The sequence below is a fragment of the Stenotrophomonas sp. 28608_Sma genome, from assembly GCF_056486185.1.
This window is the reverse complement of sequence record NZ_CM151308.1, coordinates 4,698,088-4,811,207: the sequence shown is the minus strand read 5'-3', so window position 1 is coordinate 4,811,207 and position 113,120 is coordinate 4,698,088. Positions and strand designations below refer to the sequence as shown.

At 66.4% G+C, this 113,120-nt stretch carries 95 protein-coding genes, 1 tRNA gene and 1 pseudogene (2 of these 97 only partly in view); 53 read left to right on the top strand and 44 right to left on the bottom strand.

What is annotated here, in order from left to right; translation table 11 throughout:
* The 4 genes from ACZLHH_RS22660 to ACZLHH_RS22645 all read left to right on the top strand — a co-directional run.
* A protein-coding gene (locus tag ACZLHH_RS22660; RefSeq protein ID WP_180844651.1) for a GGDEF domain-containing protein crosses the window boundary here: on the top strand, positions 1-576 show its final stretch. It extends 627 nt beyond the left edge of the window; 576 of the gene's 1,203 nt are visible here — the last part of the coding sequence; its start codon lies beyond the left edge, outside the window; it ends in the stop codon at positions 574-576.
* Positions 577-644: 68 nt separating this feature from the next.
* Positions 645-2,171 carry an alpha/beta hydrolase gene (locus tag ACZLHH_RS22655; protein ID WP_180844650.1) on the top strand — a complete coding sequence of 509 codons (1,527 nt, stop codon included), beginning with the start codon at positions 645-647 and terminating at the stop codon, positions 2,169-2,171.
* Positions 2,168-2,914 carry an ABC transporter ATP-binding protein gene (locus ACZLHH_RS22650; protein ID WP_012512433.1) on the top strand — a complete coding sequence of 249 codons (747 nt, stop codon included), beginning with the start codon at positions 2,168-2,170 and terminating at the stop codon, positions 2,912-2,914. The genes ACZLHH_RS22655 and ACZLHH_RS22650 overlap by 4 nt, the downstream gene beginning before the upstream one ends.
* Positions 2,911-4,095: an ABC transporter permease gene (locus ACZLHH_RS22645; RefSeq protein WP_049400882.1), complete on the top strand. Its 1,185-nt coding sequence runs from the start codon at positions 2,911-2,913 to the stop codon at positions 4,093-4,095. The genes ACZLHH_RS22650 and ACZLHH_RS22645 overlap by 4 nt, the downstream gene beginning before the upstream one ends.
* Positions 4,096-4,129: 34 nt before the next feature.
* Here ACZLHH_RS22645 and ACZLHH_RS22640 read toward each other — a convergent pair whose 3' ends face one another.
* Complete coding sequence (locus ACZLHH_RS22640) at positions 4,130-4,828, bottom strand: transposase (protein ID WP_071228553.1); 699 nt, start codon at positions 4,826-4,828, stop codon at positions 4,130-4,132.
* A 101-nt stretch (positions 4,829-4,929) separates the two neighbouring features.
* The gene (locus ACZLHH_RS22635) at positions 4,930-5,727 is read right to left on the bottom strand and encodes an AraC family transcriptional regulator (RefSeq protein ID WP_478478745.1); all 798 of its coding nucleotides are present in this window, start codon (positions 5,725-5,727) and stop codon (positions 4,930-4,932) included.
* A 77-nt stretch (positions 5,728-5,804) separates the two neighbouring features.
* Between ACZLHH_RS22635 and ACZLHH_RS22630 the strand changes: the two genes are divergently transcribed.
* Entirely contained in the window at positions 5,805-6,059 is a 255-nt protein-coding gene (locus ACZLHH_RS22630) for a hypothetical protein (RefSeq protein ID WP_125895405.1), read from the top strand.
* 84 nt (positions 6,060-6,143) lie between these two features.
* On the opposite strand, the gene ACZLHH_RS22625 is transcribed toward ACZLHH_RS22630, so the two are convergent.
* Complete coding sequence (locus tag ACZLHH_RS22625) at positions 6,144-7,145, bottom strand: energy transducer TonB (protein ID WP_049400878.1); 1,002 nt, start codon at positions 7,143-7,145, stop codon at positions 6,144-6,146.
* A 201-nt stretch (positions 7,146-7,346) separates the two neighbouring features.
* Positions 7,347-7,955, bottom strand: coding sequence for a TIGR00645 family protein (locus ACZLHH_RS22620; protein ID WP_071228550.1), 609 nt, complete (start codon positions 7,953-7,955; stop codon positions 7,347-7,349).
* A 112-nt stretch (positions 7,956-8,067) separates the two neighbouring features.
* Here ACZLHH_RS22620 and ACZLHH_RS22615 point away from each other — a divergent pair, with 112 nt between their 5' ends.
* From ACZLHH_RS22615 to ACZLHH_RS22600, 4 genes are all read left to right on the top strand, one after another.
* Entirely contained in the window at positions 8,068-8,757 is a 690-nt protein-coding gene (locus tag ACZLHH_RS22615) for a glutathione binding-like protein (protein WP_180844648.1), read from the top strand.
* Positions 8,758-8,920: 163 nt separating this feature from the next.
* Positions 8,921-11,146, top strand: a complete 2,226-nt coding sequence (locus tag ACZLHH_RS22610) for a S9 family peptidase (protein ID WP_153854779.1) — start codon at positions 8,921-8,923, stop codon at positions 11,144-11,146.
* A gap of 25 nt (positions 11,147-11,171) precedes the next feature.
* Positions 11,172-11,687, top strand: a complete 516-nt coding sequence (locus ACZLHH_RS22605; RefSeq protein ID WP_032129126.1) for a cytochrome c oxidase assembly factor Coa1 family protein — start codon at positions 11,172-11,174, stop codon at positions 11,685-11,687.
* A 205-nt stretch (positions 11,688-11,892) separates the two neighbouring features.
* A complete protein-coding gene (locus ACZLHH_RS22600) occupies positions 11,893-13,692 on the top strand; it encodes a DUF885 domain-containing protein (protein ID WP_107431523.1) in 1,800 nt (599 codons plus the stop codon).
* 576 nt (positions 13,693-14,268) lie between these two features.
* On the opposite strand, the gene ACZLHH_RS22595 is transcribed toward ACZLHH_RS22600, so the two are convergent.
* Complete coding sequence (locus ACZLHH_RS22595; RefSeq protein WP_014038879.1) at positions 14,269-14,733, bottom strand: hypothetical protein; 465 nt, start codon at positions 14,731-14,733, stop codon at positions 14,269-14,271.
* A 184-nt stretch (positions 14,734-14,917) separates the two neighbouring features.
* Between ACZLHH_RS22595 and ACZLHH_RS22590 the strand changes: the two genes are divergently transcribed.
* The 4 genes from ACZLHH_RS22590 to ACZLHH_RS22575 all read left to right on the top strand — a co-directional run bounded on the left by ACZLHH_RS22590 (position 14,918) and on the right by ACZLHH_RS22575 (position 17,517).
* Positions 14,918-15,166: a hypothetical protein gene (locus ACZLHH_RS22590; RefSeq protein ID WP_006475755.1), complete on the top strand. Its 249-nt coding sequence runs from the start codon at positions 14,918-14,920 to the stop codon at positions 15,164-15,166.
* Positions 15,167-15,288: 122 nt separating this feature from the next.
* A complete protein-coding gene (locus tag ACZLHH_RS22585) occupies positions 15,289-16,206 on the top strand; it encodes a bestrophin family protein (protein ID WP_010482217.1) in 918 nt (305 codons plus the stop codon).
* Positions 16,207-16,225: 19 nt separating this feature from the next.
* The gene (gene hemB / locus ACZLHH_RS22580; protein ID WP_032129123.1) at positions 16,226-17,215 is read left to right on the top strand and encodes a porphobilinogen synthase; all 990 of its coding nucleotides are present in this window, start codon (positions 16,226-16,228) and stop codon (positions 17,213-17,215) included.
* Between the two features lie 32 nt (positions 17,216-17,247).
* Positions 17,248-17,517, top strand: coding sequence for an SHOCT domain-containing protein (locus tag ACZLHH_RS22575; RefSeq protein WP_180844647.1), 270 nt, complete (start codon positions 17,248-17,250; stop codon positions 17,515-17,517).
* Between the two features lie 150 nt (positions 17,518-17,667).
* On the opposite strand, the gene ACZLHH_RS22570 is transcribed toward ACZLHH_RS22575, so the two are convergent.
* Positions 17,668-18,540, bottom strand: coding sequence for a TolB family protein (locus ACZLHH_RS22570; protein WP_180844670.1), 873 nt, complete (start codon positions 18,538-18,540; stop codon positions 17,668-17,670).
* Positions 18,541-18,588: 48 nt separating this feature from the next.
* On the opposite strand from ACZLHH_RS22570, the gene aroE reads away from it, so the two are divergent.
* The 3 genes from aroE (at position 18,589) to dinG (ending at position 22,061) form a co-directional block, all read left to right on the top strand.
* Positions 18,589-19,434: a shikimate dehydrogenase gene (gene aroE, locus ACZLHH_RS22565; RefSeq protein ID WP_180844646.1), complete on the top strand. Its 846-nt coding sequence runs from the start codon at positions 18,589-18,591 to the stop codon at positions 19,432-19,434.
* Between the two features lie 3 nt (positions 19,435-19,437).
* Positions 19,438-19,791 (top strand): hypothetical protein, encoded by a 354-nt coding sequence (locus ACZLHH_RS22560; protein ID WP_049400872.1) that lies wholly within the window; start codon positions 19,438-19,440, stop codon positions 19,789-19,791.
* Between the two features lie 167 nt (positions 19,792-19,958).
* Positions 19,959-22,061 carry an ATP-dependent DNA helicase DinG gene (gene dinG, locus ACZLHH_RS22555; RefSeq protein WP_033833777.1) on the top strand — a complete coding sequence of 701 codons (2,103 nt, stop codon included), beginning with the start codon at positions 19,959-19,961 and terminating at the stop codon, positions 22,059-22,061.
* Between the two features lie 149 nt (positions 22,062-22,210).
* On the opposite strand, the gene ACZLHH_RS22550 is transcribed toward dinG, so the two are convergent.
* Positions 22,211-22,828, bottom strand: a complete 618-nt coding sequence (locus ACZLHH_RS22550; RefSeq protein ID WP_180844645.1) for a hypothetical protein — start codon at positions 22,826-22,828, stop codon at positions 22,211-22,213.
* A 138-nt stretch (positions 22,829-22,966) separates the two neighbouring features.
* Entirely contained in the window at positions 22,967-24,805 is a 1,839-nt protein-coding gene (gene ilvD / locus ACZLHH_RS22545; RefSeq protein ID WP_132810985.1) for a dihydroxy-acid dehydratase, read from the bottom strand.
* A 312-nt stretch (positions 24,806-25,117) separates the two neighbouring features.
* Here ilvD and ACZLHH_RS22540 point away from each other — a divergent pair, with 312 nt between their 5' ends.
* Positions 25,118-25,690: a DUF1190 domain-containing protein gene (locus tag ACZLHH_RS22540; protein ID WP_071228542.1), complete on the top strand. Its 573-nt coding sequence runs from the start codon at positions 25,118-25,120 to the stop codon at positions 25,688-25,690.
* A 7-nt stretch (positions 25,691-25,697) separates the two neighbouring features.
* Positions 25,698-26,876 (top strand): glutathionylspermidine synthase family protein, encoded by a 1,179-nt coding sequence (locus tag ACZLHH_RS22535; protein ID WP_180844644.1) that lies wholly within the window; start codon positions 25,698-25,700, stop codon positions 26,874-26,876.
* 677 nt (positions 26,877-27,553) lie between these two features.
* Here the strand turns inward: ACZLHH_RS22535 and ACZLHH_RS22530 are convergent.
* From ACZLHH_RS22530 to ACZLHH_RS22490, 9 genes are all read right to left on the bottom strand, one after another.
* Positions 27,554-28,852 (bottom strand): DUF58 domain-containing protein, encoded by a 1,299-nt coding sequence (locus ACZLHH_RS22530; RefSeq protein WP_180844643.1) that lies wholly within the window; start codon positions 28,850-28,852, stop codon positions 27,554-27,556.
* Positions 28,849-29,835: an AAA family ATPase gene (locus tag ACZLHH_RS22525; protein ID WP_005411535.1), complete on the bottom strand. Its 987-nt coding sequence runs from the start codon at positions 29,833-29,835 to the stop codon at positions 28,849-28,851. The genes ACZLHH_RS22530 and ACZLHH_RS22525 overlap by 4 nt, the downstream gene beginning before the upstream one ends.
* Positions 29,832-31,016, bottom strand: coding sequence for a DUF4350 domain-containing protein (locus ACZLHH_RS22520; RefSeq protein ID WP_180844642.1), 1,185 nt, complete (start codon positions 31,014-31,016; stop codon positions 29,832-29,834). The genes ACZLHH_RS22525 and ACZLHH_RS22520 overlap by 4 nt, the downstream gene beginning before the upstream one ends.
* Positions 31,013-32,638: a DUF4129 domain-containing protein gene (locus ACZLHH_RS22515; protein ID WP_180844641.1), complete on the bottom strand. Its 1,626-nt coding sequence runs from the start codon at positions 32,636-32,638 to the stop codon at positions 31,013-31,015. Before ACZLHH_RS22515 ends, ACZLHH_RS22520 begins: the two co-directional genes overlap by 4 nt.
* Entirely contained in the window at positions 32,628-33,620 is a 993-nt protein-coding gene (locus ACZLHH_RS22510; RefSeq protein ID WP_032129115.1) for a stage II sporulation protein M, read from the bottom strand. The genes ACZLHH_RS22515 and ACZLHH_RS22510 overlap by 11 nt, the downstream gene beginning before the upstream one ends.
* Positions 33,617-34,306, bottom strand: coding sequence for an RDD family protein (locus tag ACZLHH_RS22505; protein WP_049400866.1), 690 nt, complete (start codon positions 34,304-34,306; stop codon positions 33,617-33,619). Before ACZLHH_RS22505 ends, ACZLHH_RS22510 begins: the two co-directional genes overlap by 4 nt.
* A gap of 123 nt (positions 34,307-34,429) precedes the next feature.
* Positions 34,430-34,960 (bottom strand): gamma carbonic anhydrase family protein, encoded by a 531-nt coding sequence (locus ACZLHH_RS22500; RefSeq protein ID WP_032129113.1) that lies wholly within the window; start codon positions 34,958-34,960, stop codon positions 34,430-34,432.
* Between the two features lie 255 nt (positions 34,961-35,215).
* Positions 35,216-37,105 carry a tRNA uridine-5-carboxymethylaminomethyl(34) synthesis enzyme MnmG gene (mnmG, locus tag ACZLHH_RS22495; protein WP_049400865.1) on the bottom strand — a complete coding sequence of 630 codons (1,890 nt, stop codon included), beginning with the start codon at positions 37,103-37,105 and terminating at the stop codon, positions 35,216-35,218.
* A 548-nt stretch (positions 37,106-37,653) separates the two neighbouring features.
* Positions 37,654-38,139, bottom strand: a complete 486-nt coding sequence (locus ACZLHH_RS22490) for a hypothetical protein (protein WP_019337023.1) — start codon at positions 38,137-38,139, stop codon at positions 37,654-37,656.
* A 159-nt stretch (positions 38,140-38,298) separates the two neighbouring features.
* On the opposite strand from ACZLHH_RS22490, the gene ACZLHH_RS22485 reads away from it, so the two are divergent.
* Positions 38,299-39,261, top strand: coding sequence for a pyridoxal-phosphate dependent enzyme (locus tag ACZLHH_RS22485; RefSeq protein ID WP_049400864.1), 963 nt, complete (start codon positions 38,299-38,301; stop codon positions 39,259-39,261).
* Positions 39,246-39,890, top strand: coding sequence for a YdcF family protein (locus ACZLHH_RS22480; RefSeq protein ID WP_071228615.1), 645 nt, complete (start codon positions 39,246-39,248; stop codon positions 39,888-39,890). Before ACZLHH_RS22485 ends, ACZLHH_RS22480 begins: the two co-directional genes overlap by 16 nt.
* 205 nt (positions 39,891-40,095) lie before the next feature.
* Here the strand turns inward: ACZLHH_RS22480 and bioC are convergent, their stop codons facing one another.
* From bioC to bioB, 5 genes are all read right to left on the bottom strand, one after another.
* The gene (gene bioC, locus ACZLHH_RS22475; RefSeq protein WP_180844640.1) at positions 40,096-40,980 is read right to left on the bottom strand and encodes a malonyl-ACP O-methyltransferase BioC; all 885 of its coding nucleotides are present in this window, start codon (positions 40,978-40,980) and stop codon (positions 40,096-40,098) included.
* 12 nt (positions 40,981-40,992) lie between these two features.
* A complete protein-coding gene (locus ACZLHH_RS22470) occupies positions 40,993-41,772 on the bottom strand; it encodes an SDR family oxidoreductase (protein ID WP_180844639.1) in 780 nt (259 codons plus the stop codon).
* 29 nt (positions 41,773-41,801) lie between these two features.
* Positions 41,802-42,581, bottom strand: a complete 780-nt coding sequence (bioH, locus tag ACZLHH_RS22465; protein ID WP_071228535.1) for a pimeloyl-ACP methyl ester esterase BioH — start codon at positions 42,579-42,581, stop codon at positions 41,802-41,804.
* Between the two features lie 17 nt (positions 42,582-42,598).
* Positions 42,599-43,822: an 8-amino-7-oxononanoate synthase gene (bioF, locus tag ACZLHH_RS22460; protein WP_180844638.1), complete on the bottom strand. Its 1,224-nt coding sequence runs from the start codon at positions 43,820-43,822 to the stop codon at positions 42,599-42,601.
* A gap of 67 nt (positions 43,823-43,889) precedes the next feature.
* Positions 43,890-44,933, bottom strand: a complete 1,044-nt coding sequence (gene bioB, locus ACZLHH_RS22455; RefSeq protein WP_180844637.1) for a biotin synthase BioB — start codon at positions 44,931-44,933, stop codon at positions 43,890-43,892.
* Positions 44,934-45,176: 243 nt separating this feature from the next.
* On the opposite strand from bioB, the gene ACZLHH_RS22450 reads away from it, so the two are divergent.
* From ACZLHH_RS22450 to ACZLHH_RS22430, 5 genes are all read left to right on the top strand, one after another.
* Positions 45,177-45,494: a hypothetical protein gene (locus ACZLHH_RS22450; protein ID WP_180844636.1), complete on the top strand. Its 318-nt coding sequence runs from the start codon at positions 45,177-45,179 to the stop codon at positions 45,492-45,494.
* 142 nt (positions 45,495-45,636) lie between these two features.
* Positions 45,637-46,977, top strand: coding sequence for a chloride channel protein (locus ACZLHH_RS22445; protein WP_180844635.1), 1,341 nt, complete (start codon positions 45,637-45,639; stop codon positions 46,975-46,977).
* A gap of 85 nt (positions 46,978-47,062) precedes the next feature.
* On the top strand, positions 47,063-47,758 hold the full coding sequence (locus ACZLHH_RS22440; protein ID WP_180844634.1) for a ComF family protein: 696 nt from the start codon (positions 47,063-47,065) through the stop codon (positions 47,756-47,758).
* Between the two features lie 58 nt (positions 47,759-47,816).
* Complete coding sequence (locus ACZLHH_RS22435) at positions 47,817-48,368, top strand: HdeD family acid-resistance protein (RefSeq protein ID WP_049461697.1); 552 nt, start codon at positions 47,817-47,819, stop codon at positions 48,366-48,368.
* Positions 48,369-48,418: 50 nt separating this feature from the next.
* Positions 48,419-48,835, top strand: coding sequence for a SecDF P1 head subdomain-containing protein (locus ACZLHH_RS22430; RefSeq protein WP_219634963.1), 417 nt, complete (start codon positions 48,419-48,421; stop codon positions 48,833-48,835).
* 51 nt (positions 48,836-48,886) lie between these two features.
* Here ACZLHH_RS22430 and ACZLHH_RS22425 read toward each other — a convergent pair whose 3' ends face one another.
* From ACZLHH_RS22425 to ACZLHH_RS22400, 6 genes are all read right to left on the bottom strand, one after another.
* Positions 48,887-50,665, bottom strand: coding sequence for an MFS transporter (locus ACZLHH_RS22425; RefSeq protein ID WP_180844632.1), 1,779 nt, complete (start codon positions 50,663-50,665; stop codon positions 48,887-48,889).
* Positions 50,666-50,817: 152 nt separating this feature from the next.
* The gene (gene nagA, locus ACZLHH_RS22420) at positions 50,818-51,945 is read right to left on the bottom strand and encodes an N-acetylglucosamine-6-phosphate deacetylase (protein ID WP_180844631.1); all 1,128 of its coding nucleotides are present in this window, start codon (positions 51,943-51,945) and stop codon (positions 50,818-50,820) included.
* Positions 51,942-52,718 carry a DeoR family transcriptional regulator gene (locus ACZLHH_RS22415; RefSeq protein ID WP_014038836.1) on the bottom strand — a complete coding sequence of 259 codons (777 nt, stop codon included), beginning with the start codon at positions 52,716-52,718 and terminating at the stop codon, positions 51,942-51,944. The genes nagA and ACZLHH_RS22415 overlap by 4 nt, the downstream gene beginning before the upstream one ends.
* Before the next feature lie 33 nt (positions 52,719-52,751).
* Entirely contained in the window at positions 52,752-54,086 is a 1,335-nt protein-coding gene (locus ACZLHH_RS22410) for a D-tagatose-bisphosphate aldolase, class II, non-catalytic subunit (RefSeq protein ID WP_180844630.1), read from the bottom strand.
* A gap of 16 nt (positions 54,087-54,102) precedes the next feature.
* Positions 54,103-55,041 carry an ROK family protein gene (locus tag ACZLHH_RS22405; RefSeq protein WP_180844629.1) on the bottom strand — a complete coding sequence of 313 codons (939 nt, stop codon included), beginning with the start codon at positions 55,039-55,041 and terminating at the stop codon, positions 54,103-54,105.
* Positions 55,034-56,188 carry an SIS domain-containing protein gene (locus ACZLHH_RS22400; protein ID WP_049400849.1) on the bottom strand — a complete coding sequence of 385 codons (1,155 nt, stop codon included), beginning with the start codon at positions 56,186-56,188 and terminating at the stop codon, positions 55,034-55,036. Before ACZLHH_RS22400 ends, ACZLHH_RS22405 begins: the two co-directional genes overlap by 8 nt.
* Before the next feature lie 322 nt (positions 56,189-56,510).
* Between ACZLHH_RS22400 and ACZLHH_RS22395 the strand changes: the two genes are divergently transcribed.
* From ACZLHH_RS22395 to ACZLHH_RS22380, 4 genes are all read left to right on the top strand, one after another.
* The gene (locus ACZLHH_RS22395) at positions 56,511-59,870 is read left to right on the top strand and encodes a TIM-barrel domain-containing protein (RefSeq protein ID WP_180844628.1); all 3,360 of its coding nucleotides are present in this window, start codon (positions 56,511-56,513) and stop codon (positions 59,868-59,870) included.
* A 133-nt stretch (positions 59,871-60,003) separates the two neighbouring features.
* Positions 60,004-62,979 (top strand): TonB-dependent receptor domain-containing protein, encoded by a 2,976-nt coding sequence (locus tag ACZLHH_RS22390; RefSeq protein ID WP_180844627.1) that lies wholly within the window; start codon positions 60,004-60,006, stop codon positions 62,977-62,979.
* A 65-nt stretch (positions 62,980-63,044) separates the two neighbouring features.
* Positions 63,045-64,400 carry a Gfo/Idh/MocA family protein gene (locus tag ACZLHH_RS22385; protein ID WP_197573008.1) on the top strand — a complete coding sequence of 452 codons (1,356 nt, stop codon included), beginning with the start codon at positions 63,045-63,047 and terminating at the stop codon, positions 64,398-64,400.
* A 154-nt stretch (positions 64,401-64,554) separates the two neighbouring features.
* Positions 64,555-64,962: a hypothetical protein gene (locus ACZLHH_RS22380; RefSeq protein ID WP_180844625.1), complete on the top strand. Its 408-nt coding sequence runs from the start codon at positions 64,555-64,557 to the stop codon at positions 64,960-64,962.
* 43 nt (positions 64,963-65,005) lie between these two features.
* Here ACZLHH_RS22380 and ACZLHH_RS22375 read toward each other — a convergent pair whose 3' ends face one another.
* The 3 genes from ACZLHH_RS22375 to ACZLHH_RS22365 form a co-directional block, all read right to left on the bottom strand.
* Complete coding sequence (locus ACZLHH_RS22375) at positions 65,006-66,883, bottom strand: aspartyl protease family protein (protein ID WP_180844624.1); 1,878 nt, start codon at positions 66,881-66,883, stop codon at positions 65,006-65,008.
* An 82-nt stretch (positions 66,884-66,965) separates the two neighbouring features.
* On the bottom strand, positions 66,966-68,159 hold the full coding sequence (locus tag ACZLHH_RS22370) for a helix-turn-helix transcriptional regulator (protein ID WP_223276873.1): 1,194 nt from the start codon (positions 68,157-68,159) through the stop codon (positions 66,966-66,968).
* Between the two features lie 9 nt (positions 68,160-68,168).
* A tRNA-Arg gene (locus tag ACZLHH_RS22365) sits at positions 68,169-68,245 on the bottom strand.
* Positions 68,246-68,394: 149 nt separating this feature from the next.
* Between ACZLHH_RS22365 and ubiA the strand changes: the two genes are divergently transcribed.
* The 3 genes from ubiA to ACZLHH_RS22350 all read left to right on the top strand — a co-directional run bounded on the left by ubiA (position 68,395) and on the right by ACZLHH_RS22350 (position 71,522).
* A complete protein-coding gene (ubiA, locus tag ACZLHH_RS22360) occupies positions 68,395-69,288 on the top strand; it encodes a 4-hydroxybenzoate octaprenyltransferase (protein ID WP_180844623.1) in 894 nt (297 codons plus the stop codon).
* 372 nt (positions 69,289-69,660) lie between these two features.
* Entirely contained in the window at positions 69,661-71,085 is a 1,425-nt protein-coding gene (locus tag ACZLHH_RS22355) for a short-chain fatty acid transporter (protein WP_180844622.1), read from the top strand.
* A 272-nt stretch (positions 71,086-71,357) separates the two neighbouring features.
* Complete coding sequence (locus ACZLHH_RS22350; RefSeq protein ID WP_005414774.1) at positions 71,358-71,522, top strand: hypothetical protein; 165 nt, start codon at positions 71,358-71,360, stop codon at positions 71,520-71,522.
* 51 nt (positions 71,523-71,573) lie between these two features.
* On the opposite strand, the gene ACZLHH_RS22345 is transcribed toward ACZLHH_RS22350, so the two are convergent.
* Complete coding sequence (locus tag ACZLHH_RS22345) at positions 71,574-72,200, bottom strand: YiiX/YebB-like N1pC/P60 family cysteine hydrolase (RefSeq protein WP_478478744.1); 627 nt, start codon at positions 72,198-72,200, stop codon at positions 71,574-71,576.
* A gap of 82 nt (positions 72,201-72,282) precedes the next feature.
* Here ACZLHH_RS22345 and ACZLHH_RS22340 point away from each other — a divergent pair, with 82 nt between their 5' ends.
* The 3 genes from ACZLHH_RS22340 (at position 72,283) to ACZLHH_RS22330 (ending at position 76,116) form a co-directional block, all read left to right on the top strand.
* Positions 72,283-72,795, top strand: coding sequence for a hypothetical protein (locus ACZLHH_RS22340; RefSeq protein ID WP_180844620.1), 513 nt, complete (start codon positions 72,283-72,285; stop codon positions 72,793-72,795).
* Positions 72,796-72,868: 73 nt separating this feature from the next.
* Positions 72,869-74,707 (top strand): M3 family metallopeptidase, encoded by a 1,839-nt coding sequence (locus ACZLHH_RS22335; RefSeq protein ID WP_180844619.1) that lies wholly within the window; start codon positions 72,869-72,871, stop codon positions 74,705-74,707.
* A 41-nt stretch (positions 74,708-74,748) separates the two neighbouring features.
* Positions 74,749-76,116, top strand: a complete 1,368-nt coding sequence (locus ACZLHH_RS22330; protein ID WP_180844668.1) for a TPM domain-containing protein — start codon at positions 74,749-74,751, stop codon at positions 76,114-76,116.
* Position 76,117: 1 nt separating this feature from the next.
* On the opposite strand, the gene ACZLHH_RS22325 is transcribed toward ACZLHH_RS22330, so the two are convergent.
* Both ACZLHH_RS22325 and ACZLHH_RS22320 read right to left on the bottom strand, forming a co-directional pair.
* Positions 76,118-76,789, bottom strand: a complete 672-nt coding sequence (locus ACZLHH_RS22325; RefSeq protein WP_180844618.1) for a VOC family protein — start codon at positions 76,787-76,789, stop codon at positions 76,118-76,120.
* 105 nt (positions 76,790-76,894) lie between these two features.
* Complete coding sequence (locus ACZLHH_RS22320; protein ID WP_032127095.1) at positions 76,895-77,710, bottom strand: AraC family transcriptional regulator; 816 nt, start codon at positions 77,708-77,710, stop codon at positions 76,895-76,897.
* Positions 77,711-77,911: 201 nt separating this feature from the next.
* Here ACZLHH_RS22320 and ACZLHH_RS22315 point away from each other — a divergent pair, with 201 nt between their 5' ends.
* Both ACZLHH_RS22315 and ACZLHH_RS22310 read left to right on the top strand, forming a co-directional pair.
* Complete coding sequence (locus ACZLHH_RS22315) at positions 77,912-80,314, top strand: TonB-dependent receptor plug domain-containing protein (protein ID WP_180844617.1); 2,403 nt, start codon at positions 77,912-77,914, stop codon at positions 80,312-80,314.
* Entirely contained in the window at positions 80,314-81,615 is a 1,302-nt protein-coding gene (locus tag ACZLHH_RS22310; protein ID WP_180844616.1) for an aminotransferase class V-fold PLP-dependent enzyme, read from the top strand. The genes ACZLHH_RS22315 and ACZLHH_RS22310 overlap by 1 nt, the downstream gene beginning before the upstream one ends.
* A 223-nt stretch (positions 81,616-81,838) precedes the next feature.
* Here the strand turns inward: ACZLHH_RS22310 and ACZLHH_RS22305 are convergent, their stop codons facing one another.
* Genes ACZLHH_RS22305 through ACZLHH_RS22290 form a run of 4 tightly spaced genes read right to left on the bottom strand, consistent with a single transcriptional unit; the run spans position 81,839 to position 85,711 of the window.
* The gene (locus tag ACZLHH_RS22305) at positions 81,839-83,353 is read right to left on the bottom strand and encodes an aminotransferase-like domain-containing protein (RefSeq protein WP_180844615.1); all 1,515 of its coding nucleotides are present in this window, start codon (positions 83,351-83,353) and stop codon (positions 81,839-81,841) included.
* 9 nt (positions 83,354-83,362) lie between these two features.
* Entirely contained in the window at positions 83,363-83,962 is a 600-nt protein-coding gene (locus ACZLHH_RS22300; protein WP_049395335.1) for a DUF6436 domain-containing protein, read from the bottom strand.
* Positions 83,962-84,240, bottom strand: a complete 279-nt coding sequence (locus ACZLHH_RS22295; protein ID WP_258014079.1) for a hypothetical protein — start codon at positions 84,238-84,240, stop codon at positions 83,962-83,964. Before ACZLHH_RS22295 ends, ACZLHH_RS22300 begins: the two co-directional genes overlap by 1 nt.
* A 55-nt stretch (positions 84,241-84,295) precedes the next feature.
* On the bottom strand, positions 84,296-85,711 hold the full coding sequence (locus tag ACZLHH_RS22290) for an aminotransferase-like domain-containing protein (protein WP_049421130.1): 1,416 nt from the start codon (positions 85,709-85,711) through the stop codon (positions 84,296-84,298).
* Between the two features lie 182 nt (positions 85,712-85,893).
* Between ACZLHH_RS22290 and cyoA the strand changes: the two genes are divergently transcribed.
* The 5 genes from cyoA to ACZLHH_RS22265 all read left to right on the top strand — a co-directional run bounded on the left by cyoA (position 85,894) and on the right by ACZLHH_RS22265 (position 90,561).
* Positions 85,894-86,799 (top strand): ubiquinol oxidase subunit II, encoded by a 906-nt coding sequence (gene cyoA / locus ACZLHH_RS22285; protein WP_032127101.1) that lies wholly within the window; start codon positions 85,894-85,896, stop codon positions 86,797-86,799.
* A 5-nt stretch (positions 86,800-86,804) separates the two neighbouring features.
* Entirely contained in the window at positions 86,805-88,781 is a 1,977-nt protein-coding gene (cyoB, locus tag ACZLHH_RS22280; protein WP_180844614.1) for a cytochrome o ubiquinol oxidase subunit I, read from the top strand.
* Positions 88,778-89,413 carry a cytochrome o ubiquinol oxidase subunit III gene (cyoC, locus tag ACZLHH_RS22275; RefSeq protein WP_012512371.1) on the top strand — a complete coding sequence of 212 codons (636 nt, stop codon included), beginning with the start codon at positions 88,778-88,780 and terminating at the stop codon, positions 89,411-89,413. Before cyoB ends, cyoC begins: the two co-directional genes overlap by 4 nt.
* Position 89,414: 1 nt before the next feature.
* A complete protein-coding gene (gene cyoD / locus ACZLHH_RS22270) occupies positions 89,415-89,747 on the top strand; it encodes a cytochrome o ubiquinol oxidase subunit IV (RefSeq protein ID WP_006399830.1) in 333 nt (110 codons plus the stop codon).
* Between the two features lie 142 nt (positions 89,748-89,889).
* Complete coding sequence (locus ACZLHH_RS22265; RefSeq protein WP_180844666.1) at positions 89,890-90,561, top strand: SCO family protein; 672 nt, start codon at positions 89,890-89,892, stop codon at positions 90,559-90,561.
* A gap of 180 nt (positions 90,562-90,741) precedes the next feature.
* Here the strand turns inward: ACZLHH_RS22265 and ACZLHH_RS22260 are convergent, their stop codons facing one another.
* On the bottom strand, positions 90,742-91,335 hold the full coding sequence (locus ACZLHH_RS22260) for a S8 family serine peptidase (RefSeq protein WP_006399785.1): 594 nt from the start codon (positions 91,333-91,335) through the stop codon (positions 90,742-90,744).
* Positions 91,335-93,101 (bottom strand): S8 family serine peptidase, encoded by a 1,767-nt coding sequence (locus ACZLHH_RS22255; protein WP_100435394.1) that lies wholly within the window; start codon positions 93,099-93,101, stop codon positions 91,335-91,337. The genes ACZLHH_RS22260 and ACZLHH_RS22255 overlap by 1 nt, the downstream gene beginning before the upstream one ends.
* A gap of 310 nt (positions 93,102-93,411) precedes the next feature.
* Here ACZLHH_RS22255 and ACZLHH_RS22250 point away from each other — a divergent pair, with 310 nt between their 5' ends.
* Both ACZLHH_RS22250 and ACZLHH_RS22245 read left to right on the top strand, forming a co-directional pair.
* On the top strand, positions 93,412-93,852 hold the full coding sequence (locus ACZLHH_RS22250; RefSeq protein ID WP_180844613.1) for a DUF2231 domain-containing protein: 441 nt from the start codon (positions 93,412-93,414) through the stop codon (positions 93,850-93,852).
* Positions 93,845-95,155, top strand: a complete 1,311-nt coding sequence (locus ACZLHH_RS22245; RefSeq protein WP_180844612.1) for a PQQ-dependent sugar dehydrogenase — start codon at positions 93,845-93,847, stop codon at positions 95,153-95,155. Before ACZLHH_RS22250 ends, ACZLHH_RS22245 begins: the two co-directional genes overlap by 8 nt.
* 140 nt (positions 95,156-95,295) lie before the next feature.
* Here the strand turns inward: ACZLHH_RS22245 and ACZLHH_RS22240 are convergent, their stop codons facing one another.
* Positions 95,296-95,958, bottom strand: a complete 663-nt coding sequence (locus ACZLHH_RS22240; protein WP_049421123.1) for an exopolysaccharide biosynthesis protein — start codon at positions 95,956-95,958, stop codon at positions 95,296-95,298.
* A gap of 149 nt (positions 95,959-96,107) precedes the next feature.
* On the opposite strand from ACZLHH_RS22240, the gene yidA reads away from it, so the two are divergent.
* The 3 genes from yidA (at position 96,108) to ACZLHH_RS22225 (ending at position 100,262) form a co-directional block, all read left to right on the top strand.
* Positions 96,108-96,941: a sugar-phosphatase gene (gene yidA, locus ACZLHH_RS22235; RefSeq protein ID WP_180844611.1), complete on the top strand. Its 834-nt coding sequence runs from the start codon at positions 96,108-96,110 to the stop codon at positions 96,939-96,941.
* Between the two features lie 497 nt (positions 96,942-97,438).
* On the top strand, positions 97,439-99,757 hold the full coding sequence (locus ACZLHH_RS22230; protein ID WP_180844610.1) for a TonB-dependent receptor: 2,319 nt from the start codon (positions 97,439-97,441) through the stop codon (positions 99,755-99,757).
* A 118-nt stretch (positions 99,758-99,875) separates the two neighbouring features.
* Positions 99,876-100,262 (top strand): hypothetical protein, encoded by a 387-nt coding sequence (locus ACZLHH_RS22225; RefSeq protein ID WP_180844609.1) that lies wholly within the window; start codon positions 99,876-99,878, stop codon positions 100,260-100,262.
* A 135-nt stretch (positions 100,263-100,397) separates the two neighbouring features.
* On the opposite strand, the gene ACZLHH_RS22220 is transcribed toward ACZLHH_RS22225, so the two are convergent.
* On the bottom strand, positions 100,398-101,897 hold the full coding sequence (locus tag ACZLHH_RS22220; protein ID WP_180844608.1) for a YifB family Mg chelatase-like AAA ATPase: 1,500 nt from the start codon (positions 101,895-101,897) through the stop codon (positions 100,398-100,400).
* A 1,064-nt stretch (positions 101,898-102,961) separates the two neighbouring features.
* On the opposite strand from ACZLHH_RS22220, the gene ACZLHH_RS22215 reads away from it, so the two are divergent.
* The 6 genes from ACZLHH_RS22215 (at position 102,962) to ACZLHH_RS22190 (ending at position 110,685) form a co-directional block, all read left to right on the top strand.
* Positions 102,962-103,084: a class III lanthipeptide gene (locus tag ACZLHH_RS22215; protein WP_197573011.1), complete on the top strand. Its 123-nt coding sequence runs from the start codon at positions 102,962-102,964 to the stop codon at positions 103,082-103,084.
* A gap of 428 nt (positions 103,085-103,512) precedes the next feature.
* Positions 103,513-103,635 (top strand): class III lanthipeptide, encoded by a 123-nt coding sequence (locus tag ACZLHH_RS22210; protein ID WP_197573012.1) that lies wholly within the window; start codon positions 103,513-103,515, stop codon positions 103,633-103,635.
* A 106-nt stretch (positions 103,636-103,741) separates the two neighbouring features.
* The gene (gene lanKC, locus ACZLHH_RS22205; RefSeq protein ID WP_081352253.1) at positions 103,742-106,483 is read left to right on the top strand and encodes a class III lanthionine synthetase LanKC; all 2,742 of its coding nucleotides are present in this window, start codon (positions 103,742-103,744) and stop codon (positions 106,481-106,483) included.
* On the top strand, positions 106,480-108,084 hold the full coding sequence (locus ACZLHH_RS22200; protein ID WP_071227696.1) for an ABC transporter transmembrane domain-containing protein: 1,605 nt from the start codon (positions 106,480-106,482) through the stop codon (positions 108,082-108,084). The genes lanKC and ACZLHH_RS22200 overlap by 4 nt, the downstream gene beginning before the upstream one ends.
* 55 nt (positions 108,085-108,139) lie before the next feature.
* A complete protein-coding gene (locus ACZLHH_RS22195; RefSeq protein WP_071227695.1) occupies positions 108,140-109,459 on the top strand; it encodes an ABC transporter permease in 1,320 nt (439 codons plus the stop codon).
* Between the two features lie 11 nt (positions 109,460-109,470).
* Positions 109,471-110,685: an ABC transporter permease gene (locus tag ACZLHH_RS22190; protein ID WP_071227694.1), complete on the top strand. Its 1,215-nt coding sequence runs from the start codon at positions 109,471-109,473 to the stop codon at positions 110,683-110,685.
* A 57-nt stretch (positions 110,686-110,742) separates the two neighbouring features.
* Here ACZLHH_RS22190 and ACZLHH_RS22185 read toward each other — a convergent pair.
* A pseudogene (locus tag ACZLHH_RS22185) lies at positions 110,743-110,955 on the bottom strand (magnesium chelatase domain-containing protein); the annotation flags it as partial.
* Positions 110,956-111,161: 206 nt separating this feature from the next.
* Positions 111,162-113,120, bottom strand: partial view of an XVIPCD domain-containing protein gene (locus ACZLHH_RS22180; RefSeq protein ID WP_180844607.1) — the 3' portion only. It continues 720 nt past the right edge of the window; only the last 1,959 of its 2,679 coding nucleotides appear in the window; its start codon lies beyond the right edge, outside the window — the gene reads right to left on this strand; its stop codon occupies positions 111,162-111,164.

The following is a 113,120-nucleotide window of genomic DNA, read 5'->3' as shown; positions in this document are numbered from 1 at the left end:
CTGGTCGAGCGCATGCTGGTCGATCTGCGGCGTGCGGCACGCACCGATGGCCTGACCGGGCTGCTCAACCGCAGCGCGGTGCTGGCCGATGGCCAGGCGCAGTTGCAGCGGCTGCGTCGGCAGGGCCGGCCGCTGGCCCTGTTGCTGGTCGACGTCGATCACTTCAAGCAGATCAACGACCGCTGGGGCCACCTGGCCGGTGACCAGGTACTGCGTCACTTCGCTGCGCTGCTGCAGCATGGTTTGCAGGGCCACGACACGCTGCTGGGCCGCTACGGTGGCGAGGAGTTCGTGCTGGTGCTGGCCGGCAGCACACAGGGTGAAGCGATGGCGTGGGCCGCCGCGATCCGTACCGATCTGCAGCAGAAGCCGGCGCGGCTGGGCACCGGGCCGGTGACGGTCACCGCCAGCATCGGCCTGGCCATGGACGACGGCCATGGCGACCTGTCCACGCTGCTGGCAGCGGCGGATGTGGCGCTGTACCGGGCCAAGGCCGCAGGCCGCGACCGCCTGGCCTGCGCCACGCCGGCGGAGATTTCGCGTCTGCCCATCGCCGACGACGCCGTGCCCGTGTAAGTTGAGTCACATCTTCCGCGGCAGCCCGTCGTGGTCGACAGGAACGTCCTCCAGGGGAAACGAGCACGATGCAAAGACACCACCTCGCGTTGGCCGCAGCGTTGGCCAGCCTGATGCTTGCCGGTTGCAGCCAGTCACCGTCACCCGGCGCCGAAAGCGCCAGCGATGCACCCAGCCGCCGTTTCGGCACGATCGACTTCCAGCCCTGCACGCTGTCCACCGAAGGCGCCAGCGCCAACGTGGAAGCGCAGTGCGCTACCCTGCAGGTGCCGGAAGACCGGGCCCAGCCCGATGGCCGACGCATTGGCCTGCGCATCGCCTGGCTGGAATCGGGCAGCAGCGGCTCCAGCCAGCCCGATCCGGTGTTCTTCCTGGCCGGTGGCCCCGGCCAGGCGGCCAGCGAAGTGGCGGTCATCGTCGATACCGCGCTGCGCCAGGTACGCAAGCAGCGCGACATCTTCCTTGTCGACCAGCGGGGTACCGGCGGCTCCAACCCGCTCAGCTGCCTCGGCGCGGACGGCAAGGACCTGCAGATGGACGAGGACGCCGCTCCCACCGAGGCGTCGCTGCGCGACTACGCGCGGCGCTGCGCGGCCTCGCTGCAGGGGCGTGCCGATGCCCGCTTCTACACGACCACCGAAGCCATCGCCGACCTGGATGCGGTACGCCAGGCCTTGGGCGCGGACCGGATCAACCTGGTCGGCGGCTCCTACGGTACCCGCGTGGCCCAGCGCTATGCCGGTGCCTATCCGCAGCACACCCGCAGCATCGTCATCGATGGCGTAGTGCCCAATGAACTGGTGGTGGGCGGCGACTTCGCCACGACGTTCGAGGATGCGATCGCCCTGCAGTCGGCGCAGTGCCGCAAGGATGCCGCCTGCAGCAAACGCTTCCCGACCGACACCCGCGCGCAGCTGCGCAGCGTGGTCGAGACCCTGCGCCGTGCGCCGGTCTCGGTGGAGTATCGCGACCCCGGCACCAACCAGACCCGGCAGGATGTGCTGAGTCCGGACAGCGTGATCGGCCTGGCGTTCGCCTTCTCCTATGTGCCGCAGTATTCCTCGCTGCTGCCGCTGGTGCTCGATGAAGCCGCGCATGGCCGCTATGCACCGCTGGCGTCGCTGGCACGCGGTGCGAACCGCAGCATGGATTTCCAGATCAACCGAGGCATGCAGTGGTCGGTGATCTGCAGCGAGGATGCGCCGCGTTACAAGGCGCCGGCCGAGGACCCGGAGCGACTGTTCGGCAACGACGTGGCCAGTGCCTTCTTCGCGGCCTGCCCGGTATGGCCGCACCAGCCGGCGCCAGCGGCCAATGCCGTGCCGCTGCGCAGCGACGTACCGGCGCTGCTGCTGTCCGGTGAACTCGACCCGGTGACGCCACCACGCTATGCCGAACAGGTCCTCAAGGGCCTGCCGAATGGCCGCGCGCTGGTCGCCCGCGGCCAGGGCCACGGCACGCTGAGTGCCGGCTGCATGCCGCGCCTGCTCGGCCAGTTCATCGACAAGACCGATGCCAAGGCGCTGGATGCCGGCTGCCTGGACACGCTGAGCTACGTGCCGGCGTTCACCTCGTTCAACGGATGGGAACCATGATCGTCGCCGACAACCTGCACAAGGCCTTCGACACCCGCACCGGCCGCATCCAGGCGGTCTCCAACGTCGGCTTCCGCGCCGAGGATGGCCGCATCACCGGCCTGCTGGGGCCCAATGGTGCCGGCAAGACCACCACCATGCGCATGCTGTACACGCTGATGACCCCCGACCAGGGCAGCATCAGCGTCGATGGTGTCGATGCTGCGCGCAATCCGGTGGAAGTGCGTCGCCACCTTGGCGTGCTGCCCGATGCGCGTGGCGTCTACAAGCGCCTGACCGCGCGCGAGAACATCGCCTACTTCGGCGAGCTGCACGGCCTGTCGGCCGAGCGCATCCGCGAACGCATCGAAGTGCTGTCGCATGCCCTGGACATGGGTGACATCCTCGACCGCCAGACCGATGGCTTCTCGCAGGGCCAGCGGACCAAGACCGCGATCGCCCGCGCGCTGGTGCACGACCCGCGCAACGTCATTCTGGATGAGCCGACCAACGGCCTGGACGTGATGACCACGCGCGCACTGCGCCGCTTCCTGCTGGGCCTGCGCGAAGAGGGCCGCTGCGTGATCCTGTCCAGCCACATCATGCAGGAGGTGGCCGCGCTGTGCGATCACATCGTGATCATCGCCAAGGGCACGGTGATGGCTGCCGGCAGCGCCGATGAACTGCGTGCGCAAGCCGGCGAATCCAACCTGGAAGACGCGTTCGTGAAACTGATCGGCAGCGAAGAGGGCCTGCACGCATGAGCATGATGTCGACCCTGATGACGGTGATGCGCAAGGAACTGCGCGACCTTTCCCGTGATCGCCGCACGCTGCTGCTGACCCTGCTGTTCGGGCCGCTGCTGTACCCGGTGCTGCTGCTGGGCATGGGCAAGCTGGCCGAGAGCCGGGTACGCACCCAGATCGAGCAGCCGCTGCAGATTCCGACCATCGGTGCGGAGAACGCCCCCAACCTGGTGCGTTTCCTCGCCGCGCAGGGGCTGAACACCGCACCTGCACCGAAGGACCTGGCCGAGGCCATCCGCAGCCAGGAGATCGACGTGGCGCTGCGCATCAGCGATGACTTCGGCAAGGACTGGGCCGATGGCAAGCCGGCGCTGGTGGAGGTGATCAAGGACAGTACCCGTCGTGCCGCCGAGGTGCCCAGCGCACGTCTGGAGGCGGCACTGGCCACCTACAACGGCCAGGTGGGGGCACTGCGATTGATGGCGCGCGGCATCGATGCACAGGTGGCGCGGCCGCTGGATGTGGCGCGCCAGGACCTGGCCAGTGCCGAGGCCAAGCGCGGCATGATCCTGTCGATGCTGCTGCCGGTGCTGCTCACGCTGACCTCGTTCATCGGCGGCGCCTATCTGGTGATGGATGCCACCGCCGGCGAGCGCGAGCGGCAGTCACTGGAACCGCTGCTGGCCACGCCCGGCTCGCGCAGCGCCATTGTCAGCGGCAAGATCGCCGCCGCCTGCGTGGTCGGGTTCGTATCGCTGCTGCTGACCCTGGTGGCGTTCAAGGTGAGCGCACAGATCGCGCCCGGCAACATCGGCCGCCAGTTCAACATGAACGTCGCCTCGATGCTGCAGATGCTGCTGGTGATGCTGCCGATGCTGATGATCGGCACCTCGCTGCTGACCTTCCTGTCGGCGGCGGCCAAGAGCATGAAGGAAGCGCAGAGCCACATGACCTGGCTGATGCTGTTGCCGATGATGCCCGGCTACGCGCTGGTGGCCTATCCGCTGAAGAGCGAGCTGTGGCAGTACGCCGTGCCGTTCCTGTCGCAGAACCAGATGCTGTTGAAGGTGATCCGCCACGAGACCATCACGCCGTCGGTCTGGGCCATCTATCTCGGTGCCAGCCTCGGCCTGGCCGCACTGCTGTGGTTCGCCGCCGTGCGCCGTTACCACAACGAGCGCCTGGCGATCTCGGGCTGACTGCAAAAAGGGGACGGAGGGGATTAAGTCGTTTTTAACCCTCCGCCCCCTTCTTCTGAGGGCGCCCCCGCTTGCGCAGCACCACGGGGCGGCCCAGTGTCTGTTCCACCATCCGCAGGTAAGCTGCATTTCCCAACGGATGCTGCCCGGCACTGTGCGCGCGTATTGCCGGCAGGTCGGCGGACGCGTTCACGTCCCGCAGGAACTGCGCATAGAGCGTCGTCCGCTGTCGCTTGGTCGAGGCCAGTGCCTGAAAGGCGGGGTGTTCTGTCAGCATCGGATCATCGCGGCGCTGCAGGTTTCCATGCACGCTCGACCATGGGTGATCCTCCGGGGCGCCTGTCATGCCTGCACGAACCGGATTGAGTTCGATGTAGCGATAGACGCTGAGCAGATAGGCGTCGCTGTCCACCATCGAAGAATGGAAGCGGCCCTGCCAGAGTGGTCCGCTGCGCTCATGCCGCTGATTGAACGCCTGGACATAGTTGTTGCCCTGCATCCGCATCGCGTTGGCCAAGCCGGCCTGAGTGGAGGGTGTGGCCAATAGATGGACGTGATTGCCCATCAATACGTAGGCATGCAGCGCGACCTGATGTTTCAGGAAGGCGCTGTGCAAAAGGTGCAGAAACAGCTGGCGGTCGATATCGTCAACGAAGATCGCCCCCTTGTTCACACCGCGCTGGGTTACGTGATACGGCTGTTCGGCCAACATCAGGCGTGCTTGTCGAGGCATGGCAGTTCAGGGGGTTCAAGGAATCATCAGCCTGCCGCCTCCGTGACCGCGAAGGGCATCAGGCGATGCCGCGAGTTGATGTGGGGGAGGGCAGAAGCGACTTAATCCCCTCCGTCCCCTTTTCCATACCGCGCAGGCGTCACCCCCATCTCGCGCTTGAACACGGCGATGAAGGCACTGGGTGTGTCGTAGCCCATCGACAGCGCGACGCTGATCACCGGCTCGCCGGACAGCAGGCGTGGCAGTGCCAGCAGCACCCGCAGGCGTTGCCGCCACTGGCTTGGCGACAGGCCGGTCTCGGCCAACCAATGGCGGGCGAGGCTGCGGCTGGACAGACCGCTGCTGTCGGCCCAGTCCTCGATGCTGCGGTTGTCGTGCGGTGCGCGCGCCAGTTCGGCGGCAAGTTTCTGCAGTCGCCGGTCACGCGGTTGTGGCAGGGCAAGCGGCAGAGGCGTGCTGGCGGCAATCTCATCGGCGATCACACCGGCCAGTCGTGCCTGTGTGGCATCAAGCGGAACATGCGGCCACTGCAGCGCCCGAATCACCGCGGCCTGCAGCAGCGGCCCCGGTTGGAAGATGCGAGGGGCTGCAGGCAGGTCGGTGCAGGCCTGCGCGCTGAAGTACAGGCTCCAGCCGTCGAACGCACTGGTACTGGCCAGTGCGTGGGGCAGCGAAGGTGGTATCCAGGCGACATGACCCGCCGGCAGCAGCCAGTGCAGGTCGCCCACCTCGATCCGCAGCAGGCCCTGATGTGCACCCAGCAGCTGCCCGCGGGCGTGCTGGTGGCGTGCCGTGCGGCGCGGACCCGGCAGGCGCAGCTGCGCCCCCAGCAATGCAGGCCCGTCGGCGGCATTGGCCAGCGCCGGGTCAATCAATGCGGTGGTTGTCTGATCTGCCATATCAATTGGCAGTTATACGGCAGAAACGTCGCGTCCGGGCCCCGACACTGGAGCCCACTTCAACGGAGCGCTTCCCCGTGCAGCCACAGGACATTCTTCCGGACCATCAGAACGAGGTGCAGGTAAATGGCCTCACCGTGCGCAAGGGCAGCGTGGGTGCTTTCCTGGCCAGCGTCCGCGACTGGCAGGATCCCGCCAGCGATGATGCCACCCGCGCCACAGCCGAATCTGACCTGCGTGCGTTGCTGCCCGGCCTGCATGCGCTGGGCCTGTTCCAGGTGCTGGCCGCGCGCGATCCGGCCCTGCAGCGCCTGATTGATGGCGCTGCCTGAAACGGACAAGGCCCGGACGGACCGGGCCTTGGCGTCATGGAGGTGGCAGAAACGACTTAATCCCCTCCGTCCCCTTTTTTGCGGTCAGCCGCCCGGTGCGAATACCAGGGTGCGGCGGGTGGTGACCGGCGCGTTGACCGGCTCGAAGCGCCAGCGCTTGACCGCGTTCAGGGCTTCGCGGTCGAAGGTCCGTCCCGACGTCGCGCGCAGCACGCGGGCGCTGACCACTGAGCCGTCGGTACCGACGGTGATCTCCACCAGCACTTCGCCCGACGTTCCCGAACGCAGTGCCTCGGCCGGATAGCGCGGCGCCGGCGTGCTGACCGGGCGGAGGGTGGGAGCTGCCGCGGCGGCTGCCTGGCGTGCGGCGCTGGCCTGTTGGGCGGCGGCCTGCTGCTGTTTCTGTTCGGCATCGCGACGGGCCGCGGCCTGGCGCTCGGCCTCCTGGCGCTCGTTGTCGCGGCGTGCGGCATCCTGCTGCGCGGCAATCTGCTTGGCCGCATCGGCTTCCTTGGCGCGCTGCTCGGTCAGGCGCTGCTGTTCGGCCTGCTGCTTGGTCCGGTCTTCGGCGTCCTTCCTGGCCTTCTCGGCTTCGGTCTCGGTGCGCTTGGCCGCATTTTCCACGCCCTTGGCCAGGCCTTCCTTCAGGCGCGGCAGGGCGGGAGCGGAGGCGTCCACCTTCTCGATCAGTGCCACCAGGCGCTGCGCCTCGGTGTAGTCCTCGCGGCCCAGGTGCTGCTCGGCGGCGATCAGGGTGTAGGGCAGCAGGTCGGTCAGCGCGCTCTTCACCGACGCGTCGTCCGGTGTCTTGTCGCGCAGGGCGAGGTAGTACTCGATGGCGTTGTCGCCGGCCGGCGCGTACATGCGGTTCTCGCGCAGTGCCTGGCTGGCCGATTCACGCAGCTGTTCGGTGCCCATGGACTGCACCTTGGCGGCGACCACCGGTGCGGCCGGTGCAGCGGTGGCGGGTGCGGCGGCCGGGGCCGGTGCTGCAGATTCTTCCTTTCCCGAGCAGGCGGCCAGCGCCAGTGCCAAAGCAACCGGCAGCCACCGGCGCGCGGCGGTGATCGTTGAGACGTGCGACATCCTGCTCCCCTCTAGAAGACGACGTGACGTAAATCATTGATACGCATGGCCGGGACCTGTGGTCCGGGCGCGGAACGATGACGTTTCCCGACGCCACCGCCGGCAACGGCGAGGGTGCAATCTAGCATCCCGGCCACCGCCGCGTACAAGGGGCAGGGGCCGGGATGGGGCAGCGGCGAAGGACCGCTGCCGGTTGCCGCATCAGTGGTCGTGCGACTTGCTGTGGCTGTTGGACATCAGCTTGTCGGTCCAGGCAATACCGATCGCCGACAGGATGAACACGCAGTGGATGATGGTCTGCCACAGCACGCCGTCCTGGGTCAGCATCGAGCAGCGTGCGACACCGATGTTGGCGGCGGCCACGCTCATCTGCTCAGGCGTGCACAGTGGGATGCCACCCAGCGCGCCACTGGCGATGAAGGTCTTCAGCAGGTGGATCGAGGAGATGCCGATGATCGCCATTGCCAGCTTCACCTTCAGCACGCTGGCATTGACGTGGCTCAGCCATTCCGGCTGGTCCGGATGGCCTTCCAGGCGCAGGCGCGAGACGAAGGTCTCGTAGCCACCGACGATCACCATCACCAGCAGGTTGGAGATCATCACCACGTCGATCAGGCCCAGCACGATCAGCATGATCTGCTGTTCGCCCATCGAGGCCGAATGCGAGATCAGGTGCCACAGTTCCTTGCCGAACAGGAACACATAGACGCACTGCGCCACGATCAGGCCCAGGTACAGCGGCAGCTGCAGCCAGCGCGAGGCGAAGATCAGCGTAGACAGCGGGGAGAGCGGCGGGCGGTTTGCACTCATGCGGAGGATGCTGCGTTGCGGGGGAGAGGCGAGGTTACCGGCCCGTCGTGACGGTGCCAACCCAACTCTCGCACTAGACTTCAGGTTCCTTTCCGCACCCCGAGCCGCCGCCATGATCGACCTGTATTACTGGCCCACCCCGAACGGCCACAAAGTGACCCTGCTGCTGGAAGAAGCCGGCCTGGAGTACCGCATCCATCCGGTCAACATCGGCTCGGGCGACCAGTTCAAGCCGGAATTCCTTGCGATCTCGCCCAACAACAAGATGCCTGCGATTGTCGACCACGCCCCGGCCGATGGCGGCGCCCCGCAGAGCGTGTTCGAGTCCGGCGCCATCCTGCTGTACCTGGCCGAGAAGACCGGCCAGTTCCTGCCCAGCGACCCGCGCGGCCGCGTCACCACCCTGGAGTGGCTGTTCTGGCAGATGGCCGGCCTGGGTCCGATGAGCGGCCAGATGGGCCACTTCAATGTGTATGCGCCGGAGAAGATCCCGTATGCGATCGAGCGCTACGACAACGAAGTGCGCCGCCTGCACGGGGTGATGGACAAGCGCCTGGCCCAGCACGCCTTCCTGGCCGGGGACGAGTACACCATCGCCGACATGGCCAGCTACCCGTGGATCGGCGCCTACGACAAGCTGCCGGTGGATTTCGCCGCCTTCCCGAACCTCAAGCGCTGGCATGAAGCGATCGCCGCACGCCCGGCCACCCAGCGCGCCTATGCCCTGCGCCAGCAGGTGAACCCCAACGCCGGCAAGCCGCTCAGCGACGAAGAGCGCAAGCACCTGTTCGGCCAGCGTTGACCCGCCGCGGGGTCGGATCCCTTTGCAGCGCAAAGGGCTCCGACCCCAGCACCGCGGCATGGGCAGAAGGTCATGCTGCCTTCCCGCACGGGCTTGGTTAGGATGGAGGCTGACCGCCCCGCGTCCATCGCGGTGGCGGACCTGCCGTTTGCCGGGATCCTCCATGCGCCACCTGTTCGCTTCGCTCGCCCTCATGCTCGCCACCAGTACCGCCGCCCACGCTGAAAAGCTGACTCTGGAAGCCATCACCGGCCCGCTGCCGCTTTCCGGCCCGACCCTGATGAAGCCGAAGGTCGCTCCCGACGGTTCGCAGGTCAGCTTCCTGCGCGGCAAGGACAGCGACCGCAACCAGCTGGACCTGTGGACCTACGACATCGGCAGCGGCCAGACCCGCCTGCTGGTGGATTCGAAGGTGGTGTTGCCCGGCACCGAGACCCTCAGCGACGAGGAAAAGGCCCGCCGCGAGCGCCAGCGCATCGCCGCGATGACCGGTATCGTCGATTACCAGTGGTCGCCGGACGCGCAGCGCCTGCTGTTCCCGTTGGGCGGTGAGCTGTACCTGTACGACCTCAAGCAGCAGGGCCAGGCCGCAGTGCGCCAGCTGACCCACGGTGAAGGATTCGCCACCGACGCCAAGCTGTCGCCCAAGGGCGGTTTCGTCAGCTTCATCCGCGGCCGCAACCTGTGGGTGATCGACCTGGCCAGCGGCAAGCAGCTGCAGCTCACCCGCGACGGCAGCACCACCATCGGCAACGGCGTGGCCGAGTTCGTCGCCGACGAGGAAATGGACCGCCACACCGGCTACTGGTGGGCGCCGGATGATTCGGCCATCGCCTTCGCGCGCATCGATGAAGCACCGGTGCCGGTGCAGAAGCGCTACGAGGTCTACGCCGACCGCACCGACGTGATCGAGCAGCGTTACCCGGCCGCGGGCGACGCCAACGTGCGCGTGCAGCTGGGCGTGATCGCACCGGCCGCCGATGCGCAGCCGCGCTGGGTCGACCTCGGCAAGGAACAGGACATCTATCTGGCCCGCGTCGACTGGCGCGATGCGCAGCACCTGAGCTTCCAGCGCCAGTCGCGTGACCAGAAGCAGCTGGACCTGGTGGAAGTGGCACTCGACTCCAACCGCCAGCGCGTGCTCGCGCACGAAACCAGCCCGACCTGGGTGCCGCTGCACAACAGCCTGCGTTTCCTCGATGACGGCAGCGTGCTGTGGTCGTCCGAGCGCACCGGTTTCCAGCATCTGTACCGCATCGACAGCAAGGGCAAGGCCACCGCGTTGACCCACGGCAACTGGCCGGTAGACGAACTGCTGGCGGTCGATGAGAAGGCTGGCAAGGCCTACTTCCGCGCCGGCATCGAGACCTCGCGCGAAAGCCAGATCTACGCGGTGTCGCTGCAGGGCGGTGAGCCGCAGCGCCTGTCGAAGGCACCGGGCATGCACAGCGCCAGCTTCGCCCGCAACGCCAGCGTCTATGTCGACAGCTGGTCCAACAGCACCACGCCGCCGCAGATCGAACTGTTCCGCGCCAATGGTGAGAAGATCGCCACCCTGCTCGAGAACGATCTGGCGGACCCGAAGCATCCGTATGCGCGTTACCGCGATGCACAGCGCCCGATCGAGTTCGGCACGCTGACCGCGGCCGACGGCAAGACCCCGCTCAACTACAGCCTGATCAAGCCGGCCGGCTTCGATCCGTCCAAGCGTTACCCGGTGGCGGTGTACGTCTACGGTGGCCCGGCCAGCCAGACCGTCACCGACAGCTGGCCCGGCCGTGGCGACCACCTGTTCAATCAGTACCTGGCCCAGCAGGGCTACGTGGTGTTCTCGCTGGACAACCGCGGCACCCCGCGCCGTGGCCGTGACTTCGGTGGCGCGTTGTATGGCAAGCAGGGAACGGTGGAAGTGACCGACCAGCTGCGTGGCGTGACCTGGCTGAAGCAGCAGCCGTGGGTGGACCCGGCGCGCATCGGCGTGCAGGGCTGGTCCAACGGCGGCTACATGACCCTGATGCTGCTGGCCAAGGCCTCGAACCAGTACGCCTGTGGCGTGGCCGGTGCGCCGGTGACCGACTGGGGCCTGTACGACAGCCACTACACCGAACGCTACATGGACCTGCCGGCGCGCAACGAAGCGGGTTACCGCGAAGCACGCGTGCTGACCCATATCGACGGCCTGCGCTCGCCGCTGCTGCTGATCCACGGCATGGCCGACGACAACGTCTTGTTCACCAATTCCACCAGCCTGATGAGCGCGTTGCAGAAGCGTGCACAGCCGTTCGAGCTGATGACCTACCCGGGTGCCAAGCATGGCCTGTCCGGCGCCGATGCCCTGCATCGCTACCGCGTGGCCGAAGCCTTCCTGGGACGCTGCCTGAAACCCTGATCCACAGCCGGGAAGGAGCCCGCCGATGACCCTGCCACCACCGATTCCCGCCCATCGACAGACGTCCGCCGGTTGGTGGTGCCGTCATTGGCGCTGGGCGATGCCGTTGACGGTGGTGCTGGTGCTGGGCGGCGCCGGTGGCGTGGTGACCTGGAGCGTGCTGCGCTGGAGCGAGGCGGCACGCGAGAGCCCGCCGATGCGCGAAGCGTTGCGCCGCGCGGGCTGCAGCATCGAACTGGTGGAAGCCTTTGGCGAGCCGCTGCATATCGAATCGATGCCGCTGGGCAGCATGCAGACCGCGATGAACGGCCAGCGCGACGTCGGCCTGACCGTTGCGCTGGAAGGACCGCATGCGCACGGCCGGCTGTTCGTGCAGGGCAGCCGTCGCGATGAAGTCTGGGATTACCCGGTGATGTATGTACTGGCCGAAGACAAGCAGACCTTCGACCTGACTGCACTGGATGACGACGAGGCTGCGGGGGAGTGCGAGCTGCAGGCCTGCCGTGAGCGTGGCGAATGCCCACTCACCGCCGCGTTGTGACCGCAGGTCGCGCGGCCGGGTAAGGGCGGCCATGTAGAGTCGACTGTTAGTCGACTGCTCTCCACAAGACGCCTGAGAACCCCGCGCTGCGCGCGATAGTCGACTGACAGTCGACTCTACCCATCAGCCGCGCCGTGACCTCCAGCCGATTGTCGCCATCGCCGTGAGCGCGTAAGTTGCGGGCAACCCTTTGCTGGAGTGTCCCATGAAGCCGATTGCGCTCGCTGTTGCCCTGGCCCTGACTGCCACCCCGTTGCTGTCCGCACCGCCGGCCTTGGCCGCGCCGGCCGCCAAGGCCGCGACTCCCGCCAGCCCGGCTTGGGTGGCACGCAGCAACGCCCTGGCACAGATCCTGCTGGATGCGCAGGGGCCGTTCCAGCCGGAAGAAACCGGCTTCTTCGGCGTTCCCGGCTACGACGACAAGGTGGCCGACCTCGGCCCGGACAACGGCAAGCGCTACCGCGCCGCGATGGCCAAGGCCCGCGACGAACTGAAGGCGAAGCTGGCCACCGAGCAGGATCCCAATGTCCGCCAGGACCTCGAGATCATGATCCACGCCGCCAGCCAGAACATCGAAGGCAGCGAGCTCAACGAGAAGTACCTGTTGCCGTGGAGCGATGCGCCGCAGACGGTGTTCAGCGGCCTCAACCTGCTGCTGTCCGACCAGGTGCCGGCCGAGCGCCGGGCCAAGGCGCTCGACCGCCTCAAGGCCTATGCCGGCCTGCAGCCCGGCGGCACCGCCTTCACCACGCTGGCGCGCCAGCGCTATGAAGAGCGCTTGAAGGACAGCAGCCTGCTGCAGCCGACGAAGATCGAAGTGCAGCAGTCGCTGGACAACGTCGAGACCTACATCACCGGTATCGAGTCGCTGCTGAAGAAGTACCAGATCGCCGGTGCCGATGAAGCAATGAAGGCGCTGGCCGGGCAGATGAAGGACTACGCCAGCTGGACGCGCACCACCGTGCTGCCGAAGGCTCGCACCGACGCACGCCTGCCGGCGCCGCTGTACGCCTACCAGCTCAAGCAGGTCGGCATCGACATCGACCCGAAGCTGTTGATGCAGCGCGCGCAGCTGGAGTTCATGGAAACCCGATCGGCGATGCAGCAGCTGGCGCCGCTGGTGGCGAAGGACAAGGGCCTGAAGGTGGCCGACCCGAGCGACCCGGTGGCGGTGATCCGCGCGCTGAAGGCCGACAAGATCGCCGACGATCATCTGGAAGGCCACTACCGCAAGGTGATCGACGCGATCGATCCGCTGATCCGCGAGCACGCCATCGTCGACGTGCCCAAGCGTGCCATGCAGATGCGACTGGGTTCGGCCGCCGAGAGCGCCGCCAGCCCGGCGCCGCACTTCCTGCCGGCGCCGCTGGTCAACAACACCGGGCAGCAGGGCACCTTCGTGCTGCCGCTGGGCAATCCGGCCGCCGGTCCGGGTGCGCAGTACGACGACTTCAACTTCGGCGCGGCGGCGTGGACGCTGAGCGCGCATGAAGGCCGCCCCGGCCACGAGCTGCAGTTCACCGCCATGGTCGAGCGCGGCGTGTCGCTGGCACGCACGATGTTCGCGTTCAATTCGGTGAACGTGGAAGGTTGGGCGTTGTATGCCGAAGCCGAGATGGTGCCGTACGAGCCGCTGGACGGGCAGATGATCGCCCTGCAGTTCCGCCTGCTGCGGGCCGCGCGCGCGATGCTGGACCCGATGCTCAACCTTGGCCTGACCGATCGTGCCAACGGCGAGCGCGTGCTGATCGAGCAGGTCGGCCTGTCCAAGGCGATGGCCACCCAGGAACTGGACCGCTACATGGTGCGCATGCCAGGCCAGGCCGGCAGCTACTTCTACGGCTACACCCGCATCCTGGAACTGCGCATGCAGACCGAGCTGGCACTGGGCGCGAAGTTCGACCGCCTGGCGTTCAACAATTTCCTGCTCGACCAGGGCCTGCTGCCGCCGGACCAGCTGGCCGATGCGGTGAACAAGGTGTTCGTGCCGAAGTACAAGCGCTGAGCATCACCGGTAGTGCCGGCCACTGGCCGGCAATCGCCGTTGGTAGATGCCGACCTTGGTCGGCGCTGTGGGTTTCGTGCCAACCAAGGTTGGCACCTACCAGAGCGATGCGTCGGTTGTTGCAGGGGTAGTGCCGGCCGCTGGCCGGCAATCGCCGTTGGCAGATGCCGACCTTGGTCGGCGCTGTGGGTTTCGTGCCAACCAAGGTTGGCACCTACCAGAGCGATGTGTCGGTTGTTGCAGGGGTAGTGCCGGCCGCTGGCCGGCAAGCGCCGTTGGTAGATGCCGACCTTGGTCGGCGCGGCGGGTTTCGTGCCAACCAAGGTTGGCACCTACCAGAGCGGTGCGTCGGTTATTGCAGGGGTAGTGCCGGCCGCTGGCCGGCAATTGCCGTTGGTAGATGCCGACCTTGGTCGGCGCTGTGGGTTTCGTGCCAACCAAGGTTGGCACCTACCAGAGCGATGCGTCGGTTATTGCAGGGGTAGTGCCGGCCGCTGGCCGGCATTTCCCTTGGGCAGAGAGGATTCCTGAGGTTGCCGGCCAGCGGCCGGCACTACCGGCGGTGACCCTCTCGGGTCACCGCTGCGGTTGCGGCGTAATCACTTGTGTCGGCAACCGCGCGGGCGGTGCCGGATTCGGCACCCAGATCGCGACGCCGGCGGCGCGCTTCTGCGTGGTCGGAATACCGATGCCGACGCCGCCACCGACGTGCGAGCCGAACGTGCCGGCGCCGACCGACATGCCCACCGGCGAGCCACTGCTGCCCACGCCCATCAACACCACGCCATTGGCGCCCAGCGCTGCGGCCTCACGCTTCAGGCGTGCCACGGCGGCATCGGTCTGGCCCTGGGTGCCGAAGCCGACGGCGGACGCCGATTCCAGCTGGGCGATTTCCTGGGAACCGGCCGGTGGCGTCGAATAGATCTGCACCAGCGCCGGATCGATCGGTGCGCGGGCGCGGCCCAGCATCACCTTGGAGGTACTGGCACAGCCGGCGGCGACCAGCAGGATGGCCGCCAACGCGGCCCAACGGATGTTCATGGCACGACCCCTGTAGGACTGGTTGCGATCATCGGCGGGCCACTCTGAATCGGCGCCAACACCCGGGCCAGGGCACGCACGACAGCACGCTAGCACGGGGCGGGTGACAGCCCCGCCAATGGCAGTAGGCGGCGGCAGCGGGAACGTCTATGGTTGGGGCAGGAACCAACTGCGGGAGAGCGGCATGGGTGTGATCAGTCTGTTGTGGGGCGTACTGGCGCTGTTGTGGATGATCCTGGCGCTGATTCCACTGCTCGGCTGGGGCAACTGGTTCCTGATCCCGTTCGCTGCCGTGGGCGCGGTGATCGCCGCGCTGGGCATCCTGTTCACCCATCCGAGCAAGCGTGGCCGGGCCTGGGCCGGGCTGGTGCTGAACGGCATCGTGGTGGTGGTCGGCATCCTGCGCCTTGGCCTGGGTGGCGGCGTGATCTGAGCCCGCACCCGGGTGCGACAGGGCGTCGCAGGCGCACGGTCCATGGCCGGGCAGGGGCGTACAATGAATGGCTGCGCGAGCCCCCCGCGTGCCTGTGAATCCGCGCCCGGCGCGGCTGCCCCATGATCATCCGACCCCGTCCCCACGGCTGGCAACTGCTTTACATCCTGCGCGGTTCGATCGTCAAAGCGATCGCGCCCAAGGTGCTGGCCATCCTGATCCTGTCCATTGCCGTGGCTGCGGTGGTGGAACTGGCGCCGCCCACCGGCATCGAACGCGTTTCCGTCACGCCGTTCACCCTGCTCGGCCTGGTCCTGTCGATCTTCCTCAGCTTCCGCAACAGCGCCTGCTACGAGCGCTGGTGGGAAGGCCGCAAGCTGTGGGGCCAGCTGGTCTACGAATCGCGCTCGCTGGCCCGCCAGGTGAACCTGCTGCTGGCCGATGACACCGGCCGCCGCCGCCGCATCGCCTACCTCACCACCGCCTTCGCCCATGCACTGGCCGGTCGCCTGCGCGGGCGCATCGTGGCGCTGATGGCCCTGCCGTGGCTGGACAAGCGCCAGCGCGAACAACTCGGGCAGCGCGAGAACGTGCCCGACGCGCTGCTCTCGATGATCGCTGCGGAACTGGCGCAGGCCCTGCGTGCCGGTGACCTCGACCCGATCCTCTACACCCAGCTGGAAGAACGCCTGCATGCGATGTCGTCGATCCAGGCCGGCTGCGAGCGCATTCTCACCACACCGCTGCCGTTCGCCTACACCCTGCTGCTGCACCGCTGCGCGTGGATGTTCTGCGTGCTGCTGCCGTTCGGCCTGGCCAGTTCGCTGGGCTGGGGCACGCCGGTGCTGTCGGCGGTGCTGGCCTATGCCTTCTTCGGCCTGGACCAGCTGGGCGAAGAAATGGAAGACCCGTTCGGCCTGGAGCCGAACGACCTGCCGCTGGACGCGCTGGTGCGCACGATCGAGATCGACCAGCTCGACGCGCTCGGCGAACGCCCATTGCCCGAACCCCTGCTGCCGCAGGGCTACCTGTTGCAATAGCCACTCCTCGGAGCCTGCCATGTCCCACCCGCTTTACCGCCCGCGCCGCATGCGCCATGACGAGTTCTCGCGCCGCCTGATGCGCGAGAACACGCTGACCACCGATGACCTGATCTACCCGGTGTTCGTGCACGAACTGGCCGGCCGCACCGCGGTGCCGTCGATGCCGGGCGTGGAGCGGCTGTCGATCGAAGAACTGCTGAAGGTGGCCGAAGAGGCGCTGGAGCTGGGCATTCCGGTGATCGACCTGTTCCCGGTGATCGACCCCTCGCTGAAGTCGCTGGACGCGTCGGCGGCGTGGGCCGAAGACGGCCTGGCGCAGCGTGCGATCCGCGCGCTGAAGTCGCGCTTCCCGGAACTGGGGGTGATGACCGACGTGGCGCTGGACCCGTACACCACCCACGGCCAGGACGGCATCATCGACGACAAGGGCTATGTGCTGAACGACATCACCGTCGAGGCGCTGGTCAAGCAGTCGGTATCGCACGCCGAGGCCGGTGTGGACATCGTCTCGCCGTCGGACATGATGGACGGCCGCATCGGCGCGATCCGTCGTGCGCTGGATGCCGACAACCACATCAACGTGCGCATCATGGCGTACTCGGCCAAGTACGCCTCGGCGTTCTACGGTCCGTTCCGCGATGCGGTGGGCAGCGCCGCCAGCCTCGGCAAGGCCGACAAGAAGACCTACCAGATGGACCCTGCCAACGGCGACGAGGCCCTGCGCGAGATCGCGCTGGACCTGGAAGAGGGCGCCGACATGGTGATGGTCAAGCCGGGCATGCCGTACCTGGACCTGGTGCGCCGGGTGAAGGAAAAATTCGGCGTGCCGACCTTCGCCTACCAGGTGAGTGGCGAGTACGCGATGATGAAGGCCGCCTTCGCCAACGGCTGGCTGGACGAGCGCGCCTGCGTGCTGGAGTCGCTGCTGGGCTTCAAGCGGGCCGGTGCCGATGGCGTGCTGACCTATTTCGCGCCGCAGGTGGCGCGATGGCTGCGCGAGCGCTGACAATAGCGCCACGATAGACGGAGGATTACGCGATGGGACCCGAACTGGGATGGATGCAATGGCTGATCTGGGGCATCGGTACGCTGGTGTTCGGCGCCATCATCGTCGGTGTCTTCATCGCCGCGTGGCGCGCGGGCAAGCGCCCACCGGAGCAGCTCTCCGCCGCCCGCCGCGTGGCCCGTGAGCAGGCCCTGCCGGACAGCGTGCAGGCCGAACTGGCCGCGTTGAACCAGCGCAAGGACAATGGCCAGCTGAGCGAGATCGAGTACGAGCAGCAGCGCGCCAAGGTGTTGTCGCGCTGACGGGTGGGTGCCAACCTCGGTTGGCACTTTCCCGCATGCCAACCAAGGTTGGCATCTACCAAGCGGCCATCCACGCACGGCGTGGATCTACCGCACGCACCTGGCGCCTCCATCGCTCGGGTAGCCGCCAACCTTGGTTGGCGTTTGCCGTCACCGTGCGCCCGGCACGCACCCCGCAACCGCCGCCACCTTCGGCACGGCCAACCGGTACACATCCACGCCACCGGCACGCGGTGCCTTCGCCGCACTGCTGGCGACCATCATCTCGCCGGGCTTGGCGTTGTCGATCACCGGCGCGCCGGTCCAGCCGCTGGCCTGGTTGAACGACAGCCCCAATGGCTGCAGCGCCGCACCGGTCCACGCACAGCCGCTGCTCCACACCTGCGTGGACGTGCTGTTGCCGCGGCTGAACACCACGGCGCCGTCATGCCCCAGCCAGTCGCCGTCGGTCTCGTCGTCGGCGCTGTTCAACGCGCTCAGTGCGCTGGCCGGGCCACGCAGTCCCTGCGCATCCAGCGTCGCCACGAACAGGTCCCAGCCGGCGCCACGGCCCTGCTGGCGGGCAAACAACAGCTGCCTGCCATCCGCGCTCAGGGCCGGCCCGCGCTCTTCCCGGCGGCCCGCGTCGCCCGCCAGCAACTGCGCGGTACCCAGTTGGCCGTCGGTGGCCAACGCGGCACGGTACAGCGCCAGCGCACCCTCGCGGCCGGCCGCGAACAGCAGCCAGCGGCCGTCACGGCTGAAGTAGGGATCACGGACCTCACCGGCCACGCCTACCGGCAAGGCCTGCGCCTGCTGCCAGCGGCCGGCCACCACGCGCGCCTCCCACAGGCCCCAACCGGCCTCGCCACGGCGGGCGAAAACGATGCGCTGGCCATCGGCGCTGATCGTGGCGCGGCCCTCGTCGGCACGGGTCGAGACCACGCCCATGCCTTCGATGCCGTATTCGTTCAACGCCATCGCCACGGGGGCAGAGAGTAGACTGGCGGCAAGCACCAGCAGGGGCGGGGTGATGCGCATCATCCGGGTCCGTGCACGAAAGAGCATCAGTCTAGCCAGCTTGAGGATTCCATGACCGACCGTTACGCCGTCTTCGGACACCCCGTTGCCCACTCGAAGTCGCCGCAGATCCACGCGACGTTCGGTCGCCAGGAAGGCATCGCGGTGGATTACCGCGCGATCGACCTGGCCCCGGATGCGTTCCTGGCCGGCCTGGAAGCCTTCGCCGCCGACGGCGGTGTCGGTGCCAACGTCACCTCGCCGCACAAGGAAGCCGCGTTCTCGGTGTGCACCACGCTGACCGCACGTGCGCGCCGCGCCGGCTCGGTCAACACGCTGCTGCGCAAGGGCGACCGCTGGCATGGCGACACCACCGACGGCATCGGCCTGGTGCGTGACCTGACCGACCGCCATGGCCTGGACCTGCGTGGCCGCCGCATGCTGCTGATCGGTGCCGGCGGCTCCGCGCGCAGCGCCGCTCCGGCCTTCCTTGATGCCGGCATCACCGAGCTGGTGGTGGTCAACCGCACGCCGGAACGCGCCGATGAACTGATCGACGCGATGGGCGAACCGGGCCGCGCGATCAGCCGCTACTGGGAAGACCTGCGCGAGCTGGGCGACTTCGAACTGATCGTCAATGCCACCTCGGCCGGCCGCGACCGCGACGTCGAGTTCAAGCTGCCGTTGTCGCTGGTCAACTCGATGACCACCGCCGTCGACCTGAACTACGGCGAGGCCGCCATCGCCTTCCTGGCCTGGGCGCGCGCAGCGAACTGCCGCAATACCGTGGATGGCCTGGGCATGCTGGTCGAGCAGGCCGCCGAGAGCTTCCTGCAGTGGCACGGTGTGCGTCCGCAGACCGACGAGGTCTACCAGACGCTGCGGCAGGGCTCGGCCGTGCTGGCCGGCGAGGACTGATCGATGGACAACACGACCCTGATGGTGACGGTGCTGAGCATCGTGGGCGTGCGCCTGCCGGTGCTGATCGCACTGTGCGTGGGCCTGGTCTGGGTGGTCGGCGCACCGCGCGATGCCACCCGTACCGGCGCCCTGGTCGGCCTGGTGCTGTTGCTGCTGTCCAGCCTCGGCAGCATGGCCGCCGGCATCCTGCCGATGTGGTTGATCAACAGCGGCAACTTCGACGCCATCTCGGGCATGAGTGCCATCCTTGGCGTGCTGCACTTCGCGCTGGCGATGGTCGAGGCCATCGGCGTGGTGCTGCTGGTGTGGGCGCTGGTGCGCCTGCTGCGTACCCGCACGATCCCGGCATCCTGACCGGTAGCGCCGGGCCATGCCCGGCGTATCTGGCCCTTGGGTGGTCCGCCCATCGGACCGTGACCGCCGCCTGGCGTCGTCGCTGGCCCGTTCAGGGTGCCAGCGACGGTGAACGCGGCCGGCCATGCGACAATGACCGGCCTGATCCAGCCACGGTACTTCCCGGCGTGACCGAAACCGTCGCCGCTCCGCGCACGCTTGATGACACCTTGAAGGACGCGATCCGCAAGGCGTACACGACGCTGCAGGCCAATACCCCCGGCTTCTCCACCCGTCGCTCGCAGAGCCAGATGATCGGCGTGGTGTCGCGTGCGCTGTCGAAAAGCGGTGGCGTCGGCGTGGTCGAAGCGCCCACCGGCGTCGGCAAGAGCCTGGGCTACCTCACCGCAGGCGTGCCGATCGCGCTGGCCAGCAAGAAGAAGCTGGTGATCAGCACCGGCACCGTGGCGCTGCAGTCGCAGCTGGTCGAGCGCGATATCCCGAATTTCCTCAAGGCCACCGGCCTGGAAGCGACCGTGGCGCTGGCCAAGGGCCGTACCCGCTACCTGTGCACGCGCAACGCCGCCGAGGCGCAGGGCGAGGGCTCGCAGGGCGGCATGTTCGAGGATGACGCGCCCTTGTTCGACCGGCCGCTGGCGCCGATCGAGATGGACATCGCCAAACGCCTGACCGACGCCTTCACCGGCGGCAGCTGGGATGGCGACATCGACAACGCGCCGGAGACCATCAGCCCCGGCCTGCGCAGCCGCATCACCACGCCGGCTTCGGGCTGCGCGGGGCGTCGTTGTGCCTATTCGGCGCAGTGTGCGGTGCTGCGTTCGCGCAACACCGTGCGTGATGCGCAGATCGTGGTGACCAACCACGCGCTGCTGCTGTCGGCGCTGTCGATCGGTGACAGCGACAACGGCCAGCCGTTGATCGCCCCGCCGTCGGACATGCTGCTGGTGTTGGACGAAGGCCATCACATCGGCAACGTGGCGATCGACCAGGGTGCGGCCAGCCTCGCGCTGGATGAGATGGCCAAGCGCACCGGTCGCCTGCAGATCCTGATCGCCGGCGCCTACCGCGCGGTCGACAAGGATCGGTTGGGCAACCTGCTGCCGAACGAAGCGATCGAAGTCGCCAGCAACGTGGCCAAGCAGCTGCGCGCGTTCCGTGACCACATCGAGCGGGTGTGGATGCCGGCACCGGCCGACGAAGAGCCGATGTGGCGCGCGGCCAATGGCCGCCTGCCCGAGGCCTGGCGCGAGCCGATCGAAGCGCTGGCCGACGACACCCGCAGCCTCTACAACTGGGCGCATGCCGCCACCGCGCAGGTGGCCAAGGGCAAGCCGGACGATGCCGCGCGTGAGCGCCTGCAGCGCAACCTGGGCATGGCGCTGGAGATGATCGAGCAGCAGTACAACCTGTGGCAGGCCTGGCGCCGCGAGGATAAGGACGGTGCGCCGCCGATGGCGCGCTGGGTCACCGCCACCCGCGACGGCGACCTCGTGCTGCATGGCTCACCGGTGTCGGCCGCGCACGTGCTGCGCAAGCTGCTGTGGGATGAAGTGGACTCGGTGGTGATGACCTCGGCGACGCTGACCGGCGGTGGCGACTTCCAGTCGCTGGCGATCGACAACGGCATTCCGGAAGAGGCCGAGATGGTCTCGCTGTCGTCGCCGTTCGACCTGCCCAACCAGGCCGAGCTGATCGTGCCGAAGTTCCCGGTCACCCCGGACGACCGCGAAGGCCACCCGCGCGAAGTGGCGCGCTACCTCGACACCGAACTGGACTGGGCCAAGGGCTCGATGGTGTTGTTCACCTCGCGCTGGAAGATGGAGAAGGTGGCCGGGCTGATGTCGGCCGCGCGCCGCAAGCAGGTGCTGGTGCAGGGCGAGATGTCCAAGACCCGGCTGATCGACGAGCACCTGCGCCGCGTGGCGGCAGGCGAAGGCTCGGTGCTGTTCGGCCTGAACTCGTTCGGCGAGGGCCTCGACCTGCCCGGTGAGGCCTGCACCACGGTGGTAATCACCCAGGTGCCGTTCGCGGTGCCGACCGATCCGCAGACCGCCACGCTCAGTGAGTGGTTCGAGGGGCGTGGCCTCAATGCCTTCAACCTGATCGCCATTCCGCACGCGCTGCGCACGCTGACCCAGTTCGCCGGCCGCCTGATCCGCACCTCCACCGACACCGGCCGCGTGATCATCCTCGATTCGCGGCTGCTGACCCGCCGCTACGGCAAGCGCATCATCGACGCGCTGCCACCGTTCAAGCGCGTGATCGGCTGACCGGTAGCAAAAAGGGGACGGAGGGAATTAAGTCGTTTATGGCAAAAACGACTTAATTCCCTCCGTCCCCATTTTTGTGAGCACTGTACAGATGCCGGCCAGCAGCCGGCACTACCGCACGGGCTGACGATCGGACAGCCGCTTGGTGGTTACCGGGTGGCTGTTTCAGGCGTCCGGCAGCCTGGCCCATAAGCCTCCGTGTAGGGTTTGCCGAAGCAGCGCAGTAGCCCATCAAGCACATCCAGGTTCGGTGGCCACGGCATCTGCACCTGCTGCCCGCCCTCGGTGGTGAAGTGGTAGCGACCGTCCTTGATGTTCTCCGCCATCGCGGTGGGCGTCGGTATCGCGACCAGCCTCGCACGAGCCTTTTCCAGGGCGCCGCGGTCCTGGCGCAGGAACGCGACCATGCCGTCCACGTAGGCATTCCAGTAACCCGGGTCGCCCGCGTTCACGGGTTTGTGGCTGCGTTCCATCAGCGTGATCGCCTGCGCGGTCTGCCCCAGCTCCGCGCGCAGCTGGCCCTCGTGCCAGGTGATGATGACGTTGCCTTCTGCCTTGGGCAGAGCGCCGTAGGCGGACAGCAGGTCGGCCGCTTCGCGGGTACAGCCACGGTCGGCCAGCGTGCGCCAGCCACCTGCCAGGTCCTGATCGAATCGGCCAGGTTCCATCGCCAGCATCGCGGCACGGTCGTAGCTGCAGTCGGGGGCTTTGGACGGTTCTGCTGACGTGCCCATGGCAGCGGCCAGCGCAAAGGAAAGCAACATCATCTCAACCTCCGTGTTGGTGACTTCCTGGACCACCATAACGGATCAGGAGCGGTAGCGCCGGCCGCTGGCCGGCAACCTCATTGATGGGGGGCGTCGCAGTGCAGATGCCGGCCAGCGGCCGGCACTACCGCACGGGGATCAATCGCCGAGCAGCGCGGTGTTGCGTACGGCGCCCTTGTCGGCACTGGTGGCCAGCAGCGCGTAAGCCTTCAGCGCGCTGGTGACCTTGCGCGGGCGGGGTGCGCGCGGCTTCCAGCCGCGGGCATCGGCGTCGGCGCGGCGCTGGGCCAGCGTGGCCTCATCCAGCAGCAGGTCGATGCGGCGCGCCGGGATGTCGATGCGGATGCGGTCGCCGTTTTCCACCAGGCCGATGACACCGCCGCTGGCGGCTTCCGGCGAGACGTGGCCGATCGACAGGCCCGAGGTTCCGCCGGAAAAGCGGCCATCGGTGAGCAGCGCACATTGCTTGCCCAGCCCCTTCGATTTCAGATAGCTGGTCGGGTACAGCATCTCCTGCATGCCGGGGCCGCCCTTCGGGCCTTCGTAGCGGATGACCACCACCTCGCCCGGCTGCACCTCGTCAGCGAGGATGCCGGCGACGGCGGCGTCCTGGCTTTCGTAGACGCGCGCGGGGCCTTCGAACACATGGATCGACTCGTCCACACCGGCGGTCTTCACCACGCAGCCGTCGATGGCCAGGTTGCCGCGCAGCACGGCCAGCCCGCCTTCCAGCGAATACGCGTGCTGCAGCGAGCGGATGCAGCCCTCGGCGCGGTCTACGTCCAGCGTCGGCCAGCGCGTGGCCTGGCTGAAGGCTTCCTGGGTGGGGATGCCGGCCGGGCCAGCCTTGAAGAAGGTATGCAGGGTGTCGTTGTCACTGCGCACCACGTCCCAGCGTTCCAGTGCTTCGGCCAGGCTGGCGCTGTGCACGGTCGGCACCGTGGTTTCGAGCAGGCCGGCGCGGTCCAGTTCACCGAGGATGCCGAACACGCCGCCGGCGCGGTGCACGTCCTCGATGTGGTACTTCGGCGTGTTCGGCGCCACCTTGCACAGCTGCGGCACGCGCCGTGACAGCGCATCGATGTGGATCAGGTCGAAGTCCACTTCGGCTTCCTGCGCTGCGGCCAGCAGGTGCAGGATGGTATTGGTCGATCCGCCCATTGCGATGTCCAGGGTCATCGCGTTGGCGAACGCGGCCTGGGTGGCGATGCCGCGCGGTAGTGCGCTCGGGTCTTCGCCGCCATACCAGCGGTGGCAGAGCTCGACGATCAGGCGGCCGGCACGGCGGAACAGCGCCTCGCGGTCGGCATGGGTTGCCAGCGTGGTGCCATTGCCCGGCAGCGACAGGCCCAGTGCTTCGGTCAGGCAGTTCATTGAGTTGGCGGTGAACATGCCCGAGCAGGAGCCGCAGGTGGGGCAGGCGCTGCGCTCGAACGCCGCCACCTTCTCGTCGGAGGCGCTGTCATCGGCGGCCACCACCATCGCATCGACCAGGTCCAGCTTGTGCTCGGACAGCTTGGTCTTGCCCGCTTCCATCGGCCCGCCGGAGACGAACACCACCGGGATGTTGAGGCGCAGCGCGGCCATCAGCATGCCGGGGGTGATCTTGTCGCAGTTGCTGATGCACACCAGCGCGTCGGCGCAGTGCGCGTTGACCATGTACTCCACGGCGTCGGCGATGATCTCGCGGCTGGGCAGCGAATACAGCATGCCGTCGTGGCCCATCGCGATGCCATCGTCCACGGCGATGGTGTTGAATTCCTTGGCGACGCCGCCGACCTGCTCGATCTCGCGCGCGACCAGCTGGCCGAGGTCCTTCAGGTGCACGTGGCCGGGCACGAACTGGGTGAAGGAGTTGGCGATGGCGATGATCGGCTTGTGGAAGTCGCCGTCCTTCATGCCGGTGGCACGCCACAGGGCGCGGGCGCCGGCCATGTTGCGGCCGGCAGTGGAGGTGCGGGAGCGGTATTCAGGCATGGCTGGCGGAACGGGCGGGCCGTACAACGTGGGGGTCGCCCGATCATGGCCAATTTTTTCGGTTGCTGCTGCAACCACCCGTTTTCGGTAGATGCCGACCTTGGTCGGCGCCGTGCCGTGTGTGCCAACCAAGGTTGGCACCTGCCAGAGCGGTGCGCCGCCCGGGGTCGGATCCCATCGCGGCGCGATGGGCTCTGACCCCAATGCCCGACGAAAATGAAAGTCCGTTCATCTTTCGGACTTTGCCGATTCCGGTTGCTGGTCCGGATTTGGCATCATTGGGGCATTGATCCGTCGACAGGGCATGAGGCCATGAAACGTTCCCGCACCACCGCGCTGCTGCTGATGAGCGCCGCACCGCTGCTGTTCACCGCCTGCCAGAAGGAGCCGGAGGTGAAGGTGCAGGAAGGCCTGTACACCTCGGTGGAGGCCTGCACCGAGGCCACCGGCGATCCCTCGTCGTGCCGCAATGCGTTCGCCGAAGCGCAGAAGCAGGCCGCCGATGCGGCGCCGAAGTACGCCAGCAAGGAAGCCTGCGAGAAGGACTACAAGCCGGAACAGTGCGTGCAGCAGCACACCTCGGCCGGTACCTCGTTCATCGGCCCGATGATGATGGGCTTCTTCATGTCGCAGATGCTGAGCAACCGCGGCGGCCTCGCGCCGCAGGCGCCGGCGGCGTCGCCGGCCTACCAGGACAAGAGCGCTGGTTGGGCGCGTCCGGCACCGGGCGGTACCGGTGGCCTGAACACCGCCAGCGGCATCGGCGCCGGCAAGGCGGGCCTGGCGCCGGTCACCAGCGAACCGAACCGTGCGGTCACCGCCAGCCGTGGTGGCTTCGGCAACACCAGCGCACGCCGCAGCACCAGCGGCAGCTACGGCGGCTGATCGACCCATGCAGCGTATCCGGATTGCCGAGCGTGCCCAGTGGCGGGCACGCGCGGAAGAGGCGGGTTTCCGCTTCCACACCATCGACGGCCAGCCGTACTGGGATGAAAGCGCGTATTACGCGTTCACCCTGCGCCAGATCGAGCAGGACATCGAAGACCCCAGCGCCGAGCTGCACCAGATGGCGCTGGACCTGGTCGGCGATGTCATCGGCAGCGAACGCCTGATGGACCAGCTGGCGATTCCGTCGCATTACCGCGACTGGATCGCCGACAGCTGGCGCCAGCGCCAGCCGCATCTGTACGGTCGCCTGGACCTGGCCTACGACGGTACCGGCCCGGCCAAGCTGTACGAACTGAACTACGACACGCCGACCTCGCTGTTCGAGGCCAGCTTCTTCCAGTGGCAGTGGCTGGAGGACCAGCGCAACGCCGGTCGCCTGCCGCAGCACGCCGACCAGTTCAACGCGATCCACGAAACGCTGGTCGAGCGTTTCGGCGAACTGGCCACGCAGCTGCCGCCGCCGCTGTATTTCAGTGCCGTGGGCAGCTCCGAAGAAGACCGCGGCACCGTCGACTATCTGCGCGACTGTGCATCGCAGGCCGGCCTGCATGGCCAGGCCATCGCCATCGAGGACATTGGCCTGTCCGAGGACGGCCGCTTCACCGCGCTGGACGATGCGGTGATCGGCACGCTGTTCAAGCTGTATCCGCTGGAAGACCTGATGGCCGAGGAATTCGGTCGCGCGCTGCCCGGCTCGGGCGTGCAGCTGCTGGAGCCGGCGTGGAAGGCGGTGCTGAGCAACAAGGGCATCCTGCCGCTGCTGTGGCAGCGCAACGTGGGCCATCCGAACCTGCTGGAAGCGCATTTCGATGACGGCAGCACGCTGGCGTCGGGCTGGGTGCGCAAGCCGCTGTTCTCGCGCGAAGGTGCCAACATCGAGATGCACCTGGCCGATGGCAGCACCCAGCGCAGCGAAGGGCCTTACGACGGCCCGGCGATCATCCAGCGTGCGCATCCGCTGACCCGCTTCGAAGGCGGCTACCCGCTGATCGGCAGCTGGGTGGTGGGTGACCACGCCTGCGGCATCGGCATCCGCGAAGACGACAGCGCGATCACCCGCGACAGTGCGCGCTTCGTGCCGCACGCGATCGTTGATGAGGCGCCGACGCGGATCTACGTCTGATGACGGTACGGCGCAACCGGGCCGGCGTGGGCAACCGACGCCGGTCGTAGAACAACCCCTGTAGGTAGAGGCCGACCTTGGTCGGCGCCGTTGATTCCGTGCCAACCAAGGTTGGCACCTACCAGAGCGGTGCGTCGGTTGTTGCAGGGGTAGTGCCGGCCGCTGGCCGGCAACCGCCGTTGGTAGATGCCGACCCTGGTCGTCGCAGTGGGTTCGTGCCAACCAAGGTTGGCACCCACCAGAGCGATACGTTGGTTGTTGCAGGGGTAGTGCCGGCCGCTGGCCGGCAACCGTTGTTGGTAGATGCCGACCCTGGTCGGCGCCGTTGATTCCGTGCCAACCAAGGTTGGCACCTACCAGAGCGGTGCGTCGGTTGTTGCAGGGGTAGTGCCGCCCGCTGGCTGGCAACCGCCGTTGGTAGATGCCGACCTTGGTCGTCGCAGTGGGTTCGTGCCAACCAAGGTTGGCACCCACCAGAGCGATACGTTGGTTGTTGCAGGGGTAGTGCCGGCCGCTGGCCGGCAATCGCCGTTGGTAGATGCCGACCTTGGTCGGCGCCGTGGGTTTCGTGCCAACCAAGGTTGGCACCTACCAGAGCGGTGCGTCGGTTGTTGCAGGGGTAGTGCCGGCCGCTGGCCGGCAACCGTTGTTGGCATCCACCAAAGCGATCGTTGGTATCAGAGCAGCCCTTCGCGCTTCACCGCCAGGTAGCGTTCCACCAGCGCACCGGGCAGGGCATCGGCGGTCACGTCCAGCACCATCACCTTCTCGCTGCGCAGCGCCTCATGCGCCTTCGCGCGCTGCTGCAGATACAGCGCCGCTGCACCGGCCTGGGTGGCGTCTTCCAGTGTCTGCACTTCGCTGTCCAGCACGCCGTCCAGCTCACGCTCGCGCAGGCTGGCCACGCATACCAGATGGCGCTGCTGCAGCAGGCGCACCGCCGCCAGCAGGTCTTCGATGTCTTCGTCGCGCACGTTGCTGACCAGCATCACCAGCGCGCGCCGGCGCTGGCGCAGCGACACTTCGGTGGCGGCGGCCAGGTAGTCGGTGGCCACCGCGCGCGGCTGCAGATCGTAGCTGGCGCGCAGCAGGTGCTCGACGGTGCCCATCCCGCGCTGCGGTGCCACCCAGCGGCGCTCGCCACCGGTGGCGAACAGGCCGGCGGCATCGCCCTGGCGCAGCGCCAGGTAGGCCACCACCAGCGAGGCGTTCAATGCATGATCGAAGTGCGAGAGCCCGCCTTCGCTGGCCAGCATGCGGCGGCCACTGTCGAGCATCAGCAGCAGCTGCTGGTTCTTCTCGTCCTGGTACTCGCGCGAGATCAGCTTGCGCGCACGCGCGGTGGCCTTCCAGTCGAGCTGGCGCAGGCTGTCGCCGATGCGGTACTCGCGCATCTGGTGGAAGTCGGTGCCTTCACCGCGGCGGCGCTTCACGTGTGCACCGACCAGCCGCGAGGCCTGGTCGGCACTGAACAATGCGAAGCGGGTGAGCGGCACGAAGTTCGGATAGACCCGCACGTCCAGTGCGGGCGGCAGCGTGCGTTGCTGCCACCACAACCGCCACGGTGAACGCATGCGCAGGTGCACGCCTTCGAAGCGGAAATGCCCACGCTGCAACGGCTGCAGGTGGTAGTGCAACGTGGAGGCACTGCCGGCCTGCAGGCGCACGCGCTGCGGCAGCGCTTCCAGCGGCCAGCCACCGGGCACCAGGTCGAACACCTGCACCGTCATCGGTGCGTCCGCCTGCAGTCGCAGTGCAGCCTCGCGGCGCACGCCCAGTGCCAGCGCTTCGGGCAGTTCGCGCTGCACCTGCGGCGACGGACGCCGCGACTGGCGCCATAGATCCACCAGCGCCGGCACGGCAATCGCCAGCGCCGCCAGCGCCCAGCTCCAGCGCGGCAGCAACCCGCCCAGCACCAGCCCGCCCAGGACAGCCCAGGCCAGCAGCAGCGCCAGCAGCAGCGGGGCCGGCCTCATCGGCGCGGCGCTTCCACCTTGGCCAGCAGCGCGCCCAGCACGTCGTCGGCGTCCTGGCCTTCGATCTGCAGTTCCGGTGCCAGCGCGATGCGGTGGCGCAGCGCCGGGCGTGCGATGTCGCGCACGTCATCCGGAGTGACGAAATCACGACCGGCCAGCACCGCCTGTGCACGCGAGGCACGCACCAGCGCGATGCTGCCACGCGGGCCGGCGCCGACCGCGATACCCGGCCACTGCCTCGTGGCCGCCACAATCCGCACCGCGTAGTCGATCACTTCGTCGTCGACGGTGATCGCCGCAGTGGCGCGCTGCAGTTCCAGCAGCTCACCAGCACCGAGCACGCGTGGCACCTGGCTCAGGTCGAAATCGCTGGCGGCGCGGCCGCTGGTGATCGCGGTCACCATGCGCTTCTCGTCCTCCAGCTGCGGGTAGTCGATCAGCACCTTCAGCAGGAAGCGGTCCAGCTGTGCTTCCGGCAGCGGGTAGGTGCCTTCCTGCTCCAGCGGGTTCTGCGTGGCCAGCGCCATGAACGGCGGCGCCAGGGTGAAGGCCTTGCCTTCGATGGTCACCTGGCCTTCCTGCATCACTTCCAGCAGCGCCGACTGGGTCTTGGCGGGTGCACGGTTGATCTCGTCGGCCAGCAGCAGGTTGGTGAACACCGGGCCGCGGCGGATCTTGAAGCTCTCGCTCTTCGGGTCGTACACCGCGTGGCCGCTGACGTCGCTGGGCATCAGGTCGGGGGTGAACTGTACACGCCCGTAATCCAGCTCCAGGGCCTGTGCCAGTGCGCGCACCAGCAGGGTCTTGCCCAGCCCGGGCACGCCCTCGATCAGCACGTGACCACCGGCAAGCAGCGCCACCAGGATCTGGTCCAGCACATCGGCCTGGCCGATGAAGGCGTGGCCGACGGCATCGCGGATGGCATCGACGCGTTCGATCAGGCGGGCGTTGGCGGCCGCCGGCAGCTCGGGGACTTCGGTCATAGCAGGGATCTCATCTGGAGCAGCAAGCGGATGCGCTCGCGCAGGGCGGAGGAATCGTGCGGCGGTGGGGGCGTGAGCGCGCTGGCGACGCGGCCCTGCGGCCACTTCAGCAGCTCGGCGATGGCCTGATCGCGCGGCGCACCATCCAATGCGGCGGCAATCGGTGCGCGCAGGCGCAGGCGGTGCAGGAACAGGGCGAGCACGGCCTCGTACAGGCGTATGCCGTGACCGAAGCGCAGCAGCAGTTCGCCACTGGCGCGCACGTGCTCCAGCAGCGAACGGCGTTCCAGAACCGGCGACGGCAGCAGGCTGCCGAAGCGCTGCGAGCGGCCCCAAAGCCAACCCAGCAGGGCCAGCAGCAACGGCACCCACAACGGCCAGCCCTGATAGAACATGCGCGACCACAGCGACGGCGGGCGGCTGGCATAGACCAGCCAGACCGCACCCTTGCCATAGTTCGGATCGAGCAGGTAGCGGGTCAGGTCGCGATGCGCAGCGTCGTGCAGGCCGTCGCTGGCCCCGCCACCTGCCGACGCCAGGCGCGCTGCCGGTGAGTCCACTTCGCTGCGCATGAACTCCATGTCGGCCAGCACGCTCACTCTGCCCTGGCCGTGGCGCAGGCGCGCGAACACCAGGTCGCGATCAGTGCCCCAGCGGCGTTCGGCCTGCGCACTGGCGGCAAAGCCCAGGGTGAAGCGGCGGCCACCACAGAATTCGACGTGGCCCGGATCGTCGTCGACATGGAAGGCCTGGCAGTCGCTGCGCTGGAACAGGCTGTCCACGCCCAGCCGGTCCAGCAGGGGGCCCTGCGTGCTGCCGGCATCGTCCTCGGCCGGCGGCGGCGTACGTACCAGCAGGTGGCCACCCCCGTCGACCCAGTCCAGCAGTGCGCTGGCGACGGGCGGCGGCAGTTCGCTGCTGTCCTGCAGCAGCACTACCGTGTCGTGGCGCCCCAGCGTCATCTGCTGCAACTCCAGCCGCGGTCGCGAATGCACGTCGATGCCATCGGCGCGCAGGGCCTGGCCGAGTACGTACAGCGGGTTGTAGGCGGCCTCGCCCTGTGGCGGCAGCCGGATCGTCTCGGTCACCCGTTCGTGCGTGCGCAGGTAGAGGATGGTCAGCGGTACGCCGAACAGCACCAGCACGCCCAGCAGCAACGACCAGAACAGGCGCGGACTCATGCCTGCCACCCGTACTGCTGGCGCAGGGTATCGGCCAACGCATCGAAATCGGCGCGGCTGGGCAGGCGGCCACCGTAGGCAGCGTACTGCCACATGCGCACGATGCGCGCGAACAGGTCACGGTCGCTGGCCTGGGGCATGCGTCGCGATGCGCGCAGGCATTGCGCTTCGGTGGCACCGGGTGGAAGCGCGATACCGCTGCGCTCGCCCACCGTGCGCACGCTGGCGCGGTACAGCAGGGCCAGCGCCTGCCGCGGCCGGCCCTGGTCCCAGAGCAGGCCGGCCTGGGTGGCCACGTCCGGCGGCAGCACCACCGGCAACTCCACCTGCTCCTCCAGCACCTTCGGTGCAGCGTCGGCCTTGCGCCGGCCACTGCCACGCAGCCACGGCAGCCACAGCCGCGTGGTCAGCAGCAGCACCAGCAGCAGGATGCCGAGCAGGCCCCACAGGCCCCATTCGGCCAGCCGTGCCAGCCAGGCGATGCCGTCCTTGCGCGCCTTGCGTTCACCTTTGCTGTTGGTGTCACGCTGCAGCTGCTTGTCTTCCTTCTTTTTTTCCTCGGCCTGCTCGATCGGCTTCCAGCGGGTCACCTGGCGGGTCGGGCGCTGCAGCGGGTCTTCATAGGCGCGGTTCACTGCCTGACGGAAACCGGCGGTGTCCACCGGCGCTGTACCGAAGATCATTGCCGGCGTATTGGCGGGGTCGTTGGCCGCGGTGGCCGCGGTGGCCGGTTCTTCCGCACTGTCTTCGTCCTCTTCGGCATCGCCTGCCTGCTCCGCGACCGTCTGCGCGTCCTGCGCATGCACCGGTGCGGACACCAGCGGCAGTGCCAGCCACAGCAGCAGCGCCAGCGTCGATGCTGCCGGCAGCAGCCGCTCGCGCAGGCGGCGCAGGGCGATTTCAACGTCCCAGGCTTCCATCTGCGTTCGACGGTTCAAGTACAGGCCAAAGCCCGCACCGACGAAGAACGGGCCGATCAGCACCGAGGCCAGCCAGCACGCCAGGTTGAAGCCCAGCCGTGCCCATGCCGGCGTGTCCTTGCCAATCATGTCCCACGCCGCACGCCACGATTCGGACATCAGCTCCAGTGGCATGAACATGAACACCGCACCGATCGCGCCGGATACCAACACGGCTTCGAACGCCAGGCAGGTCACCGTCAGTACCAGTGCCGCGCCCACTGCGCCGGCTGCCACCGCACGACGGCGTGGGCCGCGTTGGCCCGGTGTGTTGCCTTCCAGCAGGTTCACCGGCAGGCACAGGCTGCGCAGCACGCTGAAGCGGCGCCAGCCCAGGTAGCCCCAGAAACCGGTGTTGCCCCAGTGGCGCTGCGCGCGCAGGGCGGCCAGCGTGCCGACCGGCTCACCGAAAATGCCGCGCGACAGCACGTACAGCGGCGCGCGTTCGAACAGCGGCTTGCACCACCACATCGCCAGCCAGGCCCAGCCGAAGGCATCCAGCCACCAGCCCAGCGCGTTGAAGATCACGAACAGCGGTGCACTGGCCAGCAGCCAGCTGCCCCACAGCGCACGCGCGTGACGGCGGGACAGGGCGGTGCCCAGCTCCATCGCTTCCCAGCCACTGCGGGCGCGCAGCGCCACGTCCAGGCGGTCAATGCGCATGGCCGCCCCCACGTCCGCCGCGCCACAGCCACAGCAGCACGCCGGCCCACAACACACCGGCCACGCTGAACTTGCCCCACGCCGGTACTTCGGCAAGCGAGGACCAGAAGGCTTCGATGAAGGCGGCCACCAGCAGCATGAAGGCGACGCCGAGGCACAGCCGTGCGCCGATGCGGCCGCCTTCGACCAGTGCATCCAGGCGGCTGCGCCGGCCCGGTGCCAGCAGCTTCATGCCCAGCTGCAGACCGGCACCGCCGGCGATCACGATCGCGGTCAGCTCGAAGGCACCGTGGCCGACCACGAAGCGCCAGAACGGGTCGCCATGGCCGATGTGCTGCAGGTGACCGGCCACCGAACCGATGATCACGCCGTTGAACAACAGCACCAGCAGCGTGCCCAGCCCAGCCAGCAGCCCGCTGGCGAAGGTGCGCAGGGCGATGCTGATGTTGTTCATGATGTAGTGGCCGAACATCATCCAGTCGGTGCCGCTGTCACGCCCCAGGCGCTCGGCGGCGGGATCGTACATGCGCTCCATCTCGGCGATCTGGCGGTTGTCCATCAGCATGTGGATCAGGTCCGGATAGACCTGCACCAGCACGAAGCAGGCCACCGCCGGCAGCGCGAACATCGCCAGCGCCACCCACATGCTGCGCGCCTGGCTGCGCACCAGCAGCGGGAAATCGGCCACCAGGAACTCCAGGGCACCCCGCCAGCGCGTCGGCGGCGTGCGGTACAGCACGCTGTGGCCCTGCTGCATGAGCTGCTGCAGGCGCTGCACCAGCTGCGGGCTGTAGCCGCGTTCGCGGGCCAGCGCCAGTTGCTGGCACAGCCGCCGGTAGCGCTGCGGGAAGGTGGTGTCGTCCAGTGCCAGGCCGCTGGCCTTGCGGCGCGTGCGGCGTGAGGCACCGGCACGCAGCAGCAGCCACTGCTCCAGGTCCTGCCATTCCTGCTGGTAGCGGGCGACGAACTGTTCCTGCTTCATCGCCGCCCCAGCAGCCAGTTGGCCATCGCATACAGGCGCAGCACGCCGACCTGGCCATGGGTGCCGGTAAGTGGCTCGGCAATACCGGCCAGCTCCTGCTGGCGCGCCGCCGACAACCGTGGCGCGCGCTCGGCGAAGGCCATCAACGCAGCCTGTTCCTCTGGTCGCAGGGGCTGCGGCGGGGCCAGCACGCTGTCGATGGTCGGCGGCGGTGGCAGGTACAGCGCGGGTGCGTGCACCACCACGGTGCCCGCCACCAGGTCGCCAAGGCGGCGGCCATGCGGATCGAACAGGCTGCTGATCAGGCCCAGCGCATAGCCGAACGGCAGCATGTCCACCGTGCGCAGCAGGTTGCGGGTGATCGCCGCCATCCAGCCTACCGGCGCGCCATCGCGGGACAGCACGCGCAGCCCCAGCGCACGCTTGCCCAGCGTGCGCCCCCACAACGCTTCGCAGACGATCGGGTAGGCCCAGTAGACCAGGAACATCAGCACCAGGTAGAGGCCGGAGCCGAACTTGTCCAGCAGCGCCAGCGGAATGGACACCAGCACCAGTGCCGCGATGCGCACGCCAAGATCGACCAGCCAGGCCATCGCCCGCGGTACCGGGCCGGCGGCAGGCAACTGCAGCGGCACACCCTCCGGCGTCACCACCTCGCGGTAGGTATCGAGCATCGGTGCGGCCATCAGCGCGATGGCCTTCGTTGTGGGCGCCGGAGTCCTCTCCGGCGGGCAGCCACAGGCATGGGGGTCTCGACAGGTCCTGGTCGGGCCAAGACTTTAGCAGAGCCGCATGGCAGCGTCGGGGGCTCAGCCCCGGTATTCGTCCTTCAGCCGCACGTAGTGGTCGGCCGAGTAATGCAGCGCCTCGATCTCCTTGTCACTGAGCGTGCGTGCCGGTCGTGCAGGGTTGCCGACCCACAGCTCGCCTTCGCCCACCACCTTGCCGGGGCCGATCACCGCACCGGCGCCGACGAAGCCATGGCGCTCCACGCGGGCGCCATCGAGGATGCAGGCGCCCATGCCGATCAGGCTGTAATCGCCGATCGTGCAGGCATGGATGATGCAGCCGTGGCCGACGGTCACGCCTTCGCCGATCAGGGTCGGGTAGCCGGCCTTGTTGTACGGGCTGTGGTGGCTGACGTGGATGATGGTGCCGTCCTGCACGTTGGTGCGTGCACCGATACGCACATGGTTGACGTCGCCGCGGATGACCGTGCCCGGCCATACCGACACGTCATCGGCCAGCTCCACGTCGCCGATGATGGTGCAGGCCGGATCGATGTACACGCGTTCGCCGAGGACGGGCATCTTGTCGCGGAAGGGGCGCAGCGGGTTCATCGAAGTCTCCGGAAATCAGGGCGTTCACGACGATGATACCTGCGTGGTCTGCACGCCGCGCGCGCACCGCAGGGTAGTGCCGGCCGCTGGCCGGCAACCTCATGGGCGTGTCTGGAGTTCTGCGATTGCCGGCCAGCGGCCGGCACTACCCGCTACGGTTCGTAGCTGCAGCCGATGCTGTATGCGGAACAGCGGATCGCGCGCAGCATTGCAGTGGATCCACGCCATGCGTGGATGGCATCCACCGCGCTCGTGTTATGCCACGCGTCCCCGGCGTGCGCGCTCCAGGTGCACCAGCAGCAGCGAGATCGCTGCCGGGGTCATGCCCGGAATGCGCTGTGCCTGGCCGATGGTCTGCGGGCGTACGCGCTCCAGCTTCTGCAGCGCTTCGGCCGACAGCCCGCGCACGGTCGCGTAATCGAAGGCTTCAGCGATCGGCGTGGCTTCGTGCCGCTGCTGGCGCTCGATCTCCTCGCGCTGGCGGTCCAGGTAGCCGGCGTACTTCACGCCGATCTCCACCTGCTCGGCAACCTTGCCATCGGCCACCGCCGGGCCCAGCGAGGGCACCTGCATCAGCTTGGCGTAATCCAGCTCGGGGCGCTTGATCAGGTCCAGCACGTTGGTCTCGCGACTGACCGCCACGCCCAGCGTCTCGTTCACTTCGCGGCCCAGTGCATTGGCCGGGGTTGCCCACAGCGCACCCAGGCGTGCGCGCTCGGCAGCGACGGCGGCCTGCTTGGTCTCGAACGCGCTCCAGCGGCGATCATCCACCAGGCCCATTTCGCGGCCGGTCGGGGTCAGGCGCTGGTCGGCATTGTCCTCGCGCAGCTGCAGGCGGTACTCGGCGCGGCTGGTGAACATGCGGTACGGCTCGTTGGTGCCGTGGGTGATCAGGTCATCCACCAGCACGCCCAGGTAGGCCTCGTCGCGACGCGGGCACCAGCCGTCCAGCCCGCGCACCTGGCGTGCGGCGTTGAGGCCGGCCAGCAGGCCCTGCGCGGCGGCCTCTTCGTAGCCGGTGGTGCCGTTGATCTGGCCAGCGAAGAACAGGCCGTTGACCAGCTTGGTCTCCAGCGAGGCCTTCAGCCCGCGCGGGTCGAAGAAGTCGTACTCGATCGCGTAGCCGGGGCGGGTGATGTGTGCGTTCTCGAAGCCACGGATGCTGCGCACCATCTCCAGCTGCACGTCGAACGGCAGCGAGGTGGAGATGCCGTTGGGATAGATCTCGACGATGCCCAGGCCTTCGGGTTCGACGAAGATCTGGTGGCTGGCCTTCTCGGCGAAGCGCACCACCTTGTCCTCGATGGACGGGCAGTAGCGCGGGCCGATGCCTTCGATCTGGCCGCTGTACAGCGGTGAGCGGTGCAGCGCGTCGCGGATGATCTGGTGGGTCTGCTCGGTGGTGTGGGTGATCCAGCAGCTGACCTGCTGCGGATGCTCGTCCACCGAGCCGAGGAAGGACATCACCGGCCGCGGCGAATCGCCGGGCTGCTCGTCCATCACGCTGTAGTCCAGCGAGCGGCCATCGATGCGCGGCGGCGTGCCGGTCTTCAGGCGGTCCACCTGGAACGGGCGCTCGCGCAGCCGCGCGGCCAGCGTGGTGGCCGGCGGGTCGCCCATGCGGCCGGCGGCGTACTGGGTCGGGCCGACATGGATCTTGCCGGCCAGGAAGGTGCCGGCGGTCAGCACCACGGCCTCGGCATCGAAGCGCAGCCCGGTCTGGGTGATGACCCCGCGCACGGCGTCGCCTTCGATGACCAGGTCGTCCACGGCGGCCTGGAACACGGTCAGGTTGGCCTGGCCTTCGACGATGGCGCGGATCGCCATGCGGTACAGGTTGCGGTCGGCCTGGCAGCGGGTGGCGCGCACGGCCGGGCCCTTGGAGGCATTGAGCGTGCGCCACTGGATGCCGGCGCGGTCGGCGGCATGCGCCATCGCACCGCCCAGCGCGTCGATCTCCTTGACCAGGTGGCCCTTGCCGATGCCGCCGATGGCCGGGTTGCAGCTCATCGCACCCACCGTTTCGATGTTGTGGGTCAGCAGCAGGGTGCGCACGCCGGTGCGGGCCGCGGCCAGCGCGGCTTCGGTGCCAGCGTGGCCACCGCCGATGACGATGACGTCGTAACGATGGAAGGACGGATTCATGGGGGCTGTTCAGCTGGGGGCGGGCGCGGCCGGAGGCGGCGCCGGGGTGGCGATTTTAGCGCCATTCGGGGCCGGGACGTCGCCGCCGGCCGGCCAGCGCCGAAATCAGCCCTAAAGTTGGCAGGATTTTTGCAGATAACCCAATAGCACCCACCGTGGCTGGCGCCGTAGGCGCCCGTGACCGGAATTGGAACAGGGGCCGGTACAGGCGCACGGTGGGGGAGCAGAGGGCCGGCAGTCGGGGGACTGTCCGGCCCTGTTTTTTTGCGGCTGTCGGGAAGGCGCCATCCACGCATGGCGTGGAGCTACTGACGCTGGGGCCCTCGCCGGTTGGCGACCCAACAAAACAAACGGCCCCGCATTGCGGGGCCGTTTGTTTTCAGAGGTGCCGACATCCGACAGGGCCGGAACAGGGGGGATCCAGATGTTCCTGTCGGATATCGACGTAGAGCTTTTTGCGGCGGCCCGTGTCGTTTTTGTCACTTTGTGACGCGGGCCGTCACTGTCCGCGTAGATTGCGGCTTAGACCGTGTGAAATGCAAGACGGTTCAGCGCTCAACTGTGCGCTGCGTCGCACGATCCATGTTGCGCCAGGGGGAACCGTTCATCCTCGGCGCACTCGGTGCCGGTGCCGGACGGGCCTGCGGCGGGGGCGCCGACGGCTGGGCGTTCGATTGCGGCGGGCGGCGCATGGAGTCCATGTTCCGCCACGGCGAACCCCCGTTGTACGACGGACGCGACGGCGGCGGCGGACGGTGCTCGCCGCCATTGCCCGGACGCGGCGGCGGGCGGTGGTTGTGCGGCGGACGGTAGATCGGGCGCGAGTAATACGGGTTGCCGTAGCCGCCGTAGTAGCCGCCATAGCCACCGTAGTAGGGGCCGTAGTTGTAGGGATAGCCGGCCGGGTAGCGGTATTCCACCGACGGCGCACCGTGGTAGTAGCTGCCGCTGCGGCCGCCGCCGACATAGTCGTAGGTGGTGCAGCCGGTCAGGGCCAGCAACAGGCCACCGGCAAGCATCAGGCGCATTTTCATGGTGGGTCCCCCCAGAGGACGGGTGTGCAGTCAGCTTCGGGCGCCAGCGTTGAATCGGCCCTTAATTCCGCCGGCCAGGATGAATGGAGGCGTAGGGCTGCATGCTGGCATGACCTGTGTCCCGGTCGCCAGCGCGGGGGCATACGTTAATCTTGCGTCATGAGCGATTCACTGTTGCCCCGCGCCGACGACGTCCTGCTTGCTGCCGCGAGGATCGCCCCGCATGCCAGCGTGACCCCGGTGCTGCGCTCGCACACGCTCGATGCGCTGGCCGGGGCACAGCTGGCGTTCAAGGCCGAGCACCTGCAGCGTGGTGGTGCGTTCAAGTTCCGCGGTGCCTGCAACGCGGTGTGGTCGCTGGAGGCTGATTCCGCCAGTGCCGGCGTGGTCACCCACTCCTCTGGCAATCACGGCGCCGCGCTGGCGCTGGCCGCACGTACCCGGGGCATTCCCTGTCACGTGGTGGTGCCGGAAGGTGCGGTGGCGGCCAAGCTGGCCAATATTGCGCGCCATGGCGCCACGCTCTGGCACTGCCCGCCGACCATTGCCGACCGTGAGGCCACCTGCGCCAAGGTGCAGGCCGACACCGGTGCGACCCTGGTGCATCCTTATACGAATCCGGCGGTGATGGCCGGGCAGGGCACCGCCGCCCTGGAACTGCTGCACAGCGACGGCCCGTTCGACGTGCTGGTGGTGCCGGTGGGCGGCGGCGGCCTCGCCAGCGGCACTGCGCTGGCCCTGCAGCACGCCAGCCCGCAGACCCGTCTGGTGCTGGCCGAACCGGCCGGTGCCGACGATACCGCGCGCTCGCTGGCCGCTGGCGAGCGCCAGGACGCGTTCACCCCGGACACGATCTGCGATGGCCTGCGTACCCTGATCGGCGCGCCCAATTTCGAACTGCTGCGCGCGGCCGGTGCCGAGGTGATCGTGGTCGATGACGCGGCGACGATGGCCGCGATGCGCCTGCTGTGGGAGGTGCTCAAGCAGGTGGTCGAGCCGTCCTCGGCCACCGTGCTGGCTGCGGTGCTGGCGCAGCCGCAACGTTTCGCCGGACTGCGCGTGGGCCTGGTGCTGTCCGGCGGCAACGTCGACCTGCCAGCGCTGCGCTGGGGGGCGCCGTGAGCCGCGACCGGCAGCGGCCTCGCACCGGCCTGCTGGGCTGGCTGTGGCGGCTGTTTGTCCTGCTGGTGATCTGGCTGCTGGGCGTGACTGCCTGGATCGTCTGGGTCGGCGAGCGTGACCAGGCCGCCAAGGCCGACGCCATCATCGTGCTGGGTGCGGCCGCCTATGACGCCAAACCGTCACCGGTGTTCGAAGAGCGTATCCGGCATGGGCTGGACCTGTACGAGGCCCAGTACGCGCCGCTGCTGATCTTCACCGGCGGCTACGGTGGCACCGGTGCGCGTTTTTCCGAATCGCAGGTGGCGCGGCGTTATGCGCTGAAACATGGCGTGCCGGACGATGCGATCCTGATCGAAACCGCCTCGCGCAATACCGTGCAGAACCTGGTTGAAGCCAAGCGGCTGATGGACCAGCGCGACCTGCACCGGGTGATCATCGTCAGCGATCCGCTGCACATGGCGCGCGCGCTGCGCCTGAGCAAGGCGCTGGGCATCGATGCGCTGGCCTCGTCCACGCCCAGCACGCGCTTCCGCAGCTTCCACACCAGCTGGCGCTTCCTGGTGCAGGAAATCTATTTCTTCCACCGCGACCTGGTGCGCCCGCCGCTGAGTTCGCCGGCCAATACCTGAGGCGGAAGCCTGCATTTGGGTGGGTGCCGACCTTGGTCGGCACACTGCTGGCGGCACCGCGATCTGATGGGGTGTGCCAACCAAGGTTGGCACCTACCGGAGCGATTCGCGTGCGGTGTGGATTGCGGTAGTGCCGGCCGCTGGCCGGCAGATGCCCACCATGGAATCGCGAGGTTGCCAGCCAGTGGCCGGCACTACCGGACGATCAGCTCTGCTTGCGCCGGATCGGAATTGCCGACACCGGCACCGCGGCCACGTCATGCCCGCCTTCGCGGATCGGTGCGCCCGGGTCCGGTGCCCAGGCGTGCGCATAGATCACTTCCCAGCTGCTGGGCAGCTTGCCGTCGGCACGGCGCATCGGTTCATACGCCGCTGCCGCAGCGGCGAAACGGCCACGCCCGGTCAGCGTGTGGCGACGGTCGACGCGGGCATTGGTCGCGCCCATCGCACGCAGCTCGCGCATCAGTGACGGCAGGTCGTCGTAGGTCAGGGTGAACAGGTCGCGGTCCAGCACCGGGTCGCGGAAGCCGGCCATCATCAGCGCATCGCCGAACTGGGCGATCTGCGCGAAGCGGCTCACGTGCGGGCGGTCATCGGCGGCGGCGAATGCCTCGTTGAGTTCAATCAGGGTTTCCGGGCCGAAGGTGGAACACACCAGCAGGCCACCTGGCTTGAGCACACGGCGGAACCCGGCGAACACCGCCGGCAGGTCGTCCACCCACTGCAGGCACAGGTTGCTGAAGATCACGTCCACGCTGTTGTCGGCCAGCGGCAGCGCGGCGGCGTCGCCGCACAGCCGCTGGAACGGCTTCCACCAGCCGGCCTGGCGCTTGGCCTGGTCCAGCATCGGCAGCGCCACGTCCAGCGCGATCACCTGCGCCTTCGGCCAGCGCTTCTTCATCAACGCGCTGGCATGGCCGGTGCCGGCACCAATGTCCAGCACCACCTCGGGCTTGCGTGCCTCCAGGTAGTCCAGCGATTCGATCAGCCGTGACTGCACTTCGCGCTGCAGGGCGGCGGCGGCGTCGTAGCTGTTGGCGGCACGGGCGAACGCGCGGCGGACGTGGCGGGCATCGAAGTGGGACGGCATTGCGAAAGTCTCTTAGAACGTACCGGGGTAGGCGCCGCCGTCGATCAGCAGGTTCTGCCCGGTGAGGTAACCGGCCTGTGCACTGCACAGGAAGGCGCAGGCGGCGCCGAATTCGTCGGGTGTGCCGAAGCGGCCGGCGGGGATCTGCTGGCGGCGGCGTTCGGCCACTTCGTCGGCGTCGCCGTCCTTGCCCGCACTGTGGGCGAAGTTGGCGCGCAGGCGGTCGGTGTCGAACTGGCCGGGCAGCAGGTTGTTGATGGTGACGTTGTGGGCCACGGTGCGGCGCGATAGGCCGGCGACGAAACCGGTCAGGCCACTGCGCGCGCCGTTGGACAGCGCCAGGATATCGATCGGGGCTTTCACCGCCGACGAGGTGATGTTGACGATACGGCCGAAGCCGCGCTCGATCATCGCGTCGACGGTGGCGCGGATCAGCGCGATCGGCGCCAGCATGTTGGCGTCCAGCGCGGCAATCCAGTCGTCGCGCTCGAAGGTGCGGAAATCACCGGGCGGCGGACCACCGGCGTTGTTGACCAGGATGTCCACCTGCGGGCATGCGGCCAGCGCCGCGACGCGGCCGGCTTCGGTGGTGACGTCGGCGGCGATCGCGCGCACCTCGGCGGCACCGGCCAGCGCGCGCAGCTCTTCAGCGGCGGCCTGCAGGGCGGCTTCACCGCGGGCCACGATCACCACGTTGACGCCTTCACGCACCAGCGCACGCGCGCAGCCCAGGCCCAGCCCCTTGCTTGCGCCGCAGACCAGTGCCCAGCGGCCATTGATACCCAGATCCATGCGTCAATCCCGCGGAATGAGGAAGGCGCTCATTGTCCGCCATCGGCCGGTGACAGGCCGGCAACGAAGTGTTGCAGGGCGGCGGCCACATCATCGGCATGGCCGAGGAAGGGCGCATGGCCGCCGTGGGCGATGGTCAGCGCCTGCGCGCCCGGGGTCAGCGCCGCAGCGGCCTGCATGGCGACCGGTGACACCAGGCGGTCGCGCTGGCCGGCGATCCACAGGCTGGGTTTGCCCAGCGTTGGCAGGGCACCGCGCAGGTCGGTGCTTTCGAGCAGGCGCAGGCCTTCCAGCAGGGCGCGTTCAGTGGGGGCACCGCGCTCGACCAGGCGCTGGCGCAGCGTGCGCAGCTCCTCGCGGGCGTGCGCCGAGCCCATCACGTCCAGCGCCAGGAAGCGCTCCAGGGTACCGCCGAAATCGTTGGCCAGCTCGCGCCCGAACTGCTCGAACACCTCCGGTTCCACCGCGTGCGGCCAATCCTCGCCACGCACGAAACGCGGCGTGGCAGCGATCATCGCCAGCCCGCGTACCTTCGGCAGCGTTGCCGCCGCGTGCAATGCGAACAGGCCGCCCAGCGACCAGCCGCACCACACCGCCGGCGGCGTGGCCGCAGCAATGGCACTGACCACGAACGGCAGGCGCAGCGGCGTGGTGTCCTCGCGACTGTGTCCATGGCCGGGCAGGTCGACAAGATGCAGGGTGAACTGGTCCGCAAGCCGCTGCACCAGCGGCGCGAACACGCCGCCCTGCAGGGCCCAACCGTGGATCAGCACCAGGTCCGGGCCACGGCCGGTGACGTCAATATGCATGGGCAACGACACGGAACTCAGGCAAAGACAGGCAGCGGCGGTGGCGCGGCTTCACGCACGGCCAGGGTCACGCGATCGCGCGCGCTGGCGATGGCCTCCACCAGGCCACGCACCTGTTCCGGCGTATGCAGCGCGGACAGGGTGACGCGCAGGCGTGCCTTGCCTTCCGGCACCGTCGGTGGGCGGATCGCGCCGACCAGCCAGCCGGCCTGCTCCAGCGCCGTGGACATCGCCACGGCGGTATGGTCATCACCACATAGCAGCGGCTGGATCGGCGTTTCCGAAGCCATCAGGTCCAGGCCGTGGCGACGCGCTTCACTGCGGAACAGCGCGATCAGGTCGGTCAGTTTGGTGCGGCGCCAGTGGTCGCGGCGCGCCAGGCGCACTGCTTCAAGCGCCGCAGCGGCCATCGCCGGTGGCACGGCGGTGGTGTAGATGTACGGGCGCGCGGTTTCGGCCAGATGCTCGATCAGGTCGTCACGGCCCAGCACCAGTGCACCGGAACCGCCCAGTGCCTTGCCCAGCGTGACCAGTTGCAGCGGTACGTCGTCCACGCCCAGCCCGGCGGCGGCCACGGCACCACGGCCATCACCGACCACGCCCACGCCGTGCGCGTCATCGACGTAGAACAGCGCCTGCTGCAGGCGTGCCACAAGCGACAATGCACGCAGCGGTGCGATGTCGCCATCCATGCTGAAGACACCATCGGTGGCCAGCATCGCCGCGCCATCGGGCGCGTGCTTGAGTTGACGCATCGCGCCTTCCGCATCCAGATGCGGATAGCGGCGCAGGCGTGCACCGGCCAACCGCGTCGCATCGAGCAGGCTGGCGTGGTTGAGCTTGTCCTGTACGCAGACATCGTTCTCTTCGCTCAGCAATGCCTGCTGCACCGCCAGGTTGGCGGCGAAGCCACTGCCGAACAGCAGCGCACGCGGATAGCCCAGCCACTCGGCTACTTCGCGTTCAAGTGCCTCGTGCAGGGCGTGGTGGCCGCAGACCAGGTGCGAGGCACCGGCGCCAGCACCTTCGCGCGCGGCAGCATCCTGCAGCGCATTGACCACGCTGAACTGCTGGGCCAGGCCCAGGTAATCATTGCTGCAGAAGCCGGTCAGCCACTGGCCGTCCACTTCCAGGCGCACGCCATCACGACGGCTGACCGTGCGTCGCGGGCGGCGACGGCCTTGGGCATCGCGCAGGGCGCGTTGGGCGTGGAGGCGGGCGGTCAGGTCGGGGCGGGCCATGGTGGCTGAATGCGACGACGGGGCGGCTAGGGTAACGCGTTGCCGCGACGCCTGCTTGCGGCCCGTCTCAGGCCGCGTGAGCGCAGCCACAGCCGGGTGCATCGGCGCTGATATCGGCGTGCACGGTGCCGCCGTGGTCGTGGCCCTCTGCATCTACCTGCACCGCCATCGGTTGCAGGCCCAGGCGTGCGAACAAGGCCAGGTCGCGTTCGCTTTCCGGGTTGCCGGTGGTCAGCAGCTTGTCGCCATAGAAGATCGAATTGGCACCGGCCAGGAAGCACAGCGCCTGCAGTTCGTCGCTCATCGCCTCGCGCCCGGCGGACAACCGCACCATCGAGCGCGGCATGGCGATGCGAGCCACCGCGATCATGCGCACGAACTCGAACGGGTCCAGCTCGGCGCTGCCGTGCAGCGGCGTACCCGCCACCTGCACCAGCTTGTTGATCGGCACCGAATCGGGATGTGCCGGCAGCGTGGCCAGCGCCAGCAGCAGGCCGACGCGCTGCGCGCGCGTCTCGCCCATGCCGACGATGCCGCCGCAGCAGGTCTTCAGGCCGGCATCACGCACGTGCTCCAGCGTGTCCAGGCGGTCCTGGTACTGGCGCGTGTGGATGATCGAATCGTAGTAGTCCGGCGCGGTGTCGAGGTTGTGGTTGTAGTAGTCCAGGCCGGCGTCCTTCAGCGCACGTGCCTGTTCGCCACTGAGCATGCCCAGCGTGGCACAGGTCTCCAGGCCCAGTGCCTTCACCCCGGCGATCATTGCCGCCACCTTCGGAATGTCGCGGTCCTTCGGCGAACGCCACGCGGCACCCATGCAGAAGCGCGACGCACCGGCGGCCTTGGCCTGGCGTGCCTTGGCCAGCACCGCATCGGTCTCCATCAGCTTCTGCGCGTTCACCCCGGTGCTGTAGCGCTGCGCCTGCGGGCAGTACGCGCAGTCTTCCGGGCAGCCGCCGGTCTTCACCGACAGCAACGTGGAGACCTGCACCTGCGATGGGTCGAAGTGCTCGCGGTGGACCGCTGCGGCGCGGAACAGCAGCTCGGGGAACGGCAGATCGAACAGCGCCTGCAGTTCGTCGTGTTGCCAGTCGTGGCGGATGGAAGCAGCCATGGCGGGACCTTGGGTGCGAGTGGAGCGAGGGCGGCAGTGTGGGTGGGTGCGTTCAGGCTGTCAACTTCAATGTGTTAAAAATGGTTTACGGGGCGGTGGTGGCCCGCTTCACCGACTACCCGGTGACGCAACAACAGGCCGGCACGTGCTGCCGGGACACGCGTTGAAGCTGATCCGGAAAGAGGCGGTGCGCGGGGCCCTGGAGATACACTCAGGCGTGCACATTCAATCGGGTGCGTTGCAATGGACCCTCTCGACAGCTGGTTGCCCATCACCCGCGAAGAACTGGAAGCCCTGATCGCGCGGCAATTACAGGACTGCTCACCGGGGCATCGAGCCATCTTCGAGTCTCTGCGTGTGCCATTGCGCGCAATGCCACTGCACAGGCTGCGTACCATCGAGTCGGTGTGGGTGGTCGCACATCTACCTGACGGGTTGCTGTACTACGAGGACGTCGAGGAAGGGTTCGAGGTGGGGGCGCCCGGCGAGGATGGTGTACTGCCGGACCGGGGTTGTTCCCAGCTTGCGCTGACCCACGTTCTCAATCGTTTGGCGATCTGAACATCGGGCGTGGCAGATCGTTGCATCTGTCCGGGTTTCGGGTGCGTTTCCGGCAGTACCGGTGCATTTCACCGCATCCTGCAAGGCCTTCAGCCACAGTGGCCGCTGTCCGCCTTCCTCCGCAGCGTCCAGACTGCCCTGCATGACCGATCTCCATCGCCTCCGCGGCCGCATCACCGCGCTGGTTCTCAGCGAGGCCTGGCGCCGCCGTGCCGCGCTCTGGGGCGGCGCCGTGGCCGTGGCACTGGTGGCCATCCTGTTCGCCAAGGCCAGCGACGCGGCGTTTCACCTGTTCCAGCGCATCACCTCGCACTCGCCGTGGTGGGCCCTGCTGCTGACGCCGGGCATCTTCGCGCTGCTGGCCTGGCTCACTTCCGGTGTGCTGAAACCCACGCGGGGCAGCGGTATTCCGCAGGTCATCGCTGCGTTGGACAAGCCCGATGAGCCGTTCCGGAAGGTCAATCTTTCGCCTGCGGTCTCGGCGGGCAAGCTGCTGCTGACCTCGTTGTCGCTGCTGGGCGGCGCGTCGGTCGGGCGCGAGGGCCCGACGGTGCATGTGGGCGCCAGCCTGATGTACCTGTTCGGCCGCTGGTTCGGCTTCAAGGACCCGCGCGAGCTCTCGCACTTCCTGCTGGCCGGTGGTGCTGCCGGCATTGCGGCGGCGTTCAACACACCGCTGGCGGGTATCGTCTTCGCCATCGAAGAGCTCAGCGGCCGCTTCGAACATCGTTTCTCAGGCACCTTGCTGACCGCGGTGATCGTCGGCGGCGTGGTATCGCTCGGACTGCTGGGCAACTACACCTACTTCGGTCATGTGAGCGCGCGGCTGCCGCTCGGCCAGGGCTGGCTGGCGATCCTGCTGTGCGGCGTAGTGGCCGGGTTGCTGGGTGGATTGTTCGCGCGCGCGGTGCTGGCCAGTGCGGCGGGCCGCCCGCGTTGGCTGGGCCAGCTGCGGCAGCGGCATCCCGTGCTGCTGGCTGCAGGCTGCGGCCTGGTGGTGGTGGCGCTGGCGTTGACGTTCGGCGAAGGCGCGTTCGGCACCGGCTACGAGCAGGCGCGCAGCCTGGTGCAGGGGCAGGCGATGGTGGGCCATGAATTCGGTCTGATGAAGCTGCTGGCGAATCTGGCGTCCTACGTGGCGGGCATCCCCGGCGGCCTGTTCTCGCCGGCGCTGGCGGTCGGTGCCGGCCTCGGCCACAACCTGGCGGTGCTGATGCCGGGTGTGGATCCGCGTGCGTTCGTGCTGCTGGGCATGTGTGCCTATCTGACCGGCGTCACCCAGGCACCGCTGACCTCCGCGGTGATCTCGCTGGAGCTGACCGACAGCGGCGATCTGCTGCTGCCGATCCTGGCCACGGTGCTGATCGCACGTGGCGTGTCCGGGCTGGTGTGCCGGGTGCCCATCTATCGTGGGCTGGCGGAGGTGTTGATGATGCCCGCCGTGGCGCCGTCGGATGCCGGGGATCGCGAACGCGCGCCCTGAAGGGCGGCGCGGTAACAGATAGCGCTGACACCGCAGCACGCGGTCCGCTGATGGTGAAGCTGACGCAGCGATGGAAGGCTGGCGCATGCGCATCAACTTCCTGCACGCGGCAAGCACTGTCCCTCACGCGCTGCTCCGCGTTCTGCTGCCATTGCGTTGCCTGGTCTGCAACGACCCCGGCCACGATGGGCTGGATCTGTGCGCCGCGTGCTATGCGGAACTTCCGTGGTCGGGCCGCGCCTGCCTGCGCTGTGCATTGCCGCTGCCCGACAACGCCCTGATCGTCTGCGGCAGCTGCCGCGAGGAAGCGCCACCGCAGGCCGCTACCCATGCCAGCCTGCTGTACCTGCCACCGGTCGACCAGCTGCTGGTGCGCTACAAGTTCCATCAGGATCTCGCCGCCGGTCGCCTGCTGGCGCAGTTGATGCAGCGCGCACCGCCGCCGTGGTCATGCCTACCGCTGGTGCCGGTACCGCTGCACCGGCGCCGCCTGCGCCAGCGCGGCTACAACCAGGCGGCAGAACTGTGCCGCCTGCTGCCGATGCCGGTCTGGCAGGGGCTGTACCGGCGGCGGTATACCGCGCCGCAGTCTGAGCGTACGGCCGAACAGCGCAGGGAAAACCTGTTCGATGCGTTCGATGTACGTGGTCCGGTGCCGCCGCGACTGACAGTGGTGGACGATGTGATGACCACCGGCAGCACGGTGATGGAGGTTGCGGAGACGCTGCGGTGGGTGGGAGCGGACGAGGTGCGGGTATGGGTCTGCGCGCGGGCGCCGTGATCGCCCTCTTCATCACCAGGGGCTAGGATGAGCCCGGTTCCGGATCGAAGGAGTGGCCATGAATTCCCCCTTGTCTCCCTTGTTGTCGGCGGTTGGGCGCAGCTGGTGGATCCTCCTGCTGTATGGGCTGGTTGCGCTGGGCTTTGGCATCGTCGCCATCGGCTGGCCGCTGTCTGCAGCCATGGCATTGGCATGGACGCTGGGTGTGATGGCCATCGTTGAAGGTGTCATCAGCCTGTTCGCACTGGTCAGCGGCGGCAGCGGTGCCTCGCGTGGCTGGCTGGCGCTGTATGCCATCGCCTCGCTGGGTTTCGGCATCCTGGCGGTGATCAATCCGCTGGCCACCGCCAGCGTGCTGGTGCTGTTCCTGGCAGCGTGGCTGCTGGTGGCCGGCATCTATCGCATCGTGTTCGCGATCCGCGTGCGCAAGCAGATCCAGGGCGAGTGGCTGCTGATCCTCAGTGGCGTGCTGGCGGTGGTGCTGGGCGTGCTGTTCGCGGCCAACCCGTATGCGGGCGTTGCGGTGACCACGCTGTGGATCGGCATCGGCAGCCTGCTGTACGGGCTGTTGCAGGTGCTGGTGGCGTTCAAGCTGCGGAAGCTGAAGTGAAGGCTGCGCTTCCCCTGTTGCTGGGCATGGCGTTGACCCTGACCGGATGCATGCCGGGCGCTACGCCCGGTGCGTTGGCAGGCAAGGAGCATGCGCCACGCCCTGGCGTGGATGTGCGCCTGAGTGCGGTCGATGCGGCGGGCAAGGGTGCGCCGGCGCAGTGGCAGGGCGAGAACTTGGCCCTGCGCGAGCCGCCGATTGCCGGCAGCGCGGACATCGCCGATGTGCGTTATGTGCTGGATGAAGGCAAGCAGCCGGGCCTGCAGATCCGCTACCGGCCGGAGGCACATCAGCGCATCCACGATGGCACCGCTGCCTTGGTGGGCCAGCGTGCGGCGCTCAGCGTGGATGGCCGCGTGCTGATGGTGGCGACCGTGCAGGGGCCATTCGGTGAATCGATGATGCTGAGCGGGTTGTCCAGCGTTGCCGAGGCGCGGGAGCTGGCGAAGCACATCACTGGCGAATGACGGGCGCGCCATGAACCCGCGCTGCGCGCGGAGGTCGACCAAGGTCGACCGCTACCGGGCGAAGCGGGCCTCGATCTCTTCCAGCGACTTGCCCTTGGTCTCCGGCAGCCAGAACGCGGCTACCAGGAAGAACACGAAGGTGCACGCCGCCCAGAACACGAACATGCTGGCATAGCCGTAGTGCCCCACCGTGGGCAGGAAGATCGCGGCGATAGTGGTGGACACGAACTGGTTGATCAGCAGCGCGATGCTCATGCCGTTGGAGCGGATGCGGTTCGGCATCAGCTCGGACAGCGCGAGCCACACGCAGACGCCGGGCCCGACCGCGAAGAACGCGACGAACACCAGGATGCAGGCGGCCACGGCCCAGCCGTGCGCCGGTGGCGGCACCGGGCCGATGCGGGCCTGCTCGATGCGCAGCGGTGCCTGCGCGGCCTTGGCCGGGTCGGCGAACGGGTTCAGGTGCAGTTTGCGGAAGAACGCGCCGATCACGCTGTCCGGCTGCACGGTGCCGGCACGCTCGATGCGCAGCTCGCGGTCGGTCAGGTTGTCGCTGCGCAGGGCGCGCACATTGGTGAAGTCGCCGTAGGCGTAGGAGACGGTCAGCTGCATCGGCCGGCCCTGGCTGTCGATGCCATTGCTCAGGCGCTGCCACTGCGCATCATCCAGCACCAGCTGCAGGCCGTCGCCGCTGACCGCCGCCTGCAGCTGCGGCTGCACGTCGGTGCGGCCGCGTTCGGCCTGGAAGAAGAGGGTGGCGGCGGCCAGCAGGGCCACGCAGATGCCGCCACTGCCGAGCATCAGCAGGAACTTGCGGCCCTTGCGGTCGACCAGCAGCAGCGCGACCACGGTCATCACCGCATTGAGCAGCTTGATCGCCACGTCGGCACCATTGGCCACCGAGCCGGACAGGCCGGCCTGGTTGAGGATGTTCACCGCGTAGGCCAGCACCGAGTTGATGCCGGTGGCCTGGGTGCAGGCCAGCACTACGCAGGCGAGCAGGAACGGCACCACGTAGCGGCGGCTGAGCAGCGGGTCGCGCTTGCCGCTGCCGCTGCTCGATTCCGGTGCCTGGATCTGTGCAAGCGTCGGCTCCACCTCCGAAGCCGGCAGCACGCGCTGCAGGCTGCGGCGCGCGTCATCGATGCGGCCGCGACGCACCAGCCAGCGCGGCGATTCGGACAGCCAGAAGATGCCAGCGCAGAACAGCAGGCCCGGTGCCAGGCAGGTCCAGAAGATGGTGCGCCAGGCGTGGTCCTTCACCGTGAACAGTTCCTGCGCCTGCTGTGCCACCGGCAGTGAGCGCACGGCTTCGGCGGCGGCATCCACGGCGTGGGCGTGGTACAGGCCGATAAGGGCGGCCAGCACCAGGCCAACGGTCAGCAGCAGCTGGAACATGGCCGCGCCGCGCCCGCGTCGCTCGGGGCTGAGCACTTCGGCCAGGTACAGCGGAATCACCACACCGATCAGGCCACCACTGATGCCCTGCAGCAGCCGGCCGAGCAGCAGGGGCGTGTAGCCGGAGGCCAGTGCCATGATCGGGATTGAGGCGGTGAACAGCAGGCCGGCCAGCAGCATCGCACCGCGGCGGCCGATCAGGTCGGCAATCATGCCGGCGAACAGCGAGGACAGCACGCTGCCCAGCAGCACTGCCGCCACGACGAAGCCGAGCTGCTGGCTGCTGAGCTGCCAGGCGTGGCTGGCAGTCGCTTCAAGATAGGGCAGGGCGCCGGCGATGATGCCGATGTCGATGCCGTACAGCAGGCCACCGAGGCCGCCGATGAAGAGCAGGTAGCGTACGGGCCAGCGCGGAGCAGTGCTTGCAGTCATCGGCATATCCCAGGAGGCGTTTCGGTGCGGATTGCCTTCGTAGAGTCGAGCTTGCTCGACTGACCGCGCGGGGCGCGGCAGAGCAGTCGAGCAAGCTCGACTCTACAAAGGCGGTGCGTCAGGCATTTCCGGCGTTAAGGAGCGGCGGCACGTCAGGCGTTTGCGGCGTTCAAATCAACTACGCGCCCGCCCACCACCACCTGCTGCAGGCGCAGTTCGGCGTCCAGCACCACCAGGTCGGCGCGGGCGTCGGGCGCGATGCGGCCGCGATCGCCCAGGCCCAAGTAATCGGCCGGGAAGGTGGAAACACGTTGCGAGGCATCGGCCAGGTCCAGGCCCACACGCACCAGGTTGCGCAGCGCCTGGTCCATGGTCAGTGCACTACCTGCCAGCGAACCGGTAGCGAGGCGCACGCAGCCGCCACACTTGTGCACGCGCTGCTCGCCCAACGCGTACTCGCCGTCGGGCATGCCGGTGGCGGCAGTGGCGTCGGTCACCGCGTACAGGCGCGGAATCGCGCGCGCGGCCAGGCGGATCACGCCGGGGTGGATGTGCTGCAGGTCAGGAATGATCTCGGCGTACTGCGCATGCGCCAGTGCCGCCGCCGCAATGCCCGGGCGATAGTGATCGACGCCGGTCATGCCGTTGAACAGATGGGTGAAGCCGGAGGCACCGGCCTGCAGCGCGGCCACGCCTTCCTCGTAGGTGCCAGCACTGTGACCAAGCTGCACGCGGATGCCCATGGCCGAAAGTGCGGGAATCAGCGCGGTGTGCTCGCCGATTTCCGGGGCCAGCGTCATTACCCGGATCGGTGCCAGCGCATGCAGCTGCTGCACCAGTGCCAGCGTCGCCTCGATCGTGCGGTTGGGCTGCGCACCCAGACGCTGCGGGCTGATGAACGGTCCTTCCAGATGCACACCGACGATGCTGGCGGCGTCGGCATCGGGTGCCGCCATGGTGGCGGCCACGCCCTGCAGCGCGTACTCGATCTCGTCCAGCCCGGCGGTCATGGTGGTCGCCAGCAACGTGGTGGTACCGAAGCGCAGATGGGTGCGGGCGATGGTTCGCGCCACGTCGCCGCCCTGCATCAGGTCCACGCCGGCCGCGCCATGCACATGCAGGTCGATGAAGCCGGGCAGGATCACCGGCAGCTGCAGGTCGTCAGCGCCGCTGTGGTCATCCACCTGCAACTGGCGCACGTGCGAATCGAAGTGGACGTGGCCACGTCGCCAACCCAGCGGGGTGAGGATGCGGCCATGCAGGGTGCGGGTGTCGGTCATGCGGTGGGCTCGGCGATGATCACTTCGATGCCCAGCCGCTGCAGCCCCTCACGGGTTGCGTCGTCAATGCCGGCGTCGGTGATGATGGCGTGGATCTGATCCAGCAGGGCGATGCGATGCAGGCTGACGCGGCCGAATTTGGAGGCGTCGGTCAGCACCACGATACGGCGCGCACGCTCGACCATGCGATGGTTGAGGCGGGCTTCGGCTTCATCGTGGGTAGTCAGGCCGAACTGCAGGTCCAGGCCGTCCACGCCCAGGAACAGGGTGTCGAAGCTGTACGAATTGAGGCTGGCCTCGGCCTGGCTGCCCTGCAGCGACAGCGACTGCTGGCGCAGCAGCCCACCGGTCAGCAGTACGGTGATGCCTGCGGCATTGGCCAGTTCCCAGGCGATGTTCAGGCCGTTGGTCATCACCGTCACGTCGCGATGCGCGCGCAGGTGGCGGGCCAGGGTCATCGTGGTCGAGCCGGAGTCGATGATGATGTTGTCGCCGGGCTGCACCAGGCGCGCAGCGCGCGCACCGATCGATTCCTTCAGCGGCAGGTTCAGCGCGTCTTTCTCGTGGATGTCCTGTTCCTGCGGCGGCGTACGAACGAGCGTGGCGCCGCCATGGGTACGGTTGGCCAGGCCCTGCGACTCAAAGTGGGTCAGGTCGGCACGGATGGTCACCGCCGACACGCCGAAGCGCTCGACCAGATCGGCCACCTGCACCGAGCCATGCTCGATCAGCAGCTGCAGGATCTGTTGCCGGCGGGAGCGGGTGTTGCGCATGGCCATTCTCGGTTTCGCGGGAAAAGGTAGAGATTAGCCGTTCGCAGGAACGCCGGCAGCCGAGCCCGCGTTCTGCGTGCGGGGGCCGGCCTGGTTGGCGCTGCAGGCGCGGGCGTATTCGCCCAGGCACAGGCCGATACGGTGCTGCACCAGGGCGGTGGGGGTGTTGGCCAGACGGCCCTCGCGCACGGCGCGGTACTGCTCCGGCAGGTACTGGCTGAGCAGCACCAGCGGCGGCGCATGCTGCTCCAGGTTGGCGAACAGAGTCTGCACCGCCTGCACCAGCGCCGGCTCGCCCCAGTAGTAGCGGCAGCGGTCGCTGAAGGAGTAACTGCGCAGCAGGCGAAGCGTGGCGTCATCGCCCTGGTAATAGGACTGCCAGTATTTCGGCTGCGCCAGCATCACCTCGTCCAGCACCTGCGGCAGGCGCGAGCACTGCGCGGCCGGCAGCAGCTCGGCCTCGATCGCGGCCAGCGCGAACAGCGCCTCGCGGTAGGCGAAGGTGGCCGCCGGGCCGACCTTCAGGATGGCGAAGTGATCGCGCACCAGTGCATGCAGGCCGCTTTCGCGCTGGTAGTCGGTGGAATGCGCTTCGAACACGATGCGCGGCTGCTGTTCGAGGAAGCCGGCCAGCGTGCTGGCGGCTGCGGCATCGTACTCGTGCACGCTGCTGTGGTCGAAGTCCACGCCCGGCTGCACCACCATCGCGATCACGCGCTGCCACGCGTCGCGCAGCTGCAGCGTGTCGAACGCCTGCTGGTGGATGGCCAGGGTCTGCGCGGCGGCGGCCGGCGTGGTTACCTGCAGACCTTCGGCCAGCGAGGCTTCGCCACCGGGAATCGGCACCTCGGTACCGATCACGTAGACCGGCGGCGGCAGGCCGTGTTCGGCGGCGGTACGTTCGGCGATCTCGGCCAGCTCGGCCGAACGCGCGGCGACGATGGCATCGGGCAGCGGCACCGGGTCATCGGCGCAGGACATGCTGCAGTCCAGGTGGATCTTGTGGAAGCCGGCGGCGACGTAGGCTTCGATCAGCACGCGCGCGTGGGTCATCGCTTCGGCGGCCGGGCGCTTCTGCCAGGCATTCGGGCCGAGGTGGTCACCGCCCAGGATCAGCCGTTCGCGCGGGAAGCCTTCCTCATCGGCCAGCGTGCCCACGTAATCGCGGTACTGCGGTGGGGTCATGCCGGTGTAGCCGCCGAACTGGTCGACCTGGTTGGAGGTGGCCTCGATCAGCAGCACGGTGCCGTGTGCCAGCGCCACGTGCATGGCCGCGCGCAGCACCTGCTCGTTGCTGCAGCAGACGCTGTACAGGCCGACGTTGGCGCCAGCGCGGTGGGAGGCAAGCAGGGTCTGCAACGGGGACATGGTCAGGCTCCGGACATCAGGAAAACGAGGGTTGGCAGGCGAGCAGGGCAGCACCACGTGCGCCGCCGGCATCGCCAAAGCGTGGCGGCACGATCGGTGGTACCTGCACGCCGTTGAACAGATGCGCGGCGATGGCCGCAGGCAACTGCTGGTACAGCGGCGCATACTGCGAAAGACCACCGCCGAGCACGATCACGTGCGGGTCCAGCGCCAGCACCAGCGCGGCCAGGCTGTGGCCGAGCAGGTCGCGATGGATGTCCAGCGCCTTGCGTGCGCGGGCATCGCCGGCTTCGGCCAATGCAATCACCGCGCTGGCATCTGCGGCGCTGCCACCGAGGTGGCGTTCGATCATCGCCACGCCGCTGCCGGACACATAGCGCTCCACGCAGCCCTGCAGGCCGCAGGCGCAGTCGATCAGCGGCAGGCCGTGGCGCTGCAGCAGATGACCGGGCACGCTCCAGTGGCCCCATTCGCCGGCCAGCCCGTTGAAACCGGACAGCAGGCGGCCGTGCAGGCAGAAACCACCGCCCGCGCCGGTGCCGAGGATGGCGCCGAACATGCTCGGATAGCCGTCGGCGGCACCGCCGTGTGCTTCCGACAGGGCAAAACACTGCAGGTCGTTGCCGAAATGCAGCGGCCGCTGCAGGCGCGCCTGCAGGTCGGCCGCCACGCTGTGGCCGGTCAACGCCGGCACGTTCGCGCTGAGCTGGCGACCGCTGCGGCGGTCACGCACGCCGGGCAGGGCGATGCCGATGGCCGCATCGCTGCGGCCGAGGGCGGCGTCCGCCTCGGCCACCAGCGCCACCACCGCCTGCAGGAAGCCGTCGTAGTCACCCTGTGGGGTGGCCACGCGGCGGCGCCAGGTGACCTGCATCGCCGCATCGCACGCCACCAGCTCGATCTTGGTGCCGCCGATGTCGATGCCGTAGCAGGCGTGGGCGATCAGCTCAGCCATGGTGGATGGTGACGCCCTTGACGACGCGGTTGACGGTGCCGTCCGGGAACGGGTTGTCCGGAGTCAGGCCCAGCGCAGCCGAGCGCTGCAGCGCGAACAGCTGCGCAAAGCCCAGCCACACCGGCGCCAGCCACGGATCATCCAGTGCCGGTACGGTGAGGGTGTACTCGTCGTCCGCACCGATGTCCGAATGCGGGCCGATCGCCAGCACCTGGCCGGCCACGCCATCGCGGCGCAGTTCTTCCAGCAGGTCCTGTTCGTAGCGGCGCGCCAGCGGCTGCACGCTGCGCAGCACCACCACCAGGGTGTTGCCGTCCAGCGTCGACTTCGGGCCGTGGCGGAAGCCCAGCGGGGTGTTGGCCAGCGCCAGCACGCGGCCGGCGGTCAGTTCCAGCACCTTCAGCGCGCACTCGCGTGCCAGCGCTTCCAGCGGGCCGCTGCCGAGGTAGATGATGCGGTTGAACGGGCGCTGTGCCAGCGCGGCCACCGGTGCATCCCACTGTGCCTGGCCTTCGCGGGCCAGCGCGGCGATCTGCTTCAGGCGCGCCACACGCGCATCCCACGGCGAACGATCGAACACGGTCAGCGCGGCCAGCAGCATGCAGGTCAGGCTGCTGGTCATGGCGAAGGCACGGTCACAGCTGGCCGATGGCATCAGCAGGGTGCAGGTATCGGCACGGCCGGCGCCACGACGGGCCAGTTCGCCATCGGCATTGCAGGTGATGTCGAGGAAGCGCGCGTCATCCACGTCGCTGCGCACGCGGTCCACCGCTGCCACGCTTTCCGGGCTGGAGCCGCTGCGGCCGAACGAGACCAGCAGGGTCGGGCGGTCGCGCTGCAGGTACAGCGCCGGGTGGGTCAGCAGGCTGGTGGTGTGCACCACGCGCACATCGGCCTGCCATTGCGCGTTGATGGCATCGGCCACCATTTCGGCGATGAAGCCGGAGCTGCCGGCGCCGGTGAACAGCACGCGCTGGTTGGGATCGTTGAGGCTGTCGCCGAGGAAGGCCTGCAGGCGGTCGCGGGCACGCGACAGATCCTGTGCGAGGGCGTCCCACAGCGCTGGCTGCTGGGCGATTTCGGTAGCGGTATCGGCTCCGCCAAGGCGCTGCCAGGCGGACACATCGGAAAGCAGGGTGACGTCCATTCGGAGGTTCCAGTTGGGCCAGCGCACCATCTGTGTTTTCTTTCGAAATGTCAAATAGCGAAAGTAAAAAGAAAGAAAATGGCATGGTGACTTTTCCCGCCCGGGAGTGCTTGGGAAAACGAAAGAACCGGCCAGATGCCGTATCGCACAATGCTTAACAGGCGCCTGCAAGCGCTTACACAAAGTATTGCGGCGCAACAACTTTCGTTTCAATGGAATATATCTTCCTTTTTCCTTTCAATTTGTTGACATCTTTCGAATCGCTGCCCTAGAGTCGGCCCAATCGCTTTCGAAACGCCCGGTGAACGGGTTGGGAGTCCGCGTGGAAATCTGCGTTCGTCGCTCGCCGCTGATGCTGGCCCTGTTGCCGGCATTGATGCTGGCGTCCATGCCGGCCCGGGCCGAGCCCGTCGGCAACCTGCGTTCGGTCAGCGCCAGCGCCAGCCGCGACGGCGTGCAGGGCTGGGACCTGCAGACCGACAAGGGCGCGCGCATCCGCATCGAACTGCCGGCCACCGACATCATCCGCGTGCAGGCCGGCCGCAACGGCACGCTGACCGGTGCCGGCGACAAGGGCGCACCGATCGTGCTGCCGCAGCCCAAGGCGAACGTGAAGGCGCAGCTGGAAGAAGACGCACAGGAAATCCGCGTGCGCACCGATGCACTGGTCCTGCATGTACAGCGGCAGCCGCTGCGCATGCGCCTGGAACGCCTGGACAACGGCCAGCCCACCGCGCTGTGGCAGGAACTGCAGCCGCTGGACCTGGATGCCACGCAGAGCGTGCAGGTGCTGTCCTCGCAGGCCGATGAGGGCTACTTCGGTGGCGGCCAGCAGAACGGCCGTTACCAGTTCAAGGGCCGCGAGCTGGAGGTGTCCTACTCCGGCGGCTGGGAAGAGGGCGACCGCCCCAGCCCTGCACCGATGCTGCTGAGCAGCCGTGGCTGGGGCATGCTGCGCAACACCTGGAGCGATGGCAGCTACGATCTGCGCGAGGCCGACCAGGCCACGCTGCTGCACCGCGAAGACCGCTTCGATGCCTATTACTTCGTCGGCGCCGACCTGCCGAAACTGATCGAGCGCTACACCCAGCTGACCGGCCGCCCGAACATGGTCGCGCGCTGGGCGCTGTCCTACGGCGATGCCGATTGCTACAACGACGGTGACAATGCCAAGAAGCCCGGCACCGTGCCCGAAGGCTGGAGTGACGGCCCGACCGGCACCACGCCGGATGTGATCGACTCGGTGGCCAAGCAGTACCGCGCCCACGACATGCCCGGTGGCTGGATCCTGCCCAACGATGGCTACGGCTGCGGTTACAAGAAGCTGCCGGAAACCGTGCAGGGCTTGGCCAAGTACGGCTTCCGCACCGGCCTGTGGACCGAGAACGGCGTCGACAAGATCGCCTGGGAAGTGGGCAAGGCCGGCAGCCGCGTGCAGAAGCTGGACGTGGCCTGGACCGGCAAGGGCTACCAGTTCGCGATGGACGCCAACCGCCAGGCGTTCAACGGCATCCTCGACAGTTCCGATTCGCGCCCGTTCCTGTGGACGGTGATGGGCTGGGCCGGCATCCAGCGCTACGCCGTAGCGTGGACCGGCGACCAGAGCAGCAGCTGGGATTACATCCGCTGGCACGTGCCGACCCTGGTCGGTTCGGGCCTGTCCGGCATGGCCTACGCCAGTGGCGATGTGGATGCGATCTTCGGCGGCAGCGCCGAAACCTTCACCCGCGACCTGCAGTGGAAAGCCTTCACCCCGGTGCTGATGGGCATGAGCGGCTGGTCGTCGAACGCACGCAAGCACCCGTGGTGGTACGACGAGCCCTATCGCAGCATCAACCGCGATTACCTGAAGTTGAAGATGCGCCTGACCCCGTACATGTACGGGCTGGTGCACGAGGCCGCGCAGACCGGTGCACCGCCGGTGCGTGGCCTGATGTGGGACAACCCGCGCGATCCGCATGCGCAGGATGAAACCTACAAGTACCAGTTCCTGCTCGGCCGCAACCTGCTGGTGGCGCCGGTGTACCGCAGCCAGGCCGCAAGCCGTGGCTGGCGCCGCGACATCCACCTGCCTGCCGGTGGCTGGATCGACTACTGGGATGGTCGCCGCGTGCAGGCCGCCGCCGACGGCCGCCAGCTCGACCGCCAGGTGGACCTGGCCACGCTGCCGGTGTTCGTGCGAGCCGGTGCGATCCTGCCGATGTACCCGTCGATGCTGTTCGATGGCGAAAAGCCACTCGATGAGGTGACGTTCGACCTGTACCCGCAGGGCGATTCGCAGTACACGCTGTACGAGGACGACGGCAACACCCGCCGCTACCAGCAGGGCGAATCGAGCACGCAGCAGATCCGCGTGCAGGCGCCGGCGCAGGGCAGCGGCCCGGTGCAGGTGCAGATTGATGCCGTGCAGGGCCAGTACAACGGCCAGCTGGCGCAGCGTCGTTATGGCCTGCGCGTGCTCAGCCGCCAGGCGCCGCGTGTGGTGCAGGCCGGTGGCCGCGCGCTGCCGGCGCTGGCCGATGCCGCTGCGTTCAACAACGCCAGTGAAGGCTGGTACTTCGATGCCAAGGAGCGTCGTGGCACCGTGCATGTGCGCACCGCCGCCCAGGATATCCGCCAGCCGCTGCAGCTGCAGCTGGACTTCGCGGTGGCCGCCGCGGCCGCCGATGATGCCTATCCGGCCGCGCCGGTGCTGGGCCGCGAACTGCCGGCCGACAGCCTGCTGGTGGTCAACCGCCCGGCCGAAGAACCCGGTCATGCGTTGGAAAATGCCTTCGATGATGATCCGGGCACCTGGTTCCGCAGCGTGCGCAACCAGGCCGTGCGCACCGGCGCGCATGAGTGGGTGATCGGCTTCGGCGAGCGCAGGATGATCGACGGCATCGACATCGCACCGCGCAACGACAAGAACTGGAAGCACGGCCAGGTCCGCGACTATGAGGTCTACCTGGGTGACAGCAATGGCGAGTGGGGCGAGCCGATCGCCCGTGGCCGCCTGCAGCTGAAGGAAGGCATGCAGCGCATCGACTTCCCGGCCCACGCCGGTCGCCTGCTGCGTTTCCGTGTGCTGAGCGTGCAGAACCCAGAGGGTGATGGCGCCAGCAGCACCGACCCGATGGTGACCGCCGCACAGGGCAGCGCCCGCGCCTTCGATGCATTGCAGCCGCGCGACGTCGGCCCGATCGCGCTGTCCACCTTCCACATCCTCGAACACCAGGAACCGGAGCGACCGGCCCGGCAGCGCTATCTCTCCGAGCTGCCGGTGCCGGCCGCGCTGGCCAGCCAGGTGCGCACCGACCAGTCCTTCCGTGGCGACGCCGGCATGCGCATGAACGGCCTGCAGTTCCGTCGTGGCCTGGGCGTCGGCGCCAACAGCCGCATCGACCTGCGTCTGCAGGGAGGCTGGCACCTGCTGCGCGCCGACCTCGGCATCGACGACGCCTGCCGCACTGCCGGTGGCCTGCAGTTCCAGGTCTGGGGTGACAACCGCCTGCTGTACGACAGCGGCCTGGTCAAGGCGCCCGGCGTGGTCAAGCCGGAGCTGGACATCCGTGGCCTTTCCACCCTGAGCCTGCGCACGCTGGGTGCGCAGGGCAGCCAACCCGCCCAGGTCTGTGCCAACTGGGCCAACGCCGTGCTGATCGGCCAGGAGGGCGACTCCGCCAGCATCGTCGCCCCATGACCCCTACGTAACACCGCTCCTCCCCCCGCCCATTCCGACTACGGCCCTCATGGCCGTGGCCCGGGAGCGTTTTGCCCGCCGAACGCCCACGCGCTCACTTTTTGCGCCGCACCCCTGCCAGGAGAGAACCCCGATGTTGCCCGCCCGCCACCACCGCCCCCCCTGTCGTTCGATCGCTCCGCTGACGCTGGCCATTGCCGGCGTGCTGTTGTCGGTCGCCGTTCCTGCCTTCGCCCAGGAGAGCAAGGACAAGGCCACCGACCTGGCCCGCATCGAGGTCACCGGCTCCAACATCCGCCGCACCGACGTTGAAACCGCGTCGCCGGTGCAGGTGATCAGCAAGCAGGACATCCAGAACATGGGTGCGCGCACGCTGCTGCAGGTGCTGGACAACCTGCCGGCCGCACGCCCGGCGCAGCAGGATGCGCGCTCGCTGTTCACCGGCTCCGATGGTGCCTCGCAGGCCAACCTGCGTGGCCTCGGCGCACAGGGCACGCTGGTGCTGCTGAACGGTCGTCGCCTGTCGTACTACGGTGCGCCGGCCGGCTTCCAGACCCAGTTCGTCAACATCGATGCGATCCCGGCTGCGGCCATCGAGCGCATGGAAGTGCTGACCGACGGCGCCTCGGCGGTGTACGGCACCGATGCGGTGGCCGGTGTGATCAACGTGATCACCAAGCGCAACTTCCAGGGGGCCGAGGTCAGCTTCACCAACGACACCTCCTCGCGCATCGATTCCTACGGCGAGCGCCAGGCCAGCATCACCGCCGGCTTCGGTGACCTGACCGAGAACCGCTTCAACATCTACGGCGCGGTGAACATGTACCGCCGCGACGCGATCCCGCTGAGCGATTTCTACGACAAGCGGCCCGACCAGTACTACGTCAACAATCCGAACTACCTCAACAACCTGCGCCTGGGCGTGGGCAGCAAGCCGGGTGAATTCAATCCGGGCACTTACTTCGCCTTCGATCCAGTCACCGGCCGCCGTGTGCAGGAAGCTGCGCCGGGTTGCAGGAACGTGCTGACCAGTGAAGCGGCCGGTCCGCGTTGCGTCTGGGAAACCTGGATGAACAACGAGATCGATGCCGGCGCCAAGTCCGAGCGCAACACCGCCTACCTCAACGGCACCTTCCTGGTCGGTGACAGCACCGAGATCTTCGCCGAGGCGACCTACACCGACATCGACCTGCGCGCCAACGGCGGCACGCCGCGCACCTACGGCACCACCACCGGCAACCCGACCAGCTGGTTCTCGCGCAATACCGGCAACACCGTCAACCAGTTCCTGTACCCGTTCCTGGGCCCGAACAACGAATACAACCACGCCAGCCCGCAGATGAAGGCGATGATGGGCGGTGTGGTCGGCCTGAACTACCTGCTGCAGGATGCCGGCCCGAACTATTTCGGCCAGCGCAATACCGACAAGAGCTACCGCGTGCTGGCCGGTGCGCGTGGCAACCGGGGCGACTGGAACTGGGAAACCGCGTTCGCCAGCGCCGGCACCCACTCCACCACCTACCAGACGATCAACGTCAACACCAAGGGCTTCGAGAAGGCCTTCGGCCCGTACACGATCGATCCGGGCACCGGCCGCGTGATCATTTCCGACCATCCGGCGTACAAGTTCGGCGAGATCAGCGAAGCCAACGCCGCGCTGATCCGTGAAGCGTTCCCGACCTTCGACATCCAGTCGTGGACCCGCCTGCACACCCTCGACGGCAAGATCGAAGGCCCGCTGTTCCAGCTGCCGGCCGGCGAGATGCGTGCGGCATTCGGCTTCAACGCCAGCCGCGAAACCTTCTACACTCCGGGCAACGCCGACGCCGCCAACGGTCTGATCACCCAGCAGGGCGGTTCCTGGTTTGACGGCAAGCGCAACACCTACGCGCTGTTTGCCGAAACCGTGGCGCCGATCACCGACAAGCTGGAACTGGATGCGGCGGTGCGCGTGGACAAGTACCCGAACTTCAGTGCCAACGTGGCACCGAAGATCGGCTTCAAGTACCAGGCGTTCGACCAGCTGATGCTGCGCGGTACCTACTCCACCGGCTTCCGTGCACCGAGCCTGGCCGAGTCCGGCAATGGCGGCGTGTTCGCCCAGCTGGGCGGCTTCCGCGACGAGCTGCGCTGCAACGAGACCAACGCCATCGCGAACCTGTTGCTGAAGTCGCAGCGGCCGGGTGATGTCGACCTGGGCAAGAACATGCTGAACGTCGACTGCAGCCGCACCGTTGCGCGCATGACCCAGCCGAACAAGGACCTGAAGCCGGAGAAGGCGAAGATCGCCACCCTCGGCTTCGTCTACGAGCCGGCGAGCTGGCTGTCGGTGTCGGCCGACTACTGGTTCATCTACCGCAACAACGAAATCGTCGCGCCGGACTATCGCCGCATGGAAGACATCATCTCGATGTCGCGCTCGCCGATCACCGACAGCGACCGCGCCAACCTGGCGCAGCTGGCGGCCATGTGTGCCGACCCGGCCAGTGGCGTGAGCTGCCCGTCGGTGCTGCCGGGCTATTCGGCCGGCAACGTGGCCAGCGTGGTGGGCCAGTACAAGAACCGAGGCAAGACGCTGATCGACGGCTTCGACATCGATGCACGCAGCCGCTTCTCGCTGGGTGACTGGGGCAACCTGAACATCGGTCTGGCTGCCACCATCGCCAACCGCAACCGCTTCTACATGGACGAAGCGAGCGGCTGGTACTACGGCGACGTGGTGGGCTACTACAACAACCCGCGCCTGCGTGCCACGCTCAACGCCGACTGGACCTACAAGCAGGTCACCACCAGCATGTTCGTCAACTACGTGGGCGGCACCAAGTGGGCCACCGACCAGGTTGATGAGGTGAGCAACAACAAGGAAACCTGCACCGGCGGCTACCTGGCCCTGCAGAAGAGCAAGTGTGATGGTGCACCGTCGTGGTGGACCGCCAACATGAGCGTCACCTGGCGCCCGGATGATGCGTGGAACCTGAGCTTCACGGTCAAGAACCTGTTCAATCGCCTGCCGTTCTACGACCCGAACAGCTTCCTGGGTGACTCCAGTGACTACGCAACGATCTTCGGTCGTGGTTACAGTGTGACTGTCGGTTACCGGTTCAAGTAATTCCGTTTGCGTGACCTGGCGTGCCGGCTTCGGTCGGCACGCTGCCAAGAGGAGAGATGTTTGCCATGAAGCGTAGGGAATTCATTGCGGCCAGTGCCGCTGTCGCCGCCAGCAGCCTGTTGCCGCAGACCCCGGCATGGGCACGCGGGCGCAAGGTGAGCCTGGCCATGATCGGTACCGGCATGCGTGGCCTGGTGCTGCTGAAGGAACTGGTGCGCCGCGATGACGTCGAGGTTGTCGCCGTCTGCGATATCGAGCCGATCATGCTCGGCCGCGCGGTGGAGATGGTCAGCAAGGCCGACAAGCCGGCACCGAAGACCTACGGTCAGGATCGCGACACCAATGCCTGGAAGCGCCTGCTGGAACAGAAGGGCATCGATGGCGTGATCATCGCCACGCCGTGGGAGTACCACGCGCCGATGGCGATTGCCGCAATGCAGGCTGGCGTGGCGGTGGGCTGCGAAGTGGTGGCCGGCATCACCCTGCAGGACCACTGGGACGTGTTGAAGACCCAGCTGAGCACCGGCACCCCGTACATGCTGCTGGAGAACGTCTGCTACCGCCGCGACGTGATGGCCGCGCTGCAGATGGTGCGCCAGGGCCTGTTCGGCGAGCTGGTACACCTGCAGGCCGGCTACCAGCACGACCTGCGCGGCGTGAAGTTCAATTCCGGTGACCCGAACCAGCCCTACGACAGCGGCGTGGAGTTCGGTTCCAAGGGCTGGAGCGAAGCGCGCTGGCGCACCGAGCATTCGGTGGAGCGCAATGGTGAGCTCTACCCCAGCCACGGCATCGGCCCGTGCGCGATGTACACCGGCATCAACCGCGGTAATCGCTTCACCCACATCAACGCCTTTGCGACCAAGGCGCGCGGCCTGCACGAATACACCGTGGCCAAGAGTGGCGGCACCACCCATCCCAGCACCAAGGTGAAGTTCAAGCTGGGCGACATCGTGACCACCACGCTGGCCTGCGAGAACGGCGAGACCATCCTGCTGCAGCACGACACCTCGCTGCCGCGCCCGTACTCGATGGGCTTCCGCGTGCAGGGCACCAAGGGCCTGTGGATGGATGTGAACCATTCGATCCACATCGAAGGCCGCAGCCCGCCGCACCAGTGGGAAGAGTTCAAGAAGTACCAGGACGAGTACGAGCACCCGCTGTGGAAGCAGAATGCCGAGACCGCTGCCAGCGCTGGTCATGGTGGCATGGACTGGTTCGTCATCCATGCGTTCGTGGAAGCGCTGAAGGCCAAGGCACCGATGCCGATCGACATCTATGACGCGGTGACCTGGAGCGCGATCACCCCGCTGAGCGAGCAGTCGATCGCCAACAGCTTCCAGACGCTGGAATTCCCGGACTTCACTGCAGGTGCGTGGAAGCAGCGTAAGCCGATCTTCGCGTTCGACGGGAAGTATTGATTCGCTCTTGTAGAGTCGAGCCATGCTCGACTGTTTTGAACACAACGCCGGGCCATGCCCGGCGTTGCTGTTTGCGGCGCCCCCTAACAGGCTCATGCTAGGCTCGGCTTCGTGCCCGGCAGTTGATGTCAATCGACAGAGAGGAGCTTGCCTGATGCGCCTGCTGACCTTCACCTGTCCACTTTGCGGCGCTGCCGGGCAGCGATTCCCGCTGCTTTCCGCATCGAGACGGCAGGCGAAGACGGCATGCAGGGGATGTGGCGTGATGCTGCGCTCGGATCCCCGCTTGGGCCTGCACACGCTCTACCTGCTGCATACGCAGATCATCGTGCTGCTGGCTGCATTGCCCATGATCTGGGCCTGTGCCTTGGGCCGATGGTTCTGGTTGGCTGTGATCTGGGCCGCGGTGCTGGCGTTGTGCTGGTTCCCCGGCGTAATCAGGCACGCACGAAGTCCGATCATGCGCGCCTGCCGGGATCCCGATTACAGCTACGCGCGCAGGCCGGGCGGACCATCCACCGGCGGCACCGCAGAACCGGCACCGTGCAGCCGCATTCCATGATGGCTATCGATGGATGTCCTACGGTGTTCGCGTCGGTCCCAGCTCAATCGGCAGGCCAACCCGCTGCCACCCGGTCCGCCAGCACCAGTTCGGTATCCATCTGCCGGCCATCGCGTAGATAGCGGACGCCAACGCGCGTTCCCACCGGACGCTCGCGCAGCAGCGCACGCCAGTCCCCCAGTATCCGTGCGGCAATCGGCTCTCCCGCAATCATGACGATGCAGTCATCCCTGCGCAGGCCGGCGCGTGCACCGGCGCTGGTCGGCGCTACATCGGCTACGCGCAGTGCACCGTCCTCGGCCTGCAGCCACAGTCCGCTGCGGTCGAAGGCATCGGACTGCGTGCTTTCAGCGTTGGGCACCAGATAAAGGCGCTTGGTGTTGTAGTCGATGCCCATGGAGAAGCGCCGCAGCACGCCGCCGCCCAGGATCGCGCCATAGTCGGCCAGGGCCAGCGCGCCCTTGTCGGTGCTGGACAGATCACCGACCAGACCAGTGACTTTGATGTCGCCCATGCGCAGCACACCGAGCCGGGCCGGTCGCGCGCGGCCGGGGCCACCGAGGCCCCATCCAAGTACTGCCTCCTCGCTGGCGTGGTACTTCTCCAACAAACGATGGGTGCGCACGAACGGGCTGCTCAGGCTCAGCGAGTTGCGTGAGCCGGTGTCCAGCCACAACCGCAGCGGGATGCCGTCCAGTTCGCCGTTCAATACCGGCGCGCGGTCGTCCTGCTCGAACGGCAGCACCACCGCGTTGGCGGGTGGCCGGTAGTGGCCCGGTCGAGTGAAGCTGAGCACGCGCGCGCCGTAGTCGAAGGTGGTGACGAAGCGCAGGAAGGTCTCGTAGCCAATGAAGCCATCGTGTGGCACGCCCATCGAGTTGATCTGCTGGCCGAGGTCGATGATGTGGAACACCGGGTTTGCAAGGTGCGCGTCACCGATGCGCAGGTGGCGGGCCTGCGCCAGGCCCAGGTCGCTGGCGTTGTCGCCGGCACCATGCACGCTCAGGCGGCCCGCTGTGGTCAGCCCCAGGCGCTTGGCGGCGATCGGTGTCAGCAGGTTGATGGCACCGGTATCCACCAGGAAGCGCGCTGGTTGGCCGTCCACTTGGGCCTCGATGTAGACATGGTTGTTGATCAGGTCGAACGGGACGCGGGTGGTGCCGCTGGCATCCTCGATGTAGCTGTCGTCGGCCATCGCTGGTGGTGCATACAGCCCATCCGGCACAGGGAGATCCACCCGGTAGCGCTGCACCTGCACGTGGCTGCGCAGTCGCGGATCGGCTCGGCCCTGGGAATCGAGCGTATCGGTGATGATGCGATGGGGCAGCAGCAGGCCATCGACCGCCCGGTAGTCCTCCAGCGTGGTGGCGGTGGGTGTGCGGGGGGAGGCGATGACCACCCGGCCGAGCAGGCCGCTGCGCGCGTCGAACCAGAGTTCGATCGGGTCCGCTTCCTCCGGCGTCGTCGACAGCACGTCATAGCGCTGCCCGTCGTGGACCTCGGTACGTGGGCCTGCAAAGCGCGAGGCCGGATAGGCGCTGGACCAGTAGGCGCGGGTGGCCAGCCACGCCTGCGTGCGGGCAGTGCGGCGTGGCACGGTGCCATCCAGCAGGCCTACTTCGCCGCCGTAGTCGCGGCGCCACGACAGCTTGCCGTCGAAACCCTGGGCAACAGTGAAGGCCCCCAGCTGCGCCTGTTCGGCATAGCGCCCGGCGCGCAGGTCCTGGTTGAGCTGCCAGCGGCCTTGCAAGCCACCGAGCGAGTGCTCGCCCTCAGCCTGCAGGCGCTGTACCGACAGCCACGGCTCGCCGCCACTGGCTGCACGGGCGCGGGCCAGCACACCCGCCGCATCCCCCACCGCAGCCTGCGCAGGAACCGCCAGCATCCACAGCAGGCCGAACATCATCCGTTGCCATCGCATTGCATCACCTTCTTCGTCGGGTCGAGCGCTGATGGCAACGCAGCGGCGGGCGCCGTTCGACCGGGCGTGAAGGATTGGACGTTCAGCCGGAGGTGGCGCGGCTGCGGCGGTATTCGCTGGGGGTCTGCCCGGTGGCGCGCTTGAACGCGCTGTTGAACGTGGACTTGCTGCCGAAGCCGGCGGCAAGGCCGATGTCCAGCACGCTGCGTGGGTCAGCCGGGTCGGAGAGGCAGGATTTCGCCGCCGTGATGCGGAAACCGGTCACGAACTCGGAGAAGCTCTGGCCCAGGCCCTGGTTGAGCGCCTGCGAGACCTGGTTGGGTGACCAACCGCTATGCTGGCTCAAGCCCTGGAGATCGAGTCCGGGGGCTTCATGCAGGCGTTGGTCCTGCATCAATGCGGTCAGCGCGCTGGCGATGGCCGCGCATTGCGCCGCGTCGATGCCCGAGCGCTGGTAGCGTGCGACGGCGACGTCCTCGGTGGGCGCGGGGACAAGGTTCCCCATGCCCGGTGCAGCGGCGCTCACAGGCGCGCGCAGCTGCTGCCGCACCACGCGGCAGGCCAGCAGGTACATGCCGGCGGTGGTCAGCAGGCTGAGCCCGATGCTGGCCAGCAGCGGAGCGGTGTCCGGCGGCCACCGGTTCATCGCGCTGGCAAGCCAGCAGCCCGCCATCACGATCGCCAGCCCGCGCAGTCCGCTGCGTTGGATGGCGGTTCCGCGCGAGGCCGAAGACGTGCGCAGCGAAAGCCACAGCGTGGCCAGCAGGTAGGGGGCGCCCTGCAGCAGCCAGCCATGGAAGCTGAGCGGGAACAGCACCTTGCCCAGCGGCAAGCCCTCGGAAGGCGCGAGTGCGTTCAACAGGGAAATGACGAATGCGAGGCCAGCCGGCAGCAGATGCGCGAGCGGCAGCAACGAAGTGTGGCCCGGTGCGGGCAACAGCAGCGCACGCGCATGGCCATACAGCAGCGGACCGAGCAGATAGACCAGCGGCACTTCGATGACCCGCAGCCAGCGCACCGCGTCGGCCGAGAGCCAGGCCTGGCCACCCAACAGCACCAGTCCGAACAGATTGGCGGCGGCGAAACAGGCGAAGAAGATGGTGAGCAGATGACTGCCACGCCGGGCGCGGCCGAAGCTCACTCCGGTGGACAAGGCGGCCAGGCCCAGAATCGCAGCGCCTGCCGCCAGCTGCAGCAGATCCGGTGGCGTCATGCGCGCAGTGTTGATGAAGCGCGCGGCAACGTCCAGCGCGGGCTGGCAGCGGGCAGGCAACACAGGGGGAGATGGCGCGCCCGGAGGGATTCGAACCCCCGACCAATGGCTTCGGAAGCCACTACTCTATCCGGCTGAGCTACGGGCGCGTTGTAGAACCGCCGCGCCACCGACCAGTGCCGGGGCGGGCATCGCAGCGCCATGAGGCGGTGCGGGACCGGCATTCTATCCAGTTTCGCCGAACAAATCTTCCCCCATGGGCAAAGCCCTGCCGGAGGGGCAGGAGTATCCTATCGCCATGGCTGATACCCCCCTCACTTCGCCGCAGTCGCCGGCGACGCCGCGTTGGCGGCATTACTGGAGTCTGATGCGCGCTGATCGCCCGATCGGCACGCTGCTGCTGCTGTGGCCCACCTGGTGGGCGTTGTGGCTGGCCGCGGGCGGCATGCCGCCGCTGTGGACGCTGTTCGTGTTCACCGCTGGGGTGTGGCTGACCCGCTCGGCCGGTTGCGTCATCAACGACTACGCCGACCGCTGGCTCGACCCGCATGTGGAGCGTACCAAGGCGCGTCCGCTGGCCACCGGTGCGATCAGTGGCCGCGCTGCGCTGGCGTTGTTCGCGGTGTTGATGCTGGTGGCATTCGGCCTGGTGCTGACCCTGAACGGGCTGACCATCGGCCTCAGCTTCATCGGCGTGTTCCTGGCCGCCAGCTACCCGTACCTGAAGCGCTACACCCATCTGCCGCAGGTCTACCTGGGCATGTCGTTCGGCTGGGGCATCCCGATGGCGTTCGCCGCCGTGCAGGGCGAGGTGCCGATGCTGGGCTGGCTGCTGTATGCCGGCAACATCCTGTGGTCCACCGCCTACGACACCTGGTACGCCATGGTCGACCGCGAGGACGACCTGAAGATGGGCTCGCACTCCACCGCGATCCTGTTTGGTGACCTCGACCTGGTCATCCAGGGCGTGTTGTACGCGCTGTTCCTGGCCACCATGGCGCTGGTCGGCGTGCGCGGCGGGCTGGGCGGCTATTACCTGGTGGGCGTGGCGGTGGCCGCTGCGCTGGTGGTGTACGAGTTCTGGATCTGCCGCAACCGCGAGCGCGGCCCGTGCTTCAAGGCGTTCCTGCACAACAACTGGGTGGGTGCCGCGCTGTTCGCCGGCATTGCCGTGGATCTGGCGCTGCGTTGACCCCAGGGTCTGGTAGAGCCGGCCGCTGGCCGGCTGCAGCCGTATGCGGTCCCGAGGTTGCCGGCCAGCGGCCGGCACTACCGCCTTCTACCACCTGCGATGATGCTTGGATCTGGTAGAGCCGGCCGCTGGCCGGCTGCACCCGTATGCGATCCCGAGGTTGCCGGCCAGCGGCCGGCACTACCGCCTTCCACCACCTGCGATGATGCTTGGATCTGGTAGAGCCGGCCGCTGGCCGGCTGCACCCGTGTGCGATCCCGAAGTTGCCGGCCAGCGGCCGGCACCACCATCCCGCCACCTACGACCAATAGGTGGCTGACAGCCTGCACCTCACCGCCCAGAATCGATCCATCGAACCTGGGAGGGTAGGCGATGGCCTCGACGGCAGCAGTACAGGACGGCTGGATGGCGCGCGCTGCGCTGCGCTCGGCGGCCTGGGCGGAAAAGTGGTTCCCCGATGCGTACGTGTTTGCGGTGCTGGGCGTGGTCATCGTCGCGCTGGCGGCGATGGGCTTCGGCTCGACCCCACAGGCCACCGCCAGCGCCTTCGGTGATGGCTTCTGGAGCCTGATTCCCTTCACCATGCAGATGGCCTTCGTGGTCATCGGTGGCTATGCCGTGGCCACTGCACCGGTGGTCGCACGCTTCATCGACTTCCTGGCCCGGGTGCCGCGCACCGGCCGTGGTGCGGTGGTGTACGTGGGCCTGGTCAGCATGCTCGCCTCGCTGCTCAGCTGGGGCTTCTCGCTGGTGTTCGGCGGCCTGCTGGTGCGCGCGCTGGCCCGCCGCACCGAACTGCGCATGGACTACCGCGCCGCCGGTGCGTCGGCATATCTTGGCCTGGGCGCGGTGTGGGCCATGGGGTTGAGTTCCTCGGCCGCACAGCTGCAGGCCAACCCGGCCAGCATGCCGCCGGGGCTGGTGGAGATCACCGGCGTGTTGCCGTTCACCGAAACCATTTTCCTGTGGCAGTCGATTGCGCTGACTGCAGTGCTGATCCTGGTCTCGCTGCTGATCGCCTGGCTGACCGCACCGGCTGCCGGCAGTGCGCGTACTGCCGAGGAGTTCCCAGGCGCTGCGCAGGCCGAGCCGGAACCGCTGCAGCGACGCACGCGCCCGGGCGAATGGCTGGAATACAGCCCGCTGCTGACCGTGCTGCTCTCGCTGCTGGCGTTCGGCTGGCTGTTCAACGAGTTCGCCAGCAAGCCGGTGGTCACTGCCATCGCCAACCTCAACACCTACAACTTCCTGTTCATTTCGCTGGGCCTGCTGCTGCACTGGCGGCCGCGCAGCTTCCTCAACGCGGTGGCCAAGGCGGTGCCCAGCACCACCGGCGTGTTGATCCAGTTCCCGCTGTACGGTGGCATCGCGATGATCCTCACCCATGCTGCTGGCGGCGACGGGCAGACACTGGCGCACCGCCTGTCGAGCCTGTTCGTGCACGTGGCCAGCACCGATACCTTCGCGCTGGTGATGGGCGTCTATTCGGCGGTGCTGGGCTTCTTCGTGCCCTCCGGCGGTGGCAAGTGGATCATCGAGGCGCCGTACGTGATGCAGGCCGCCAATGAACTGAAGGCACACCTGGGCTGGGCGGTGCAGGTCTACAACGCGGCCGAAGCGCTGCCGAACCTGATCAACCCGTTCTGGATGCTGCCGCTGCTGGGCGTGCTGGGCCTGAAGGCACGCGACATCGTGGGCTTCACCTTCATCCAGCTGCTGGTGCACATTCCGCTGGTGCTGGGCCTGCTGTGGCTGCTGGGCATGACCCTGGCCTATGTGCCGCCCGTGATGCCCTGAATGCAGGGTTGGCTTCCCTGCGTGCGTTGGGAAGCCAACCTTGTTCAGCGCGTGTTTCCGGCGGCGAACGCCATGAATGCGTGCAGGCTGACGATGGCATGAGCACATGCCGAACCCGCATGAATCCTTCAGCCGCTTGTGCCACAAGGGCTTCTGCGCGTTCATTCACACGCGTACACACAGATGTAGCCGCCCACCCACGCGTGATTAACCATTCGCTGCAGACGATGGCCACGTCCACCGCATTCCGCGAGTGGCTTTGGAGATCGGACATGGCACAGCAGAACCAGAACCCGAACCAGAAGCAGCAGGGCCAGCAGAACCAGCAGGATCAGCAGCAGGGTCGTGGCCGCGACCAGCAGCAGCAACAGCAGCAGGAACAGCAGCAGCGCAACCAGCGCAACCAGCAGCAGGGTGGGCAGGACGAGGAAGAGTGACCTCGCCACCAGCTCCGGTGATGCGAAGCCCCGCCCCGTGCGGGGCTTTGCTTATTCCAGCATGCCGATGCGCTGCAACACCGGCGCCGCCGACATGTCGTTCGGATTGGTGCCGGGCTGATCCTGCGGCACGTCCATGCCCATGCCGCGGTACAGATCCACCCAGTGCTGGGCGATCTCCCCGGTCTGCGGGTTGCGGAAGTTCATCGGCTGCAATGCGAATACGTGGTGCGCACGGAAGGCGCGTTCGATGAAGTCCGAGCAGTAGTAGCTGTCCTCGTTCAACATATACGATGTGTTGTACGGCTTGCCCAGCATCGTGCGCGCGGTGGCGACCGCATCCTTGATCGCTGCCTGCTGCGGCGCGCGCAGGCGATAGACCACGATCTGCCGCTGCCTGGCGCGCGCGTCCTGGCGGAATTCGACCAGCGATTGCCGGCGCGATCCTTTCTCGTCTGCATGCAATATCTCCCAGCCCTTCGACGCGGAAGCGACCAGCGCGACGTGATCGAAGCTGGGCGCGCCCTGCTTGCCGGTGGCATCGTCGATGGCCGCACTGAGACCGCTGCGGCCGGCGGTGACGAACAGCAGGTCGCCTTCGTGGACAGCGACGGCCCTCGCCACCGCCGGCCACAGGGCGGGCAGCAGCAGGCCGATCAGGAGCAGGAGGCGATGCATGAGCATTCTCGGACAGGCGGAATGCCTGAATTGTAGGGGGCGCGGTAGCATGGAGCGACCGGACCGGATTCAGGATGAGCCCATGTGTCGATACCGTTCTGCCGCAGTGCTGATGCTCGCCTGCGCCGTGGTGCTGGTTGCCTGCACGCCAGCGCCGCAGGCACCGCAGACCGCGACCGAAGCCTCACCTGCCGCAGCGGCGCCGGCGACCACCGTCGCCGAGCCCACAGCTGTGGCTGCACGCGGTGAATGCCTCTACCCGGACTTCGATACGTTCCTGAAGCATTTCGGCAACGAGATCGCGCTGCAGGAAAAGACCACCGCCGATCCGCTGCTGGACAGCTACATCGATGCAGAGGCCGAGCCGGAACCGCGCAAGGTGGAAAGCCGGCTGGCGCGGGCCGATGTCGAGTGGCCGGTGATGCCTGATCCCGCCGCACTGGCCGGGCAGGGCCGCGAAATGCAGGTCAGCCTCCTGGCCGATGGACAGCGGCAGGTGCAGATCCGCACGCCGGACAGCAGCGACCAGCAGACCTATACCTTCACGCAGGCGCCGTGCTGGACGCTGGTCAAGCGTGAGGATGAGTCGATCTGATGGCTGATCCGGCACAGGCGCGGCGGGCCAGCGGCTGCTAGGCTCGATCCCTGGTCCAGGCAGGGAGACGCCGATGCAGGCTTTCAGGAAGCGCACCACCACCGCCGCCATTGCCGCCGTATTGGCGATAGCCCCCTTCAGCGGCGCGCAGGCACAGTCGGTGCATGCCGATGACCGCACCTACTTCGCCAGCGCCGCGTCCGAACAGACCGCGCGCGAGGCGTTGGGCAAGCGCGTCGAGGCCCTGCAGCAGGCGTCCACCCTCGCACCGGCGGAACGCTTCCAGCAGGCCGAGGCACTGGAGGGGCAGTGCTTGCGGCATCTCGGCTACCTGCATCTGCAGTCCGCCCGCAACGCGCGCGATCTTCGCCCGGCACAGGCGATGGAGCAGGCAGCGGGGCTGTGCAGCCGCATCGCTCGCAGTGGTCGCGCCGCACTGCGCGAGGCGCCCGCAGATGCGGCGTGGGCAGCACCGTATGGCTTCCTGCGCACTCGGGCGCTGAAGGAGGCTGCCACCCCGGCCAACGTCGCGCTGGATGAGGCCGTGGAGGCACTGGCCGATCCGGCGCTGGACAGCTTCGCGCGCCTGCGCGGGCAGATCCTGCGCAGCGCCGAGTACCCGCAGATCGAGCACGGCGGTCGGCACTGGGACACGGGCCGCGACAAGCAGCTGCTGGCCCAGCAGCCCGACCGCGCCCTGCGCGAGGCCGGCTGGAAGGGCTACTGGCAGGGGCTGCACTCGCGCCGTGAGCCGATGGCCTCGGTGCTGCTGGGGCTGGTGCAGGTGAATGACGCCGCCGCACGCCTGCAGGGTGACGGCTCGGCGCCGGCATATGGCTACCAGCGCATGGGCCTGGATACTGCCGCAGTGGATGCAACGCTGGTGGCGATCGAACAGCACGCCGGGGACCGCCGTGCCTACCAGGACATGCTGCTGCGCCACGCTGCGCGATCCGGCATCGACGCGCCGCAGATCTGGGATACCACCGTGCCCGATGCCGGCTATACGCCACCGGTGCTGACGTTGGCGCAGCTGCGTGACAACGCCGCCGATGCCATGCAGCACCTGGGACCGGCGTACGTCGCCGAACTGCGCGCGCTGCTCGATCCGGCCAACCAGCGCATGGATCTGGCCACCGAACGTGGTGACCGCAGCCAGGACGCGTTCCCGGTGAGCGCTCCCGGTGTGCCGGCAATGCTGTTCGTTGGCCTGCGCCGTGGTGATCTGGAAAGCGACGTCGAGATCGCCCATGAAGCCGCTCATGCCGTGCACGGCGAGTGGATGCAGCGCGGTCATGCGTCGCCGCTGCAGCGTAATGGCAGCCAGTGGCTGACCGAGGCGTTCGCGATCTACAACGAGCTGCGCTTCCGCGACCAGCTGTACCAGCAGGCAGAGGATCCGCGCGCCAAAGCCTATTACCTGAAATCGCTGCTGGACGACATGGTGCTGCAGCTGTTCACCTCTTCCGAGGAAGCGCAGCTGGAGCAGTCGATCTATCGGGGCGTGGCCGCCGGCACGCTGGGCACCGCCGATGACCTGGACGCGCTGACCGGGCAGGTGCTGGCGCGCTTCGGCCAGCAACCGGAGCGCTACCCGCAGCTGCGCAACACCTGGATCGGCAAGCGCCTGATGTATGAAGACCCGAACTATCTGGTGAACTACCTGTATGCGGGGCTGCTGGCCGTGCAGTTGTATGTGCAGGACCAGCGCGACCCCGAAGGGTTCCGTGAGCGCTATCTTGCCGTGCTTGGCGAGGGCTTCGACCGCGCGCCGAACGAGCAGGTGGCGCAACTGCTGGGGCACGCGCCTGACTGGGCGGCCCTGGTGGATGCCGATCTGCAGGTGTTCAACCAGACGGCGGCGCAGCTGCAGGCGCTGCATGCGCAGATCGAGGCAGGGCAGGGTACGTGAACCCGGCGCGCCCCTTGCAGCAGGCGGCCGCCACCGTGTGGATGCTGTTGCTGCTGTGCCTGCTGCCGATGGCGGCGACGGCGGTCACCCCGATACCTGCGCTGGACGATCCGGTGGTGGATGCCGCCAACGCGTTGTCCGCTGAAACCCGCGCCACCCTGCGCAGGCAGGCACTGCAGCTGCAGGCACGGAAAGGTGCACAGCTGCAGGTGCTGGTGGTACCCAGCGTGGGCAGCGAAGGCATCGAGGCCTATGCACAGCGGGTGTTCGATCAGTGGCAGCTGGGGCGCGCCGGTGTCGACGATGGTGTGCTGCTGTTGGTGGCGGTGCAGGACCGCCGCGTGCGCATCCAGACTGGCTATGGCCTGGAAGGAGCGCTACCGGACGCGTACGCCGCTCGCATCATCGACAACGCGATCGTGCCGCGCTTCCGTGAGGGCGATGTCGACCAGGGCGCGCTCGATGGCACGAACATCATGGTGGCGCTGATCGATGGCGAGGACCTGCCGGCATGGGAAGAACCGTCGGCCAGCAATGTGCTGCCTGCGGACTGGCGACGCGCAGACTCGGTGGTGGCGTTGACCCTGCTGGCCGGTTTCCTGGCCGGGCTGTGGCGCTCGCCGCCGCCCCTCCCGCCGGCGAAGACCGAGGACGATTTCAGCGGCAGCCGTCGGGAGCGGCGGCGCAAGGCACTGGCCGCCAATGCATCGGCACCAAAACCAACCTGGCCGACCTTGCCGGCCTGGGGGCGCCCGATGCTGGTGACCGCTGTTGTGGGTGCGGGCATGCTCTCCGTGGCGCTGCTGCTGCCACGCCATGTGCTGCCCGGCCTGTGCTTCGTGCTGGCGCTGGGTGTGCCGGTGGCTGCCCTGCTGGGCTGGTGCTGGCGCCGCAGCCGAGGTGTGCGCATCGTGCTGTGCGGGATGCTGATACTCAGCGTGCTCTTCCTTGTGCAGGCGTTGCTGCGTGACCAGCTGCCACCGAGCCTGGCCCGGCACCTGCTGCTGCAGGCCGCCGCGGGCGTTGTTGCCCTGATGGTGTTCCTGCTGGTGCAGGCCTGCCGCACACGCTGGAAGAAGAACCGCAGCAGCTTCATCGTGCGCATGACGGTGCTGGTGCTGTTGACCCTCGGCTATGCCGCGGGCGCGTTGCTGGCGATCCATCGTGCCGAAGGTGACGATCCACGGCTGCTGGCAATGATCGTGTCCGGGGTGTGCGGCGTACTGCTGTACTTCGTGTGGTTGTTCACCATGCTGCCGGGCGAGCGCGCACGCGGCCGGGCTTCATCATCCCGCGAACGCACGTCGTCCCGTTCGCCGTCCTCGTCGAGTTCGTCGTCGAGCAGTTCCAGCAGCTGGTCTGGAGGCGGCGGCCGCAGCGGCGGAGGCGGCGCGTCCGGCAGCTGGTAGTTCAGGTCGCCTGCACCCGCCAGCCGAGCGAGGCGTCCTCCACAACACCCGGGCCGGCCACGTCGCCGACCTGCAGCTGCAAGCCGCGCGCGTTCGGCAGGTCCTTCTGCTCGGGGAACCAGCGTCGATCCGCAGCGACCACGATCAGCAGGCCCTCGTCGTCGCCCATCGGCGCGAACTGCGGCGAAGGCGGGCTGATCGGTTGCAGGCCGAACCGCAGGCTGGACTGTTCGCGCGCAGCGTCGACATCGTGGCTGGGCAGGCCGACTTCGCTCAGGCAGGTCAGTTCGCTGCCGTGGAACGCACCTTCGCGCGCGCTGGCCGGCAAACGGCGGCGGCCGATCAGTTCCAGGATCAGGCCGTCAGGGCCAGTGAAGTACACCGACTGCGACTGCCAGCTGCTCTCCAGCGCGAAGTAGTCCAGTCCCGCCGGATTGCGTTGCAGCGGCGTGCGCTCACGCAACCAGGTCATCGCCTCGCTGAAGCGGTTGTCCGGTACGTTGAAGGCCAGGTGCACGCCACCGACCGGATGATCGCCCGCCGGCTGTAGTTCGATCGTGCTCCATCCGATGTGCACATGATTGCCGACCACGCGCTGCTGCAGCACGTCGTGGAAATATGCAGCGATGGTGGTGACGTCGGACACCGGGAGGGTGAGGCGAAGCAGGCGCATGATCGATCCTCCGTGGAGCGCATGCACCGAGTGTAGACCTGGCGGGATTGCGTGGGTGTCACCGCGGGCGCAACGATTCGTTACGGTGGGTGCCGCGCTCGAAGATCACTCCACTGGCAGCCAGATTTCCACGCCGCCGTTGCCGCTGTGCTCATCGAAACGCATGTCATAGCGTTCCAGATCGGGGGCATCGGCCAGGCTGAGACCGGAGCCGGGCAGGTAGTGATCCAGCAGCCAGAACCAGGTCGAGCGGATGGTCGAGATGTGCCCGCCGTGCCAGGCCACCAGGTAGCGACGCGGCGGAATGTCCACGCGTTGCCAGTGCGCAGGTACGCTCGGCACCGCGCTGGCCGGCAGTGCGGCGATGTAGTCGAAGCCGCCATCGTCGTCACTGTTGCAGCACACGCCGAAGCTGATCGGTGCCGGCGTCGGCCATTCCCGGTTGAGCTGCGCCCACTGTCCGGGTATCGCACCGCCGCTGTCGCGGGTATGCCGCATGCCGATACCCGCGACTTGGAAGGCAGGGGTATCGAGCAGGCGCGGCGCTTCACCGCAGGCAGTCGGCGCATCGTCCACGCGGATCGCCTGCACCAGCGCCAGCCCATCGGTGCCTTGTTCGCGTACCCGCTCCGGGGTCTGCCCGAACTGTTCGCTGAAGGCGCGGGTGAACGCGGCATGGGTGGTGTAGCCCGCGCCCAGTGCCACCTGCAGGATGTCGCCCGCCCCGTTGGCCAGCCGCTGCGCGGCAGCGGTCAGGCGCCGTCCCCGCAGATAACGCACCACCGAGGTGCCGGTGCGGGCCTGGAACAGGCGCGACAGATGGAACGGCGAAAGCCCCGCTGCGGCGGCAATATCGGCCAGTGCCAATGGCCGGTCCGCATGGGTTTCGATGTACCACAACGCCTTGCCTGCCGCGCTCATCCTTCCGTTCCCCGAATCCAATGCCGGGCACAGTAGCGGATCGGCAGGCGCCGCGTTTAGCAGTTCTTGCGCTGCAGCGGCATCAAGCTGTCGCACTGACGTCATGGCTCCTTCACAGATCGCGCCGAGACTGCGCGCCTTGTCCAGCCCTGTTGTTTCCGAACAGGTGCTGGCCCAGTCGCGTCCTCCCGGAGCCTTGCCGTGCATCGTTCGAAGCTTTCGCGTTCCATCCTCCTTGCCCTTTCCATGGCCAGCGCAGGAGGCGCGACTGCAGCGGAGGCCGATGCGGTCGATGCCACGGCGGGCAGCCGTGCGGCGCCCACCCAGCTCGACGCGATGCTGGTCACCGGCACCCGCGCCTCCAACCGCACCCAGTTCGAAACGCTGGCGCCGGTGGACGTGTTCACCAAGGAAGACATCAAGTCGGTGGAATCCACCGACCTGAAGGACGTGCTGGCGCAGCTGGTGCCATCGTTCGTGGTGCAGCGCCTGCCGATGGCGGACGGCCAGGTGTTCGTGCGCCCGGCCACGCTGCGCGGCCTGTCGCCCGACCAGACCCTGGTGCTGGTCAACGGTCGTCGCTTCCACCGCAGCGCGCTGCTCGGCAACCGTGGCGCGCAGGCGGCCGATCTGGCACAGATTCCGACCAGTGCGATCAAGCGCATCGAAGTGCTGCGCGATGGTGCGTCGGCGCAGTACGGCTCGGATGCCATCGCTGGCGTCATCAACATCATTCTCGAGGATGGCCCGGGTACCGAGATCACCGCTGGTTATTCGCAGTATGCGCAGGGCGATGGCGCCTCGCGCGATTTCAGCGCACGTACCGGCTGGTCGCTGGGTGACTACGGCAGCCTGGTGCTGTTCGCCGAATCGTCCAACTCCGACGCCACCTCGCGCACCCGCCAGCGCCCCGATGCCATCGCCTTCCAGGCTGCACATCCGGAGCTGGACGTGCCCAACCCGGTGCAGCGCTGGGGCCAGCCGGAACTGGAAAGCCGCCGCGTCGGCTTCAACGTGAAGGCCAACGCCAGCGACACGCTGGAGCTCTATGCCTTTGGCCTGTACAGCCACAGCGATGGCGTCAGCGATTTCAACTGGCGCAATCCGGACACCACCACCGGTGCCTACCGCACCACCGCGATCTTCCCCGGCTGGAACCTGCGTTCGATCTATCCGGTGGGCTTCAGCCCGCAGTACGGCAACGTCCAGAATGACCTGCAGCTGGTCGGCGGCCTGCGTGGCGAGATCACGCCGAAGCTGCGCTGGGATGTCAGCGCTTCATATGGCCGCAACGCCATCGACTACAGCCTGAAGAACTCCATCAACGCTTCGCTCGGCCCGGCCAGCCCGACCGCCTTCGATCTCGGCCGCCTGACCCAGACCGAGAAGAACGCCAACGCCGACTTCAATTACGAGTGGGACGTAGCCGCGCTGTCCAAGCCGATCAACGTCGCCTTCGGTGGTGAGTTCCGCCAGGAGACCTACCAGGTGCGTGCCGGTGATCCGGCTTCGTACGCCGTAGGCCCGGGCGCGGCCGCTGGCCTGGAAGCCAATTCGAACGGTGCGCCGGGATTCTCGGCCAGCCAGGCCGGGCAGTGGAGCCAGCGCAGCAAGGCGGCCTACGTGGATATGGAAGTGCCGCTGGGCGAGCGCTGGAGCATCGGTGCGGCCAGCCGTTACGAGGACTTCTCCAGCTTCGGCAGCACCCTGGACGGCAAGCTGTCGGCACGTTTCGCGATCACCCCGGACGTAGCCCTGCGCGGCACGGTGTCCACCGGCTTCCGCGCACCGACCCCGGCGCAGCTCAACACCACCAGCACCACCCAGGGCCTGGATACGCGCACCCTGCAGATCTTCACCAGTGGCCGCCTGTCGCCGAACGACCCGCTGGCGCAGCTGCTCGGTGCCAGGCCACTGAAGCCGGAAGAATCGCGTACCGCGTCGCTGGGCCTGACCTGGCGCACCGACCTCGGCCTGTCCGGCTCGGTGGATGTCTACCAGATCAAGCTCACCGACCGCTTCAGCCAGTCGGCCAGCTTTGCCATTCCGGCAGGCACGCCGAATCCGCTGGGCTATACCTCGGTGAACTACTTCACCAACGATTTCGATACCACCACCACCGGCGTGGACGTGGTCGGCAACTACCTGCGCGACCTCGGCGCGGGCCGCATGACGCTGACCCTGGCCTACAACTACAACCGCACCCGCGTGGACAATGGCAGCACCTCGGTGGCCACCAACGAAACCCAGCGCGTGCTGTTCGAAGACCGCCTGCCCGAGCACAAGGGCAGCCTGACCGGCAGCTGGGACATTGGTGCCTGGTCGTTGATGGCGCGCATGCGCTACTACGGCGCCTGGACCGACGCCAGCGGCAATGCGGTGGGCGACATCTACCAGCGCTTCGGCGCGATGAGCTTCCTCGACCTCGCCGTGGGCTATCGCATCAACGAGCACCAAAGCCTGCGCGTGGGGGCCGACAACGTGCTGGACCGCTATCCGGATGAGGCGGTGTTCCAGGCCAGCCGCGGCCTGGTCTACTCGCGCAACGCGCCGTACGACACCGATGGTGCCAACCTGTACGCGCAGTACCGGTTGAGCTTCTGATGGACCGCACGCGCCGCTCCCTGCTGCGTGCCGGCACCCTGCTGCCGGCCGCAGCCGCACTGTCTTCACTGCCCGCCATGGCTGCCACGCGCTACGCTGCGCCCATGCAGATTCCCGCAACGACCGTGGCGCCGGACGTGCTGGCCCGCGATGAAGGCTATTGGGCCTCCGTGGCCAGCCACTTCGACATCACCGACGAAGTGAACCACCTGGAGAACGGCTACTGGGGCGCGATGGGCCGCGAGACGCTGGCCAGCTACCAGCGCCATACCGCTGAAGTGAACCGTGGCAACGCCTGGTACGGCCGTCGTGAGTTCCCGGCGCAGTACCTGGCGGTGCAGCGGCAGGTAGCCGAGCTGCTGGGCGTGGGCGTTGATGAAATCGCACTGACCCGTGGTGCCACCGAGGCGATGCTGGCCCTGATTGGCGGCTACAACCGCCTGCAGCCCGGCGACCAGGTGCTGTACGCCGACATCGACTACGACAGCATGATCGGCGCGATGCGCTGGTTGCAGCAGCGTCGCGGCGTGCAGGTCGAGCGTATCGCGCTGCCGGCGGTGCCGGACCACGCGCAGATCCTGCAGGCCTACGAGGCCGCATTCGCGCGGCTGCCACGCCTGAAGCTGGTGCTGCTGACCCAGGTCAGCCATCGCCATGGGCTGGTGCTGCCGGTGGCGGAGATTGCCGAACGCGCGCGAGCACGCGGTATCGATGTGATCGTCGATGCCGCGCATGGGTTTGGCCAGATCGACTACGCGGTGCCGCAGCTGAAGGCCGATTTCGTCGGCATCAACCTGCACAAGTGGATCGGTGCGCCGGTGGGCGTCGGCGCGATGTACGTGCGCAAGGGGCGCGTGACCGACCTGGATCCCTACATGGGTGAAGCCGACGATGGCCGCGTGGGCAGCCGCGTGCATACCGGTACGGTCAACTTCGCCGCCTACCTGGCACTGCCGGATGCCATTGCCCTGCATCAGCGCATCGGCGTGGCCAACAAGCAGGCGCGGCTGCGCTACCTGCGTGAGCGCTGGACCGTGCCGGCGCGGCAGATGGCGCATATCGAAGTGCTGTCCTCGGCGGACCCGGCGCTGGCCAGTGCGCTGGCCAGCTTCCGCCTGCGCGGGCACACCAGCGTGGCCGACAACCTCGCGCTGCAGAAGCGCTTGCTGGATGAGCATCGCGTGTTCACTACGCATCGCGACGGTTTGGACTCCGGCGCGTGCGTGCGGGTGACACCGTCGGTGTTCACCCGGCCGGAGCAGATGGACGCGCTCGTGCAGGCGCTCTCCGCCCTGGCCTGACCCTGCTTTGGTGGGTGCCAACCTTGGTTGGCACATTCCGTCCGTGCCGGGGAATCTTCCGCCGGGCATGGCCCGGCGCTACCGATCCTCCTCCAGCCTGGCGGGTGCCGACCGTTGGTCGGCACATTCCATCCACGCATGGCGTGCACGGGCATTGCCAACCAAGGTTGGCATCTACCGAAGCGGGTCCCGTAGATCCACGCCATGCGTGGATGCTCTCCACCTACCGCTCGATCGCCGGCAACGCATCCGACAGCAACAACCGATCAATCCGCCGCAGCGCACTTTCCAGCTGCCGGCGATCCGCCGCCAGTCCCAGCGACAGCCGCACGCCACTCTGATGCAATACCCCCGGCGGGCAGAATGCCGATGACGGCGCGATCGCCAGCCCCTGCAGCTGTGCGGTACGCACCAGGGTGGCATCGGTCCACGGTGCCGGTATCCGACACCACGCATGCAGGCCTTCGGCGCGCTGCAGCAGCGACGGCGCCAGCAGGTAGCGCGCCATGCGCATGCGCTCGCGCGCCTCGGTGCGCACCTGCGCCAGCAGTGACTGCGCCGAACCATCCAGCAACAGCTGGCTGGCCAGCGCCGAGACCAGCGGATGGCCCATCAACCGCGTTGCCCGCAGTGCAGCCGTCATCGCCTCGGCATGCGCCGCGCTCGGGCAGCGCACGAAAGCGGTGCGCAGGCCGGGGCTGATCACCTTCGACAGCGTCGCCACGTAGAACACATGGCGCGGTGCCAGCGCCGCCAGCGGTGTCGGTGCATCCTCGGCGAGGTGCCAGTACGGATCGTCTTCGATCGCCAGCAGGCCTTCGCGCTCCAGCACGCGTGCCAGCGCTTCGCGCCGCTGCAGCGGCAGGGTCAGCGCGGTCGGGTTCTGGCAGGTGGGATTGAGATAGACCAACCGCGCGCCGCTTTCGCGTGCCAGCCGGGCCAGTGCATCGGGGCACATGCCGTGTTCGTCGCTGTCCACCGGCAGCAGGCGCCGGCCCAGTGCGGCAGCGGCCTGCAGCAGGCCCGGATAGACCAGCGCATCGCAGAGGATCGCATCATCGTCGCGGCCCTGGCTGACCAGGATCGCGGCGAGCGCCACCTGGGCGCCTTCGGTCAGCAGCAGGCAGGCGTCGTCCACCTTTCCCAGCATCGGCTGCAGCCAGCGCGCCGCTGCGTGGCGGTCGGTGGGGTTGCCGCCGCCCAGGTGATAGGTCATCAGGTTCGGTGCGTTGCTGCGTGCGAGTACGGCGGCCGCGCCACGCCGCAGCGTCTCGGCCAGCGCATCGGCGTCGGGCACCGGCGGCACGTTCATGCTCAGGTCTACCACCTGGTCGAAGCCGGCCTTGGGCGGTGCGATGAAACTGCCCTGTGGTCCACGCGCTTCGATCAGGCCACGCTTGCGTGCTTCATCGAAGGCGCGGGTGACCGTGGTCAGGTCGATACCGAGCTGCTGCGCCAACGCGCGCTGCGAAGGCAGGCGCTGTCCCGGTGCGAGACCACCGCGGCGCACCGTGCGTTCCAGCGAGTTGACGATGCGCAGGTAGATCGGCCCGCTGTGCGCGAGTACGTCCTGCACCCATTCGCGGGCTGCGACATCCGGTCGCGGCATGTACGGAGCATGTCGGGGCGTATCGTTGCTTCCAACGGCGGGAGCCTGTCCATAACCATCGGTCGGTTCGGACAGGTGACCGCCGTTGTTGTTTGCGGCGGCCACGCCGGCCAGCGTCAGTGATGTCATTGCGCGTCCTCAGCGCTTGGCCTGCCAGGGGCAGTAGCAGCCCACGGCAAGCAGTCCTTTCGGGCGCACGGTCTCGCCGCGCACCAGTCTGTCCAGCAGCGGTTCGACGAAGCTGTTGGCCGAGTTGCAGACCATGCCGATGCTGTACGGTCCTGCGTAGGCGAGGTGGCCCTGGCGATCCCAGATGGCTACGGCGGGGCTGGCCGGAATGTGTTCGATGCCGTCGATGGTCGGCAGGTTGATCACCTTGTTGCGCAGTGGCTCGGGCAGCTCGCCCTGCGTACCCGGGCGGCGGATGGCATAGAAGTCGATGCCGGCGCGGCGGTACATGCTGATCAGGTAGCTCAGGTGCGCACCGGTCTCGCGGTTGCACACGCTGCAGGCCGGGTCCCAGAAATGCACCACGCGGATGCGGCCGGTATCACCGGCCAGATCGGCCGGCAGGCGCAGCTGCGAATCGTCGAAGACGATGGCCTGTTCGGTGAAGGTGGACTGCGCGCTGTAGCCGAAGTACTGCCACAACGCAGCTGCCACGCCGGCCATGAACAGGCAGGCGAGGGCGATCATCGTCGGCAGCAGCCAGCGGCGACGCGGCGCGGCTGCGCCCATCAGGAATCTTCCCGGCCGAACTTGTGCACGTACTGCTTGCGCATCTCGCGGCAGGAATCGGCCTGCGCGCGGCGCTGGATCTCGCTACGCGACGGATCCTCGCTGCGCTGCACGCACTGCTCGATGGCGTGGCGTTCGGCGGCCTGCACGTCCACGGTCTGCGGCTGCAGGCAGACCCAGGCCAGCGCGGTCAGCATCAACACCACAAAGCCACCGCAGCCGGCCATCACCAGGTGGAACTTCAGTTTCTCGGCGCGCATCGATGCACGTCCCTTCATCCATACATTGCATACAAAATATCATCTTGTATGGATGAAGTGCCATGCACCCGGTTCAGACGATGGCGTTGTGCCGGGCCTCGGGGGCTTCGGACAGAATCTCGTTCAGCTTGGCCAGCGCCCCGGCCAGCGCGCCCTGGTCGACCGCGCCGCCCAGCGACAGGCGGATCGCGTTGCCCGGCGGCGGCTCTTCCACGCTGAAAGCATCCGAGCTGGCGATGCCCAGGCCCTGTTCCTGTGCGGCCTGGATCAACCGGTACTGGTCCAGCCGTGGCGGCAGCGGCAGCCACACATGCAGGCCGGCCGGATGCGCCTGGGCGCGGGCCGGCAGGTAACGGGCGGCAATGGCCTGGCGCTCGCGCAGTTCCTGCTGGAAGCGCTGCACCATGTCCTGGGCCTGGCCGCTGCGGATCCACTGCGAGGCCACCGCCACCATCGACTGGGTCGGCATCAGTGCGATCGCACGCAGGGCGTCCAGCACCGGTTCCATCGGTTCGCCGGCCGGCACCACCAGGTAGGCGGTGCGCAGGCCCGGTGCCAGGCACTTGGACAGGGTGGAGATGTAATACACCGGGCAGCCGGCGTCGCGGTGGGCGGCCAGCGGCGGTGCTGCGTCTCCGGCCAGCAACCAGTAGGGATCGTCTTCGATCACGGTCAGATCGTGGCGCTTCGCGACCGCCAGCAGCGCCTGCCGGCGCTGTGCCGACATCGTCGCCGTGGTCGGGTTCTGGATGGTCGGCACCAGGTACAGCAGGCGCGGGCGACGCAGCTGGCAGGCCTCTTCCAGCGCTTCAGGCAGCATGCCTTCGGCGTCCATCGCCACCGGCACCACGCCCCGCTGCAGCACGCGCGCGGCGGCCAGCAGGCCCGGGTAGGTCAGCTGCTCGGCGGCGATCAGCTCGCCCGGCTGGGTGCGGGCCAGGATCAGCGCGCACAGCGCGGTCTGCGCGCCGGGGCAGATCACCACCTGGTCGGCGCCGACCGTGCCCAGCATCGGCGCCAGCCACTGCACGGCGGCGGCGCGGTCCTCGCGGGTGCCGGCACCGACGTGGTAGCTCATCAGTTCGCCCTGGCCCAGCTGCTGGCCGACGTGCTGGAAACCGGCCTCCATGCCCTGCGCGAACGGCGCGCTGCCCAGCAGCGGCGGGATGTTCATGCTCAGGTCGACCGAGGTGCTGCGGTTGCCGGCCGACAGTGCGATGAAGGTACCGCCGGCGCCCTGCGCGTCGAGCAGGCCGGCCTGGCGCAGCTCGGCGAAGGCGCGGGTGACCGTGGTCAGGTCCACGCCCACCTGCTGGGCCAGGTCGCGCTGCGGCGGCAGGCGGTCGCCCGGGCGCAGCACCCCATCGTCCACCGCCTCGCGCACCTGCTGGGCAATCTGCAGGTACAGCGGGCCGGCGCCCTCGCGGAAGGGGCGAACCCAGGTGCGATTGGGGTGTTTCAGGCGGCGGCCGGCGGCAGGTGGCGTCATCGGTCAGTTTTTCCATACGTGCAGATGCACAAGTCCATACAATGATGTATCTTGTATGGTCTTGATTGGAGTGGTTCGCCTTTTTGTAGGCGACCTCGTACCCACAGTGTAGCCGCTCCACGCCCGGGCGCTGCGCGCAGGCGAGCCGGTCAAGCGCGCTTCTTCAACAGGGTTGACCTCCAATGAATATCTGCTGGAACCGCATCCGCCTGGCGCTGGTCGCCCTGGCCTGCGTCGGCCTGTCGGGCTGTGACTGGGTGCTGCTGGATTCGAAGGGCATGGTCGGGCTCGCCCAGCGCGACCTGATCCTGATCTGCATCGGCCTGATGCTGATCGTGGTGATACCGGCCATCGTGCTGACCTTCGTGTTCGCCTGGCGCTACCGCGCCGGCAACACCAAAGCCAAATACATGCCTGACTGGTCGCACTCCACCAAGGTGGAGATCGTGGTCTGGGGCGTGCCGCTGATCATCATCGCGGTGCTGGCGGTGATCGTGTGGAAGTCCACCCACGAACTGGACCCGTACAAGCCGCTGGACGTGGCCGGTGAGCCGCTGCATGTGGACGTGATCGCCACCGATTGGAAGTGGGTGTTCGTGTATCCGGACCTGGGCATCGCCACGGTCAACCAGCTCAACTTCCCGGTCGACCGCCCGCTGGCGTTCAACATCACCTCCAACTCGACGATGAATACCTTCTTCATCCCGCAGCTGGGTGGGCAGATCTACGCGATGGCCGGCATGCGCACGCAGCTGCACCTGATCGCCAACGAGCCCGGCCAGTTCCGTGGCATGTCCGGCAACTACAGCGGGCATGGCTTCTCGAACATGAAGTTCATCGCCACCGCCAGCAGCAACGAAGAGTTCGAGCGCTGGGTGACCGAGGTGCGCAGCGCGCCCGACGCCCTCAGCTTCACGCAGTTCAAGGCGCTGGCCGCGCCGTCGAAGAACGCACCGGTGCAGCACTTCTCCAGTGTTGAACCGCTGCTGTTCAAGAAGGTCATCGACCAGTTCATCGGCGTTGGTGAGAACACCGCTGCTGCGACCCCGGCGGGCGCTGCCGGCGGTGCCCAGGTTTCCCAGGAGTAACGAACATGTTGGGTAAATTGACGTGGGAGGCCGTGCCGCTGCACGAGCCGATCGTCGTGGTCACATTGGCAGCCATGGTGCTGGGTGGCCTCGCGCTGCTCGGCGCGGTGACGTACTTCAAGCTGTGGGGCCCGCTGTGGCGTGACTGGTTCACCACCGTGGACCACAAGAAGATCGGCATCATGTACGTGGTGGTGGCGCTGGTCATGCTGGTGCGTGGCTTTGCCGATGCGCTGATGATGCGCGCGCAGCTGGCCGCGGCTGGCCCGGGCAGTGACGGCTTCCTGCCGCCGGAGCACTACGACCAGATCTTCACCGCACATGGCGTGATCATGATCTTCTTCGTGGCCACCCCGTTCGTGGTCGGCCTGATGAACATCATCGTGCCGCTGCAGATCGGCGCGCGCGACATGGCGTTCCCGTTCCTCAACGCCTTCAGCTTCTGGATCTTCGTGGTCGGCGCCGCGCTGATGATGATCTCGCTGGGCGTTGGCGAATTCGCCATGACCGGCTGGGTCGCCTATCCGCCGCTGTCGGGCATCGAGTTCAGTCCAGGCGTGGGCGTGGACTACTACATCTGGGCGTTGCAGGCCTCGGGCATCGGCACATTGCTGACCGGCGTCAACCTGTTCATCACCATCCTGCGCATGCGTGCGCCGGGCATGACCCTGATGAAGATGCCGGTGTTCACCTGGACCGTGCTGGTCACCAGCGTGATCATCATCGCCGCCTTCCCGATCCTGACCGTGGCGCTGGGTGCGCTCACCCTGGACCGCTACCTGGACTTCAACTTCTACACCAACACGTTGGGTGGCAACCCGATGATGTACGTGAACCTGGTGTGGGCCTGGGGCCATCCGGAGGTGTACATCCTGGTGCTGCCGGCGTTCGGTATCTTCTCCGAAGTGACTGCCACGTTCGCGCGCAAGAAGCTGTTCGGCTACAAGTCGATGGTGGGCGCCACGCTGGCGATCGGCATCCTGTCGTTCATCGTCTGGCTGCACCACTTCTTCACCATGGGCTCCGGTGCCAGCGTCAATGCCTTCTTCGGCATCATGACGATGATCATCGCCATCCCCACCGGCGTGAAGATCTTCACCTGGCTGTTCACCATGTACGGTGGCCGCGTCGAGTTCAGCGTGCCGATGCTGTGGACCATCGCTTTCCTGGTCACCTTCACCATCGGTGGCATGACCGGTGTGCTGCTGGCCATCCCGGGTGCGGACTTCCTGCTGCACAACAGCCTGTTCCTGGTCGCCCACTTCCACAACACCATCATCGGCGGCGCGCTGTTCGGCTACCTGGCCGGCTTCGCCTACTGGTTCCCGAAGGTGTTCGGCTTCACCCTCAACGAGCGCCTGGGCAAGTGGTCGTTCGCCTGCTGGGTGATCGGTTTCTACCTGGCCTTCATGCCGCTGTACATGCTCGGCTTCATGGGCATGACCCGCCGCATGAACCAGTACGACAACCCGGCGTGGACGCCGTACCTGATCGCCGCTTTCATCGGTGCGCTGTTCGTGTTCGCGGGCATCATCCTGATGCTGGTGCAGATCTACGTGAGCGTGCGCGACCGCAAGCGCAACGTGGACCTGACCGGCGACCCGTGGAATGCACGCACGCTGGAATGGGCCACGCCGTCGCCGCCGCCGTTCTACAACTTCGCCGTGGTGCCCAAGGCCGATGAGCTGGATGCCTTCCACGAAGCGAAGAAGCGTGGCCTGCCGCCGCCGCCGAAGAAGTACGCACCGATCCACATGCCGAAGAACACCGGCGTGCCGCTGATCCTCAACATCTGGATCCTGATGCTGTGCTTCGCCCTGGTCTGGCACATCTGGTGGATGGCCGCGGCCAGCTTCATCGCGATGATCGTGACCCTGATCGTGCGGTCCTATGACGATGACGTGGACTACTACGTCAGTTCCGAAGAGGTGGCGCGCACCGAAGCGGCCAACCTGGCCAAGCTGAAGGAGGCACGCGCATGAACCTGTTGACCCGCCCGGAGCTGGCCAGCGACACGCAGGCGCACGAGGACCACCACGAACACGACCATGGCCACGAACAGGGCGGCATGAAGGTGTTCGGCATGTGGGTCTACCTCATGTCCGACCTGGTGCTGTTCGGTTCGTTGTTCGCCTCGTACGCGGTGCTCAGCACCGCCTACGCCGGCGGCCCCACCGGCAAGGACCTGTTCTCGCTGCCGTTCGTGATGGCCGAGACCTTCCTGCTGCTGGTTTCCAGCATCACCTACGGCCAGGCCGTGCTGGCGATGCATCGTCACGACACCTCGGCAGTGCTGCGCTGGCTGGGCGTGACCTTCGTGCTCGGTGCCTCGTTCATCGGCATGGAGATCTACGAGTTCTCGCACCTGATCCACGAAGGCGCGGGCCCCAGCACCAGTGCCTACCTGTCGGCGTTCTTCGCGCTGGTCGCCACTCACGGCCTGCACGTGGCCAGCGGCCTGATCTGGATGGCGGTGGTCATGCACCAGGTCTACAGCCGCGGCCTGACCCCGACCAACATCACCCGCGTGTCGTGCCTGAGCCTGTTCTGGCACTTCCTGGACCTGGTGTGGATCTGCGTCTTCACCTTCGTCTACCTGATCGGAGCCTTCTGACATGGCCCACGTCGAAACCTCGCGCGCCGGCAATGCGCACGGCTCCACCAAGTCCTACCTGATCGGCTTCGTGCTGTGCGCGCTGCTGACTGTGGTGCCGTTCGCGCTGGTGATGAACCCGGTGCTGTCGCGGCCGCTCACGCTGTTCCTGCTGGTCGGCTTCGCGGTGGCGCAGATCCTGGTGCAGCTGGTCTATTTCCTGCACATGGACCGCAAGTCCGAAGGCGGCTGGAACCTGGCCAGCTTCGTGTTCACCCTGGTGATCCTGTTCATCGTCGTCGCACTGTCGGTCTGGATCATCTGGAGCATGCACTACCACATGATGATCAACTGACCGTGGCCGGGGTGATCGGCATGGACCGCGCGATCACCCCGGCACCTCCGTCCTCTTTCCCCCAAGGGCAGGCCTGACCGAGACCCCGCCCGCGTCTGCGTTGGTGGTACCCGTGAAGCGTCCTGCTGCTGTTGCCCGTTCGTTGTTCTCTCCCCGATTCCGCCTGCCGCTGCTGGCAGGCCTGGCCATCGGCCTGCTGGCTGGCTGCAGCGCGCAGTCGCGCATGGATTTCTACTCCAAGGACATTGCCTGCGAAGAGCTCGGCCAGCACTGGTCGATGCCTGACAGCTACGGCGCCGTGCGCGGGCCCAAGGACCTGCAGGGGCAGGTGACCTATCTGTTCTTTGGCTTCACCAGCTGCCCGGACGTGTGCCCGACCACCATGGTCGAGCTCAGCCAGGTCAAGCACCTGATGGGCAAGGATGCCGACCAGTTGCAGGTAGTGTTCGTCAGTGTCGATCCCGCACGCGACACGCCCGAAGTCGCCCGCACCTATGTGGAAGCGTTCGACCCCAAGGCGGTCGCATTGGTCGGCAACGAAGCACAACTGGCCGCGATGGCCAGCGACTTCAAGGCGTTCTACGAAAAGGAACCCGGCCCGGTGCCGGAGACCTACACCATGAGCCATATCGCCGGCGGCTACGTGTTTGATCGCCAAGGCCGTCTGCGCCTGTTCGCGCCCTATGGCATGCCGGTGGACAAGCTGTTCTCGGACGTGCAGCGCCTGCTGCTCGAGCCTGGCCATCCGACCGCCGGCAACGGCCCGCTGGCCAGCTGCCACCTCAAGCGAAGCGACACGCTCGCCGCGCGGTAATCCTGGGCCATGCCCGGCTGATGCCGCCTGTTCGTCGCGCCCACTGCCCCGGTAGGTGTCGACCTTGGTCGACACGCGGTGAATGAATCTGGTGGGTGCCGACCGTTGGTCGGCACACCCCACACACCAATCCCCCGGCCGGCCAGGAGAGCCAACCGGCCGGGGGCACCACTCAACGCCTTACTTGGTTTCTTCCCACTGCACCACGTCCGGCTCGGCCGCCTTGATGCCGGCGGTCGACAGCAGCTTGGTGGTCGCATCCAGTGCCGCGTTCACCGACGGATACTCCACAATCGCGCGGCCCGAGGCCTTGGATACCTTCACCACGGTGCCGCCGGTGGCGGTGGCCGCACGCTGCGCCGAAGCCGCATCGGTGAAGAACACCTTGACCCGCGAGGTCGCCACGACCGGCGCGCCATCGTTGGAGACAGCGGCCGCAAACTTGCTGGCACCGGCATCCGCACGTGCGGCCACACCGGTAGACGCATCCGTGGACCGCTTGCTGCGGGTGCCGACGGCCGCCGCGCTGGCATCAGCCCCGGTGGTGATCCGGAACTGGCCGCCGCTGGCCTGCTGCACGGTTGCCGACGGCGCCAGCTGGAAGCGCGAGCCGCCCACATTGAACGAACGGCCGGTGGCCTCTGCCTTCAACTGCTGCGTGTCTACGGTCGACAAGGTCTTCGCCGGAGGTGTCTGGCCCGAACTCTGTGCCCAGGCGGTGGTGGTCATCGCCGCGAGGGCGAGGGTGCTCAACAGAATGGTCGTCTTCATCATCAGTGCCCCAGAACGCGGATCTTGAAGAATTCGAGGTTGCCACGCGATGCAGCGTTCGCGGCCTGCCCCAGGTCGGTGACTTCCAGCGTCCAGGTGCCCGTGGCGTTCTCATCCAGGAAGGCATTGCTGGACAGCAGGTCCCAGTTGGTGAAGTTGCGCTGCACACCGTTGAGGCCAGAGCCGATCGCGGTGAATGCCGGTTGCACCACGCTGCGGGTGCCACTGGGCGAGATCAGCACGAACTGCAGCTGGCGGGTGTTGCTGTGGTTGACGCGGAAGCCGAGCTGCACGCTCTCGATGTTGCGTGCACCGTTGGCGAGCTGGAAGGTCAGGCGCGCCGCGGCCGCCGAGGTATTGCCGATGGCCACGGTACGCGTCGTGTTGCGCCAGCCACTATCCACCAGTGCACCCAGCGGCTGGAAGTCCTCTGCGACCTGTACCGCGCGTGCTGCATTGACCACACCGAAACCGTACCAGTTGCTGTAGGCACGGCCGGCGGCATTCACCGTCCAGCCCGGCACCAGCACGCGGCCGTCGGAGTGGGTCACCGCTGCCCGGTTCGGATCGGTGCGGGTGGCGGTGGTGGCCAGGATGTACTTCACATCGCGGTAGGACAGGTTCGGGTTGGTCTCCAGCAGCAGTGCCGCCACGCCCGACACCATCGGCGTGGCCGCCGAGGTGCCGTTCATCTTGCCTGTGTAGTTGCAGGTGCTGTCGATGGCAGACTGGTCGCCGTCCAAAGTGTTGCGCAGGCTCGTGTTCTTGTTGCTGCCCTGCGCGCAGCCGGTGACATCGGTGGTGAGGATGGCCGGATCGTAGCGGATCGCCAGCTGTCCCGGCACGACCTGCCGCTGCCAACCATTCTCACCGCCGAAGCCGGACACCCACAGCGCCGAGCCGGTGGACGAGTAGGACGAGCGCACGCCATCGGCGCGCACGGCGGCAACGGTGATCACGTTGAACAGGTTGTTACGCGGGTCGCGACCGGCCGGAATGCAACCCGTGTTGCGGTTCTTGGTGTCTGCCGAGCAGATGTCGGTGCCATCCGAGCGTGCGCCGTTGTTGTGGTTGTTGCCTGCGGCCTTCACGTAGATGCCACCGCGGCCGCCACGGGTGCCGGACATGGCCTGCTCATAGGCGGCGATGTCGTTCTGGCTGTAGGCCAGCGGCAGGTTGGGGTTGCCCGGGCTGGAGCCCCAGCTGTTGTTGAAGACCCCCACGTCGGCCACTTCGGCGCCGTCCCACCACGAGTACTCGATGTTGGAATTCGAATTGCCCTGGGCATTGGACGCCAGGAAGTTGAAGCCCTTCAGGGTGGCCGCCGAGGCGACGCCGCGCACGCCCAGGTTGTTGGCACCTACTGCACCGGCGATGCCGCCGACCATGGTGCCGTGATTGTCGCGGTCCGGATTGGACGGTGAAGGGTTGTTGCTCTGGTTGGCGAAGTTCTTGCCCGCGACCGCCGCGACGTTGGCGGCCAGGTCCGGGTGTGCGATCTGCAGGCCGTCATCGACGATGGCGATGGTGACGCCCTGGCCACGGATGCCATTGCGGAACAGGCCATCCACGTTCAGATCGTTGCCAGCCACCGGCAGGGTATCGCCCAGTACGGCCTGTCCGGTGTTGAGCAGATGCCACTGACGCCCGGCCAGCGGATCGGCCTGCTGGGCCTGGGCGGTAGCGGCCAGGCTGCCCAGCACCAGGGCAGTGGCAAGGGCCAGGCGCGCGGAGCGCGGTGGCGCGGAGCGTTGCGTGTGTCGCTTCATACACGAATCCTTCTGTTGTGAATCGGCATGGCAGGACGGCGGGGCGGAACTGCCCCATCGCAACGAGCCAAACGCGACACAACGAACAACCCCCTACCTCTTCACACTCCCAATCTGCAGATGTGCCGATTGCGTCACAAACGCTTATGCCGTGGGGTAATGACGACTGCAGCGGCCCGCATCTGGTAGGTGCCCACCTTGGTTGGCACGCGTATCGACGCATGGCGTGGATCCACCCGGCATCATCGCGCGCCCTCACATCCGGCTGTGCTACTACAGCCCGTGCACCCTTCCGCATCGGAGCACGATGATGGTCAACCCTCTGGCCCAGGCCCATCGCGGCCTCGGCACCACGCTGTTCAGCCTGTTGAACCCGATACCCTTCGGCTTCTTCGTCGGCGCACTGATCTTCGACGCGATCTACCTCAACAGCGCCGAGGTGATGTGGGGCAAGGCCGCCGCCTGGCTGATCACCTTCGGCCTGTTGATCGCCATCGTGCCGCGCCTGATCAACCTGTTCGCGGTCTGGCGCCGCAACGGTACCGGCACCCGCATCGACCGTATCGACTTCTTCCTCAACCTGGTCGCGGTCGTGCTGGCCATCTGGAACGCCTTCGTGCACAGCCGCGATGCGTATGCCGTTGCGGTGCCGGGCACGATCCTGTCGGCGCTGACCGTGGCCCTGATCGCCCTGGGCCTGATCCTGCTGTCACTGCAGCCGCCGGTGCTGCAGGGAGGCCGTCATGGCTAAGCACATCCTGCCCACCGTGGCCGCGCTGGCGCTGGCCGTGACCCTGTCGGCCTGTGCCGGCAAGGCCGAGTACCATCCCGCCGACCAGTCCGGTGCGCAGCCGCCGCTGCCGGCACCGAAGAACTTCCTGATGCCGCCGATGCAGGTGCCACGTGGCGTGGGCTGGGCCGATGGGCAGTCACCCACAGTGGCCGAAGGCCTGAAGATCGAACGCATCGCCGCCAACCTGCAGCATCCGCGGCGATTGTTGACTCTGCCCAACGGCGATGTGCTGGTGGTGGAGGGCAATGGCCCCGGCGAAGAACCGGTCACCACGCCCAAGCAGTGGATTGCCGGCAAGGTGAAGGCGCGCTCGGGCAAGGCCGGCAAGGGCGGCAACCGGGTCACCCTGCTGCGCCGTGCGCCTGGTACTGCCACGTGGACCCAGCACGTGTACATCGAAGGCCTGCATTCGCCGTTCGGCATCCAACTGATCGGTGACACGCTGTACGTGGCCAACACCGGCAATATCGTGCAGTACCACTACGTGCCGGGCGAGACCCGCATGTCCGACAAGGGCCGCGAGTTCACCGACCTGCCCAGCACCATCAACCACCACTGGACCAAGGAACTGCTGGCCAGCCGCGATGGCCGCAAGCTGTACGTGGGCGTGGGCTCCAACAGCAACATCACCGAGAATGGCCTGGCCGTTGAATACCGCCGCGGAGTGGTGCTGGAAGTGGACGTGGCCACCCGTGGCAGCCGCATCTTTGCGTCGGGCATCCGCAACCCGACCGGACTGGACTGGGAGCCGAGCACCGGCACGCTGTGGGCCGTGGCGAACGAACGCGATGAAATCGGTGCGGATCTGGTGCCCGATTACCTCACCTCGGTGAAGGAAGATGGCTTCTACGGCTGGCCCTACAGCTACTACGGTCAGCACGTGGACGAGCGCGTGCAGCCGCAGCGGCCGGACCTGGTGGCGAAAGCCATCACGCCGGACTACGCCATCGGCTCGCACGTGGCGCCGCTGGGCCTGCTGTTCTACACCGGCCAGGCACTGCCGGCGCAGTACCACGGCGGCGCCTTCATCGGCGAGCACGGCAGCTGGGATCGCTCACCATTGAGCGGCTACGAAGTGGTCTACGTACCGTTCAAGGACGGTAAGCCGACCGGGCGGCCGCAGACCGTGGTCAGTGGTTTCGCCTCGAAGGACGAGAAGACCCTGATGGGCGCACCGGTGGGGATGGCGATGGACGCCGAGGGCGCACTGCTGGTCGCCGACGACGTGGGCGACGTGGTGTGGCGGGTGTCGGCCAAGTAACTCTGCAGCGTCGAGCCACGCTCGACTGCGTTGGATCTGGCCCTTGTAGAGTCGAGCCATGCTCGACTGCTTTTGCCAGCAGCAGTCGAGCATGGCTCGACTCTACAAAAAGCCATAAGCCGCCGAGCCTGGGATCGGTTCTACACTTCCGACGGCGCCGCGCGCAGCCCGCTGAACACCGATTCGGCAGCGAACCCCACGCCACCCAGCAGCACGCCGAAATACACCACCGTGGCCACAACAAAGCCGTACCCAGCGGCCACCGCCGCACCATCGCGCTGGATGAAGCCAATCGCAAAGGACATCAGCGCCAGCGCCGGCAAGGTATTGCTGAACGGAATCGGCCCGGCCGGCGCCATCAGCAGCAGGGTCGCGAACACCAGCATCAGGTTGTTCAGGCGCATCATCTTCTTCGAGCGCACCATCACTGCCAGCCGCATCGGCCGCGACAACCGCTCCATGCGGTGCACCCACTTCAGCGCACGGCCCAGGTTGGCCTTCAGCTTGTCGGTGGCGATCTCGCGGCGTGCCAGCTTCTGCGGCACCCACAGCGGCCGGTTGCGTACGCGGCTCAGGCCGATCAGCAGGATCGAGGCACCAAACACCGTGCTCAGCCCCGGAATCGACACCGGAATGATGAAGATGGCCGAGAGCAGGATCACGATCAGCAGCAGGCCTTCGTCGCCCAGCGCACTGAGCAGGGTGCCGACACTTACCTGGTCGCCGGGCAGCTCGTCGATCATCTGCTCGATCTGCTGGGCCAGGGGTGCGCTGTCATTGGTTTCGGGGGCACGGTAGGTCATGCGTCGCAAGGTTCTCCAGGGAAGGGCGGTCAGCGGGCCGTCCTGCGGTGGGGGACGCACAGGCTCCCGCAGTATCCCGGCCAACGTGGGCAAAGAGGTGAACCGGGCATGAGGGGTTAAACTGGCGTGCCCCGCACGAGTTGAACGCAATGGACATGGGCCGCAGGCAATCGACCATCGAACTGGTCGCCATCGATATGGATGGCACCCTGCTGGACCCCACCCACACGCTCACCGCGCGGGCCAAGCAGGCGATCGCGCAGGCGCGCGCGCTGGGCGTGCACATCGTGCTGACCAGTGGCCGCCCGGTTCCCGGCCTGGCACCGTTCCTGCACGAGCTGGGCATCACCGGCGACGACGACTACTGCATCGCCTGCAATGGCGGCCTGGTGCAGCGCATCGGCACGCGCGAAACCGTGGTCGAGTATCCGCTCAGCTTCGACGACTTCCTGTTCTGCGAGCAGGTGGCCCGCGACCTGGGCGCGCACTTCCAGGCGCTGGACAGCCGGCGCATGTATACGCCCAACCAGGACATCAGCTACTACACCGTGGCCGACTCGCATCTCTCGCGGATGCCGCTGTCCTACCGCCGCGTGGCCGACATGGACCCGTCCATGTCGTTCATCAAGCTGATGATGATCGACGAACCCGACGTGCTGGATGCCGCCATCGCGCGCCTGCCCAGCGAACTGACCGAGCGCTTCGCGGTGCTGAAGAGCGCACCGTTCTTCCTGGAAGTATTCGACCACCGCGCCGGCAAGGGGCCAAGCCTGCAGAAGCTGGCCGAGCACCTGGGCATCGACCGCGCCAACGTGATGGCCATCGGTGACCAGGAGAACGACCTGACCATGCTGCAGTACGCCGGTACCAGCGTGGCGATGGGCAATGCCATCGACGCGGCGAAGGCGGTGGCGCGGTTCGAGACCACCAGCAATGCAGACGAAGGCGTGGCGCGCGCCATTGAGCGTTTCGTCCTGCAGTAACCGCGCGTCCCTATGCCCTGGTAGGTGCCAACCTTGGTTGGCGCACGCACACCGTATGCGCCGACCAAGGTCGGCCTCTACCATGTCCCATCCGCCCTGGTAGGTGCCAACCTTGGTTGGCACACGCAGACGGCAAGCGCCGACCAAGGTCGGCCTCTACCGGGTCCCGTCCGCCTCGGTAGGTGCCAATCTTGGTTGGCACACGCGCACCGTATGCGCCGACCCAGGCTATACCCACGTATAACCCACCCATCCCCATCGCCATCCGCGCTGTACCACCGCGCAATGGCGAATGCGGCACTGCGATGCAAGAATTTCGCACGTCGAAATCACCCCATCGAATCCCACGGCAGATGATCGCCTTCGTCTGCTGACCGGCGCGCACCGCGCCGTCACTCCCTCAACGCAATCGCATTGCCAGCCAGGGCGCCGACACCGGTGCTGCAACGCGCTGGGCGTGCGCCTGCGCCGCTCTCTCCCTGCACCTGGATCTGCCCATGAACACCCCACCCACGACGCGCCTCGCTCTGGCCGTCATCACGGCCATCACCGCACCTGCGTACGCCGCAGAAACGCACGATGCCGCGCATGACACCCCCACCACCTTGAACGCGCTGCAGGTCATCGCCACGCCGCGCGGCGCGGCCGTTGCGCCTACTCAGGTGGTCGGCCCCAACCGCTACGTCATCAAGGCTGAAGACCTCGACGCGATGGTCACCGGCAACAACGGCCTGGCCATGCTCAAGCAGGTACCGGGCGCCAGCTACACCGCCACCGATGGGCTGGGCCTGGATATCTCGGCCACCAGCCTGTTCGTGCGCGGCTTCCGCATGAACGAAATGGGTATCACCTTCGAAGGCGTGCCACTGAACGACAACGGTTTCCTCTCGCTCACCGGCACCAGCGTGGTGAACGTGGGCGTGCCCGATGGCATCGGCGCGATCACGGTCAGCCCCGGTGGCGCACCGGTCAGCGTGTTCTCCAGCAGCGTCAACGGCGGCAGCCTGGAATACCGCCTGCGCGAGCTGCAGGACACGCCCAGCCTGCGCGTGAAACAGGGCGTGGGCAGCAACAACACGTTGGTCACCACCGTGTCCGGGCAGAGTGGCCAGCTCGGCGAGCATGGCCCGAAGGTGCTGGTCGACCTGCAGCGCGTGTCCGCCGACAAGTACCAGGGCGAGGGCACCCAGAACTTCCTGCGCGGCGACCTGAAGCTGCAGCAGGACGTTGCCTGGGGCGACTTCACCGTGTTCCTGTCCGACAGCAAGGCCAAGGTCTGGGGTTACAACAACATTTCGTTCGACATGATCCGCAAGCTGGGCTGGAAGGCCGACATCTTCTATCCCGATTATGCCTGGGCGTGGTACGTGGCCTCGCCGGAGAATGCGGACAAGTCCTGCGGCGCCTATACCTGCGGTGAGCTGTCCGAACTGATCCCGTACGACACCGGCCAGATCACCCGCGACCGCGTGTCCTCGATCAACCACCGCTTCCAGATTGCCCCGGCGCTGAGCGGCAACGTGCAGCTGTACAACGCCAACAGCCACACCCAGGCCACGCTGACCGATCCGACCGTGCCGTCGCCCAACGGCGCACCGTTCTCCGAACAGGTGCAGACGCCGCGCGTGAATCGGCTGGGCGGCATGCTCAACTTGCAGTTCGAGACTGGCGCGCACACCTTCACCGCCGGTTTCTGGCAGGAGAAGAGCAAGGCCGCGGCCAAGACCGAGTGGTACCAGCAGCCGCTGCTGGGTGAGGGCCCGCCGCTGAAGGCCACCGGTCCGTTCGATGTGTACGGTCCCGCGTTCAAGACCGACAACGCATCGAGCTGGGTGACCCACTCGCGCCAGTTCTACCTGCAGGACGACATCGTGTTGAACGACACGCTGAAGCTGGGTGTCGGCTTCAAGGCCGTGGACTTCCGCACCAGCGGTGGCGGCCTGGGTGACGCCAAGGATCGCCCGGTGAACGGCACGCTGCGCGCGAAGAGCAACTTCCTGCCGCATGTCTCGCTGTTCTGGAGCCCGACCGAATCCACCGATGCCTTCATCGACCTGGCCAACACCATGAACGGCTACCGCGTGGCCCAGCGCGGCAACATCGGCTACACCGCCTCGGCGTGGACCATCACCGACCAGGAAGAGTTCGACCGCGTGGCCGGCACGCTGCGCCCGGAGAAGAACTGGAACCTGACCGTCGGCGCGTCGCATCGCTTCGACCGGCTGACGATCACCGGTGACGTGTTCTACAACGACATCCGCAACCGCCTGCTGTCGGCGGCCATTGGTACCCAGTTCGCGCAGATCAACACGGTGCGGCTGATGCCGAAGATGCACGTGATCGGCGCCGACCTCGGCATCACCGCCGACCTGACCGACCATCTGCAGTTCTACCAGGGCGTGGCCGTGGCCCGTTCGTACTACGACAGCGATTTCGTGGTGGGCGATACGGTGTATCCGATCAAGGGCAATGCCCAGCCGGGCTACCCGCAGATCTCGCTGGTCAGCGACCTGTCCGCCCACTTCGGTGACTGGCGCTTCGGTGCCACCAGCACCTCCTACCTGCGCCAGCCCTTCACCTACGAGAACGACATCCGCGTGCCGACCTTCTGGCAGGTCAACACCTATGCCGCCTACCGCTTTGGTGCGGACAGCGCCGTGCCCGGCCTGGAGCTGCGGCTGGACGTGAGCAACCTGTTCAACCGCCACAACATCGGTACCGCCACCATCGCCGGCTCGTCGTTCTCGGGGGATTACCAGACCCTGCAGCGCAGCGCGCCCCGGCAGCTGATGTTCAGCACCTCGATGACCTTCTAAGTAGATCCACGCCATGCGTGGATGCACTTGGCGGCCCCAGGCAGGTGCTCGGATCCGCCCACAAACCCGCCTTGCGCAATCAACAGGGATTTTCTGGCGGCGACGCAAGGTTCCCACAATGTTGCTGGGTCATGCTGTCGGCATGGCTCAGTACAACCCGCGATCACCGTTGTTCGGCATACGGAGTCATGGACGGCCCCGGCAGGCGCTGTCCGCGGCGCCTGTGATCGACCTGCAGGCCGAGTACCAGTTCTGGCACGTGTACGAGCGCGTGGTCCGCCCGCTGCCCGGTGGGGGGCTGCGGCTGGCCTGGCTGGTGTGCCAGAAGGTGTATCGGGACCGGTGGCAGCACCCGGACGACAGCGACGAGGCGGCGTTGTCGCGGGTGTTGTTCGGCGGGAACATGACGGCTGACCGGGCGTCGGAGCTGGCGGAGCTGCACGCGCTGGTCAGCCGTCGGGTGGCGTTGCTGGCGAAGCGTGGGCGGGTGGATTCCGCGGCCTGATGCGTGGGGGCCGCTCCCGGCGTGCCGAGCTGCCATGACCCGCTCTGGCACCATGGCACCATCCGTCGCCGTGACCCGCTGTTGGTAGAGTCGACTAACAGTCGACTCAACCAACGACCACTCCGAACGGTGCTCCTAGGGCTTTCCCCGATCCAACTGCCGATAGCCAATCGCTTCAGCCAGATGCGCCGTCTGGATCACCTCGCAACCCGCCAGATCCGCAATCGTGCGCGCCACCCGCAGAATCCGGTGCATCGCCCGCGCAGAAAGCTGCAGGCGCTCAATCGCCTGCTCCAAAAGATCCTGATCGGCCTCGCTCAGCTTCGTGCACGCCCGCAGCGCCGCCGGCGGAAGGTGCGCATTGAGCGCGCCACGCGCCTGCTGCCGGGCGTGCGCGGCTTCCACCCGTGCACGTACCGCAGCACTGGGCTCACCCAGTGGCGTGCTCTCCCGCAACTCCACTGCGTCCATACGCGCCACTGTGATATGCAGGTCGATACGGTCCAGCAACGGACCGGACACGCGCGCGCGATAGCGGTTGATACGTTCGTCGCTGCACAGGCAGCGATTGCTGCGGTCGCCGGCCCAGCCACATGGGCAGGGATTCATCGCAGCCACCAGTTGGAATCGCGCGGGGTACTGCACGCTGCGTGCCGCGCGGGCGATGCGGATGTGGCCGGACTCCAGCGGCTCGCGCAGGGTCTCCAGCGCGCTGCGGTTCCACTCTGGAAGCTCATCAAGGAAGAGGACTCCATGGTGGGCCAGTGATATCTCACCGGGGCAGGGCGGGTTGCCCCCACCTACCAGCGCCGCCGCACTGGCACTGTGATGCGGTGCCCGAAAGGGTCGCTGCCGCCACCGTCGTGGGTCCAGTCCTTCGCCACTCACCGATGCAATCGCGGCCAGCTGCAGCGCCTCAGTCTCTTCGGTATCCGGCAACAGGCTGGGCAGGCGCGAGGCCAGCAGTGTCTTGCCGCAGCCAGGGCTGCCGATCAACAACAGATGATGCCCACCCGCTGCGGCCACTTCCAACGCGCGTCGTGCGTGCGCCTGCCCGCGCACGTCGGCCAGATCGGGTAGTGGCAACGGTGTCGTGTCCACGCGCTCCACGGGCGGCAACAGACGCGGATTGCCCAGCCCGGCGCAGCACTCCAGCAGCGTGCGCGCTACACGCACATCGGCGTGCTCGGCCAGTGCGGCCTCCGCCGCATTGCCGGGCGGCACCACCAGAATGCGCCCGGCTTCGGCGGCCGCGATTGCGGCAGGCAGCGCGCCCGCCACTGGCCTCAGTTCACCGGTCAGCCCAAGCTCGCCCAGAAACTCGTATTGAAGCAGCGACTGCGGATCGACCTGGCCGCTGGCCGCCAGAATGCCTAGCGCAATCGCTAGGTCGTAGCGGCCGCCTTCCTTGGGCAGGTCGGCAGGCGCGAGGTTCAAAGTGATGCGCCGCTGCGGGAAGTCGAAGCGCGCGCACAACAAGGCGGCACGCACGCGCTCGCGAGATTCGCGCACGCTGGTTTCGGCCAAGCCCACGATCTGAGTGACAGGAAGGCCGCCAGAGAGATGCACTTCCACCCGCACCAGCGGGGCATCGACCCCGGCGCGGGCACGGCTGTAGACCAGCGCCAGGCCCATGTGTGGTTTCCCGTTTAGAGACATTGAATAGTGCAACAGCAATCGGCGGTCAGCCATCGGGGACTGCATCAGACGCGGCTAGGAAATGCCCTAACGTTGAATGAAAGTTGTGATGGGCAACGCAGCGACGCCCGTCACTTTGGACATTGAAGCAGGCGTTGATCGAGATGTGGGAAGTTGGAGTCAGTAGTCGGGTCCCGGGCAAGCCCGAATCATCGTGTACGAACGCACAGGCGAATCTTCTTTGGTTGATGGAACATCATGGATTCGGGGAATTCCAAGTTCCGGCTCTAAAGCGTTGCCTCATAGAAACGGGTCCACGTGACCAAAAGACGAGTAGCGCTAATCGTCAACCGTTGTTCCCGCCAAAGTGACGCATATGGCTGAAAATTAGATGTCCCAATGCGCGGCTGATGGGTGAATATGAAATTCAAGATCTGACCAAAACCCTTTACATCACGGTGTTTGCAAGTCTGCGAGAAAGGAATGGAGCGTCGATAGGAAGAATCAATTGTCATTTCATTGATGTCGGTGAAAGAAGAGTATCCAACACTGAGTCCATCGTGATCCGGAGAAGAACGGTAGAAATCCAAAAGTTCGATGCCTTGTTCTTATCTGCCTATCAGGGAGATTGCGACAGTAATGTCGGTGCGGCGTCTGGCAATTGGATGCCGCTGGTATGCAGTATCTCTGGCGGGCCGAAAGTAAGTCGCTCGTTCCACATGTTGAGAAATTGGTTCTCAGCCTGTGAGTCTCTAAGGATCAGTTTCCGGTTCTGGTGAGTACATGTGGAGCAATGATGTGTGCTGCCATTCCCTGCCGTTGGCGGTGCACGATGAAAATTATGAGAGGAATTTCTATGGCGAAGAAGTGATGGAGTGAGTTCAGAGGCTCAATTGCCCCATCTCCTGGGATCAGGAACATTTCTCCCCGGGGTGGTCTTATCCATCCTTCTCCGCGTACCAATCTGCGCGTCTGATCATTCAGATGCGCAGTGTGCCGCCGATTACCCAACCTTTGGCTGGGGTTGATCGGAAATTCGTAGTCAACCAAGGAGGAATGTCATGAATCGTGTACTGAATCTGCAGCGTTTGGCCTTCGATACCAATGTCAGCCTGATGGGCAATAGCTGCAGCAGCTCCACACACAGCTGCTGTGATGGCAGCGTAGAGGATCCGCGGCTGTAATAGCTGTTGCTGCATGACGTGTCGCCGCCGGCTTCCTAGGTGTCCCGGCTACACCACATGTATTGCCACACCAATCTGATCGATCTACCGCAAGGGATTCATCATCGACGCTATCGACCCAGCGACATGGCCGAGAGTGACTCATCGGCGAATCTCCTATCAGAAAGAGGATCCTTCATTGAATCGAGTTCTCAACTTGCAGAGACTGCTTGTGGAAAACACCGTGTCTGCGCTTGCCAACAGCTGTACCAGCTCCCAGCACAGCTGCTGCGCCACGCCTGTGGAAGGAGAGCGTTAACACAAGAGTCGTCAGCTGATCGTGTGATCCGCCAGCTGTCGTGAGTAAGTGCCAACTCAGGGGGCGCGCTCATCCAGGGACGATGAGCCAAGGAGAGTGACGCTACCTTGAGTCACTAAGGAGAGAAAGAATGAATCGTGTACTGAATCTGCAGCGCCTGTCTCTGGATACCTCGTTAAGCCTGATGGGCAACAGCTCTACCAGTTCGACCCATTCATGCTGCGGCCCCACGGAGGAGCAGAAACTGCAGTAGTTGACCTAAAGGAGGGCGCCGGATATCTGGCGCCCTCCCATGACAATGCCGGCTGCCAGTGCTCGGTTGGAGACTGCGGGCCGATCATCTCCAAGGATAGCGCGTGATGTCTTCCAGAAAACCTACGCTGCGCGAGCTGCGGCATGTTGACAAGGTCAACTTCATCAGCAGCGACGAGCGCTTCTACGAGCCGAACTACGAGCATTACAGGCCGAGCGATGAGCTAGTGTCGATTGTTGATCAGCTTCTAGTGGCGCATGGGCAAGGCTGGGGCATTCGCCGGATCGGAGTGTGGTCCCATGTCTTGCCACTCGCGAGGTCTGGCTCGCGGTCGCTTCCAGCTCAGGGTTGGAAGATCCATTTGTCAGCAATCGAAGATAACTGCAAGCAGATTCTTCAGCGTGTTGCTGAGCTTCTGCTTCAGCGTGATGTGGAGTTTAAGTTCGCCAACGACCGCCGCACGATGAGGATGATGACATCCAAGCGTTGGCCCCGAGGTGGATCTGGGAAGTTCATTACGGTCTACCCACATACGGAGACTGAGTTCAAAGAACTCATCGAGCTGATGTACCAAGAGGTGGGGGCGAATGTCGGATCTTACATCCTGTCCGACAAGCGCTACAAAGACAGCCGCTGTATCTACTACCGGTACGGCGGCATCATCCAAGTGAACCGTCTGGACTTCATGGGAAGAATGATCCCGATGCTTGTTTCACCGTCAGGAGACCATGTCCCTGATCATCGGACCCCGTACTTCGAGACTCCTGAGTGGGCTCAGGACCCCTTCCCTGCCGAGGAAGAGGAAACAGGGGAGATGGTCTTGAACAACGGTCGCTACTTGATCGAGAGCGCGCTGGGCTTCTCGAACACTGGTGGAGTGTACCTGTCAAAGGACACTCTCACCGGTCGCCAAGTCGTCATCAAGGAGGCCAGGCCCCATGTGGAGCTCTATGAAAATGGCGGAGATGCAACCACCCGCCTGGAAAGAGAGATGTCGAATCTGAGCATCCTCAGTCCGCTGGGAGTCGCCCCTGCAGTCTTGGACTCGTTCTGGGATTGGGAGAATTTCTACCTCGTTGAGGAGCATTTCGATGCTCTCGACATGCGGCAGGTCATGCTCCAGTTCTCGCCGCTGATGACGGTGCGCCCAACGGTGGCAGACAGTGAGAAGTTCTATGGGATGTATCGAACGATCTTCATTAATCTCTTCAGAGTCGTTGATCTGGCGCATAGGGCAGGAATGGTTATTGGCGATCTGTCACCCCCAAATATTCTGGTTAAGAAGGAATCCCTGGAGGTGCGGTTGATTGACCTGGAAGCTGCATTCCGACCGTCTCATGGAGAATCCGACGACATCCATACACCTGGATTCAGAAGCAAGATGAAGAGCAGGACAAAGGTAAGCAGCATCGAGGATGACCTGTACGCAGTTTCGGCGATCATGATGTACTCCATGTTTCCGATCGTGGCGATGGCGTATGTCAGAGACGACCTCTTCGACAACGTCCTTCCCATTCTCGTCCAGGATATCGGCTGGGAAGGGACCCCGGTGCTCGATGTGATTCGTGGTCTCGCGCAGGGACGGATCGATCTTCGCGAGGCCGAAGAAAGGCTACAGGTAGGAGCCTCAATAGATGAGCCGTACGGTATGCGCGAGGCTTCTTCTGAGCCAGTGGAGCACTTGATAGAACGGTTGTCTAGGTTCGTTCTGATGAACTATCGACTGAATTCGAAGTACACGCTGTTTCCTTGTGACCCCTTTGCTCTCTCCACAAATGCAACTAGCTTGGGATTTGGTTCCTCCGGCGTAATCTACGCACTCACACGCGCCGGTGCCGAGGTGGCCAATGAAGTACTCGAGCGGCACTTTTCGGATGCAGGACGTCTTCATGAGGCGAACACAGCGCCCGGTGTGCTGACGGGGCTGGCGGGAATCGGATGGGCCCATTTGGCCATGGGCTACGATTCTGTCGGGCTTGGCTTCATTGACATGGCCAACAGAAGTTCAGTTTCGAAAGGCCAGATCTCGTTCTACTACGGAGCAGCCGGCATCGGAATGGCGAATCTGGCAGCCTTTCTTGCCTCGCAAGTCACGAACTATCTGGAAACTGCCTTAGAGCTCGGTCTGCAGCTGAAATCATCTGCGGTTCGTACGGAGAACGGAATCTATTGGGAGGACGACGGCGTCATTCGAGTAGGACTCGGCTATGGTCAATCCGGAGTGGCGCTTTTCTTCCTCCGGCTGTCTCAAGTGACCGGCGATTCTAAGTGGAGGGCGATAGGAGAGTTGGCACTGGCCTACGACCTGTCGAAGGGAAACGAGCTGGAGGCAGGTATCACCACGTTTGCCGCCGCACCTACTGGCCTAACCACCTACGAACCCTACGTGGAGCAGGGTACCGCAGGCATTATAAAAGTCGCCATCAGGTACGGTCTCTGGGATGTAGTTGAATCTCTGGCCTTGGATCTCTACCGCAAGTATTCCGGATTTCCGGGTCTTATTTACGGCCTTGCCGGATTGATAGACACTCTGGTAGATGCCTATGTGTATTCAGGAGATGCAAAGTACCTGAATCTGGCCAATCGCCCTTATGAGGGGCTGACCGACATCTATGTTTTTGGCGACGATGACACAGCGGCGATACCGGGAGAGAACCTGTTTCGCATTTCCTGTGACTACGCCACAGGTGTTGCTGGGGCTATCCGGGCCTTGCATCGACTGAGTTCGCCGTATCCCGATGAATTCTGTCTGGACATCTTGGACGCCCCCTTCTTGAAGGTGCAGGCAGGCCATCAGCTGGGCCCTACCCTCATGGAAGGGCCTGAGTGGGGAATAGGGCAAGAATGAGTACGCCGAGCGGCAGCACTGCGGTGGATCCTGGCCGCGGCCACACACCATGGCGTGACTTCTCGCGTTTGCTAGGCGAGAACCGGAATGAGTACGTGGCGGTGACGATCACCTCCTGTGCAATTGGTGCATTTGAAGGTCTGATACCCCCCCTCCTGATCAAGGCGATTCTTGATGAGGCGTCGTTGAGGGGCGATTTTTCGCGTTTGATGTACCTGATCCTTGGCTATCTTGCGCTAGGTGTGTCGCTCAACGTGGGTGCCTACGTGACTTCGCTTTGGCAGCAGCGATTGGACAATCGCATTGTGAGGCGAGTCAGTGAGGAACTTCTGCGCGTCTTCTACAGTGAACGCTACGAAGACTTCCTGCGAAACGGAGTGGGATACTACATTTCGCGGATCAGATCTGACGTAAAGGATGGTCTGGTACCAATGCTTGCCTTGGTCAGAGGAGTTGCAGTCAAGATCTCCATGCTTGTGGCCTTGGTCATAGCACTGCTCTACATCTCATGGAAGGCCTTCGCAGTTCTTGCCGCGATCATCCCAATTGCCACGATTGTCAGCTTGGTGGTCGGCAAACGCATCAGTGCTTTGACATCTACGGAGCGGGAAAAGGAAGCCCAGGTTCTGGTTGTCCTTGCCAGAGCTGTTGGAAGCCTGAAGATGGTGGGGACGTTCGGATTGACAAGCAAGACGTTGAGTTCGTTCGATAGAGGCATGCACGGCCTCTTGGATGCAGGCTACAGTCGATTCAAGGTGGTGCGCACACTTCAAGGCGCAAGTGATCTGACGATGGTTCTGTCGGATGTCTGCTCGATATTCGTTGGTGCGATATTTGTCTTTCAGAAGAAGATGACATTTGGTTCGTTCATTGCATTCATGAACGCATTCTGGCGTGCGGCTACAACCCTAATTGCCATCTTCAAGAACTGGGCAGATCTGAAGAGCTACGGCGCCACGGTTCATCGAGTTTCAGGGTTTCTTGAGTTGCGAAAATCGTCTGAATTTAAGTATTCAGAAAGTGTCATAGCCGATCGCTTGTCCTTTAGCTTCGGCCAAACCAGCGTTCTTCGAAATGTATCCACAGTCATTGATCGGGGGCAGAGGGTTCTCGTCACTGGTGACAACGGCTCTGGAAAGACCACACTTGCCAACATCCTCGCGAGGCACCTGCTGCCCACAGCAGGTAGTCTTTCACTGCCTGCACGAATCAGCTCATCCACTCTGCCGCTCGCATTTCCTCCTCTCGCCATAAAGGACCTTGGGGTTGACGTAGAGCTTCTGAAAACACTGGCTGTATTTTCTTCAGAGATTCTTGAGGCCTATCCTGACCAGCTGTCTGCGGGTCAGCAACAGAAGGTTGCCTTGGCCATGGCACTTAGCAAGAGGGCCGATCTCTATGTATTGGACGAGCCACTTGCGAACCTGGACGCCGGCATCCAACGTATCGCCATGGATATGATCATGACGATCACGAAAGGCAAAATACTGATAATGATCATGCACGGCGGAATCGAGTACCGAAATCTGTTTGATACAACTCTTGCGCTTGAGTCAGAGAGTGCTGGGACTATGGATGAGAACGCAGTCCAGCAGGCTTAGTCGGACCCCATGGGCCGGCGCAGAACAGGTGGGACAGCACAGGAGGGTTGCTTAGATGTTTGGCTATTACGTGAAAGTTGCGCTGCATAACGCCGCAAGGAACAAGGTCATCACTGGATTGGTGATTCTGGCGATATCGGTTGGCATCGGAGCGAGCATGACAACCCTCACAGTCATGCACATCCTGTCTGGAGACCCTCTTCCAGGCAAGAGCGGGCACATCTATTACCCTCAAGTTGATGTGAACCCAGAGTCCAAAGGACGTGAGCCCTATGATGTAATGGATTACCGCACCGCATTTGATCTATGGTCGGCCAAGCAGGCGGACAGCCAGGCGATGGTGGTATCCAATCCCGTCAAGGTTAGGTCAGAGCTTCCTAGCGGAGTACCGCTGATGATCTCTTCGATCTCAACAACTTCAGAATTCTTTACGATGTTCGACGTGCCGCTACAGTACGGGCGCGCTTGGGGTGCTGAGGATGACGCGCGTCGCAGCCGTGTCGCAGTGATCTCAGATCGACTCAACCAGCAGTTGTTCGGCGGCCGCAACAGTGTCGGTCAGAGCTTAAGAGTCAAAGATACAAATCTTCAGATCATCGGTGTTCTAGGCCCATGGCGTCCTTCCCCACTGTTCTACAAGATCAGAGGTGGGCGCTTCTCTGGTGGTGAGACATCCGGCTTCTACGGTGTAGCGGACGATGTGTTTCTTCCTCTCTCAGCTAGCCTCGAGATCAACGAGGGCGACTTCCAACCGTTTACCTGTTGGGCTACCCCAGATCGTCCTGGTGTTCTCGAGAGCTCGCCCTGTGTCGCGGTCGCGCTATGGGTAAAGTTGAGTGGTCCGGAGCGCGTTCAGGGATACGATCGCTTCCTCCGTAACTATGCAGCTGAGCAGAAGCGCCTTGGACGTATCAAGCACGACGACAACACCCGGTTGAGGTCTCTGATGGAATGGCTGGACTTCAATCAGGTAGTTCCCAGCGACGTAAAAGTGCAGACGGTTTTGGCCTTCGCGTTCCTTCTGATCTGCCTCGCAAACGTAGTCGGCTTGCTGCTTGCGAAGTTCATGAGACACGGCGGAGAGATCGGCCTGCGTCGCGCGTTGGGAGCGAGCAGAGTCGCTATCTTCACGCAGTGTCTGGTCGAGGCCGGTCTAATCGGTGCTTTGGGCGGCGTGCTTGGCTTGTTCCTAACGTTACTTGGCTTGTGGATGATACGCATCCAGCCAGTAGCATACGCAGATCTGGTGCACCTGGACATCGCAATGTTTCTGGTCACAGTCATTCTATCTTTGCTCACAAGCCTCTTGGCGGGTGCGATTCCCGCGTATCGAGCGAGTTTTATCCAGCCGGTTACCCAGCTGAAGCTGCTTTGAAGGAGTGTGCCATGCAAGTTGGAATCATAGTGGCGGCGCTGAAGAAGCACAAACTGGCCACATTCTTGATCACCATTGAGATAGCCTTAGCGTGTGCAGTTCTATGCAACGCAATCTTCATGTTCATGGAGAAGAGTCGAGCGCTCAACCTTGATAGTGGCGTTCAGGAGTCGTCACTTGGGATCGTCCAGCTCTCCGGATTCAGCGCAGAAGACGCACATGACATCAACGCCCGTGTGATGAACGCTATCCGGGCTATTCCAGGTGTGGAGGCTGTGGGCGCCATTAGTGCTGTTCCCTTTGGCGATCCTGGAGTCCGTGCCGGTGTGAACACTGACGAAGCGCTTGAGCGCTCTGGCGGTGTTCTGGATTTCTACCTTGGGGATGCTGTGGCGCTGAAGTTGCTCGGTTTGAATGTGGTGTCTGGTCGTATGCCGGAGCCGGCCGAGTATGCGCCCATCGAGCAGTACGTCCCATCCAACGCCCCGGTGCTGGTGACTCGGCAGTTGGCCGATCGCTATTGGCCGGGGCAAAGCGCAATCGGCCAAAGCATTTGGGCCATGGATACCCGATTCACGGTAATAGGTACCGTCGACCACCTTGCTGTCTCTCAACCGGGATTGGGAGAGGCATTGGGCAATGACTGGTCGCTCATCGTTCCAGCATTGGCCGGGCCTCGGCTCGCTGGCAGATACCTGGTGCGAGCCAATCCGGAAGATCTTCCGCAGATCTTTGGCCAAGTAGGGAGGGCTATATCGGCGGCTGCACCTGATGTGGTTTTTGACCATTCTGCCAGTCGCCCGGTCTCCGAACTCAGGTCAGACCACTTTCGCGGTGCCAAGGTCATGATGGGGTTGCTTGCCGCAGTGATCATTGCCCTTCTTGGGGCCACTGCATTGGGAATTGTGGGCTTGGCCAGCTATTGGGTAGAGCAGCGCCGGAAGCAGATCGGCATTCGTCGTGCTTTAGGGGCCACGCGATCGGATATTCTGCGTTACTTCCAGATCGAGAATTTTCTGATCGTCAGTCTCGGCATTGCGGTTGGACTGGTCCTTTCCTACGCGATGAATATTGGCCTAATGCGGTTCTACGAGTTGCCAAGGCTACCGGCAGCCTACTTGCCGGTGAGTGCTATAGCATTGTGGTTGCTAGGCCAAGCAGCGGTCCTGGTTCCGGCACTGAAGGCCTCAGCAATCACGCCCCTAGAGGCGATCCGCTCGCTCTGACCCATTTTAGGTGAAGCCGAGCCCGCAGCCCGACGACGCCAAGGTGCGACATGCTCGAGGCGCGATGTTCAACGTGATGCGCCGCTGCGGAAAGTCGAAGCGCGCGCAGAGCAGGGCGGCTCGCACGCGCTCGCGTGATTCGCGCACACTGGTCTCGGCCAAGCCCACGATCTGCGTGACAGGCAGGCCGCCAGAGAGATGCACTTCGACCCGCACCAGCGGGGCGTCGACCCCGGCGCGGGCACGGCTGTGGACCAGCGCCAGGCTCATGTGTGGCTTCCTGCGGAGGGATGTTTGATGGTGTGGCAGGCGCTCTGCGCAGGGATATCGGGGTTTGTTGGCGACGCAGCTAGGAGGATTCCGACAGGTGCCCGGAGCGTGCCTTGTTCCTATGCGGCGACCAGTCTCTGCAATGTGAGCGCCGGAACTCGCCCGGTATCAAGTGGATCGACGTTGATCAGCCAGAACCGCTGCCATCAGCCCATCCGCGGTCCCTGCCGGCTCTCTTCCTGCTGCCGCTCCTGCGCTTGCGCCAGCTGCTGCGACTGCTCCCGATCCTGAGCGTCGAGGCTCCGGTTGGCCGCTGCATACTGCTGCTCCGGTGCGATCGCCAGGGCGTCCTGTGTTGGCATCTGCACCCGGTTGGCGGCGGGGTCCGAGGACGCGCCCGGCCCGGAGCGCGTCACGAACAGCGTAGTACCCGCAGCACGGGTTTCGGTGGCTTCACTCAATGCCATGTCTACTTTGTCGCCAGGCTTGAACCCGGCGTCTGCCGCAAGCCTGTAGGCGCTGGCCAGCAGGCGGTCGCTGCTCTGGTCCCACGGCTTGTTGTTCTTTTCATCCAGCATGGCTACCGACGAGCGCAACTGCTCCAGCAGCCTGCTGCCATCCGGACGCAGGACCGAGCTTTGGTCTCGGTCTACGTCAGCGTCGTGCTGGGTGGCAGGCCTGGAGGCGTGTGGCGAAGGTGCGTCCGGTGCGACGCCCGCAGGTTGCTGCTCTTGTTCTGAGGTCGTGCGCCGCACGTGTGCCTGAGCAATCTCCTCTGGCGTGGTAACGGAAACGATCTGCATGCGCTCGTCATCCTTCCCCGCCAAGGTGGCCAGCGAGCCATCCTTCTGTACCTGCAGCATGAAGGTGCCAAAGCTGGGCACGGTGCGTGCGTGATCCTGGGCAACAGCGGCTACAGCGTCATCAATTTCTTCTGCGTTTCGCTCAATGCCGGCGCTTCGGTAGGCGTCCACCACTTGGCTGCGCAAGCCGTACTCGGTTGGCGTGGGATTGGCCCGGGCAATGTCCGCCATGGAATTCAGCTCCTGCACACCGGCCTGCTGGCTCTGACGCGTGCGATTGAGCTCCTCGATGATGCTGCCCTCGGCCGGGTTGGTGCCATACACCCAGCCCGGGGTGTGCCACTGCCCGTTGGCGTCCTGCGTGTACTTCTCGCCGTTGGAAGCGCGCAAGGGCTGCGTCTGGGTCTGCGCGTTGGCGATCACCTCCGGCACCGGCTCGATGGTGGCAAATTCATGCCAGTTGTACTGGTTGAACGCCACCTGGTAGCGCGCGGCGAGCGCCTCCGGCGTGTTTGCGGCGTTCTGGGCAATGATGCGCTGCGACTCCAGTTCCAGCTGGCCGGCCTTTTCCGGGCTGACCGACACGCTGTAGTCCAACGGGACGCGTCCATCAATCACTGCGTGGATGGAGAGGTTCCATTCGCCGTTGTGCGGGTTGCGCACATAGTGGCGGTTGGTTTCGAACGGCTCGCGTGGCGGCGTGCTCTCGCCGCCTGCATCCAGCTTGAAGGGGTTCTGCGGTTTGGGCAGGTTGGCCATGCCCAGCGAATAGGAGTCGTTGGCGGCTTTGTAGTTCAGCTCATCCACCAGCCGGCCACCGGCGACCATCGTGGTCTCGCGGTAACTTCCGTCGGGTTGCGGCGTGCGCACTCTGCGGCTCCAGGTGCCCTTTGCATCCTCCGGGTCGCGGCTCCATTCGTTGCCGCTGCGGTCCACCTGGGTGTAGACGGCTTTCTTGTCCTGGTACTGGGCCCAGTACTCACCGGCGAAGCCACCGGCCACGCCGCCCAACAGCCCGGTAGCCAGCGCACCTGGTCCGGTCCACGAGCCGGTAACGACGCCGTACCCTGCGCCCAACAGGAAACCGCCGCCGAAGCCGCCCGCGGTACGCCCCACGAAGTGGGTGGCAGCTGATTTTGCGCCGGCATCGTTGCCCTCGCTGCGCAACTCGGCCACGCGGTGGCCGGTGATGGCGAAGTCCACGGCCAGCGCGGCGACGCCCGCGGCACCGAGTACGCGCCCGCCGGTGATCTGTCCGCGCGCGGCGGCAGCCGCTTCGGCGGCACCTTCCGCAGCACCCGCTCGCCCTGCAGTGCCAGCCAGTTGCGGAGCTGTGGTTGCTGGGCCAGGGCGCACGATGGT

Excerpts from the sequence above, each read along its gene's own strand:
- ACZLHH_RS22655 (WP_180844650.1), top strand. The coding sequence starts at position 645 with ATGCAAAGACACCACCTCGCGTTGGCCGCAGCGTTGGCCAGCCTGATG.
- ACZLHH_RS22650 (WP_012512433.1), top strand. The coding sequence starts at position 2,168 with ATGATCGTCGCCGACAACCTGCACAAGGCCTTCGACACCCGCACCGGC.
- ACZLHH_RS22645 (WP_049400882.1), top strand. The coding sequence starts at position 2,911 with ATGAGCATGATGTCGACCCTGATGACGGTGATGCGCAAGGAACTGCGC.
- ACZLHH_RS22640 (WP_071228553.1), bottom strand. The coding sequence starts at position 4,828 with ATGCCTCGACAAGCACGCCTGATGTTGGCCGAACAGCCGTATCACGTA.
- ACZLHH_RS22635 (WP_478478745.1), bottom strand. The coding sequence starts at position 5,727 with ATGGCAGATCAGACAACCACCGCATTGATTGACCCGGCGCTGGCCAAT.
- ACZLHH_RS22625 (WP_049400878.1), bottom strand. The coding sequence starts at position 7,145 with ATGTCGCACGTCTCAACGATCACCGCCGCGCGCCGGTGGCTGCCGGTT.
- ACZLHH_RS22620 (WP_071228550.1), bottom strand. The coding sequence starts at position 7,955 with ATGAGTGCAAACCGCCCGCCGCTCTCCCCGCTGTCTACGCTGATCTTC.
- ACZLHH_RS22615 (WP_180844648.1), top strand. The coding sequence starts at position 8,068 with ATGATCGACCTGTATTACTGGCCCACCCCGAACGGCCACAAAGTGACC.
- ACZLHH_RS22610 (WP_153854779.1), top strand. The coding sequence starts at position 8,921 with ATGCGCCACCTGTTCGCTTCGCTCGCCCTCATGCTCGCCACCAGTACC.
- ACZLHH_RS22605 (WP_032129126.1), top strand. The coding sequence starts at position 11,172 with ATGACCCTGCCACCACCGATTCCCGCCCATCGACAGACGTCCGCCGGT.
- ACZLHH_RS22600 (WP_107431523.1), top strand. The coding sequence starts at position 11,893 with ATGAAGCCGATTGCGCTCGCTGTTGCCCTGGCCCTGACTGCCACCCCG.
- ACZLHH_RS22595 (WP_014038879.1), bottom strand. The coding sequence starts at position 14,733 with ATGAACATCCGTTGGGCCGCGTTGGCGGCCATCCTGCTGGTCGCCGCC.
- ACZLHH_RS22590 (WP_006475755.1), top strand. The coding sequence starts at position 14,918 with ATGGGTGTGATCAGTCTGTTGTGGGGCGTACTGGCGCTGTTGTGGATG.
- ACZLHH_RS22585 (WP_010482217.1), top strand. The coding sequence starts at position 15,289 with ATGATCATCCGACCCCGTCCCCACGGCTGGCAACTGCTTTACATCCTG.
- hemB (WP_032129123.1), top strand. The coding sequence starts at position 16,226 with ATGTCCCACCCGCTTTACCGCCCGCGCCGCATGCGCCATGACGAGTTC.
- ACZLHH_RS22575 (WP_180844647.1), top strand. The coding sequence starts at position 17,248 with ATGGGACCCGAACTGGGATGGATGCAATGGCTGATCTGGGGCATCGGT.
- ACZLHH_RS22570 (WP_180844670.1), bottom strand. The coding sequence starts at position 18,540 with ATGATGCGCATCACCCCGCCCCTGCTGGTGCTTGCCGCCAGTCTACTC.
- aroE (WP_180844646.1), top strand. The coding sequence starts at position 18,589 with ATGACCGACCGTTACGCCGTCTTCGGACACCCCGTTGCCCACTCGAAG.
- ACZLHH_RS22560 (WP_049400872.1), top strand. The coding sequence starts at position 19,438 with ATGGACAACACGACCCTGATGGTGACGGTGCTGAGCATCGTGGGCGTG.
- ACZLHH_RS22550 (WP_180844645.1), bottom strand. The coding sequence starts at position 22,828 with ATGATGTTGCTTTCCTTTGCGCTGGCCGCTGCCATGGGCACGTCAGCA.
- ilvD (WP_132810985.1), bottom strand. The coding sequence starts at position 24,805 with ATGCCTGAATACCGCTCCCGCACCTCCACTGCCGGCCGCAACATGGCC.
- ACZLHH_RS22540 (WP_071228542.1), top strand. The coding sequence starts at position 25,118 with ATGAAACGTTCCCGCACCACCGCGCTGCTGCTGATGAGCGCCGCACCG.
- ACZLHH_RS22535 (WP_180844644.1), top strand. The coding sequence starts at position 25,698 with ATGCAGCGTATCCGGATTGCCGAGCGTGCCCAGTGGCGGGCACGCGCG.
- ACZLHH_RS22530 (WP_180844643.1), bottom strand. The coding sequence starts at position 28,852 with ATGAGGCCGGCCCCGCTGCTGCTGGCGCTGCTGCTGGCCTGGGCTGTC.
- ACZLHH_RS22525 (WP_005411535.1), bottom strand. The coding sequence starts at position 29,835 with ATGACCGAAGTCCCCGAGCTGCCGGCGGCCGCCAACGCCCGCCTGATC.
- ACZLHH_RS22520 (WP_180844642.1), bottom strand. The coding sequence starts at position 31,016 with ATGAGTCCGCGCCTGTTCTGGTCGTTGCTGCTGGGCGTGCTGGTGCTG.
- ACZLHH_RS22515 (WP_180844641.1), bottom strand. The coding sequence starts at position 32,638 with ATGCGCATTGACCGCCTGGACGTGGCGCTGCGCGCCCGCAGTGGCTGG.
- ACZLHH_RS22510 (WP_032129115.1), bottom strand. The coding sequence starts at position 33,620 with ATGAAGCAGGAACAGTTCGTCGCCCGCTACCAGCAGGAATGGCAGGAC.
- ACZLHH_RS22505 (WP_049400866.1), bottom strand. The coding sequence starts at position 34,306 with ATGGCCGCACCGATGCTCGATACCTACCGCGAGGTGGTGACGCCGGAG.
- ACZLHH_RS22500 (WP_032129113.1), bottom strand. The coding sequence starts at position 34,960 with ATGAACCCGCTGCGCCCCTTCCGCGACAAGATGCCCGTCCTCGGCGAA.
- mnmG (WP_049400865.1), bottom strand. The coding sequence starts at position 37,105 with ATGAATCCGTCCTTCCATCGTTACGACGTCATCGTCATCGGCGGTGGC.
- ACZLHH_RS22490 (WP_019337023.1), bottom strand. The coding sequence starts at position 38,139 with ATGAAAATGCGCCTGATGCTTGCCGGTGGCCTGTTGCTGGCCCTGACC.
- ACZLHH_RS22485 (WP_049400864.1), top strand. The coding sequence starts at position 38,299 with ATGAGCGATTCACTGTTGCCCCGCGCCGACGACGTCCTGCTTGCTGCC.
- bioC (WP_180844640.1), bottom strand. The coding sequence starts at position 40,980 with ATGCCGTCCCACTTCGATGCCCGCCACGTCCGCCGCGCGTTCGCCCGT.
- ACZLHH_RS22470 (WP_180844639.1), bottom strand. The coding sequence starts at position 41,772 with ATGGATCTGGGTATCAATGGCCGCTGGGCACTGGTCTGCGGCGCAAGC.
- bioH (WP_071228535.1), bottom strand. The coding sequence starts at position 42,581 with ATGCATATTGACGTCACCGGCCGTGGCCCGGACCTGGTGCTGATCCAC.
- bioF (WP_180844638.1), bottom strand. The coding sequence starts at position 43,822 with ATGGCCCGCCCCGACCTGACCGCCCGCCTCCACGCCCAACGCGCCCTG.
- bioB (WP_180844637.1), bottom strand. The coding sequence starts at position 44,933 with ATGGCTGCTTCCATCCGCCACGACTGGCAACACGACGAACTGCAGGCG.
- ACZLHH_RS22450 (WP_180844636.1), top strand. The coding sequence starts at position 45,177 with ATGGACCCTCTCGACAGCTGGTTGCCCATCACCCGCGAAGAACTGGAA.
- ACZLHH_RS22445 (WP_180844635.1), top strand. The coding sequence starts at position 45,637 with ATGACCGATCTCCATCGCCTCCGCGGCCGCATCACCGCGCTGGTTCTC.
- ACZLHH_RS22440 (WP_180844634.1), top strand. The coding sequence starts at position 47,063 with ATGCGCATCAACTTCCTGCACGCGGCAAGCACTGTCCCTCACGCGCTG.
- ACZLHH_RS22435 (WP_049461697.1), top strand. The coding sequence starts at position 47,817 with ATGAATTCCCCCTTGTCTCCCTTGTTGTCGGCGGTTGGGCGCAGCTGG.
- ACZLHH_RS22430 (WP_219634963.1), top strand. The coding sequence starts at position 48,419 with ATGCCGGGCGCTACGCCCGGTGCGTTGGCAGGCAAGGAGCATGCGCCA.
- ACZLHH_RS22425 (WP_180844632.1), bottom strand. The coding sequence starts at position 50,665 with ATGACTGCAAGCACTGCTCCGCGCTGGCCCGTACGCTACCTGCTCTTC.
- nagA (WP_180844631.1), bottom strand. The coding sequence starts at position 51,945 with ATGACCGACACCCGCACCCTGCATGGCCGCATCCTCACCCCGCTGGGT.
- ACZLHH_RS22415 (WP_014038836.1), bottom strand. The coding sequence starts at position 52,718 with ATGCGCAACACCCGCTCCCGCCGGCAACAGATCCTGCAGCTGCTGATC.
- ACZLHH_RS22410 (WP_180844630.1), bottom strand. The coding sequence starts at position 54,086 with ATGTCCCCGTTGCAGACCCTGCTTGCCTCCCACCGCGCTGGCGCCAAC.
- ACZLHH_RS22405 (WP_180844629.1), bottom strand. The coding sequence starts at position 55,041 with ATGGCTGAGCTGATCGCCCACGCCTGCTACGGCATCGACATCGGCGGC.
- ACZLHH_RS22400 (WP_049400849.1), bottom strand. The coding sequence starts at position 56,188 with ATGGACGTCACCCTGCTTTCCGATGTGTCCGCCTGGCAGCGCCTTGGC.
- ACZLHH_RS22390 (WP_180844627.1), top strand. The coding sequence starts at position 60,004 with ATGTTGCCCGCCCGCCACCACCGCCCCCCCTGTCGTTCGATCGCTCCG.
- ACZLHH_RS22385 (WP_197573008.1), top strand. The coding sequence starts at position 63,045 with ATGAAGCGTAGGGAATTCATTGCGGCCAGTGCCGCTGTCGCCGCCAGC.
- ACZLHH_RS22380 (WP_180844625.1), top strand. The coding sequence starts at position 64,555 with ATGCGCCTGCTGACCTTCACCTGTCCACTTTGCGGCGCTGCCGGGCAG.
- ACZLHH_RS22375 (WP_180844624.1), bottom strand. The coding sequence starts at position 66,883 with ATGCGATGGCAACGGATGATGTTCGGCCTGCTGTGGATGCTGGCGGTT.
- ubiA (WP_180844623.1), top strand. The coding sequence starts at position 68,395 with ATGGCTGATACCCCCCTCACTTCGCCGCAGTCGCCGGCGACGCCGCGT.
- ACZLHH_RS22355 (WP_180844622.1), top strand. The coding sequence starts at position 69,661 with ATGGCCTCGACGGCAGCAGTACAGGACGGCTGGATGGCGCGCGCTGCG.
- ACZLHH_RS22350 (WP_005414774.1), top strand. The coding sequence starts at position 71,358 with ATGGCACAGCAGAACCAGAACCCGAACCAGAAGCAGCAGGGCCAGCAG.
- ACZLHH_RS22345 (WP_478478744.1), bottom strand. The coding sequence starts at position 72,200 with ATGCATCGCCTCCTGCTCCTGATCGGCCTGCTGCTGCCCGCCCTGTGG.
- ACZLHH_RS22340 (WP_180844620.1), top strand. The coding sequence starts at position 72,283 with ATGTGTCGATACCGTTCTGCCGCAGTGCTGATGCTCGCCTGCGCCGTG.
- ACZLHH_RS22335 (WP_180844619.1), top strand. The coding sequence starts at position 72,869 with ATGCAGGCTTTCAGGAAGCGCACCACCACCGCCGCCATTGCCGCCGTA.
- ACZLHH_RS22330 (WP_180844668.1), top strand. The coding sequence starts at position 74,749 with ATGCTGTTGCTGCTGTGCCTGCTGCCGATGGCGGCGACGGCGGTCACC.
- ACZLHH_RS22325 (WP_180844618.1), bottom strand. The coding sequence starts at position 76,789 with ATGCGCCTGCTTCGCCTCACCCTCCCGGTGTCCGACGTCACCACCATC.
- ACZLHH_RS22320 (WP_032127095.1), bottom strand. The coding sequence starts at position 77,710 with ATGAGCGCGGCAGGCAAGGCGTTGTGGTACATCGAAACCCATGCGGAC.
- ACZLHH_RS22310 (WP_180844616.1), top strand. The coding sequence starts at position 80,314 with ATGGACCGCACGCGCCGCTCCCTGCTGCGTGCCGGCACCCTGCTGCCG.
- ACZLHH_RS22305 (WP_180844615.1), bottom strand. The coding sequence starts at position 83,353 with ATGACATCACTGACGCTGGCCGGCGTGGCCGCCGCAAACAACAACGGC.
- ACZLHH_RS22300 (WP_049395335.1), bottom strand. The coding sequence starts at position 83,962 with ATGGGCGCAGCCGCGCCGCGTCGCCGCTGGCTGCTGCCGACGATGATC.
- ACZLHH_RS22295 (WP_258014079.1), bottom strand. The coding sequence starts at position 84,240 with ATGAAGGGACGTGCATCGATGCGCGCCGAGAAACTGAAGTTCCACCTG.
- ACZLHH_RS22290 (WP_049421130.1), bottom strand. The coding sequence starts at position 85,711 with ATGACGCCACCTGCCGCCGGCCGCCGCCTGAAACACCCCAATCGCACC.
- cyoA (WP_032127101.1), top strand. The coding sequence starts at position 85,894 with ATGAATATCTGCTGGAACCGCATCCGCCTGGCGCTGGTCGCCCTGGCC.
- cyoB (WP_180844614.1), top strand. The coding sequence starts at position 86,805 with ATGTTGGGTAAATTGACGTGGGAGGCCGTGCCGCTGCACGAGCCGATC.
- cyoC (WP_012512371.1), top strand. The coding sequence starts at position 88,778 with ATGAACCTGTTGACCCGCCCGGAGCTGGCCAGCGACACGCAGGCGCAC.
- cyoD (WP_006399830.1), top strand. The coding sequence starts at position 89,415 with ATGGCCCACGTCGAAACCTCGCGCGCCGGCAATGCGCACGGCTCCACC.
- ACZLHH_RS22260 (WP_006399785.1), bottom strand. The coding sequence starts at position 91,335 with ATGATGAAGACGACCATTCTGTTGAGCACCCTCGCCCTCGCGGCGATG.
- ACZLHH_RS22255 (WP_100435394.1), bottom strand. The coding sequence starts at position 93,101 with ATGAAGCGACACACGCAACGCTCCGCGCCACCGCGCTCCGCGCGCCTG.
- ACZLHH_RS22250 (WP_180844613.1), top strand. The coding sequence starts at position 93,412 with ATGGTCAACCCTCTGGCCCAGGCCCATCGCGGCCTCGGCACCACGCTG.
- ACZLHH_RS22245 (WP_180844612.1), top strand. The coding sequence starts at position 93,845 with ATGGCTAAGCACATCCTGCCCACCGTGGCCGCGCTGGCGCTGGCCGTG.
- ACZLHH_RS22240 (WP_049421123.1), bottom strand. The coding sequence starts at position 95,958 with ATGACCTACCGTGCCCCCGAAACCAATGACAGCGCACCCCTGGCCCAG.
- yidA (WP_180844611.1), top strand. The coding sequence starts at position 96,108 with ATGGACATGGGCCGCAGGCAATCGACCATCGAACTGGTCGCCATCGAT.
- ACZLHH_RS22230 (WP_180844610.1), top strand. The coding sequence starts at position 97,439 with ATGAACACCCCACCCACGACGCGCCTCGCTCTGGCCGTCATCACGGCC.
- ACZLHH_RS22225 (WP_180844609.1), top strand. The coding sequence starts at position 99,876 with ATGTTGCTGGGTCATGCTGTCGGCATGGCTCAGTACAACCCGCGATCA.
- ACZLHH_RS22220 (WP_180844608.1), bottom strand. The coding sequence starts at position 101,897 with ATGGGCCTGGCGCTGGTCTACAGCCGTGCCCGCGCCGGGGTCGATGCC.
- ACZLHH_RS22215 (WP_197573011.1), top strand. The coding sequence starts at position 102,962 with ATGAATCGTGTACTGAATCTGCAGCGTTTGGCCTTCGATACCAATGTC.
- ACZLHH_RS22210 (WP_197573012.1), top strand. The coding sequence starts at position 103,513 with ATGAATCGTGTACTGAATCTGCAGCGCCTGTCTCTGGATACCTCGTTA.
- lanKC (WP_081352253.1), top strand. The coding sequence starts at position 103,742 with ATGTCTTCCAGAAAACCTACGCTGCGCGAGCTGCGGCATGTTGACAAG.
- ACZLHH_RS22200 (WP_071227696.1), top strand. The coding sequence starts at position 106,480 with ATGAGTACGCCGAGCGGCAGCACTGCGGTGGATCCTGGCCGCGGCCAC.
- ACZLHH_RS22195 (WP_071227695.1), top strand. The coding sequence starts at position 108,140 with ATGTTTGGCTATTACGTGAAAGTTGCGCTGCATAACGCCGCAAGGAAC.
- ACZLHH_RS22190 (WP_071227694.1), top strand. The coding sequence starts at position 109,471 with ATGCAAGTTGGAATCATAGTGGCGGCGCTGAAGAAGCACAAACTGGCC.